Source organism: Mycobacterium sp. B14F4 (assembly GCF_039871645.1).
In the GTDB taxonomy this organism is placed as follows: domain Bacteria; phylum Actinomycetota; class Actinomycetes; order Mycobacteriales; family Mycobacteriaceae; genus Mycobacterium.
The window spans coordinates 115,344-226,270 of record NZ_JBDPMF010000004.1; the positions used below are offsets into that span (position 1 = coordinate 115,344).

General features: G+C 69.0%; 116 protein-coding genes and 4 pseudogenes (2 of these 120 cut by a window edge). 71 read left to right on the forward strand and 49 right to left on the reverse strand.

Going from position 1 to position 110,927, the window contains the following annotated elements; translation table 11 throughout:
* The 3 genes from hisG to ABGB19_RS12870 all read left to right on the forward strand — a co-directional run.
* Positions 1-314: the end of an ATP phosphoribosyltransferase gene (hisG, locus tag ABGB19_RS12860; RefSeq protein ID WP_347686722.1), read on the forward strand. 538 nt of this gene lie to the left of the window's left edge; only the last 314 of its 852 coding nucleotides appear in the window; its start codon lies beyond the left edge, outside the window; its stop codon occupies positions 312-314.
* Positions 315-382: 68 nt separating this feature from the next.
* Positions 383-865, forward strand: a complete 483-nt coding sequence (locus tag ABGB19_RS12865; RefSeq protein WP_347686349.1) for a DUF4126 family protein — start codon at positions 383-385, stop codon at positions 863-865.
* Between the two features lie 25 nt (positions 866-890).
* Complete coding sequence (locus ABGB19_RS12870; protein ID WP_347686350.1) at positions 891-2,261, forward strand: FAD-containing oxidoreductase; 1,371 nt, start codon at positions 891-893, stop codon at positions 2,259-2,261.
* Here the strand turns inward: ABGB19_RS12870 and ABGB19_RS12875 are convergent.
* The 7 genes from ABGB19_RS12875 to ABGB19_RS12905 form a co-directional block, all read right to left on the reverse strand.
* The gene (locus tag ABGB19_RS12875) at positions 2,212-2,859 is read right to left on the reverse strand and encodes a flavodoxin family protein (RefSeq protein ID WP_347686351.1); all 648 of its coding nucleotides are present in this window, start codon (positions 2,857-2,859) and stop codon (positions 2,212-2,214) included. The two genes, ABGB19_RS12870 and ABGB19_RS12875, sit on opposite strands and share 50 nt — an antisense overlap.
* A gap of 1 nt (position 2,860) precedes the next feature.
* The gene (locus ABGB19_RS12880; protein ID WP_347686352.1) at positions 2,861-3,355 is read right to left on the reverse strand and encodes an SRPBCC family protein; all 495 of its coding nucleotides are present in this window, start codon (positions 3,353-3,355) and stop codon (positions 2,861-2,863) included.
* A complete protein-coding gene (locus tag ABGB19_RS12885) occupies positions 3,352-3,669 on the reverse strand; it encodes a metalloregulator ArsR/SmtB family transcription factor (protein WP_347686353.1) in 318 nt (105 codons plus the stop codon). Before ABGB19_RS12885 ends, ABGB19_RS12880 begins: the two co-directional genes overlap by 4 nt.
* A gap of 140 nt (positions 3,670-3,809) precedes the next feature.
* Positions 3,810-4,097 carry a YiaA/YiaB family inner membrane protein gene (locus tag ABGB19_RS12890; protein ID WP_347686354.1) on the reverse strand — a complete coding sequence of 96 codons (288 nt, stop codon included), beginning with the start codon at positions 4,095-4,097 and terminating at the stop codon, positions 3,810-3,812.
* Positions 4,098-4,149: 52 nt separating this feature from the next.
* Positions 4,150-4,653, reverse strand: coding sequence for a DinB family protein (locus ABGB19_RS12895; protein WP_347686355.1), 504 nt, complete (start codon positions 4,651-4,653; stop codon positions 4,150-4,152).
* A complete protein-coding gene (locus ABGB19_RS12900; protein ID WP_347686356.1) occupies positions 4,650-5,447 on the reverse strand; it encodes a thioesterase family protein in 798 nt (265 codons plus the stop codon). Before ABGB19_RS12900 ends, ABGB19_RS12895 begins: the two co-directional genes overlap by 4 nt.
* A complete protein-coding gene (locus ABGB19_RS12905) occupies positions 5,444-6,367 on the reverse strand; it encodes a RecB family exonuclease (RefSeq protein ID WP_347686357.1) in 924 nt (307 codons plus the stop codon). The genes ABGB19_RS12900 and ABGB19_RS12905 overlap by 4 nt, the downstream gene beginning before the upstream one ends.
* Before the next feature lie 75 nt (positions 6,368-6,442).
* Here ABGB19_RS12905 and ABGB19_RS12910 point away from each other — a divergent pair, with 75 nt between their 5' ends.
* A complete protein-coding gene (locus ABGB19_RS12910; protein WP_347686358.1) occupies positions 6,443-7,276 on the forward strand; it encodes a tRNA (adenine-N1)-methyltransferase in 834 nt (277 codons plus the stop codon).
* An 81-nt stretch (positions 7,277-7,357) separates the two neighbouring features.
* Here ABGB19_RS12910 and ABGB19_RS12915 read toward each other — a convergent pair whose 3' ends face one another.
* From ABGB19_RS12915 to ABGB19_RS12925, 3 genes are read right to left on the reverse strand one after another with little or no spacing between them, the layout of a single operon-like run.
* The gene (locus ABGB19_RS12915; protein ID WP_347686359.1) at positions 7,358-7,654 is read right to left on the reverse strand and encodes a DUF503 family protein; all 297 of its coding nucleotides are present in this window, start codon (positions 7,652-7,654) and stop codon (positions 7,358-7,360) included.
* A gap of 5 nt (positions 7,655-7,659) precedes the next feature.
* Positions 7,660-8,172: a hypothetical protein gene (locus ABGB19_RS12920; protein ID WP_347686360.1), complete on the reverse strand. Its 513-nt coding sequence runs from the start codon at positions 8,170-8,172 to the stop codon at positions 7,660-7,662.
* 47 nt (positions 8,173-8,219) lie between these two features.
* A complete protein-coding gene (locus ABGB19_RS12925; RefSeq protein ID WP_347686361.1) occupies positions 8,220-8,729 on the reverse strand; it encodes a hypothetical protein in 510 nt (169 codons plus the stop codon).
* Between the two features lie 145 nt (positions 8,730-8,874).
* On the opposite strand from ABGB19_RS12925, the gene arc reads away from it, so the two are divergent.
* From arc to ABGB19_RS12940, 3 genes are all read left to right on the forward strand, one after another.
* Positions 8,875-10,713: a proteasome ATPase gene (arc, locus tag ABGB19_RS12930; RefSeq protein WP_347686362.1), complete on the forward strand. Its 1,839-nt coding sequence runs from the start codon at positions 8,875-8,877 to the stop codon at positions 10,711-10,713.
* Between the two features lie 101 nt (positions 10,714-10,814).
* On the forward strand, positions 10,815-11,312 hold the full coding sequence (locus tag ABGB19_RS12935) for an adenosine-specific kinase (RefSeq protein ID WP_347686363.1): 498 nt from the start codon (positions 10,815-10,817) through the stop codon (positions 11,310-11,312).
* Positions 11,313-11,414: 102 nt separating this feature from the next.
* Positions 11,415-12,041 (forward strand): hypothetical protein, encoded by a 627-nt coding sequence (locus ABGB19_RS12940; protein ID WP_347686364.1) that lies wholly within the window; start codon positions 11,415-11,417, stop codon positions 12,039-12,041.
* A gap of 99 nt (positions 12,042-12,140) precedes the next feature.
* On the opposite strand, the gene ABGB19_RS12945 is transcribed toward ABGB19_RS12940, so the two are convergent.
* Together ABGB19_RS12945 and ABGB19_RS12950 are read right to left on the reverse strand one after the other, a co-directional pair.
* Entirely contained in the window at positions 12,141-13,301 is a 1,161-nt protein-coding gene (locus tag ABGB19_RS12945) for a hypothetical protein (RefSeq protein ID WP_347686365.1), read from the reverse strand.
* A gap of 36 nt (positions 13,302-13,337) precedes the next feature.
* On the reverse strand, positions 13,338-14,519 hold the full coding sequence (locus tag ABGB19_RS12950; RefSeq protein ID WP_347686366.1) for a hypothetical protein: 1,182 nt from the start codon (positions 14,517-14,519) through the stop codon (positions 13,338-13,340).
* Positions 14,520-14,559: 40 nt separating this feature from the next.
* Here ABGB19_RS12950 and dop point away from each other — a divergent pair, with 40 nt between their 5' ends.
* From dop to ABGB19_RS12975, 5 genes are all read left to right on the forward strand, one after another.
* Positions 14,560-16,068 carry a pup deamidase/depupylase gene (gene dop / locus ABGB19_RS12955; RefSeq protein WP_347686367.1) on the forward strand — a complete coding sequence of 503 codons (1,509 nt, stop codon included), beginning with the start codon at positions 14,560-14,562 and terminating at the stop codon, positions 16,066-16,068.
* 125 nt (positions 16,069-16,193) lie between these two features.
* Positions 16,194-16,388: a ubiquitin-like protein Pup gene (locus ABGB19_RS12960; RefSeq protein ID WP_003887572.1), complete on the forward strand. Its 195-nt coding sequence runs from the start codon at positions 16,194-16,196 to the stop codon at positions 16,386-16,388.
* Positions 16,385-17,281 (forward strand): proteasome subunit beta, encoded by an 897-nt coding sequence (gene prcB / locus ABGB19_RS12965; protein WP_347686368.1) that lies wholly within the window; start codon positions 16,385-16,387, stop codon positions 17,279-17,281. Before ABGB19_RS12960 ends, prcB begins: the two co-directional genes overlap by 4 nt.
* Positions 17,278-18,018 carry a proteasome subunit alpha gene (prcA, locus tag ABGB19_RS12970; protein WP_347686369.1) on the forward strand — a complete coding sequence of 247 codons (741 nt, stop codon included), beginning with the start codon at positions 17,278-17,280 and terminating at the stop codon, positions 18,016-18,018. Before prcB ends, prcA begins: the two co-directional genes overlap by 4 nt.
* Before the next feature lie 9 nt (positions 18,019-18,027).
* On the forward strand, positions 18,028-18,750 hold the full coding sequence (locus tag ABGB19_RS12975; protein ID WP_347686370.1) for a DUF2071 domain-containing protein: 723 nt from the start codon (positions 18,028-18,030) through the stop codon (positions 18,748-18,750).
* Here ABGB19_RS12975 and ABGB19_RS12980 read toward each other — a convergent pair.
* From ABGB19_RS12980 to ABGB19_RS12990, 3 genes are read right to left on the reverse strand one after another with little or no spacing between them, the layout of a single operon-like run.
* On the reverse strand, positions 18,735-19,622 hold the full coding sequence (locus tag ABGB19_RS12980) for an alpha/beta hydrolase (RefSeq protein WP_347686371.1): 888 nt from the start codon (positions 19,620-19,622) through the stop codon (positions 18,735-18,737). The two genes, ABGB19_RS12975 and ABGB19_RS12980, sit on opposite strands and share 16 nt — an antisense overlap.
* 20 nt (positions 19,623-19,642) lie before the next feature.
* A complete protein-coding gene (locus ABGB19_RS12985) occupies positions 19,643-21,238 on the reverse strand; it encodes an alpha/beta hydrolase (protein WP_347686372.1) in 1,596 nt (531 codons plus the stop codon).
* On the reverse strand, positions 21,235-21,513 hold the full coding sequence (locus tag ABGB19_RS12990; RefSeq protein WP_347686373.1) for a hypothetical protein: 279 nt from the start codon (positions 21,511-21,513) through the stop codon (positions 21,235-21,237). The genes ABGB19_RS12985 and ABGB19_RS12990 overlap by 4 nt, the downstream gene beginning before the upstream one ends.
* A gap of 154 nt (positions 21,514-21,667) precedes the next feature.
* On the opposite strand from ABGB19_RS12990, the gene pafA reads away from it, so the two are divergent.
* From pafA to ABGB19_RS13030, 8 genes are all read left to right on the forward strand, one after another.
* Positions 21,668-23,026 (forward strand): Pup--protein ligase, encoded by a 1,359-nt coding sequence (pafA, locus tag ABGB19_RS12995; protein WP_347686374.1) that lies wholly within the window; start codon positions 21,668-21,670, stop codon positions 23,024-23,026.
* A gap of 119 nt (positions 23,027-23,145) precedes the next feature.
* Entirely contained in the window at positions 23,146-24,033 is an 888-nt protein-coding gene (locus ABGB19_RS13000) for a DUF559 domain-containing protein (protein ID WP_347686723.1), read from the forward strand.
* Between the two features lie 86 nt (positions 24,034-24,119).
* Positions 24,120-25,124 carry a YafY family protein gene (locus ABGB19_RS13005; protein WP_347686375.1) on the forward strand — a complete coding sequence of 335 codons (1,005 nt, stop codon included), beginning with the start codon at positions 24,120-24,122 and terminating at the stop codon, positions 25,122-25,124.
* A 25-nt stretch (positions 25,125-25,149) separates the two neighbouring features.
* Positions 25,150-26,112 carry a YafY family protein gene (locus ABGB19_RS13010; protein WP_347686376.1) on the forward strand — a complete coding sequence of 321 codons (963 nt, stop codon included), beginning with the start codon at positions 25,150-25,152 and terminating at the stop codon, positions 26,110-26,112.
* 29 nt (positions 26,113-26,141) lie between these two features.
* Positions 26,142-26,399 (forward strand): Sec-independent protein translocase subunit TatA, encoded by a 258-nt coding sequence (gene tatA, locus ABGB19_RS13015; RefSeq protein WP_347686377.1) that lies wholly within the window; start codon positions 26,142-26,144, stop codon positions 26,397-26,399.
* Between the two features lie 50 nt (positions 26,400-26,449).
* Positions 26,450-27,409 carry a twin-arginine translocase subunit TatC gene (gene tatC / locus ABGB19_RS13020; protein ID WP_347686378.1) on the forward strand — a complete coding sequence of 320 codons (960 nt, stop codon included), beginning with the start codon at positions 26,450-26,452 and terminating at the stop codon, positions 27,407-27,409.
* Positions 27,399-30,218, forward strand: coding sequence for an RNA helicase (locus tag ABGB19_RS13025; protein WP_347686379.1), 2,820 nt, complete (start codon positions 27,399-27,401; stop codon positions 30,216-30,218). Before tatC ends, ABGB19_RS13025 begins: the two co-directional genes overlap by 11 nt.
* 59 nt (positions 30,219-30,277) lie before the next feature.
* Complete coding sequence (locus tag ABGB19_RS13030; RefSeq protein WP_347686380.1) at positions 30,278-31,078, forward strand: DUF4333 domain-containing protein; 801 nt, start codon at positions 30,278-30,280, stop codon at positions 31,076-31,078.
* A 4-nt stretch (positions 31,079-31,082) separates the two neighbouring features.
* Here ABGB19_RS13030 and ABGB19_RS13035 read toward each other — a convergent pair whose 3' ends face one another.
* A complete protein-coding gene (locus ABGB19_RS13035; protein WP_347686381.1) occupies positions 31,083-32,042 on the reverse strand; it encodes a 5'-3' exonuclease in 960 nt (319 codons plus the stop codon).
* 45 nt (positions 32,043-32,087) lie between these two features.
* On the opposite strand from ABGB19_RS13035, the gene ABGB19_RS13040 reads away from it, so the two are divergent.
* Positions 32,088-33,254, forward strand: coding sequence for a Xaa-Pro peptidase family protein (locus ABGB19_RS13040; RefSeq protein WP_347686382.1), 1,167 nt, complete (start codon positions 32,088-32,090; stop codon positions 33,252-33,254).
* Here the strand turns inward: ABGB19_RS13040 and ABGB19_RS13045 are convergent.
* Positions 33,251-33,676: a F420-dependent biliverdin reductase gene (locus ABGB19_RS13045; protein WP_347686383.1), complete on the reverse strand. Its 426-nt coding sequence runs from the start codon at positions 33,674-33,676 to the stop codon at positions 33,251-33,253. The genes ABGB19_RS13040 and ABGB19_RS13045 overlap by 4 nt on opposite strands.
* A gap of 35 nt (positions 33,677-33,711) precedes the next feature.
* Between ABGB19_RS13045 and ABGB19_RS13050 the strand changes: the two genes are divergently transcribed.
* From ABGB19_RS13050 to ABGB19_RS13075, 6 genes are all read left to right on the forward strand, one after another.
* Positions 33,712-34,461, forward strand: coding sequence for an SDR family NAD(P)-dependent oxidoreductase (locus tag ABGB19_RS13050; protein ID WP_347686384.1), 750 nt, complete (start codon positions 33,712-33,714; stop codon positions 34,459-34,461).
* A 28-nt stretch (positions 34,462-34,489) separates the two neighbouring features.
* Positions 34,490-35,668: a precorrin-6y C5,15-methyltransferase (decarboxylating) subunit CbiE gene (gene cbiE / locus ABGB19_RS13055; RefSeq protein ID WP_347686385.1), complete on the forward strand. Its 1,179-nt coding sequence runs from the start codon at positions 34,490-34,492 to the stop codon at positions 35,666-35,668.
* Positions 35,665-36,420 (forward strand): precorrin-4 C(11)-methyltransferase, encoded by a 756-nt coding sequence (gene cobM / locus ABGB19_RS13060; RefSeq protein WP_347686386.1) that lies wholly within the window; start codon positions 35,665-35,667, stop codon positions 36,418-36,420. The genes cbiE and cobM overlap by 4 nt, the downstream gene beginning before the upstream one ends.
* On the forward strand, positions 36,420-37,151 hold the full coding sequence (locus ABGB19_RS13065) for a cobalt-precorrin-6A reductase (protein WP_347686387.1): 732 nt from the start codon (positions 36,420-36,422) through the stop codon (positions 37,149-37,151). Before cobM ends, ABGB19_RS13065 begins: the two co-directional genes overlap by 1 nt.
* Before the next feature lie 83 nt (positions 37,152-37,234).
* Positions 37,235-38,395, forward strand: coding sequence for an FAD-dependent oxidoreductase (locus tag ABGB19_RS13070; protein WP_347686388.1), 1,161 nt, complete (start codon positions 37,235-37,237; stop codon positions 38,393-38,395).
* Complete coding sequence (locus tag ABGB19_RS13075) at positions 38,392-39,285, forward strand: RNA polymerase sigma-70 factor (RefSeq protein WP_347686389.1); 894 nt, start codon at positions 38,392-38,394, stop codon at positions 39,283-39,285. Before ABGB19_RS13070 ends, ABGB19_RS13075 begins: the two co-directional genes overlap by 4 nt.
* A 38-nt stretch (positions 39,286-39,323) precedes the next feature.
* Here the strand turns inward: ABGB19_RS13075 and ABGB19_RS13080 are convergent, their stop codons facing one another.
* The 4 genes from ABGB19_RS13080 to cobG form a co-directional block, all read right to left on the reverse strand.
* Entirely contained in the window at positions 39,324-40,382 is a 1,059-nt protein-coding gene (locus ABGB19_RS13080) for a phosphotransferase (RefSeq protein WP_347686724.1), read from the reverse strand.
* A gap of 116 nt (positions 40,383-40,498) precedes the next feature.
* Positions 40,499-41,968: a precorrin-2 C(20)-methyltransferase gene (locus tag ABGB19_RS13085; RefSeq protein WP_347686390.1), complete on the reverse strand. Its 1,470-nt coding sequence runs from the start codon at positions 41,966-41,968 to the stop codon at positions 40,499-40,501.
* A complete protein-coding gene (locus ABGB19_RS13090) occupies positions 41,965-42,591 on the reverse strand; it encodes a precorrin-8X methylmutase (RefSeq protein ID WP_347686391.1) in 627 nt (208 codons plus the stop codon). The genes ABGB19_RS13085 and ABGB19_RS13090 overlap by 4 nt, the downstream gene beginning before the upstream one ends.
* A 9-nt stretch (positions 42,592-42,600) precedes the next feature.
* Positions 42,601-43,722 carry a precorrin-3B synthase gene (gene cobG, locus ABGB19_RS13095; protein ID WP_347686392.1) on the reverse strand — a complete coding sequence of 374 codons (1,122 nt, stop codon included), beginning with the start codon at positions 43,720-43,722 and terminating at the stop codon, positions 42,601-42,603.
* A gap of 215 nt (positions 43,723-43,937) precedes the next feature.
* Here cobG and ABGB19_RS13100 point away from each other — a divergent pair, with 215 nt between their 5' ends.
* Positions 43,938-44,213 carry a hypothetical protein gene (locus tag ABGB19_RS13100; RefSeq protein ID WP_347686758.1) on the forward strand — a complete coding sequence of 92 codons (276 nt, stop codon included), beginning with the start codon at positions 43,938-43,940 and terminating at the stop codon, positions 44,211-44,213.
* Positions 44,214-44,311: 98 nt separating this feature from the next.
* Here ABGB19_RS13100 and ABGB19_RS13105 read toward each other — a convergent pair.
* Positions 44,312-44,601 (reverse strand): annotated as a pseudogene (locus tag ABGB19_RS13105) (TauD/TfdA family dioxygenase); the annotation flags it as partial.
* A 7-nt stretch (positions 44,602-44,608) separates the two neighbouring features.
* Here ABGB19_RS13105 and ABGB19_RS13110 point away from each other — a divergent pair.
* The 5 genes and pseudogenes from ABGB19_RS13110 to ABGB19_RS13130 form a co-directional block, all read left to right on the forward strand.
* Positions 44,609-44,776, forward strand: a pseudogene (locus ABGB19_RS13110) (glycine betaine ABC transporter substrate-binding protein); the annotation flags it as partial.
* 89 nt (positions 44,777-44,865) lie between these two features.
* Entirely contained in the window at positions 44,866-46,311 is a 1,446-nt protein-coding gene (locus ABGB19_RS13115; RefSeq protein ID WP_347686393.1) for an NAD(P)/FAD-dependent oxidoreductase, read from the forward strand.
* 329 nt (positions 46,312-46,640) lie between these two features.
* Positions 46,641-50,219: a cobaltochelatase subunit CobN gene (cobN, locus tag ABGB19_RS13120; RefSeq protein ID WP_347686394.1), complete on the forward strand. Its 3,579-nt coding sequence runs from the start codon at positions 46,641-46,643 to the stop codon at positions 50,217-50,219.
* A 54-nt stretch (positions 50,220-50,273) separates the two neighbouring features.
* A complete protein-coding gene (locus ABGB19_RS13125; protein ID WP_347686395.1) occupies positions 50,274-50,654 on the forward strand; it encodes a PPOX class F420-dependent oxidoreductase in 381 nt (126 codons plus the stop codon).
* 2 nt (positions 50,655-50,656) lie between these two features.
* Entirely contained in the window at positions 50,657-51,046 is a 390-nt protein-coding gene (locus ABGB19_RS13130; protein ID WP_347686725.1) for a PPOX class F420-dependent oxidoreductase, read from the forward strand.
* On the opposite strand, the gene ABGB19_RS13135 is transcribed toward ABGB19_RS13130, so the two are convergent.
* Positions 51,043-51,744, reverse strand: coding sequence for a dienelactone hydrolase family protein (locus tag ABGB19_RS13135; RefSeq protein ID WP_347686396.1), 702 nt, complete (start codon positions 51,742-51,744; stop codon positions 51,043-51,045). The two genes, ABGB19_RS13130 and ABGB19_RS13135, sit on opposite strands and share 4 nt — an antisense overlap.
* A 48-nt stretch (positions 51,745-51,792) precedes the next feature.
* Here ABGB19_RS13135 and ABGB19_RS13140 point away from each other — a divergent pair, with 48 nt between their 5' ends.
* The 4 genes and pseudogenes from ABGB19_RS13140 to ABGB19_RS13155 form a co-directional block, all read left to right on the forward strand.
* On the forward strand, positions 51,793-52,290 hold the full coding sequence (locus tag ABGB19_RS13140; protein ID WP_347686397.1) for an FxsA family protein: 498 nt from the start codon (positions 51,793-51,795) through the stop codon (positions 52,288-52,290).
* A pseudogene (locus ABGB19_RS13145) lies at positions 52,291-53,878 on the forward strand (amidohydrolase).
* The gene (lnt, locus tag ABGB19_RS13150) at positions 53,871-55,532 is read left to right on the forward strand and encodes an apolipoprotein N-acyltransferase (protein WP_347686398.1); all 1,662 of its coding nucleotides are present in this window, start codon (positions 53,871-53,873) and stop codon (positions 55,530-55,532) included. The pseudogene ABGB19_RS13145 and the gene lnt overlap by 8 nt, the downstream one beginning before the upstream one ends.
* Positions 55,520-56,281 (forward strand): annotated as a pseudogene (locus ABGB19_RS13155) (polyprenol monophosphomannose synthase); the annotation flags it as partial. The gene lnt and the pseudogene ABGB19_RS13155, both read left to right, overlap by 13 nt.
* Positions 56,282-56,314: 33 nt before the next feature.
* Here ABGB19_RS13155 and ABGB19_RS13160 read toward each other — a convergent pair.
* The gene (locus tag ABGB19_RS13160; RefSeq protein ID WP_347686399.1) at positions 56,315-56,650 is read right to left on the reverse strand and encodes an RNA polymerase-binding protein RbpA; all 336 of its coding nucleotides are present in this window, start codon (positions 56,648-56,650) and stop codon (positions 56,315-56,317) included.
* 120 nt (positions 56,651-56,770) lie between these two features.
* Here ABGB19_RS13160 and ABGB19_RS13165 point away from each other — a divergent pair, with 120 nt between their 5' ends.
* Entirely contained in the window at positions 56,771-57,100 is a 330-nt protein-coding gene (locus tag ABGB19_RS13165; RefSeq protein WP_347686400.1) for a hypothetical protein, read from the forward strand.
* A 57-nt stretch (positions 57,101-57,157) separates the two neighbouring features.
* The gene (locus ABGB19_RS13170) at positions 57,158-58,414 is read left to right on the forward strand and encodes an alpha/beta fold hydrolase (protein WP_347686401.1); all 1,257 of its coding nucleotides are present in this window, start codon (positions 57,158-57,160) and stop codon (positions 58,412-58,414) included.
* Between the two features lie 3 nt (positions 58,415-58,417).
* Here ABGB19_RS13170 and ABGB19_RS13175 read toward each other — a convergent pair whose 3' ends face one another.
* Entirely contained in the window at positions 58,418-59,461 is a 1,044-nt protein-coding gene (locus ABGB19_RS13175; RefSeq protein WP_347686726.1) for a methyltransferase, read from the reverse strand.
* A gap of 151 nt (positions 59,462-59,612) precedes the next feature.
* On the opposite strand from ABGB19_RS13175, the gene ABGB19_RS13180 reads away from it, so the two are divergent.
* From ABGB19_RS13180 to ABGB19_RS13195, 4 genes are all read left to right on the forward strand, one after another.
* The gene (locus ABGB19_RS13180; protein WP_347686402.1) at positions 59,613-60,320 is read left to right on the forward strand and encodes a hypothetical protein; all 708 of its coding nucleotides are present in this window, start codon (positions 59,613-59,615) and stop codon (positions 60,318-60,320) included.
* A 189-nt stretch (positions 60,321-60,509) separates the two neighbouring features.
* Positions 60,510-61,091 carry a hypothetical protein gene (locus ABGB19_RS13185; protein WP_347686403.1) on the forward strand — a complete coding sequence of 194 codons (582 nt, stop codon included), beginning with the start codon at positions 60,510-60,512 and terminating at the stop codon, positions 61,089-61,091.
* Between the two features lie 25 nt (positions 61,092-61,116).
* Positions 61,117-61,503: a metalloregulator ArsR/SmtB family transcription factor gene (locus tag ABGB19_RS13190; RefSeq protein ID WP_347686404.1), complete on the forward strand. Its 387-nt coding sequence runs from the start codon at positions 61,117-61,119 to the stop codon at positions 61,501-61,503.
* Positions 61,503-62,429: a cation diffusion facilitator family transporter gene (locus ABGB19_RS13195; RefSeq protein ID WP_347686405.1), complete on the forward strand. Its 927-nt coding sequence runs from the start codon at positions 61,503-61,505 to the stop codon at positions 62,427-62,429. The genes ABGB19_RS13190 and ABGB19_RS13195 overlap by 1 nt, the downstream gene beginning before the upstream one ends.
* Here ABGB19_RS13195 and ABGB19_RS13200 read toward each other — a convergent pair.
* A complete protein-coding gene (locus ABGB19_RS13200) occupies positions 62,419-63,105 on the reverse strand; it encodes a hypothetical protein (protein ID WP_347686406.1) in 687 nt (228 codons plus the stop codon). The genes ABGB19_RS13195 and ABGB19_RS13200 overlap by 11 nt on opposite strands.
* Before the next feature lie 73 nt (positions 63,106-63,178).
* On the opposite strand from ABGB19_RS13200, the gene ABGB19_RS13205 reads away from it, so the two are divergent.
* Together ABGB19_RS13205 and ABGB19_RS13210 are read left to right on the forward strand one after the other, a co-directional pair.
* Complete coding sequence (locus ABGB19_RS13205) at positions 63,179-64,687, forward strand: carboxylesterase/lipase family protein (RefSeq protein ID WP_347686407.1); 1,509 nt, start codon at positions 63,179-63,181, stop codon at positions 64,685-64,687.
* A 70-nt stretch (positions 64,688-64,757) separates the two neighbouring features.
* Positions 64,758-66,719 carry a phosphotransferase gene (locus ABGB19_RS13210; protein ID WP_347686408.1) on the forward strand — a complete coding sequence of 654 codons (1,962 nt, stop codon included), beginning with the start codon at positions 64,758-64,760 and terminating at the stop codon, positions 66,717-66,719.
* A 54-nt stretch (positions 66,720-66,773) separates the two neighbouring features.
* On the opposite strand, the gene ABGB19_RS13215 is transcribed toward ABGB19_RS13210, so the two are convergent.
* Complete coding sequence (locus ABGB19_RS13215; protein ID WP_347686409.1) at positions 66,774-67,658, reverse strand: hypothetical protein; 885 nt, start codon at positions 67,656-67,658, stop codon at positions 66,774-66,776.
* Positions 67,659-67,706: 48 nt separating this feature from the next.
* On the opposite strand from ABGB19_RS13215, the gene ABGB19_RS13220 reads away from it, so the two are divergent.
* Positions 67,707-68,228 carry a DUF4333 domain-containing protein gene (locus ABGB19_RS13220; RefSeq protein WP_347686410.1) on the forward strand — a complete coding sequence of 174 codons (522 nt, stop codon included), beginning with the start codon at positions 67,707-67,709 and terminating at the stop codon, positions 68,226-68,228.
* On the opposite strand, the gene ABGB19_RS13225 is transcribed toward ABGB19_RS13220, so the two are convergent.
* Entirely contained in the window at positions 68,214-68,930 is a 717-nt protein-coding gene (locus ABGB19_RS13225) for an FCD domain-containing protein (protein WP_347686411.1), read from the reverse strand. The two genes, ABGB19_RS13220 and ABGB19_RS13225, sit on opposite strands and share 15 nt — an antisense overlap.
* A 123-nt stretch (positions 68,931-69,053) precedes the next feature.
* Between ABGB19_RS13225 and ABGB19_RS13230 the strand changes: the two genes are divergently transcribed.
* A complete protein-coding gene (locus ABGB19_RS13230; protein ID WP_347686412.1) occupies positions 69,054-69,572 on the forward strand; it encodes a gluconokinase in 519 nt (172 codons plus the stop codon).
* Positions 69,573-69,689: 117 nt separating this feature from the next.
* On the forward strand, positions 69,690-71,147 hold the full coding sequence (locus ABGB19_RS13235; RefSeq protein ID WP_347686413.1) for a GntP family permease: 1,458 nt from the start codon (positions 69,690-69,692) through the stop codon (positions 71,145-71,147).
* A 27-nt stretch (positions 71,148-71,174) separates the two neighbouring features.
* Here the strand turns inward: ABGB19_RS13235 and ABGB19_RS13240 are convergent, their stop codons facing one another.
* Genes ABGB19_RS13240 through ABGB19_RS13250 form a run of 3 tightly spaced genes read right to left on the reverse strand, consistent with a single transcriptional unit; the run spans position 71,175 to position 73,202 of the window.
* Positions 71,175-71,651, reverse strand: a complete 477-nt coding sequence (locus ABGB19_RS13240) for an RDD family protein (RefSeq protein ID WP_347686414.1) — start codon at positions 71,649-71,651, stop codon at positions 71,175-71,177.
* 45 nt (positions 71,652-71,696) lie between these two features.
* Complete coding sequence (locus ABGB19_RS13245) at positions 71,697-72,659, reverse strand: DoxX family protein (RefSeq protein WP_347686415.1); 963 nt, start codon at positions 72,657-72,659, stop codon at positions 71,697-71,699.
* A gap of 36 nt (positions 72,660-72,695) precedes the next feature.
* Complete coding sequence (locus ABGB19_RS13250) at positions 72,696-73,202, reverse strand: DUF6328 family protein (protein ID WP_347686416.1); 507 nt, start codon at positions 73,200-73,202, stop codon at positions 72,696-72,698.
* 101 nt (positions 73,203-73,303) lie between these two features.
* Here ABGB19_RS13250 and ABGB19_RS13255 point away from each other — a divergent pair, with 101 nt between their 5' ends.
* From ABGB19_RS13255 to ABGB19_RS13265, 3 genes are all read left to right on the forward strand, one after another.
* Positions 73,304-74,701 carry an FGGY family carbohydrate kinase gene (locus tag ABGB19_RS13255; protein ID WP_347686417.1) on the forward strand — a complete coding sequence of 466 codons (1,398 nt, stop codon included), beginning with the start codon at positions 73,304-73,306 and terminating at the stop codon, positions 74,699-74,701.
* Positions 74,698-75,414, forward strand: coding sequence for an MBL fold metallo-hydrolase (locus ABGB19_RS13260; RefSeq protein ID WP_347686418.1), 717 nt, complete (start codon positions 74,698-74,700; stop codon positions 75,412-75,414). The genes ABGB19_RS13255 and ABGB19_RS13260 overlap by 4 nt, the downstream gene beginning before the upstream one ends.
* 76 nt (positions 75,415-75,490) lie before the next feature.
* Positions 75,491-75,721 (forward strand): DUF6400 family protein, encoded by a 231-nt coding sequence (locus tag ABGB19_RS13265; protein WP_347686419.1) that lies wholly within the window; start codon positions 75,491-75,493, stop codon positions 75,719-75,721.
* 186 nt (positions 75,722-75,907) lie between these two features.
* Here the strand turns inward: ABGB19_RS13265 and ABGB19_RS13270 are convergent, their stop codons facing one another.
* Positions 75,908-76,858, reverse strand: coding sequence for a LysR family transcriptional regulator (locus ABGB19_RS13270; protein ID WP_347686420.1), 951 nt, complete (start codon positions 76,856-76,858; stop codon positions 75,908-75,910).
* A gap of 86 nt (positions 76,859-76,944) precedes the next feature.
* Between ABGB19_RS13270 and ABGB19_RS13275 the strand changes: the two genes are divergently transcribed.
* A complete protein-coding gene (locus tag ABGB19_RS13275; protein WP_347686421.1) occupies positions 76,945-77,811 on the forward strand; it encodes an EamA family transporter in 867 nt (288 codons plus the stop codon).
* 48 nt (positions 77,812-77,859) lie between these two features.
* On the opposite strand, the gene ABGB19_RS13280 is transcribed toward ABGB19_RS13275, so the two are convergent.
* The 4 genes from ABGB19_RS13280 to ABGB19_RS13295 are packed head-to-tail and all read right to left on the reverse strand — an operon-like array spanning position 77,860 to position 82,048.
* Entirely contained in the window at positions 77,860-78,705 is an 846-nt protein-coding gene (locus ABGB19_RS13280; RefSeq protein WP_347686422.1) for an ABC transporter permease, read from the reverse strand.
* Entirely contained in the window at positions 78,702-79,577 is an 876-nt protein-coding gene (locus ABGB19_RS13285) for an ABC transporter permease (RefSeq protein ID WP_347686423.1), read from the reverse strand. Before ABGB19_RS13285 ends, ABGB19_RS13280 begins: the two co-directional genes overlap by 4 nt.
* A 29-nt stretch (positions 79,578-79,606) precedes the next feature.
* A complete protein-coding gene (locus ABGB19_RS13290; protein ID WP_347686424.1) occupies positions 79,607-80,788 on the reverse strand; it encodes a spermidine/putrescine ABC transporter substrate-binding protein in 1,182 nt (393 codons plus the stop codon).
* 57 nt (positions 80,789-80,845) lie between these two features.
* On the reverse strand, positions 80,846-82,048 hold the full coding sequence (locus tag ABGB19_RS13295) for an ABC transporter ATP-binding protein (RefSeq protein WP_347686727.1): 1,203 nt from the start codon (positions 82,046-82,048) through the stop codon (positions 80,846-80,848).
* A gap of 289 nt (positions 82,049-82,337) precedes the next feature.
* Here ABGB19_RS13295 and ABGB19_RS13300 point away from each other — a divergent pair, with 289 nt between their 5' ends.
* Positions 82,338-82,766: an SRPBCC family protein gene (locus ABGB19_RS13300; protein WP_347686425.1), complete on the forward strand. Its 429-nt coding sequence runs from the start codon at positions 82,338-82,340 to the stop codon at positions 82,764-82,766.
* Here ABGB19_RS13300 and ABGB19_RS13305 read toward each other — a convergent pair whose 3' ends face one another.
* From ABGB19_RS13305 to ABGB19_RS13315, 3 genes are all read right to left on the reverse strand, one after another.
* Entirely contained in the window at positions 82,767-84,227 is a 1,461-nt protein-coding gene (locus tag ABGB19_RS13305) for an MFS transporter (RefSeq protein WP_347686728.1), read from the reverse strand.
* 33 nt (positions 84,228-84,260) lie between these two features.
* Positions 84,261-85,169: an alpha/beta fold hydrolase gene (locus ABGB19_RS13310; protein WP_347686426.1), complete on the reverse strand. Its 909-nt coding sequence runs from the start codon at positions 85,167-85,169 to the stop codon at positions 84,261-84,263.
* Between the two features lie 70 nt (positions 85,170-85,239).
* Positions 85,240-85,665, reverse strand: coding sequence for a MerR family transcriptional regulator (locus ABGB19_RS13315; RefSeq protein ID WP_347686427.1), 426 nt, complete (start codon positions 85,663-85,665; stop codon positions 85,240-85,242).
* Between the two features lie 46 nt (positions 85,666-85,711).
* On the opposite strand from ABGB19_RS13315, the gene ABGB19_RS13320 reads away from it, so the two are divergent.
* From ABGB19_RS13320 to ABGB19_RS13335, 4 genes are all read left to right on the forward strand, one after another.
* Entirely contained in the window at positions 85,712-86,326 is a 615-nt protein-coding gene (locus ABGB19_RS13320; RefSeq protein WP_347686428.1) for a class I SAM-dependent methyltransferase, read from the forward strand.
* 62 nt (positions 86,327-86,388) lie between these two features.
* Positions 86,389-86,967, forward strand: a complete 579-nt coding sequence (locus ABGB19_RS13325; protein ID WP_347686429.1) for a helix-turn-helix domain-containing protein — start codon at positions 86,389-86,391, stop codon at positions 86,965-86,967.
* Positions 86,964-87,665 carry an SDR family NAD(P)-dependent oxidoreductase gene (locus ABGB19_RS13330; protein WP_347686430.1) on the forward strand — a complete coding sequence of 234 codons (702 nt, stop codon included), beginning with the start codon at positions 86,964-86,966 and terminating at the stop codon, positions 87,663-87,665. Before ABGB19_RS13325 ends, ABGB19_RS13330 begins: the two co-directional genes overlap by 4 nt.
* A gap of 37 nt (positions 87,666-87,702) precedes the next feature.
* A complete protein-coding gene (locus ABGB19_RS13335; protein WP_347686431.1) occupies positions 87,703-88,524 on the forward strand; it encodes an acyl-CoA thioesterase domain-containing protein in 822 nt (273 codons plus the stop codon).
* Between the two features lie 12 nt (positions 88,525-88,536).
* On the opposite strand, the gene ABGB19_RS13340 is transcribed toward ABGB19_RS13335, so the two are convergent.
* Positions 88,537-89,331, reverse strand: coding sequence for a hypothetical protein (locus ABGB19_RS13340; RefSeq protein WP_347686432.1), 795 nt, complete (start codon positions 89,329-89,331; stop codon positions 88,537-88,539).
* A 45-nt stretch (positions 89,332-89,376) separates the two neighbouring features.
* Between ABGB19_RS13340 and ABGB19_RS13345 the strand changes: the two genes are divergently transcribed.
* The 6 genes from ABGB19_RS13345 to ABGB19_RS13370 all read left to right on the forward strand — a co-directional run bounded on the left by ABGB19_RS13345 (position 89,377) and on the right by ABGB19_RS13370 (position 94,301).
* Positions 89,377-89,823: a helix-turn-helix transcriptional regulator gene (locus tag ABGB19_RS13345; RefSeq protein WP_347686433.1), complete on the forward strand. Its 447-nt coding sequence runs from the start codon at positions 89,377-89,379 to the stop codon at positions 89,821-89,823.
* A 5-nt stretch (positions 89,824-89,828) separates the two neighbouring features.
* On the forward strand, positions 89,829-90,239 hold the full coding sequence (locus tag ABGB19_RS13350) for a VOC family protein (RefSeq protein WP_347686434.1): 411 nt from the start codon (positions 89,829-89,831) through the stop codon (positions 90,237-90,239).
* A 4-nt stretch (positions 90,240-90,243) separates the two neighbouring features.
* Positions 90,244-92,604 (forward strand): excinuclease ABC subunit UvrA, encoded by a 2,361-nt coding sequence (locus ABGB19_RS13355; protein ID WP_347686435.1) that lies wholly within the window; start codon positions 90,244-90,246, stop codon positions 92,602-92,604.
* Positions 92,605-92,752: 148 nt separating this feature from the next.
* Positions 92,753-93,115 carry a carboxymuconolactone decarboxylase family protein gene (locus tag ABGB19_RS13360; RefSeq protein WP_347686436.1) on the forward strand — a complete coding sequence of 121 codons (363 nt, stop codon included), beginning with the start codon at positions 92,753-92,755 and terminating at the stop codon, positions 93,113-93,115.
* Positions 93,116-93,259: 144 nt separating this feature from the next.
* Complete coding sequence (locus ABGB19_RS13365) at positions 93,260-93,622, forward strand: nuclear transport factor 2 family protein (RefSeq protein WP_347686437.1); 363 nt, start codon at positions 93,260-93,262, stop codon at positions 93,620-93,622.
* Positions 93,623-93,632: 10 nt separating this feature from the next.
* Complete coding sequence (locus ABGB19_RS13370) at positions 93,633-94,301, forward strand: helix-turn-helix domain-containing protein (RefSeq protein WP_347686438.1); 669 nt, start codon at positions 93,633-93,635, stop codon at positions 94,299-94,301.
* 201 nt (positions 94,302-94,502) lie between these two features.
* Here ABGB19_RS13370 and ABGB19_RS13375 read toward each other — a convergent pair whose 3' ends face one another.
* On the reverse strand, positions 94,503-94,910 hold the full coding sequence (locus ABGB19_RS13375) for a hypothetical protein (protein ID WP_347686439.1): 408 nt from the start codon (positions 94,908-94,910) through the stop codon (positions 94,503-94,505).
* A 114-nt stretch (positions 94,911-95,024) separates the two neighbouring features.
* Here ABGB19_RS13375 and ABGB19_RS13380 point away from each other — a divergent pair, with 114 nt between their 5' ends.
* Positions 95,025-95,510, forward strand: coding sequence for a DUF309 domain-containing protein (locus ABGB19_RS13380; protein WP_347686440.1), 486 nt, complete (start codon positions 95,025-95,027; stop codon positions 95,508-95,510).
* Between the two features lie 609 nt (positions 95,511-96,119).
* Here the strand turns inward: ABGB19_RS13380 and ABGB19_RS13385 are convergent.
* Positions 96,120-99,062 (reverse strand): BTAD domain-containing putative transcriptional regulator, encoded by a 2,943-nt coding sequence (locus tag ABGB19_RS13385; RefSeq protein ID WP_347686441.1) that lies wholly within the window; start codon positions 99,060-99,062, stop codon positions 96,120-96,122.
* A 115-nt stretch (positions 99,063-99,177) separates the two neighbouring features.
* Here ABGB19_RS13385 and ABGB19_RS13390 point away from each other — a divergent pair, with 115 nt between their 5' ends.
* From ABGB19_RS13390 to ABGB19_RS13405, 4 genes are all read left to right on the forward strand, one after another.
* The gene (locus ABGB19_RS13390; protein WP_347686442.1) at positions 99,178-100,560 is read left to right on the forward strand and encodes an FAD-binding oxidoreductase; all 1,383 of its coding nucleotides are present in this window, start codon (positions 99,178-99,180) and stop codon (positions 100,558-100,560) included.
* Positions 100,561-100,713: 153 nt separating this feature from the next.
* The gene (mddA, locus tag ABGB19_RS13395; protein WP_347686443.1) at positions 100,714-101,517 is read left to right on the forward strand and encodes a methanethiol S-methyltransferase; all 804 of its coding nucleotides are present in this window, start codon (positions 100,714-100,716) and stop codon (positions 101,515-101,517) included.
* Between the two features lie 83 nt (positions 101,518-101,600).
* Positions 101,601-102,218, forward strand: a complete 618-nt coding sequence (locus ABGB19_RS13400; RefSeq protein ID WP_347686729.1) for an FKBP-type peptidyl-prolyl cis-trans isomerase — start codon at positions 101,601-101,603, stop codon at positions 102,216-102,218.
* A gap of 138 nt (positions 102,219-102,356) precedes the next feature.
* A complete protein-coding gene (locus ABGB19_RS13405) occupies positions 102,357-103,271 on the forward strand; it encodes an acyl-ACP desaturase (protein ID WP_347686444.1) in 915 nt (304 codons plus the stop codon).
* 114 nt (positions 103,272-103,385) lie between these two features.
* Here the strand turns inward: ABGB19_RS13405 and ABGB19_RS13410 are convergent, their stop codons facing one another.
* The 3 genes from ABGB19_RS13410 to ABGB19_RS13420 form a co-directional block, all read right to left on the reverse strand.
* Positions 103,386-103,865, reverse strand: coding sequence for a hypothetical protein (locus tag ABGB19_RS13410; protein ID WP_347686445.1), 480 nt, complete (start codon positions 103,863-103,865; stop codon positions 103,386-103,388).
* The gene (locus tag ABGB19_RS13415) at positions 103,865-104,818 is read right to left on the reverse strand and encodes a lytic transglycosylase domain-containing protein (RefSeq protein ID WP_347686446.1); all 954 of its coding nucleotides are present in this window, start codon (positions 104,816-104,818) and stop codon (positions 103,865-103,867) included. The genes ABGB19_RS13410 and ABGB19_RS13415 overlap by 1 nt, the downstream gene beginning before the upstream one ends.
* A gap of 112 nt (positions 104,819-104,930) precedes the next feature.
* Positions 104,931-105,071 (reverse strand): hypothetical protein, encoded by a 141-nt coding sequence (locus tag ABGB19_RS13420; RefSeq protein WP_347686447.1) that lies wholly within the window; start codon positions 105,069-105,071, stop codon positions 104,931-104,933.
* Between the two features lie 243 nt (positions 105,072-105,314).
* On the opposite strand from ABGB19_RS13420, the gene ABGB19_RS13425 reads away from it, so the two are divergent.
* Complete coding sequence (locus ABGB19_RS13425) at positions 105,315-105,446, forward strand: hypothetical protein (RefSeq protein ID WP_347686448.1); 132 nt, start codon at positions 105,315-105,317, stop codon at positions 105,444-105,446.
* Positions 105,447-105,470: 24 nt separating this feature from the next.
* On the opposite strand, the gene ABGB19_RS13430 is transcribed toward ABGB19_RS13425, so the two are convergent.
* The 4 genes from ABGB19_RS13430 to ABGB19_RS13445 all read right to left on the reverse strand — a co-directional run bounded on the left by ABGB19_RS13430 (position 105,471) and on the right by ABGB19_RS13445 (position 109,161).
* Entirely contained in the window at positions 105,471-105,767 is a 297-nt protein-coding gene (locus tag ABGB19_RS13430; RefSeq protein WP_347686449.1) for a hypothetical protein, read from the reverse strand.
* A gap of 84 nt (positions 105,768-105,851) precedes the next feature.
* The gene (locus ABGB19_RS13435; protein ID WP_347686450.1) at positions 105,852-106,271 is read right to left on the reverse strand and encodes a hypothetical protein; all 420 of its coding nucleotides are present in this window, start codon (positions 106,269-106,271) and stop codon (positions 105,852-105,854) included.
* A gap of 167 nt (positions 106,272-106,438) precedes the next feature.
* Positions 106,439-107,353 (reverse strand): ribonuclease Z, encoded by a 915-nt coding sequence (locus tag ABGB19_RS13440; protein ID WP_347686451.1) that lies wholly within the window; start codon positions 107,351-107,353, stop codon positions 106,439-106,441.
* A gap of 38 nt (positions 107,354-107,391) precedes the next feature.
* Positions 107,392-109,161: a putative PEP-binding protein gene (locus ABGB19_RS13445; RefSeq protein ID WP_347686452.1), complete on the reverse strand. Its 1,770-nt coding sequence runs from the start codon at positions 109,159-109,161 to the stop codon at positions 107,392-107,394.
* Between the two features lie 43 nt (positions 109,162-109,204).
* On the opposite strand from ABGB19_RS13445, the gene ABGB19_RS13450 reads away from it, so the two are divergent.
* Both ABGB19_RS13450 and ABGB19_RS13455 read left to right on the forward strand, forming a co-directional pair.
* Complete coding sequence (locus tag ABGB19_RS13450; RefSeq protein ID WP_347686730.1) at positions 109,205-109,972, forward strand: DeoR/GlpR family DNA-binding transcription regulator; 768 nt, start codon at positions 109,205-109,207, stop codon at positions 109,970-109,972.
* Positions 109,969-110,927, forward strand: partial view of a 1-phosphofructokinase family hexose kinase gene (locus ABGB19_RS13455; RefSeq protein ID WP_347686453.1) — the 5' portion only. It continues 19 nt past the right edge of the window; only the first 959 of its 978 coding nucleotides appear in the window; its start codon is at positions 109,969-109,971; the stop codon falls past the right edge of the window. Before ABGB19_RS13450 ends, ABGB19_RS13455 begins: the two co-directional genes overlap by 4 nt.

Sequence of the window (110,927 nt, forward strand, 5' to 3'; positions counted from 1 at the left end):
TGCTCATCGAGCGCGACGGCGCGGCCGACGACAACGCCGCCGCCCGCGACCAGCTGACCGCGCGCGTGCAGGGCGTGGTGTTCGGCCAGCAGTACCTGATGCTCGACTACGACTGCCCGCGAAGCGTGCTCGATGCGGCCACCGCGGTCACGCCGGGGCTGGAGTCGCCCACGATCGCCCCGTTGGCGGACCCGGCGTGGGTGGCCGTGCGCGCGTTGGTGCCACGCCGAGACGTCAACGCGACCATGGACGAACTGGCCGCCATCGGCGCGAAGGCGATCCTGGCCTCCGACATCCGGTTCTGCCGGTTCTGATTCATCGCGACCCATCGTGTACTGCGTGTTAGCGTCCGGAGGTTGATCACTCCGGTCGGAAGGTTGCCATGACGCAAGTGCTGGTTCTGCTTCTCGCCCTGGCGATCGGCGTGATCGCCGGTCTTCGCGCGCTCACGGCCCCCGCCGTGGTCTCGTGGGGGGCGTTCCTCGGGTGGATCGACGTCGACGGGAAATGGTCGGAGTGGATGGCTCATCCGATCACCCTCACCGTGCTGACGATCTTCCTGCTCGTTGAGTTGGTCACCGATCAACTGCCCAACACGCCGAGCCGCAAGACGGCGCCGCAGTTCCTGACCCGGCTCATCATGGGAGGGTTCGCGGGTGCGGTGATCGGCAGCGCGTTCTTCCACACGTTCAGCGCGACCGGTGCGGGTGTCATCGGTGCGGTGCTCGGCACCATGGCCGGCGCGGCGGCCCGTCAGCGCTTCGCCGACGCCCGCAGCGGTCAGGACCGCCCGGGTGCCATCCTCGAGGACGTCGTCGCGGTCGGCGGCGGCTTCCTGGTCGCCTTCCTGGTCAGCCTCGTCTGACCGGTTGCCGTTCGAAATGGACGAAGTGGCTGAGGAATTCGACGCGATCATCGTCGGCGCCGGCCAGGCCGGGCCGCCGCTGGCCGGGCGACTGACCGAGGCCGGTCAACGCGTCGCGGTGATCGAACGCCAACTCGTCGGCGGTACCTGCGTCAACTACGGTTGCATCCCGACCAAGACGCTGGTCGCGAGTGCGCACGCGGCGCATCTGGCCCGCCGCGGCGCCGAATACGGGATCAGCACAGGTGATGTCGCTGTCGACATGGCGAAGGTCAAGGCGCGCAAGGACAAGGTCATGCTCGACGACCGCGCGGGCGTCGAGTCGTGGCTGGAGGGGATGGCCGGCTGCACGCTGATCCGCGGCCACGCGCGCTTCGAGGATCCGCACGCGATCCGTGTCGGTGACCGGCTGCTGCGGGCGGACAGGATCTTCCTCAACGTCGGTGGCCGGGCGGTGGTGCCGGACATGCCGGGGCTGTCGGGCATCGAGTACATGACCAACGTCGGCATCCTCGAACTCGACACCGTCCCCGACCATCTCGTGGTCATCGGTGGCAGCTACATCGCGCTGGAATTCGCGCAGATGTACCGCCGGTTCGGCGCCCGCGTGACCGTGATCGAGAAGGGTCCGCGGCTGACGTCACGGGAGGACGAGGACGTCTCCGCCGCCATCAAAGACATCCTCGAGGCGGAGGGCATCGACGTGGTGGTCGGTGCCGACGCCATCCGATTCGCCAAGCGTGACAACGGCTTCGAGGTGATACCCAGCGACGGCGCGGCTCCGATCGCGGGCACCCACCTGCTGGTGGCGATCGGGCGCAGCCCCAACACCGACGACCTCGGCCTCGACAAGGCGGGCGTTCAAACCGACGCCCGCGGCTTCATCGTCGTCGACGATCAGTTGCGCACCAACGTCGAGCACATCTGGGCGATGGGCGACTGCAACGGCAAGGGCGCCTTCACGCACACGTCGTACAACGACTTCGAGATCGTGGCGGCCAACCTGCTCGACGACGACCCGCGCCGCGTCAGCGACCGCGTCACGACCTACGCCCTCTACATAGATCCGCCGCTGGGCCGGGCCGGGCTCACCGCCGAGCAGGTCCGCAAGTCGGGCCGAAATGCGTTGGTGGGCAAGCGGCCGATGACGCGGGTGGGCCGGGCGGTGGAGAAGGGCGAGACGCAGGGCTTCATGAAGGTGGTCGTCGACGCCGAGACCGACGAGATTCTCGGCGCGGCGATCCTCGGCGTCGGCGGCGACGAGGTCGTGCACGCCATCCTCGACATCATGACCGCCAAGAAGCCGTACACCGCGATCTCGCGGACGATGCACATCCACCCGACGGTCAGCGAGTTGGTGCCGACGCTCCTTCAGGACCTGAAACCGCTGTCGTGAGCGAACGGCCGAGCGCGAACTGCCGGGTCACCACCGCCACGCGCGCGCCGAGGTGACGGCACGTCGCGATGTCGGAGGGGTGGACGTCGTCGGAATCGGCGTCCACATCGGTCTGCGCGCCCGCGCCCAGCCAGAAGCCGAGGCGGTTGAGGTCCATCTCATTCCCGGCCTTGCTGTTCCATCCGGGGCCCAAACCCAGGCTCACCCAGTGCATGTGATGCTGGGCGGCGAACACCGCCAGGGAGACCAGGGTGTTGGCCTTGTCGCCGCTCTTGGCGCCCGAGTTGGTGAACCCGGCGGCGACCTTGTCGCGCCAGGTGCCGTTCTGGCACCGCCGCCCGGTCTTCTCCGCGAACGCCTGGAAGCCCGCCGACACGTTGCCCATGTAGGTCGCGGTGCCGAACACCATGCCGTCGGCCGCGTCGAGCATGTCCCAGTCCGCTTCGGTGATGCGGTCGACGGCCACGACCGCGACGTCGCCACCGGCCCGCCTCGCACCGTCGGCCACGGCGTCGGCGAGGGCCGCGGTATGACCGAAGCCCGAATGGTAGGCGATCACCAGGGTCGGCTCTGTTACGTCAGAACCATTGTGGTGCATGTCAGTTCGCCTCTGCGTACGCTCGGTTGACTTCCTCGCGCCTGCGCATCCACTCCGGCAGCGGATCACCGGCCAGATACGCCTGCAGCCGGTCGAGGTAGGCATGGGTACCGCCCAAGAAGCCGCCGGCGTTGCGCACCCCGAGGCCGCGGTGGGTGAACTTGAGCAGCGTGCCCGCGCCGTCGACGGTCAACTCGTACCGCACCACGCCGTCCTCGACGATCGGCTGGCACCACTCGTGCTCGAAGACGTGCGGCGGGTCCCAGACCAGGATCCGTCCGGTCATCCGCTTGCGGTCCGGTGGAAGGGGAGGCCCGGTGGCCACCATCTCGATCGAGCCGCCCTCGCGGGCGTCGAGCGTCGTCTCGCCGAACCATTCCCGGCGTTCGCCTGGATCGGTGATGGCCGACCAGACCGCCTCGATCGGAAACGGCAGGCGGCGTTCGAAGGTCAGCACGGCGCGGTCGCCGTCGATCGTCAGTACGCCGTCAATCATCGGGTCTCCTTATGCTTTTTCCTCAGATGGCGTTCAAGGGCATCGAGATGCCCGGTCCAGTACCGGCGATACCGGGTGATCCAGTCGTCGATGGCGACGAGCCCGTCGGCGCGCAGGGCGTAGATGCGGCGCTGCGCTTCGGGCCGCACCTCGACAAGGCCGACCTCGCGCAGCACCCGCAGGTGTCGCGACACCGTCGGCTGGGTCAGGCCGGGCAGCGTCGCGACGAGTTCACCCGCCGTGCGCTCACCGTCGATCAGTGCGTCGAGGAGCGCGCGGCGGCTTGGCTCGGCGACCGCTTCGAAGACGTCCACGGCGCAAGTATTGCACCGCGTCTATATAGATGCAAGCGCATATTCGAACCGGCCGGACGTAAGCCCCTGCGCTTCGCGAGATCAACACCAGGGCTGTGAATCCGCCCCTTGTCACGACCCTGGTGTTGATCTCGCGAGCGTCAGGTGCTGGTGGTGAACGGATTGTGTTCGGCGATGAGTCTCTCGATGCGGGCCTCGTCGAGCCGCACCCTGATGGTGGCCGCCTCCTGCTGGTCGCGGATCACCTTGGCGAGGGTGAACGAACTGGTCACCAGGAACAACGCGGTCATGCCGAGAAACAGTCGCTGCCAGGGGTCGAGGGGCAGGAAGAGGATCCCGCCGAGCATGCCGAGCAGGCTCACTCCGAAGGCGATGGCGGCCTGCAGGAAGTACGCCGCGGTGTTGCGGGGGTTGTTCAGTGCATCCATGTCCACAGCGTGCAACGGGTGGCGACGACGCGGGTAGGTAGAACTAGCCGAATCAGCGACGCGCGGCCCGCATCAGCCGCAACTGGCCGATCTCGGAAATGTTCTTGGTCAGTTCGACATTCACCCACAGCGCGCTGTGCGCCACAGTCAGGCCGCTGTCGGCGCCCCATGGAAACTCCGACGGTGCGGCGGGGTCGACGCGCGCCAGCACGTCGCGCCACCGATACGCGAGCGCGCGGATGCCCTCGACGGCCGCGGCGCCGTCACCCTGCCATGTCACGTCGGTGCGTTGGCGCGGCAGCGCCCCGGTCAGGTGGTCGATGGTCGTCGACCACCACCACTGGATGTGCCATGTGAGCCAGCCGATCGTCGGCACCGGGATGGGGTCCGGTTCGGCATCGGCCCAGTCGGGTCGCCATCGGCCGTTGCCGTCGGGTCGCACCGTCCACACCAAAGGCGCCGGCTCCCAGAGGAAGTCGTCATCGGTGAGGGCCGCCAGGTGAAGGTCCGCCAGTGACCACGCGAGGTCGAACTGCCATGACAGGTCTACCGTCATGGGCGGCGTTGCACCAGAAGAGTCTGCGCCACGGTGCCGATGAACCCCTGCCGGTCGAACAGGTCCGCGGTCGTCACGCCGATGCCGTCGGGCCCGATCGAGCCACGCGCCCGTAACGCGAAATCGCTGCCCGACGGCAACCGGTGCAGATGGACGGAGGTGTCGGTGTTCATGAACACGAACCGCTCGGGATCCAGGGCGGCGCCGGCGCCGTTCGCGCAGTCGACCACCATCGCGAGTCGCTGCAGATCGGTCGTGGGTTCCGAGTCGACAAGCGGCACAAGCGGACTGAGCCACACCACGCTGGCGCTGTCCTCGGTCGGGGGCTGGCGCCGCCAACTGACCGTCTCGAGGTAGCCCGTCGCGCCCAGCCAACTGTGCGGTACCGGCACCGCCTCACCTTCGACGAGTGGGGGATAGCGGTCGGTCACGGCGTCACCGGTCTCGCTGGTCGCCAGCAGCCACGCCGTGACCCGCGCAACCACCCGATCGGTTCCGCCGGGGCGGGCGGCCGACATCTCGGCCACCAGCAACGAGATTCGCGCGCCGGGGCGCTCCACCCAGGCCCGCACCCGCACACGCGCGACGGGGATCGCGCCGAGAATGTCCAGCGTCAGGCGGCCGACGCGCATTCCCGTGTCGGCGGCCAACTCCTCCATGAGCCTGGTCATCAGCGCCAACGGCGGTGAGCCGTGCTGGATTTCCCGATCCCAGTTGCTGCGGGTGCCGTCGGTGGAGTCGAAGACCTGACCCACCCCGTCGGCGCCGACGCGCCGGTAGAGGCAGTCGATCACGCAGCGGGCTCCGCGGTACGCAGCACTGCTTCGTCGGCATCGGGTGAGCCCTCGTCGGGGACCTCGGGCCAGCCCGGGTACGGCGGCGGTGTGCCACCGAACTCGGGGCAGTGGCCGCGGTGCGCGCACCAGTCGCACAACGCGGACTGACGTGGACGGAAATCGCCCGTCGTCCCGGCGGATTGAATGGCCCGCCAAATCGCCATCAGCGTCTTCTCGAAGCGCAGCAGCTCTTCGTGGTCGGGGGTGTAGTCGAGGATCTGGCCGTCGGCCAGGTACAGCAGCCGCAGGCGCGTCGGCAACACCCCGCGCGAGCGCAGCAGCGCCACCGCGTAAAACTTCATCTGGAACATGGCCTTGAACTCGGCCAGCGCCCGCGCCTCTGGCGGCGCCTTGCCGGTCTTGTAGTCGACCACGCGCAGTTCACCGGTCGGCGCGACGTCGATGCGGTCGACGAAGCCGCGCAGCAGCGTGCCGTCCTCGAGTTCCACCTCGACCCGCTGCTCGCAGCAGTCGGGTTCGAACCGCGTCGGGTCCTCCAACCGGTAGTAGCCGGTCAGCAGTGCGCGCGCTTCGGCGAGCAGCTCGGCCCGCTGCTCCGCAGGGATGTCCGCGGCCACGTCGGGCTTCTCGGCCAGCACCTGCTCCCAGGCCGGGTCGACGAGCGTCAGCGCAGTGTCGGGGCCGCGCTGCGGGGCCGGCAGCGCGTAGAGCTGCTCCAGCGCGGCGTGCACCACCGAGCCGCGCAGCTGGGCGACCGAGGGGGGCTCCGGCAGCCGGTCGATCGCGCGGAACCGGTAGAGCAGGGGGCACTGCTTGAAGTCGGCGGCCCGCGAGGGGGACAGCGCCGGGCGGCGCACGGGCCGGTCCTGCTCGCGGCCCGTGCGCGATCCCCCTCCGGCCTCTCGCTCTTGACCCATGCCTGGCAGCCTAGGACCGACGCCTGACAACCCCGCGCACCCGTAACGGCGCGTCTACTGGCAGGCTGGTCAGCTGTGCCAAGAACCGGTCCGTTCGCCGTGGGCGATCGGGTGCAGCTCACCGACGCCAAGGGCCGTCACTACACGATGGTGCTGACGCCCGGCGGGGAGTTTCACACCCATCGCGGCGTCATTTCCCTCGACACCGTGATCGGGTTGCCGGAGGGCAGCGTCGTCAAGTCGACAAGTGGCGACCAGTTCCTGGTGTTGCGGCCGCTGCTCGTCGACTACGTGATGTCGATGCCGCGCGGCGCGCAGGTCGTCTACCCCAAGGACGCCGCCCAGATCGTGCACGAAGGCGACATCTTCCCCGGCGCGCGGGTGCTGGAGGCCGGGGCCGGCTCGGGCGCGCTGACGTGCTCGCTGCTGCGGGCCGTCGGGCCCGACGGGCGGGTGATCTCGTACGAGGTCCGCGAGGACCACGCGGTGCACGCCGAACGCAACGTCACGACCTTCTTCGGTGCGCGCCCGCAGAATTGGGACCTGGTCATCGCCGACCTCAACCGGTACGACGGGCCGGAAGTGGACCGCGTCGTGCTCGACATGCTGGCGCCCTGGGAGGTGCTCGACACTGTCGCCAACGCGTTGGTGGCCGGTGGTGTGCTGATGATCTACGTCGCGACGGTCACTCAACTGTCGCGTGCGGTGGAGGCGCTGCGCGAGCAGCAGTGCTGGACCGAGCCGCGGGCGTGGGAGAGCATGCAGCGCGGTTGGCACGTCGTCGGTCTGGCCGTTCGTCCGCAACACACGATGCGGGGACACACGGCCTTTCTGATCAGCGCGCGAAAATTGGCGCCCGGCGCGGTGGCGCCCATGCCTGTGCGACGCAAGCGCCAGATCGGCATCTAGGCCTAAACGGGTTGATTTCACGCACCCGGTAAAGGCAATCAGCCCCTTAGTGCCCCGCGGGCCGCCGCCATGCGATAGCGGTCAGTCGTCGGTGCTGCGCCGCAGCCCGCGCCGCGTCGACAGCAGCTCGATCTCAGGACGACCGGCCACCAGTCGTTCGGCGGCGTCGAGCACATCGACCACATGGGCGCGGTCGGCGGCCACCAGGGCGACTCCGAGGTTGGCGCGCCGGTGCAGCTCCTGCGACCCGGTCTCGGCGGCCGAGACGGCGAACCGACGGTGCAGTTCGGCGATCACCGGGCGGATCGCGGAGCGCTTTTGCTTGAGCGAGCGCACGTCACCGAGCAGCAGATCGAACTCCAGCCAGCCGATCCACATCGGCGCTACGGAGTGGGCGTCGGCGCGGGCACGTCACCGAGCTGCAGCAGTGCGTCGGCCGTCTTGCGCGTCAACTGCCAGTGGTTGTCGGCGAAGTGAAACTCCATCGGGAACGTGAAGTCGCCGGCGTCGGGGTTGGCGGTCTTGATGGTCACCAGCGCCAGCACGTTGCCCTGCCGGCCCTCGGCCCAGGTGAGGTCCGTGGCCTCGAATGTCGTGGGGGTCAAGCCGCCGTCGCGCAGTGCCTGACCGAACTTGTCCATCGCGGCGGCGTCGGCGGGGGTGGCCATCTCGATGGTGTCGAGCTTCTCCGCCCCGGGGATATCGGGATCGGCCAGCCGGGCCATGACGTCGGTCAGCGCGTTCGGCGGTGGCAGGGGTGCCGTCGATTCGGACTCCTGCGATCGGGTCACCGTGGGCGGCTTGGTGATGGGTGCCAGTGTGTCCACCGGGGGTGGCAACCCCGCCGACTCGTCGTCATCACCACAGCCACTCAGCCCGAGCGCCGCCGCAATCACGACGGCGCCCAGAACTGTGGCTCGAGTGGTGCGGTGCACCGAATAGATCAGCCGACCGACGACAGCAGCGACAGGGCGGATCCCTTGGAGATCTGCCAACCGGTGGGGCTCAACGGACTCTGCACGAAGGTCACGACCTGTGACGCAGTAGTGCCGTTGGCGGCCGTCGCGGTGACGTTCGTGGTCGCGGTGGGACCGTTCTGCTGGACGGGGCCGAGGCCGAAGCTCAGCGGGAACACGCCCTTCGCGGCCGCGTTGCTGTAGGCGCGGTCGGCGGTGATGCCTTCGATGCGGCCGATCCCGCCCTCGATGTACGCCTCCTTGGCGCCACGGAAGGAACCGCCCCCGGCGAGGCCGTTCAGAGTGGCGAGCAGCGGGCCCTGCAGATCCTGCGCGGGCTGCTGCGGCATCGGGATGTCCCAGACGACCGGCGCAACGGCCGGCGAGGCGGACACGATCGGCGATGCAATTGACGTCACACCTGCCGCGGCACCGCCGACGACAGCCGCTGCTGCCGCCCCGGTCATCAAGCCGGTAACGAGGGTTTTCAGGGTCACGATGGTCCTTTCGATCGGGCCAACTCACCAGAGAGGTTAACAGTGGTGCTGGTGTGTCGAATTCCTACACCGCACACAAAGGCTGAATCGCCGGTAGCGTTGAAGTTGTTACTGCACCAACTCTCGGTGCGGGAAGGGGCGCAACATGAGTGAATCAGAGCGTTCTGAAGCCTACCCAGAAGGTTTCGACACCCACGAATCAGGCATGTCCAGCGAAGACGCCGCCGAGCTCGAAGAGCTGCGTCGTGAGGCGGCAATCCTGCGCGAGCAGCTGGAGAACGCGGTCGGTCCGCAGAGCGGTCTGCGAAGCGCACGCGATGTGCACCAGCTCGAGGCGCGGATCGACTCCCTTGCCGCACGCAACGCCAAGCTGATGGAGACCCTCAAAGAGGCTCGCCAGCAGTTGCTCGCGTTACGCGAAGAGGTCGACCGGCTGGGTCAGCCGCCGAGTGGCTACGGCGTGCTGCTGGGCGTGCAGGACGACGACACCGTCGACGTCTTCACCTCCGGTCGCAAGATGCGGCTGACGTGCTCGCCCAACATCGACACCAAGTCCCTCAAGCAGGGTCAGACCGTTCGCCTCAACGAGGCGCTCACGGTGGTCGAGGCCGGCACCTTCGAGGCGGTGGGCGAGATCAGCACGCTGCGCGAGATCCTTTCCGACGGACACCGCGCGCTGGTCGTGGGTCACGCCGACGAGGAGCGCATCGTCTGGCTGGCCGAGCCCCTGGTCACCGCCGAGCATCTGCCCGACGACTACGAGGACGACCTGGGCGACGATCGTCCCCGCAGGCTGCGCCCCGGCGATTCGCTCCTGGTGGACACCAAGGCCGGTTACGCGTTCGAGCGGATCCCCAAGGCCGAGGTCGAGGACCTGGTGCTCGAAGAGGTGCCCGACGTCAGCTACAAAGACATCGGCGGTCTGGGTCGGCAGATCGAGCAGATCCGCGACGCCGTCGAGCTGCCGTTCCTGCACAAGGAGCTCTACCGCGAGTACTCGCTGCGGCCGCCGAAGGGTGTGCTGCTCTACGGGCCTCCCGGCTGCGGTAAGACGTTGATCGCCAAGGCGGTCGCGAACTCGTTGGCCAAGAAGATGGCCGAAGTCCGTGGCGACGACGCCCGCGAGGCGAAGAGCTACTTCCTCAACATCAAGGGCCCCGAGCTGCTGAACAAGTTCGTCGGCGAGACCGAGCGCCACATTCGGCTGATCTTTCAGCGTGCCCGCGAGAAGGCGTCGGAGGGCACTCCGGTGATCGTGTTCTTCGACGAGATGGACTCGATCTTCCGCACCCGCGGCACCGGTGTTTCGTCGGACGTGGAGACGACGGTCGTGCCGCAGCTGCTCTCGGAGATCGACGGCGTCGAGGGCCTGGAGAACGTCATCGTGATCGGCGCCTCCAACCGCGAGGACATGATCGACCCGGCGATCCTGCGCCCCGGCCGCCTGGACGTCAAGATCAAGATCGAGCGGCCGGATGCCGAAGCGGCACAGGACATCTTCTCGAAGTACCTGACCGAGGAACTGCCGGTGCATGCCGACGATCTCGCCGAGTTCGGCGGTGACCGCACGGCCTGCATCGAGGCGATGATCGTCAAGGTCGTGGACCGGATGTACGCCGAGATCGACGACAACCGGTTCCTGGAGGTCACCTATGCCAACGGTGACAAGGAAGTCATGTACTTCAAGGACTTCAACTCCGGCGCCATGATCCAGAACGTCGTCGACCGCGCGAAGAAGAACGCGATCAAGTCGGTGTTGGAGACCGGTCAGCCCGGTCTGCGGATCCAGCATCTGCTCGACTCGATCGTCGATGAGTTCGCCGAGAACGAGGACCTGCCCAACACCACGAATCCGGATGACTGGGCGCGGATCTCGGGCAAGAAGGGCGAGCGGATCGTCTACATTCGCACGCTGGTCACCGGCAAGAGTTCGTCGGCCAGCCGTGCGATCGACACCGAGTCGAACCTGGGCCAGTACCTCTAGTCCTGCCAGTTTGTCCCGAACGGACGTAAAGTCCCCCGAAATGCGAGACTTTCGGGGGACTTCGCGTCTGTTCGGGACCATGACGGTGGCAGCATTGGCCTATGACAACGCCGTCAATTTCCTGGGATGTCGTGCCCGTCGACAAACCGGACGACATGAACGTCGTGATCGGGCAGTCGCATTTCATCAAGACCGTCGAGGACCTGCACGAGGCGATGGTCGGCGTGAGCGGATCACTGCGGTTCGGGTTGGCCTTCTGCGAGGCGTCCGGCCCGCGGCTGGTACGACGCAGCGGCAATGATCCTTCCCTGGTCGACCTCGCCGCCCGCAATGCCTTGGCGATCGGCGCCGGGCACTGCTTCGTGATCCTCATGCGTGAGGGGTTCCCGGTCAACGTGCTCAACCCGGTCAAGTCGGTGCCCGAGGTCTGCACGATCTACTGCGCCACCGCCAACCCGGTCGACGTCGTGGTCGCGGCGACGCCCCGCGGCCGTGGCATCGTCGGCGTCATCGACGGCGAACCGCCGCTCGGCGTGGAGACCGGAGAGGACATGGTCGATCGGCGGAACCTGCTGCGCGACATCGGCTACAAGCTCTAGCAACGCGCGCAGTTTGGCGCGGGCGTGCGTGTCGGCACACGACACGCCGCGCTGACGGCAGTTTGCGCACGCTCGCGACCGGCCGAGCGCTACCGTCTCGGCATGTCAGATGACGAGCTGTCGACCATCGACGGCGTGTTCGGCAAGCGGTACGGCGAGGTCCTGCTGGTGTCGGCCACCCCGTCGGGCCCGGAAGCCGAGGTGTTCAACACCTTTCCGCTCAACGACTGCCCGGCCGACCTGTGGCAGAAGCTGGATGCGCAGGCCATCGCTGCGGAGAACGGTGCCGTCGCCACCCTGCTCAACGGGCCGCGGCACTGGCTGATGAGCAGCATCGGTAAGCGCGGCCGAGAAGAACTGCCGCGCAAGATGTTCGGCGGGATCGAAATGCTGCGCCAGGCGAGCGTCAAACTCGCGTCGATGAACCCGGCGCCGTACCAGCTCAACCGGGTGAATCGTCAAGCCGTGTTCACCTTCGACGCCGGCTGCGAGATCTACGAGCTCTTCGATCCCGACGGCAGGCGGTGGGTGATGCAGACCTACAGCCAGACCGTCGATCCGTCCCTGTCGCTCGACGATCTGCCCGGCCTGGCCGCCCGGCTGTCGCTGCCCGCGGGGTGGGCGTATCAGGTGCGGACCCTTGGTGCGCCGCTGCGCATCGACACCACCGCAAGGGACGCGTGCGTGACGCAGGACGACCTGGCCAATAGCTACTCATTGCAGGCCTAGACGCACGCTCGCGGCTGAGGCCACGCGACAGATCTCAGCAGAGGTGGATGACGGCCGCTTCGTAGATGTACTGCGCGTCCTCCGTATCGCGCGGGAGCGTCAATTTGTTGCTCGGCCGCCCTCCATGGCGAGGTAGGCGTCGCGACCGGCCAGGCTCACCGCCACGTCGGCGATCAGCGGGTCGAAGAACCGCTCGCGGTACTGCGGGTCGACGCTGGTGCTCACGGTGAAGTACAGGCCGGACAGCACCGCGACGAACAACGACACATGTACGACGGTCTGTGGGACAGGCACATGAATGCCGAACCACGTTCCCGGACAGGGCGGTTGGCCGGTGGCGCACAGGTCTTCGGCCGACCACAGCACGGCGACGTCATCGGGAATGGCCACGATGCCCAGTACCAGGAAGAAGGCGAACAGCCCGGTGGTGAAGAACACCACCTGGATGACCTGCGAAACGACCATCACCGCAACGACGTTGATCTGCTCGGCCACGGACAGCGGTGTGCGTTCGACCGGGGTGTCGTCTCGACCGGCCAGCGGGGTGCCCTCCAGTAACTTTACCGGATCATTGCTTTCCGCGCGGTCGTCCCGTAACGCCCGGACCTCGTCACGGATCGTGGTGACCACGAACAGGATCGCGACGACGCCTAGGAATCCGATTGTCTGCCAGATCCTTTCGCGTGGCCATCGCGCGGCGAGTTGCCACAGCTCGCCGGTGAAGTACACGACGACGGTGAGCATCAGAAGTGGCAGCGCGCGACTCATCAGCGTGCCGAGCGCTCCGAGCTGCAGCCACGCGAACCGGAACGCCCACAACGCGATCGCGCCGAATCCGAGGTAGGTCAGCCAGACCGCCAGCAGGGCGACCAGCGCGAAGCCCAGTGCTTCGGCCGCCGCGATGCCCGAGAACCCGCTGTCGGCGAAGGGGAGGCCGAGCACGAACACCGCCATCACCAGCAGCGCCGCCGACCGCCGCCCCGCCTCGCTGGGCCGGGTACCGACGCGGTGCAGCAGGTCCAGGCCGAACGGGGCGGCGACGAGCAACACGGTCAGCGCACCGAGACGGACCACATAGCCCATATCCGGGTCACCGCCGGTGAGTTCGGCCAGCATCATGGTCAGCGCGATCAGGGCTCCGACACCGCTGACCATTGGAGCGGACCGCTCGATGAGCGCACGCGAGCGGACCCGCCTCGTCAGAACCAGGGGCAGGCCGCGGTGCAGGAACCACTCGTGCACCTGCCGCGTGTCCGACACGCGAACATTGTGCGCGAATTGCGCTGCGCCGCCCGATCACCGCGCCGGTACGGCCGCCCGGTATCTGTTGCGGGCGGTCAGCGTGACCCGCAGATCCTCGATCAGAGGGTCCAGGAAGCGGGTGCGGTAGGTGGTGTCGCCGACCGCCCGGGCGCTGACGTACATGAACGTCAGCGCGCCGAGGAACAGCGTCACCTGGATGAGCGCCTGGGGCACCGGAATGGTCATGCCGAGGAACCTGCCGTCGCTCGACCCGTTGCGGGTCCACACCGCAAGCAGTTCGGGGGACAGCAGGATCAGGCCCAACACGAAGAACAGGAGAGCGGTGACGATCGCGACGACCATGATGTGGGCCAATTGGGACACCGCGAGCACGAAGTAGACGTTGAGTCGCTCGGTACGGTTGAGCGGCTTGACATCCGGTGGTTCCGGCATCGTCGCGAACGGCGTGCCGACCAGCTTGACGGCGCGGTCGGCGTCGGGTTCGGCCGTGTCCACCATCGTCCGGACCCTGTCGACGGTCATCGAGACGACGAAGGCCCCGGCGATCGCAGCGAGGAACAGCAGCGCCAGCCACAACCGTGCCCGCGACACCGTGGCGGCCATCAGCCACACCGGGGAGTTGAAGAACACCAGAAAGGTCAGCAGCAGCACCGGCAGCGCGCGCAGCAGCAGCGAGCCCGCCTCCGCCAGATGCGACATCGTCGTCTCCGCCACCCACCCGAGGATCGACCCGATGCCGGATGCGGTGAGCGCCAGCGTGATCACCACACCCACGCCGACCAGCAGCAGGTTGGTGCCCAGATAGGAGCTCGGGCCGCCGAAGACCGCGCCCAGCACCGCGACGACGATCGAGCCCGCCGCCGCGAGGACACGCGCGCGGGGATCGGCGATCCGCGAGACCAACCACCCCACCGTCGACGCGATCGGCAGCACCAGTACCAGCATCGCCAGCACGAACCACTCGCCGCGCGTCGGCCTGCCGTCGATGTCCACCGCATGCTGACCCGTCACCGCCACCACCACGATCGTGTTGGCCATCAGCACCGCGAACCCGGCCAGCGCGGGCGCCGAGCGCGACCACAGCCGCCGCACCAGTCGTCCGGGCCGCAGCACCGCCGGCAGGCCGTGCGCGAGGAACCAGGCGTCGGCCGCCCGCCGCGCAGACGCGTCAACCCGCGTCGCGGCCTCGTCACGATCCCCGCGATCGGATGGCACGGTCGCAGGCTACTGTGCGCCGTCACCTACGCTGGGCGACATGCAACGGATTATCGGAACCGAGGTCGAGTACGGCATCTCGTCGCCGTCCGATCCGACCGCCAATCCGATCCTGACGTCCACCCAGGCGGTGCTGGCGTACGCGGCGGCGGCAGGGATCCAGCGTGCCAAGCGCACCCGGTGGGATTACGAGGTGGAATCGCCGCTGCGCGATGCCCGCGGGTTCGACCTGAGCCGCTCGGCGGGCCCGCCGCCGGTGGTGGACGCCGACGAGGTCGGCGCGGCCAACATGATCCTGACCAACGGCGCCCGGCTCTACGTCGACCACGCCCACCCGGAGTACTCGGCGCCCGAGTGCACCGACCCGCTGGACGCGGTCATCTGGGACAAGGCCGGCGAGCGGGTGATGGAGGCCGCGGCCCGGCATGTCGCGAGCGTCCCGGGCGCGGCCAAGCTGCAGCTCTACAAGAACAATGTGGACGGCAAGGGCGCCTCCTACGGTTCGCACGAGAACTACCTGATGAGCCGCCAGACGCCGTTCTCCGCCGTCATCGCCGGCCTGACGCCGTTCCTGGTGTCGCGGCAGGTGGTGACGGGCTCCGGGCGCGTCGGCATCGGCCCGTCGGGTGACGAGCCGGGTTTCCAGCTCTCGCAGCGCTCGGACTACATCGAGGTCGAGGTCGGCCTGGAGACGACGCTCAAGCGCGGCATCATCAACACCCGCGACGAGCCGCACGCCGACGCCGACAAATACCGCCGGCTGCACGTCATCATCGGCGACGCGAACCTCTCGGAAACCTCGACCTATCTGAAGCTGGGCACCACCTCGCTGGTGCTGGACCTGATCGAAGAGGGCCCGCAGTCCGGGGTCGACCTGACCGATCTGGCGCTGGCCCGGCCGGTGCACGCCGTGCACGTGGTCAGCCGTGACCCGTCGTTGCGCGCCACGGTCGCGCTGGCCGACGGCCGCGAGCTCACCGCCCTAGCGCTGCAACGGATTTACCTCGACCGGGTGGCCAAGCTGGTGGACAGCCGCGACCGCGATCCGCGGGCGAACGACATCGTCGAGACATGGGCTCATGTGCTCGACCTGCTGGAGCGCGACCCGATGGAGTGCGCCGAGATCCTCGACTGGCCCGCCAAGCTGCGGCTGCTGGAGGGTTTCCGCAACCGGGAGAACCTGGGCTGGTCGGCGCCGCGGCTGCACCTGGTGGACCTGCAGTACTCCGACGTGCGGCTGGACAAGGGCCTCTACAACCGTCTGGTGGCGCGCGGCTCGATGAAGCGACTGGTGACCGAGCAGCAGGTGATCGACGCCGTCGACAACCCGCCGACCGACACCCGGGCCTACTTCCGCGGCGAGTGCCTGCGGCGGTTCGGCGCCGACATAGCGGCCGCGAGCTGGGACTCGGTGATCTTCGATCTCGGCGGCGATTCGCTCGTGAGGATTCCGACCCTCGAGCCGCTGCGTGGCAGCAAAGCACACGTCGGAGCGCTGCTCGACTCGGTGGACAGCGCCGTCGAACTGGTGGAACAGCTCACCACGTGATTGTTCCCGCCCACGTCTCGATGGCGCGCTATCCCGGGCAATCAGCGCGTCGAACGGTAGTGTGGAGTGACGGCGGGCTGTAAGCAGCCCGCCTAGCAGGCTCAAGACATACGCAGGAGGCAGCGATGGCTCAGGAGCAGACCAAGCGTGGCGGTGGTGGCGGCGAGGACGACGACCTCACCGGCAGCACGGCCGCCGGGCAGGAGCGTCGCGAGAAGCTGGCCGAAGAGACCGACGACCTCCTGGACGAGATCGACGACGTGCTCGAGGAGAACGCCGAGGACTTCGTGCGCGCGTACGTCCAGAAGGGTGGCCAGTGACCTGGCCGCACCACGAATCGCTGGCCTTTCCCTCACCGCTACCTGGAGCACCGTCCGTACCCGTGGACATCTCGTCCTTCTCTGAACTGCTGCGCCGGCAGGCGCCCGAACTGTTACCCGTGAACAAGCAGGCCGTCGGGCCCGGCGATGCGGTGCCGCACGGCACCACGATCGTTGCGCTGAAGTTCCCCGGCGGCGTCGTGATGGCCGGTGACCGGCGGTCCACCCAGGGCAACATGATCGCCGGCCGCGATGTGCAGAAGGTGTACATCACCGACGACTACACGGCGACCGGCATCGCGGGCACCGCGGCGATCGCGGTGGAGTTCGCCCGCCTCTACGCCGTCGAACTCGAGCACTACGAGAAGCTCGAGGGCGTCGCACTGACCTTCGCGGGTAAGGTGAACCGCCTCGCGACGATGGTGCGGGGCAACCTTGGTGCCGCCTTGCAGGGCTTCGTCGCCCTGCCGTTGCTCGCGGGGTATGACCTCGACGACCCCGACCCGCAAGCCGCCGGGCGCATCGTGTCGTTCGACGCCGCGGGCGGCTGGAACTTCGAGGAGGAGGGCTACCAGTCGGTGGGATCGGGATCGATCTTCGCCAAATCCTCGATGAAGAAGCTGTATTCGCAGGTGTCGGATGCGGATTCGGCATTGCGGGTGGCCGTCGAGGCGCTCTACGACGCCGCCGACGACGATTCGGCCACCGGTGGGCCCGATCTGGTGCGCGGCATCTATCCGACCGCGGTGACCATCGGCGCCGACGGCGCTGAGGAGGTCACCGAGGCCCGCATCGCCGAGCTCGCGCGGCAGGTCATCGAAAACCGTTCCCGGGCAGACACCTTCGGCCCAGATGCCATCCACCGTCCGACCGACGCGCGGGGAGACTCGTGAGCTTTCCGTACTTCATCTCGCCAGAGCAGGCGATGCGCGAGCGTTCCGAGCTCGCGCGCAAAGGCATCGCCCGGGGGCGTAGCGTCGTGGCGCTCGCGTACGCCGACGGCGTGCTGTTCGTTGCGGAGAACCCGTCGCGGTCGCTGCAGAAGGTCAGCGAGCTCTACGACCGGGTTGGCTTCGCCGCCGTCGGCCGGTTCAACGAGTTCGACAACCTGCGCCGCGGCGGCATCCAGTACGCCGACACCAGGGGCTACGCCTACGCCCGCCGCGACGTCACCGGACGTCAGCTGGCCAACGTTTACGCCCAGACGCTCGGCACCATCTTCACCGAGCAGGCCAAGCCCTACGAGGTCGAACTGTGCGTGGCCGAGGTGGCGCACCACGGGGAGTCCAAACCGCCTGAGCTGTATCGCATCACCTACGACGGGTCGATCGCCGACGAGCCGCACTTCGTGGTGATGGGCGGTACGACGGACCCGATCCTGACAGCGCTCAAGGAGTCCTATTCGGAGAATCTGGGCCTGTCCGACGCCGTCAAGGTCGCCGTGAACGCGCTCAGAGCCGGCGCCAACGGTGGCTCCGAGCCGCGCACACTGGGTCCCGCGACGCTGGAGGTCGCCATTCTCGACGTGAATCGCCCGCGCCGGGCGTTCCGGCGGATCACCGGCTTGGCTTTGGAAGCCGTTCTGCCGGTTGACGATTCAGTCTCGGCGGACAAACCGGACGGCGAATAGGCCCGCGCGATGGCGGAGTTGGTGACGCCCGAAGCGCCGACTCTGCCCTGGCCGCGGATACTGCGGCAGAGCTGGCTGAACCTGACCTTCCTGCACTGGGCGGTGGAGCCGGCGAGCATCGCGCACCTGTACCCGCCGGGTACCGAGCCCGATGTGTTCGACGGGCGCAGCTACGTGGGGCTGGTGCCCTTCCAGATGTCGTTGTACGGCAGGTTCCTGGAGACGAACGTGCGGCTGTATTCGGTGGACGCGACGGGCCGCCGCGGCGTTGTCTTCCTCAGCCTCGACACCGACCGGCCTGCCATGGTGGCCGCCGGCCGGTGGCTGGTCGGCGTGCCGTACCGGTGGGCGGCGATGACGTATCGACAGGACGGCGACCGTCACCGCTACGCCTCGGTGCTGCGCCGGCCGAAGGTGGCGGCGTCGATCGCCGTCGAGGTCGAGGTGGGCGGCCCGTTGGCATGCGGACCGCTCGAGCACTACATGACCGCGCGCTGGGGGGCGCACGTCGTACGTGGTGGCCGGACGTGGTACATGCCCAACGAGCATCCCGCGTGCGTGCTGCGCCGGGCCGAACTGGTCTCACTCGTGGAGAGTGGTCTGTTCGCCTCGGTCGGGCTCGGCGATCTGGGCGCGCGACCGCCGGACCATGTGGCGTTCAGCAGCGGCGTGACGGCGCGGTTCGGGCGCCCGGTGCCGGCGACGACGCCGCGGGCTCAGCGGGCGTCCTGAGCGGGAGCAGCGCGGATCAAGACGAGCTCCGCAAACTGATCGGGGCATTCCAGCGGCGTGAAATGCCCTGCGCCATCGGCGAATTGCAGTACGACGTCGGTGAAGTAGTGGTCCAGCCGGTCCGCCCAGGTGGTGGGGAACAGCGGGTCGTGCGGCGGCCACAGTACGGCGGTGGGAGTGCGGATCTTGATCGCACGCTCCGGCGGCAGTTCGGTGAGCGATTGGGCGACGGTGCCCGCGCCCGCCCGGTACCACGCGATCGATGCGGTGAACGCGCCCGGCAGTGCGTAGTCGGCCACCAGGCGGTCCAGATCATCCTCGGAGACAACGAAGTCCGGTCCCGACCAATGAGTCCAGAAGTGCCGCAGATACTCCCGGACGGCGTCGGGGTTGCCGTCGATCAGCTGGGCGGCCAGCGGCAGCTGGTGGAAAGCCTGGTACCAGAACTCGCCCTGAGCCTGCGCGGTCAGCACCCGGTCACCCGCGCCCGGCAGCGGGGGAGACAGCACCAGAGCCTGCACCAGGTCCGGATGCATTCGCGCGACGCTCTGCGCGACACGGCTGCCGACGTCGTAGCCTGCGAGCACCACGTCGGACAGCCCGAGTTCCCGGATCAGCCCGACGATGCTGGCAGCCTGCGCGGTGGCACTGTAGAAGTGCTGCACCGCCACCGCGTGCTTGTCCGAGCCGCCGAACCCGCGCAGGTCCGGGACGATCACGTCGGCGACGTCGCCGAGCATCGGGACGACGAGGCGGTAGTCGTGCCGGTTGCCGGGCCATCCGTGCAACAGCACGACGGCGGGCGCGCCCTGGGTTCCGAAGCGGTCGTAGGCCAGCCGGAACCCGTCGACTGGCGAGCTGCGCGACCACATCGGCTCATTCTGGCCGCATCTCAGCCGGCTCGGTGCAGAGTTTCCGAATCGCCGGTGATTACCGCGAGTACGTTGCGCCACGCGTCCGACGGCCTGTTCAGCACGTCGCTATGTGCGCGTGGCCCGGCCACCAGTCCGCCGTCGTCGTAATGCCCTGTGAGCAAGCGGATCACGCCCGGCATCTCGTCGGGGTCAGCACCGTGCGGCCCGCCGGGGACGCCTTGGACGGCCTCGATGAAGTCACCGGGCGCGGTCATCGAGAACCGCAGCACGTCGGGGTTGCGGTTGTGCCAGTCGCCGGGATCGTCGACGCCCACCCCCGCGCCCGCCGCGGCGACGTACAGCATGCGGTCGGCCGTCAAACCCAGCGCCTCGGCGGTGCCGACGATGGACCCGCCGTAGGAGTGTCCGATGACGGTGACGGGAACGCGCCGTCCGGTTGCGTCGACGGTGCGGTCGACGTCCGCGCCGAACGCGACGAGCCGCGGCGCCATGTCGAGCGCGTACCGGGGGTCGGCGGCGTCGAGGACCCCGCCGATCAGCTCGCCGCGGGGGAACGGACCGCCCAGGTAGGTGATCGCCGCGACCTCGCCTCGGGTGGCGGCGACGAACCGGCGGGCGGTCGCGGTGTTGGCCGCCGAACCCTCGATCGTCGTGTTCAGGCCGGGGACCAGCACCGCCACGCTGGTGGCCGTGGAGAGGTTGCCGTTGAGCTCGACCAGGGCGGACCGCGTGGGGTCGAAGGCGAGGATCTGCCGGTCGATGCGTTGCCCACCACCGGCGGGGTCGTCGATCTCACCGAGCAGGGCGCGGTAGAAGGCGGCGCGCTGCCGGGCCGCCGGGTCGTCGAGGCCGTCGACGATCGCCTGCGCGATGTTGACGCGGTTCGCCGCCGCCCGCATGTCCCATGGCACGCCGTCGGTGTTGCCGACGGCGTGCGGGAACTCGTCGACCAACCGCTGTCGCTGCGCCGGGGTCATGGCGTCGATCCGGGCGCCGATCTGGTCGGGGCGCATGGCCGGCCAGTCCGCGACGGTGACGCCTTCGGGGACGGCGGCGGTGGGAACCGTCGCGGCGGCCGCGGACGGTGGGTTGGACGCGAACGCCTCGTCGATATCGGCGGCCGCGTCCGCGTCGGCCGCGCCGAGCCGCTCCAGCGCGTCGACGATCTGCGCGCTCAGGCGAGTAGCCCGCGCGGTCAGCATCTCGCGCGCCACGGCGGCGTCGCCGCCGGACAGCGCGACGAGCAGCGGGGCGGCCTGGGCCGTGGCCGTCACGGCCCCGTCGTCGGTGACGTCGAACCCGCCGTCACGGGCCTCGGTCACCAGCGTCAGCACCCCGGCGCGGGCCGCCGCGATCTGGTCCGCCCCGTCGCGGGCCGCGACCCCCGCGAGCACCAGCGTGCGCGCGGCGGCGTCGGCGGCGGCCGACATCCGCTGGCCCTGCTCGGCCGCGGCGTCGGCCGTGGCGCCGGTCCAGGAGGCCCCGGCGATCGCTGCTGCGGCGGAATCGGTTCGCACCGACATCCCGCGGGCCGCCTCATCCCACTCATCGGCGAGGCGCCGCAGCGAGCCCGGTCGCCACGCCTCGGCGCCCGAGACCGTCGGCCGGGTCACCGGCGATCGAAGCGCTCGGCGTTGCCGCGTTCGGCGCGCTCGAAAGCGTCGATCGACATGTGTGCGGCGACGGCCCAGCCGCGCATGGCGGCCACCACCTCGGTGACCCGCGCCGCGACGAGAGCGGGCGCCGCGACGTGGCCGACGGCTGCACCCGGCAGATCGTCGGGATCCAGTGTCGGCCATCGCATTTGCGCGATCTGTTCGGCCGCGGCCATCACCCGGTTGGCCACTGCCCGCAGGCGGGCCGGATCGACCTCGACGATTTCCCCCATGCCAGCATGCTGGCAGATCTGCGGCCGCGCCCGCCGGCGTTATCCACAGGGCGCCGCATTGCCGACGGCGAAAGCCGTGTCAACCGCATCTCCACTGCGCCCTTCGGCGCGGCTTGCCCACCGTCTCCGGGCAGCAACAAGTAGTCTCGATGAGGTGCAGCGACGAATCATGGGCATCGAAACCGAATTCGGTGTCACCTGCACGTTCCATGGCCATCGCCGGCTGAGTCCCGATGAGGTGGCGCGCTACCTGTTCCGGCGAGTGGTGTCGTGGGGCCGCAGTTCGAACGTGTTCCTCCGAAACGGTGCCCGGTTGTACCTCGACGTGGGCAGTCACCCCGAATACGCCACCGCGGAGTGCGACAGCCTGACCCAGTTGGTCACCCATGACCGCGCGGGCGAGCGGGTCCTCGAGGACCTGCTCATCGACGCCGAGCAGCGGCTGGCCGACGAGGGCATCGGCGGCGACATCTACCTGTTCAAGAACAACACCGACTCGGCGGGCAACTCCTACGGCTGCCACGAGAATTACCTGATCGTGCGCGCAGGCGAGTTCTCCCGGATCTCCGATGTGCTGTTGCCGTTCCTGGTCACCCGCCAGTTGATCTGCGGCGCGGGCAAGGTGCTGCAGACGCCCAAGGCGGCGACGTTCTGCCTGTCCCAGCGCGCCGAGCACATCTGGGAGGGCGTGTCGAGCGCGACCACCCGCAGCAGGCCGATCATCAACACCCGCGACGAACCGCACGCCGACGCCGAGAAGTACCGCAGGCTGCACGTCATCGTCGGCGACTCCAACATGTGCGAAGCCACCACCATGCTCAAGGTCGGCACGGCCTCGCTGGTGCTGGAGATGATCGAGGCGGGCGTGGCGTTCCGCGACTTCTCCCTGGACAACCCGATCCGGGCGATCCGTGAGGTCAGCCATGATCTGACCGGCCGCAGGCCCGTGCGGCTCGCGGGCGGCCGGCAGGCCAGCGCGCTGGACATCCAGCGCGAGTACTACGCCCGCGCCGTCGAGTACCTGCAGTCACGGGACCCGAACACCCAGATCCAGCAGGTCGTCGACCTGTGGGGCCGTCAGCTCGACGCGGTCGAGAGTCAGGACTTCGCCAAGGTCGACACCGAGATCGACTGGGTGATCAAGCGCAAGCTGTTCCAGCGCTACCAGGACCGCTACAGCATGGAGCTGTCCGACCCCAAGATCAGCCAGCTCGATCTGGCCTACCACGACATCAAGCGCGGCCGCGGTGTGTTCGACCTGCTGCAGCGCAAGGGGCTGGCCACCCGGATCACCACCGACGAGGACATCGAGGCGGCGGTCAACACGCCGCCGCAGACCACCAGGGCCAAGCTGCGCGGCGAGTTCATCAGCGCGGCCCAGGAGGCCGGCCGCGACTTCACCGTCGACTGGGTGCACCTCAAGCTCAACGACCAGGCGCAGCGCACCGTGCTGTGCAAGGACCCCTTCCGCTCGGTCGACGAACGGGTCAAGCGGCTCATCGCCTCGATGTAAGTTCCGCGAGCGCTCACCCTTGTACGGTTTCGGAGCTGAAATCCGTACAACGATGAGCGCTCGTGGGTTATCCACAGGGCCTACTGGCGGCTGTCGGCACGCGCGGCCAAGATTTCGGGATGCCGCCCGACCTCATCGCCGTCTTCGAAGCCCAAGGAGGGGTCGCCACCTCGGCGCAGATCCTGCTTCAGCTGAGCCGCCGAGGGATGCAAGCTCGGCTGCGCTGCGCCGAGCTCGTGAAGATCCTGCCGGGGATCTACAGCCTCGGCGTGCCCGACGGGCCTACGCGTCTGCGCGGTCTCGACCTTCGCTGCGGTGAAGACGTGGCCGTCTGCTTGGGCACGGCCGCCGCCATGTTCGGCTTCGACACCGAGGGTGTCACCGAGTTGCACGTTCTCAACCCGGAGGGCCATCTTCTGCGCGACCAGCTCGGCCTGAGGGTGCATCGGCGGGAAGGCGCACCACTGACCAGCCACCGTGACCGCCTGCTCACGGCCCCTGCGTGGACTGCGGTCGAGGTTGCACGGGGCCTTCGTCGACCTCGAGCGCTGGCGACCCTCGACGCTGCCCTGCGCAGTGAGACCTGTGACCGCCGCGAACTGGCGGGAGCAGCTGAGATGCAGGCCGGCCGGCGCGGGATTGTGACGGTGCGAGCACTCATCCCGATGGCCCGGCCGGGGGCGGAGTCCCCGATGGAGAGCGAGGCCCGGCTCGTCATGCTCGATGGAGGGTTACCAGAACCTTGTCTGCAGTACGAGATCATCGACCGGGACGGGCGACTGTGGCGGGTCGACTTCGCGTGGCCGGATCACCATGTGGCCGTCGAATACGACGGCTTCGATTGGCACAGTTCGCCGGAGTCGCTGCGGCGGGACCGCCAGAAGAGAGCCGCACTTGAGGAGATCGGCTGGCGGATCATATCCATCGTCAGTGACGATGTGCGACGGCGCGGCGACGGTATGGTGCGCCGCATCGACACCCATCTCGTGCGGACAGCTGCCGCATGAGCGCTCACCCTCGTACGGTTTCGAGGCAAAAACTCGTACACCAGTGAGCGCTCGGCCAGTGGGCGGCACACCCTAAGCTGTTCCGAGTGGCGATCTCCAAAGTCGAGCGGCTGATGAACCTCGTCATCGCGCTGCTGTCCACACGCAACTTCATCACCGCCGAGCGGATCCGGGAAACGGTCTCCGGCTACTCCGACAGCCCCAGCGACGAGGCGTTCTCGCGCATGTTCGAGCGCGACAAGAACGAGCTGCGCGATCTGGGCATCCCGCTGGAGACCGGTCGCGTGTCGCAGTTCGACCCGACCGAGGGCTACCGCATCAACCGCGAGGCGTACGCGTTACCCGCCGTCGAGCTGACCCCCGACGAGGCAGCCGCCGTCGCGGTGGCGACGAAGCTGTGGGAGTCGCCGGAGCTGATCACCGCCACGCAGGGCGCGTTGCTGAAGCTGCGCGCCGCCGGTGTCGATGTCGATGCTCCGCACGCCGATATCGCGATCACCTCGACGGCGGCGCTGCCCGGGCTGCGTGGTTCGGAGGAGGTGCTGGGAATCCTGCTGGCGGCCATCAACTCCGGGCAGGCCGTGCGATTCCTGCACCGGTCGTCGCGCAGCGAGCCGTACACGACGCGCACCGTGGAGCCGTGGGGTGTGGTGACCGACAAGGGCCGGTGGTATCTGGTGGGCCATGACAGGGACCGCGACGCGATGCGCACGTTCCGGCTGTCCCGCATCGGTGCCGAGGTGACGGTGATCGGGCCGCCAGGCGCCGTTCGTCGACCGGACGGTGTGAGCCTTCGCGAGATCGTCGACCGTGCGGTCGGGGACTGGCCGTCGGGCGGGCAGGCGCGGGTGTGGCTGGCCGAGGGGCGCGGCACCGCGCTGCGGCGGCGCGCGACGGTCGTCGGTCCTCGCACGCTGGGCGGGCGCGCCGGTGAGGACATCACCTTGGACATCGGCATGTTCGACCGGCTGGCACGCGAGGTCGCCAGCTACGGCCCCGACGCGGTGGTGCTGGAGCCGGAGTCGCTGCGCGACGACGTGGTAGCCCGGCTGCGGGCGCAGGCGGGCGCGACGGACGAGGTCCGGGCATGACGGTCCAGCGAGCGGGCGTCGAGGCATGAGTACCGTGTCGACCCGGCTGGTGCGGCTGCTCAACATGGTGCCGTACTTCCAGGCCAACCCGCGGATCACCTACGCCGAGGCGGCGTCGGACCTCGGTGTCAGCGTCAAGCAGCTGCGCGACGATCTCAACCAGCTGTGGATGTGCGGACTGCCCGGTTACGGTCCCGGCGATCTCATCGACTTCGAATTCTCCGGGGACACAATCGAAGTCACCTTCACCGCGGGAATCGACCACCCGCTGCGGCTCACGTCGCCGGAGGCGACGGGCGTGCTGGTCGCGCTGCGCGCGCTGGCCGACGTGCCTGGAATGGTCGACCCGGAGGCCGCGCGCAGTGCGATCGCGAAGATCGAGACGGCGGCGGGCACTGTGGGCGACGCGGCGCCCGCGGCGGCCGTCGACGAGCCGGCGCCCGTCGAGAGCGACGCTGCTGCCGCCGTCCGCGAGGCGGTCCGCGACGACCGCGCGCTGACCATCGAGTACTACTCGGCGTCACACGACATGCTGACCAGTCGCGTGGTGGACCCCATCCGCGTCGTGCTGGTCGGCGACCACAGCTACCTGGAGGCGTGGTGCCGCACGGCCGAGGGGGTGCGGCTGTTCCGGTTCGACCGCATCGTCGACGCGCACGTCCTCGACGAGCCGTCGGCGCCGCCGCCCCCCGCGGTGCAGGCCGAACCCGACACCTCGCTTTTCGACGCGGACCCGTCGCTGCCGTCGGCGACGCTGCTGATCGATCGGTCGGCGTCCTGGATGTTCGACTACTACCCGCTGCGGGTGATCCGCGAGCTCCCCGACGGCGCGTGCGAGGCCTCGATGACCTACGCCTCGGACGACTGGATGACCCGGTTCGTGCTCGGCTTCGGATCGGCGGTGCGGGTGCTCGAGCCGGCCGAGCTCGCCACCAGGGTGCGAGACTCGGCCACCGCGGCGCTGAGCGCATACGGGGTCAACGAGTAGACTGGCCGCGACGTCTGGAGGTAATCAAATTGGGCGGTCTACAACCCTGGCACTGGGTCATAGTCATTGCCGTCTTCGTGCTGCTCTTCGGCGCCAAGAAGCTGCCCGACGCGGCACGCTCACTCGGCAAGTCGATGCGGATCTTCAAGTCGGAGATCAAGGAAATGCAGGCCGATTCGAAGGCGGACACGCCGCCGTCGGCGACCCCCATCGCCTCGGAGCGCGCCGACACCCCCACGCACACGGCGCCCGAGACGGACCATCCGTCGGACAAACGTCCGGCCTGATCGTCATCGACCGATCGACCGCGGCCTGATGCCGCGTCAGTAGGCATGCCGTGCAGACCCCTGGAATCCTCAGAAAACTCGATCCACGCCGGCGCCGCTCGCAGGTCAACCCCGACGGCACCATGTCGCTGGTCGAGCACCTGCACGAGCTGCGCAACCGGCTGCTGATCGCGGTCGCCGCGATCGTGCTCACCACGATCGTCGGTTTCCTCTGGTACACGCACGGGGTGTTCGGGCTGCCCAGCCTCGGCGATTGGCTGCGCGGCCCGTACTGCGAGCTGCCCGCGTCGTCGCGCGCCGATATCACCGCCGACGGCGCCTGCCGGCTGCTGGCGACGTCGCCGTTCGACCAGTTCATGCTGCGGTTGAAGGTCGCTCTGACCGCGGGCATCGTGATGGCGTGCCCAATCTGGCTCTACCAGCTGTGGGCGTTCATCACGCCCGGCCTTTACCGCAAGGAACGCCGGTTCGCGGTCGCATTCGTCGCCGTGGGCGCGGTGCTGTTCCTCGCGGGCGCGGTGCTGGCCTACGTGGTGCTGTCGAAGGCGTTGGGCTTCCTGCTGACCGTGGGCAGCGACGTGCAGGTGACAGCGCTCTCGGGCGACCAGTACTTCGGGTTCCTGATCAACCTTCTCCTGGTGTTCGGCTTCAGCTTCGAGTTCCCGCTGCTGATCGTGATGCTCAACCTGGTCGGCGTGCTGACCTACGAGCGGCTCAAGGCGTGGCGGCGGGGCCTGATCTTCGCCCTGTTCGTGTTCGCCGCCTTCTTCACGCCCGGTTCGGATCCGTTCTCGATGCTGGCGCTGGCGCTGGCGTTGACGGTGCTGCTGGAGGTCGCGATTCAGATCGCGCGCCTGCACGACCGGCGCACCCGCCGCGCCGCGCTCGAGGAGGTCCCCGACGAACAGGCGGCGCCCATCGGCAGCCCTGAACCGATAGCCGAACCCGTCGATGCGCCGAGCGCCGTGCCGACGCCCGCTCGGGTCGTGGTCGACGACGATGCCACCTGATCAGCTGACCGGGTTCGCCGAGCAGCTGTCGTTCAAGCTCGACGATTTCCAGCGCCGCGCCTGCAAGGCCCTGGAGAACGGCCACGGCGTGCTGGTGTGCGCGCCGACCGGTGCGGGCAAGACCGTGGTCGGGGAGTTCGCGGTACACCTGGCGCTGGCCGCCGGTGGCAAGTGCTTCTACACCACGCCGATCAAGGCGCTGAGCAACCAGAAGCACAACGACCTGGTGCAGCGGTACGGTCCGGAGAAGATCGGCCTGCTCACCGGCGACCAGTCGATCAACGGCGACGCCGACGTGGTGGTGATGACCACCGAGGTGCTGCGCAACATGCTCTACGCCAATTCGTCGTCTCTGCACGGACTTTCGTATGTGGTCATGGACGAGGTGCACTTCCTGGCCGACCGTATGCGCGGTGCGGTGTGGGAAGAGGTCATCCTGCACCTGCCCGACGAGGTGCGGTTGGTGAGCCTGTCGGCGACCGTGAGCAACGCCGAGGAGTTCGGCGGCTGGATCCAGACCGTGCGCGGCGACACCACGGTGGTGGTCGATGAGCACCGGCCGGTACCGCTGTGGCAGCACGTGCTGGTCGGCAGGCGGCTGTTCGACCTGTTCGACTACCGGGCCGGCCGAGCGGCGCTGGGCCGCGAGTTGATCGTCGATCCGGAGTTGTTGCGCCACATCGCCCATCGACGCGAGGCCGATCGGCTGGCCGACTGGCAGCCGCGCGGCCGAGGCCGGGCGGGCAATCACCGCGGACGACCGGCGATGTACCGGCCGCCGTCACGGCCCGACGTCATCGGTGCGTTGGAGCGCGAGGGCCTGTTGCCTGCGATCACGTTCATCTTCTCGCGGGCGGGCTGCGACGCCGCGGTCAGGCAGTGCCTACGTTCGTCGCTGCGGCTCACCACCGACGAGGAGCGCAAGCGGATCGCCGAGGTGGTCGACCGGCGGTGCGGCGATCTGCCCGAGTCCGACCTGATCGTGCTGGACTACCACGAATGGCGCGAAGGTCTGCTGCGCGGTTTGGCGGCTCACCACGCAGGCATGCTGCCGGTGTTCCGCCACACCGTCGAAGAACTGTTCTCGGCCGGCCTGGTCAAGGCCGTATTCGCCACGGAGACACTGGCTCTCGGAATCAACATGCCCGCCCGCACGGTGGTGCTGGAGCGCCTGGTGAAGTTCAACGGCGAGCAGCATGTGCCGTTGACACCCGGCGAGTACACCCAGTTGACCGGGCGTGCGGGCCGCCGCGGTATCGACGTGGAGGGCCACGCAGTGGTGCTGTGGACCCCGGACGTCGAACCCGCCGAGGTGGCCGGCCTGGCGTCGACCCGAACCTTCCCGCTGCGCAGTTCCTTTGCGCCGTCGTACAACATGACCATCAACCTGGTGCACCAGATGGGACCGGCACAGGCGCACAAACTGCTGGAGAGTTCGTTCGCCCAGTACCAGGCGGACCGCTCGGTGGTGGGCTTGCGGCGGGGCATCGAGCGCGGCGAGAGGATGCTGGAGGAGATCGCCGACGAGTTCGGCGGCCGGCGCGATGAGCGCTCGCGCGAAGAGCCGACACCCGAACCGCCGATCCTCGAGTACGTGCGGCTGCGGATGCAGATCTCGGAACGCGAACGCGCGCAGTCTCGCGCGTCGCGGCTGCAGCGGCGCAGGGCCGCCAACGACGCCCTGGCATCGCTGCGCCGCGGCGACATCATCACGATCACCCACGGGCGTCGGGGCGGTCTCGCGGTGGTGCTGGAGCCCAGTCGCGACGACGAGGACCCCCGCCCGCTGGTGCTGACCGAACACCGTTGGGCAGGGCGGATCTCGTCGGCCGACTACTCCGGGACATCCGAGCCGCTGGGCAAGATGACGCTGCCCAAGCGGGTGGAGCACCGCAACCCGCGCACCCGCCGCGACCTCGCGTCGGCGCTGAACTCCGCGGCCGAGGGCCTGAACGTCCCGTCCGCAAGGGGCAAACGCAGCGGTCCGCCGAAAGAACGCGACATCGATCCCGAGTTGGCAAGGCTGCGTGAGCGATTGCGCGACCATCCCGCCCACCACCTGGCCGACCGCGAGGAGAAGGTGCGCCTCGCCGAGCGGTATCTGCGCATCGAAGGCGACAACGAGCAGATCCGCCAGAAGGTCGCCGCCGCCACCAACTCGCTGGCCCGCACTTTCGACCGGATCGTGGTGCTGCTCACCGAGCGCGGTTTCATCGTCCCAGGGGGTAGGAGCGAAGCGACTGGGGGGATGCACACCGGGCCGGCCGAGGACCCGAAGGTCACCGCCGACGGCCGGCTGCTGGCCCGGATCTACAGCGAGAGCGACCTGCTGGTGGCCGAGGCGCTGCGCGCCGGCATCTGGGAGGGCCTCGACGCCGCCGAGCTGGCCGGTGTGCTCTCGGCGGTGCTCTACGAGTCGCGCGGCGACACGCCGGGCGGGCGTGAGGGCTTCGACATCCCGACGGGCAAGCTGCGCCGCGCGCTGAACCAGACGCGCAGGCTGTGGTCCGAACTGCGCGCCGACGAGCAGCGCCACCGCATCACCGGCAGCCGCGAGCCCGACGACGGCTTCGTCGCCGCGATCTTCCGGTGGGCCACCACCGGCGATTTGACCAGTGCGCTGGCCGCCTCGGACGCGACCGGCGGCGGGAGCCCGCTGTCGGCAGGCGATTTCGTGCGCTGGTGCCGCCAGGTGCTCGACCTGCTCGACCAGGTCCGCAACGCCGCGCCCAGTCCATCGCTGCGGGCCACCGCGAAACGCGCGATAAACGACGTTCGACGAGGCGTCGTCGCTGTTGATGCGGGGTAAGGTGTGGCCAGCACGGCGGAATCAAGCCGCGGCACCGCCGCGGGCGAGCAAGGAGTGAGATGAGCGGACCGCAGGGATCTGATCCGACGCAGTCGTGGCCCGGCCAGCAGCCGGACCCGTCGACGGGCCAGCCGTCCAGCGACCCCTCGGCCAACCAGCCCTGGCAGCCGCAGACGTCGGGCGGCGATGCCACGCAGGCGGCACCGCAGTGGCAGCCGCCCGCCTACGATCCGCAACAGCAGCAGGCGCCCCAGCAGTATCCGGGTTACCAGCAGCCGACCTACCAGCCGCCGCAGCAGTACCCGGGTCCCGAGCAGCAGTACGGCCAGCAGCCCGGCGAGTACAACCCGCAGGGATACCAGCAGCCGGGACAGTACGGTCAGCCGCAATATGGCCAGCAGTACGGGCAGCAGCCCGGCCAACCGCAGTACGGCCAGCCGCCGACCGCGCAGTACGGACAGCAACCGGGCCAGTTCGGCCAGTACCCGCAGTACCAGCAGCCCGGCGCCGAGGAGGGCTCGAAGCGCTCGCTGGCGGTGATCGGCGGCGTCATCGGCCTGCTGGCCGCGATCATCGTCGCGGTCGTGCTGGTGATGGGCTTCTGGAAGCCGGGCTTCTTCGTCACCACCAAGCTCGACGTCGACGCGGCGCAGACCGGCGTGCAGCAGATCCTGACCGACGAGGCCAACGGCTACGGGGCCAAGAACGTCAAGGACGTCAAGTGCAATGACGGCCAGAACCCGACCGTCGAGAAGGGCGCGACGTTCGACTGCGAGGTCAGCATCGACGGCACCAAGCGCCAGGTGACCGTGACGTTCCAGGACGACAACGGCACCTACGAGGTCGGCCGGCCGAAGTAGCCGCTCAGCTGCCGGGCAGCCCGTCGAGGGCCTTCTGAAGCCGGCCGATCGAGGACGTGACGCCGTAGGTCTCGGCCAGTTTCGCGACCTTGCGCGGGTGTTCCGCGGCCAGCGGCAGCGCGTCCGACTTCGTCGACCAGTCGAGGTCGGCGTCGGTCGCCACCCGCACCACCGGGCCCGCCGCCTCGATGTAGGAGGCGGCCTTGAGCAGCTTCGTCCGGTACGCCTTGGACATCTTCGACTTCGGGTCGTCGGCGGCGGCCAGGATGTTCTCCAGCGAGCCGTGCTGCGCGAGTAGCGTCGCCGCGGTCTTCTCGCCGACGCCCGGCACACCGGGCAGCCCGTCGCTCGGATCGCCACGCAGCAGCGCCAGTTCGGCGTACGCGGGACCCGCACGGTCGATCGGCACGCCGTACTTCTCGGCGACCTCCTTCGGGCCCCACTTGACGGCCTTGGCCAGCCCGCTGCCGAGGTAGAGCACTCGAACGGGCACCGGCTCGTCGCGCACCACTTGCAGCAGGTCGCGGTCGCCGCTGACCACCACGACCGGATCGCGCTGCTCGCCGGCGGCCAGCGTGCCGAGTACGTCGTCGGCCTCGTGGTCGCGAGCCCCCGCCGTGGGAATCCCGAATGCGTCGAGAAGCTCGAAGATCATGTCGACCTGGGGAGTGAGCTCGTCGGGCACCTCCTCGACGTCCGGCTCGCCCGCGGGGTTCTCCTCGAGCACCCGGTGCGCCTTGTAGGACGGCACGAGGTCGACGCGCCACTGGGGGCGCCAGTCGTCGTCGCGGCACACCACCAAGCGGGTCGGACGCTCGCGGGTGATCACCGTCGCAACGGCGTCCAGAAACCCGCGCAGCGCGTTGACCGGCCTCCCGTCGGGCGCCTTGATCGAGTTCGGCACCCCGAAATACGAGCGGAACCACATGCTGGCGCCGTCGAGCAGCACTAGGGAGGAGGACACGGGAGCCATCCTGCCAGGGCTCGGTGCGCCGATTAGCCTCGTGGCATGAGCGGCAGTCGATTCAGCACCGATGTGTACGCGCAGCGCCTGGATGCGGCGGCCTCGGCCGCGGCCGACGCCGGGCTCGCGGGCCTGGTCATCACGCCCGGCTACGACCTGCGCTACCTGATCGGGTCGCGGGCGCAGACCTTCGAGCGGCTGACCGCGCTGGTGCTGCCTGCCACCGGTGCGGCCACGGTCGTCGTGCCCCGACTCGAACTGGCCGCGCTCAAGGAGTCCGCCGTGCCCGAACTCGGCCTGACGGTGCGGGACTGGGTCGACGGCGACGACCCGTGTGCGCTTGTGGCGCAAGCGCTGGGCGGCGGGCAGCTGAGGACCGGGACGTCTGGACGGCTCGCCGTCGCGGTGACCGACTCGATGCCCGCGCTGCACCTGCTGCCGCTGGCCGACGCGCTCGGCGCGGTGCCCGTGCTGGCGACCGACGTGCTGCGCAGGCTGCGGATGATCAAGGACGCCGCCGAGATCGACGCGCTGCGCAAGGCCGGCGCGGCCATCGACCGCGTGCACGCACGGGTGCCGGAGTTCCTGGTGCCCGGCCGGACCGAGGCCGACGTCGCCGGCGACATCGCCGAAGCCATTGTCGCCGAGGGACATTCGGAGGTGGCGTTCATCATCGTCGGCTCCGGCCCGCACGGCGCCGACCCGCACCACGAGTGCTCGGACCGCGAACTGCGTGCCGGTGACATCGTCGTCGTCGACATCGGCGGGTCCTACGAGCCCGGCTACCACTCCGACTCCACCCGCACGTACAGCATCGGCGAGCCCGACGCCGAGGTGGCGCGGCGGTACGCGATCCTGCAACACGCCCAGCGAGCGGCCGTCGACGCGGTCCGGCCCGGCGTCACCGCGGAGCAGGTGGACGCCGTCGCGCGCGACGCCCTGGCGGCCGAGGGGTTGGCCGATGCCTTCGTGCACCGCACCGGTCACGGCATCGGGCTCTCGGTGCACGAGGAGCCCTACATCGTGGCGGGCAACGCGCTGCCGCTGGAGGAGGGTATGGCGTTCTCCATCGAGCCGGGCATCTACTTTCCCGGCGAGTGGGGCGCGCGGATCGAGGACATCGTCATCGTCACCGCCGACGGGGCGATGCCGGTGAACAAGCGGCCGCACGAGCTGGTCGTGGTGCCCGCAGGCCCCGACGCGACGGGCTAGTCTTCGGCGCGGTCCAGCAGGTCCGACGAGCCGAGCACGCGCTCGACGCGGACCTCGATCACGACCCGCTTCGGGTTCACCCGCGGCGTCCGGTACCGCTGGGCGTACCGCAGTTCGGCGTCGCGCACCGCGTCGGCGTCGGTGTTGACCTTGGCTTTGCCCTCCAGCGACAGCCACCGCGCGCCGTCGACCTGGCTGAGCACCGCGACGCCCCGGCGCTCGGCGTTGACGGCCTTCTGCGACCCGCCGCTGGTGATCACGCGGGCGATGTGGGTCTTCGGGTCGAACGTGAAGCCGACGGCCACGACGTGCGGCGAGTTGTCCGACCGCAGCGTGGTCAACATGGCCAGATGGCGCTCGGACAGGAACGCCAGCGCGTCGTTGGTGAGCTTGGTGGTTGCCCTGCGACCAGACGTAGCCATCGGGGCCCACGGTAGCGCAGGTGATAATCGCTCCCGTGCGTGACACGGATCCGGCGCCGGTTGTCATTTTCGGTGGTCGTAGCGAAATCGGGCTGCAGGTGGCCATCCGCCTGGCCGCAGGCGCGACGGTGGTGCTGGCGGCGCGACGCGTGGACGACCTCGACCAGCAGGTGCAAGCGGTGCGGGCGGCCGGTGCGGCGGCCGTGCACGTGCTGGAGTTCGACGCCGACGACCTCGCGTCGCACGAACCGCTGGTCGACGCGATCGTCGCCGAACACGGCCCGATCGGCACCGCGGTGCTCGCGTTCGGCATCCTCGGCGACCAGGCGCGCGCCGAGAAGGACGCCGCGCATGCCGCCGCGATCGTCCACACCGACTTCACCGCGCAGGTGAGCCTGCTCACCGTGCTGGCCGCGGCCATGCGTTCCGCGGGCCGCGGCGCCATCGTCGCGTTCTCCTCGATCGCGGGTATCCGGGTGCGGCGCGCCAACTACGTCTACGGCTCGGCCAAGGCCGGGCTCGACGGCTTCGTCGCCGGGCTGACCGACGCCGTGCACGGTTCGGGGGTTCGGGTGCTGCTGGTGCGCCCCGGCTTCGTCGTCGGCCGGATGACCGAGGGCATGGCGCCCGCCCCGATGTCGAGCACCCCCGCGCAGGTGGCCGACGCCACGGTGCGTGCGCTGCGCAGGGGGCGGCGCGCGGTGTGGGTGCCTGCGCCGCTGGCGGTGTTGGCGTTCGCCTTCCGCATCACGCCCCGGTTCGTGTGGCGAAGGTTGCGGCGATGAGCGCTCGCGCGAAGAGCGGAGCACACCGATGATCGTCGTGGTCGGCATCGGCGCCGACGGGATGGCGGGTTTGTCACCGGCGTCGCGGGACGAATTGACAAGAGCGACCGTGGTTTTCGGATCACGCCGCCAGCTGTCGCTGCTCGACGACACGGTAACCGCGGTGCGCCGCGAGTGGCCGTCGCCGATGCTGCCCGCGTTGCGCACGCTGCTCGACGGAGCCGGCGCGGACGTGCACGTCGTGGCCAGCGGGGACCCGCTGCTGCACGGCGTCGGCAACTCGCTGATCCGGTTGTACGGGCCGGAGCGGGTCGCGGTGCTGCCGCATGTGTCGTCGGTGACGTTGGCGTGTTCGCGGGTGGGCTGGGCCGTGCAGGACACCGAGATCATCAGCCTGGTGTCCGGTGTCGTACACACCGCGGTGCGTCGGGGCGGGCAGGCCGTCGTGTTGTCGCGCGACGGCGCGACCCCTGCGGACCTGGCCCGCCTGCTCACCGACACCGGACGCGGCGACTCGGAGCTCACCGTGCTCGAACAACTCGGCGGCCCCGCCGAACGGCGGCGGACGGCCACGGCACGCGAGTGGGCCGCGCGACCGCCCGCCGACGTGGACGACCTCAACGTGACGGCGGTGCGCTATCTACCCGACGTGCGGCGCTACGCGGTGCTGCCCGACACCGAGTTCGCCAACGACGGGCAGATCACCAAGCAGCCGATCCGCGCGGTCACCCTGGCCGCGCTGGGCCCGCGCCCGGGTGAGCTGCTGTGGGATGTCGGTGCGGGATCGGGCAGCGTCGCGATCGAATGGTGCCGAAGTGGAACAGGCTGTCACGCAGTGGCGTTCGAGCGCGACGAGCAGCGGCGCAACCGGATCACCGCGAATGCGCACGCGTTCGGGGCCAAGGTGGAGGTCCAGTTCGATGCGCCGGAGGCGTTCGAGTTCGGGCCCGCCCCCGACGCGATCTTCGTCGGCGGGGGAGTTTCGCAGCCCGGACTGCTCGAGGCCTGCTTCGAGCGGCTGACCGTCGGCGGCCGACTGGTGGCCAACGCGGTGACGGTGGAGTCCGAAGCCGCGCTGGCGCGGATGTTCTCGGCGCACGGCGGTGAACTGCGCCGCTTCTCCTACCAGCGCGGCGAGCCGCTCGGCGGGTTCACCGGGTGGCGGCCCGCGATGCCGGTGACGCAGTGGTCGGTGGCCAAGCCGTGACCGTTTACTTCATCGGCGCCGGGCCCGGCGCGGCCGACCTGATCACGGTGCGGGGGCAGCGGTTGTTGAGCCGCTGCCCGGTTTGCCTGTACGCGGGCTCCATCATGCCCGAGGACCTGCTGGCGTGGTGTCCGCCCGACGCCCGCGTCGTCGACACCGGGCCGCTGACGCTCGACCAGATCATCGGCGAGCTCGCCGAGGCGGACGCAGCGAATCTCGATGTGGCGCGGCTGCATTCGGGTGACCCCTCGATCTACAGCGCGCTGGCCGAACAGTGCCGCCGGCTCGACGACCTCGGCATCGGCTACGAGATCGTGCCGGGGGTCCCGGCGTTCGCCGCGGCCGCCGCCGTGCTGGGCCGCGAGCTCACCGTTCCCGGTGTCGCGCAGACGGTCACGCTGTCGCGGGTGGCCACGCTGTCGACGGCGATGCCGCCCGGTGAGGACCTGCAGAGGCTGTCGCAGCCCGGCGCCACGCTGGTGCTGCACCTGGCGGCGGCACAGATCGAGTCGATCGTGCCGCAGCTGCTCTCCGGCGGCTACCGGCCCGAGACACCCTGTGCCGTGGTGGCTTTCGCGACCTGGCCACAGCAGCAGGTGGTCCGCTGCACGCTGGCCGACCTGGCGGGCCAGACGAAGGCGGCGGGCATCACCCGCACGGCGGTGATCGTCGTCGGCGACGTCCTCGCCGCCGAAGGCTTCGCCGACAGCTACCTGTACTCGTCGGGCAGGGTCAGGCGAGGGCGACACTGATGCGGATCCTGCTGCTGGGCGGCACGTCGGAAGCCCGCGCGCTGGCGGCGCGGCTGCATCCGGACGTCGAGGTGATCAGCTCGCTCGCGGGCCGGGTACCCGATCCCGCGCTGCCCGTCGGCGAGGTACGCATCGGCGGTTTCGGCGGTGTCGAGGGATTACGGAACTGGCTGCTCGACAGCGGCGTCGACGCGGTCGTCGACGCCACCCATCCCTATGCCGCCACGATGACCGCGCACGCGGCGACCGCATGCGGCGAGGTGGGCCTGCCGCACCTGGTGCTGGTCCGGCCGGCCTGGCCGCCCGGCGACGCGATGATCGTCGGCAGCGACACCGAGGCAGCGGACGTGGTTGCCGGACAAGGGTTCTCCCGGGTATTCCTGACGACGGGCCGGTCGGGCGCCGCGGCGTTCGCCGGTGCCGACGCGTGGTTCCTGATTCGTGCCGTCACGCCACCCGACGCGCAGGACCTCCCGGTGCGCCATCAGGTGATCCTGTCGCGCGGCCCGTACCGCTACGAGGACGAACTGGCCCTCCTGCGGCAGCACCGCATCGATGCGCTGGTCACCAAGAACAGCGGCGGCTCCATGACGCGGCCGAAGCTGGACGCCGCCGCGGCGCTCGGCATCACCGTGGTGATGGTGGACCGGCCCGCACTGCCCGCTGGCGTGATTACGTGCACCACCGTCGGCGACGCGGTCGCGTGGGTCAGGGCGAGGGACAGGACCTGAGCCCCGCACCGCGGTGATGTCACATTTCGGGCTGCTGCTCGCGTCTGGTGTATATCCGCCGACACCGAACGGAAGGCAGCACGATGAATGACATCCTCATCCTGGGCGCCGGGTACACCGGCATGGCTGCGGCCATGACGCTGGCAGGTCGCATGAAGGGCCGCGACGACGTTCACCTCACGCTGGTCAACCCGCAGGCACGCTTCGTCGAGCGGCTGCGTCTGCATCAGACCGCGTCGGGCGAGACGCTGGCCGATCGTCAGATACCCGATTTCTTGGACGGCACCGCCGTGGACTTCGTCCAAGGCTGGGTGACCGGCATCGATCCCGGCACGCAGACGGTCCGGATCGACGATGCCTTTACGCTGGGCTACGACACCATGATCTATGCGCTCGGCTCGGTTGCCGACACCGCGGCGGTGCCCGGCGTCGACGAATTCGCCTACACGCTGAACAGCGCGCAGGACGCCGGGCTGCTGGCACAACAGTTGACCCGGCTGTCCGAAGGAACCGTTGTCGTGGCGGGAGGTGGACTTACGGGCGTCGAGTCAGCCGCCGAGATCGCCGAGCAGCATCCGGCCCTCGACGTCGTCCTGCTCAGCCGGCAGGTACCCGGATCGATGATGAGCGAGAAGGCTCGTTCCCGGCTGCATGCGGGGCTGGACCGGCTCGGCGTGCGGGTGCGGTCCGGCGTCGACATCGTCAAGGTGATGGCCGACGGCGTCGCGCTCGACGACGGCGAGGTCGTCCGCGCCGAAGCCGTGCTCTGGACGACGGGCGTGCGGGTGTCCCCGCTCGCGGAGGCCGCGGGCCTGCAGGTCGACGACCGGGGCAGGATCGTCACCGACGATGCGCTGCGGTCCGTGTCGCACCCGAACGTGTACGCCGTGGGCGACGCGGCCGCCGTCCGGCAGCGCTACGGCGTCATGCACGGCACCTGCCAGAGCGGTATACCCACAGCTGTGCACGCGGCGTCCTCCATCGCGCGAGTGTTGAAAGGTAAAGAGCCACGGCCCTTCCGCTTCGGCTACGTTCACCAGCCGGTGAGCCTGGGCCGGCACGACGCCGTCATCCAATTCACCCGCGCCGACGACACTCCCGGCCGACTCTACTTGGCCGGGCGGACGGCCGTCGCGTACAAGGAGACGGTGAGCTCGAGCCCATGGTCGACCTTCCGCATCCTCAAGGTCATTCCCGGAGTGGGCGGCTCGACGTGGCGCCGCGGCGGCCGGTTGACGCGATGACCGACGACCAGCAGACGTTCGCCGACCACCGGACCCTGTTGTTCGCGATCGCCTACCGCCTTCTCGGCTCGGCGGCCGACGCCGAGGACGTCGTCCAGGACGCCTGGTTCAAGTGGTCGGCCGACGATCGGTCTCGAGTCGCCGAGCCCAAGGCCTATCTCGCCCGCATCGTCACCAACCTGTCGATGGAGCGACTGCGCTCGACCCGCCGACAGCGCGAAACCTATGTGGGACCGTGGCTTCCCGAGCCGATCCTCACCGACGTCGACGCCGCCGACACCGTCGCCACCAGCGAATCCGTGTCGATGGCGATGCTCGTCGTGCTCGAGACGCTCAGCCCGCTCGAGCGTGCGGTCTTCGTGTTGAAGGACGTGTTCGGTTTCAGTCATGCCGAAATCGCCGGATTCGTCGAGCGTTCGGAGTCGTCCGTACGCCAGGCCGCGCACCGGGCCCGCGAACACGTGCAGGCCCGCCGGCCCCGCTTTCAGGCCGACCGCGAAACGAAACGCGAAGCGACCGAGCGGTTCTTCGCCGCCACCGTGGGCGGTGACATCAACGCGTTGATGGAACTGCTCGCGCCGGATGTCACGTTGTGGACCGACGGCGGCGGCAAGGTGCGTCAGGCGATGCGGCCGATCGTCGGCGCGCAGAACGTGTTCCGCTGGATCTCCGGCAACATCGCGCGACCCTATGAAGGGGTCGAGATCGCCGACATGACGGCAGAACTCGTCGACGTCAACGGCGGTCCCGGCATTGTCATGAGCGGAGCTGGACGCGTCATCGCCACCATCAGTGTCGAGTTGGACGCCGACGGTCGCATCGTGACCGTTCACAACGTGGCGAACCCGGACAAGCTGACCGCCGTCGCCGACGGGGTGAAGAGACTCTGAGCTGACAGTGCGGTTACGGCCGCGGTGCGCTGTGGCGGTTACGAATAGGACCTGATCAGCTCGAGCGTGCCGAGGTCGCGGATGGCGCGGCAACCGCGGCTGAGCATGGCCAGCATCATCTCGTCACCCCGCTCGGTCGACGTCGCGAAGGCGGTGCCCAACGCGACGAGCAGGGGCGCCTGCACGACGCCGAGGCGGTAGTCGGTCCAGCAGGTGTCGAGGTCGTAATCGCTGACCCCGTAACCGATCAGCGCTCGGTGGTAGTGCTCGACGAGGTCCCGCTCGATCTGCGCGCGGACCGTCGGATCGAGGCTGGTGGCGGTGAAGTACGCGAGATCGCGGGCGGGCAGGCCGACGCCGATGGTCTGCCAGTCGACCACGGTGACCCGCGTGCGCTCCGGGTCGAACAGCATGTTGTCGAGGCGGTAGTCGCCGTGCATCAACGCGTAGCGGCCGGGTTCGGCCATCAGCCACGGCGTCACCAGCCCCATCGCGTTGATCAGCGTCTCCTGGTCCTCGGTGCTGATCCATGAGCCGAGTCGGTCGATGACGATGGTGGCGGCCATCTGTGACACGTCGCCGAGGCCCTTGGCCGCGTCGGCGTCGCCGGGCTTGGGCATGACGATCGCGGACAGTTCCGTCCACTCCGGTTTGCACCAGCTGGGACCGTGCAGCCCGGCGAGGGCCTCGACCGCCAGCCGCGCTTCGGTCGGGCTGCACCCGGCGATCTGGTCGCCCTGGACCGCGGGCGCCATATCGGCCAGCAGCAGCACGACGTCGGCGCCGTCGTCGGAGATGTCGTGATGGAAGCTCTTCGGCACCGGAATGCGCATGTGGTCGGCGACCAGCGAGTAGAACTCGACTTCCGACCGGTAGCCCAGCGCGACCCGCTCCCGTACCGCGTCGTCCTGCGCCGACAGCTTGATCGCGAACGAGCCGGGCAGGTCCGTCGCGGCGGCGTACCGTGCCGACACCCGGTACGTCGCCCCGGTCTGACCGGTGCCGATCGGCGTCACGTCGACCGTGTCGACGTCGGCATTCAGCGCCGAGCCCAGCCACGCCGGCGTTACGTCTTCGGGCCCGCGTGGAATGTTCAGGACAGAGGTCACGCGCCGGACGTTAGCACTGTCATCCGCCGCGAGCGCTCACCCTTGTACGGAAATGAGGCTCGAAACCGTACAAGGATGAGCGCTCGCGCCGGGTGGTCCGGGCGTCAGGTGGGGTAGCGCCGCGGCGTGAAGACCCGGTCGCCGTCCTCGGAGTACCACTGCGTCTGCGACGAGCCGATGATCAGCAGGCAGCGCATGTCGACGTCGGCGGGGTCGAGGTCGGCCAGCCGCACGACCGTGACCTGCTCGCGCGGGCCGGACACGTCGCGGCCGATCACCACCGGCGTGCCGGGGTCGCGGTGTTCGAGCAGCAGGTCGCGCATGGCGGCGACCTGCCACGTGCGGCTCTTCGACGCCGGGTTGTAGATGGCCAGCACCAGATCGGCCTCGGCGGCGGCGGTCAGCCGTGCGGCGATCACGTCCCACGGCTTGAGCCGGTCCGACAGGGAGATGACCGCATAGTCGTGACCCAGCGGGGCCCCTACCCGGCTGGCGACGGCCTGCGCGGCGGTCATCGCCGGGATGACGCGCACCGACACGCCGGGCCACTGCTTGGCCTCCTCGAGGACGGCGGTTGCCATGGCGAAGACGCCGGGGTCGCCGGAGGACACCACGGCGACCGCGCGGCCCTGCTGGGCAAGGGTGCACGCCAGCCGGGCGCGGGCCGGTTCGTCGGTGTTGTCGCTGGGATGCCGGCATTGACCGAAGCGGCCGCCGACACGGTCGAGGTAGGGGCCGTAGCCGATCAGGTCGGTGGCGGCGGCCAGCTCGCGGCGGCTCTGCGGGGTCATCCAGTCCGTGTCGCCGGGGCCGAGCCCCACCACCGCGACGCTGCCGGTCGCGGGTTCGTGGCGGGTCCGGCCCGGCAGCATCGCCAGCGAGAAGTACGGCACGGAGCCGTCATCGACCTCGCCCGCGGCCATCACCCGTTGTCGCGACGTGCTGGCCCGCTCGACGTAGAAGGTCTCGTCCAGTCGACCTGCGGCCGAGAGTGCTTCGCGCACAGCGGGATACGAACGGCCGAGCTTGATCATCACGGCGGCGTCGGTGTCGGCGAGCCTGCGCTTGAGCTCGTCGACCGGCAGGGTGCCGGGGAGGATGGTCAGCACCTCGTCGCCCTGGACCAGGGGAGTGGCGACCGCGGCCGACGCGGCGCTGACCGACGTCACCCCGGGCACGATGACGGCGTCGAACCGCTCGGTGAGCCGGGTGTGCATGTGCATGTAGGAGCTGTAGAACAGCGGGTCGCCCTCGGCGAGCAGCGCCACGGTGCGGCCGGCGTCCAGGTGGGCGGCGATGCGGTCGGCGGACTCACGGTAGAAGTCCTCCATCGCCCCGGTGTAGCCGTCGGGGTGGTCGGTGGTCTCGGTGGTGACGGGGTAGACCAGATGCTCCTCGATCTGGCCGGGCCGCAGATACGGTTCGGCGATCCCGCGCGCGATGCTCCTGCCGTGCCGCGCGCTGTGGTAGGCCACCACGTCGGCCTCGGCGATCACCCGCGCCGCCTTGACGGTGACGAGTTCGGGATCACCGGGGCCCAGCCCGACGCCCCAGAGAGTTCCGCGCTCGCTCATTCTTCTTCCGTGGCAATCGCATTCACGGCCGCGGCGGCCATCGCGCTGCCGCCGCGGCGACCGGTCACGACGAGATAGGACATCCCGCGGGGCCGGTCGATGAGCTCCTGCTTCGACTGCGCCGAGCCGACGAAGCCGACCGGGCCGCCGAGCACCGCCGCCGGGGTGGGTGCGCCGTCGTCGATCAGCTCGAGCAGCCGGAACAGCGCGGTCGGTGCGTTGCCGATCGCCAGCACGGCCCCGCCGAGCCGATCCGCCCACAGGTCGACCGCGGCCGCCGAGCGGGTGGTGCCGAGTCGGGCGGCCAGTTCGGGGGCGCGGGCGTCGGCGACCAGGGAGACGACGTCGTTGGCGGCGGGCAGCCGCGAGCGGGTGATGCCGGCGGCGACCATCGAGGAATCGCAGAGCACCGGCGCTCCTGCGGCCAGTGCGGCATGGGTCTTGGCCACCACGTCGTCGCTGTAGGCCACCTGCCCGGCGACGTCGACCTGCCCGCACGTGTGGATCAGCCGGACCACTACGCGGGCCACATCGGCGGGGAAGCGCGCCAGATCGGCCTCGGCGCGAATCGTCGCGAACGACTGGCGGTAGATCTCGGCGCCGTCGCGGATGTAGTCGAGCACCCGCTCACCCTACGGGGGAGTCACACGCGGCCGATATCCGTCTCCGGTAGCCACCAGCACGTCACCGGCGGGCGGGCTGCCGCAGGCGCGATCGCAGCCGACGAAGTGGCGGTGACCGGTGGACGGTTCGTCGAGCATCGCCGCCGCGTCGGCGCGCACATCGGCCGCCGAGCGTTCGCAGCCCGGGCTGCCGGTACACGCGCTGACCGACAGCCACGGCGAGTTCTCGTCGAACACCAACCCCAGCGGTGCGAGCACCCGCAGGCTGACGTCCGCTACGCCCTCGTCGAGATCGAAGACCAAGACCGACCGCCACGGCGTGATCACCATCGGCGCCCCGATCGCGGCGAGGAACTCCGCCGTGCGGGCCGGCAGCACCCCGAGCGGAACCGCGGCGCCCAGCGCAATGTGGCCGTCGTTCTGCTGAATCCAGCCGACGGGCGGGCGCACCACCGGTTCCCATGTCGTGCCACTGCGCTCGGTGGCCGTCAGGCCGGTGAGCAACGGCGCATGGTCGTCGAGTTCGCTTACCCGCCAAGCATTCCCCCGTGTTTCGGCGAAGCGCTGCGCCACCTCGGTCAGCGTCGGCGCGGCCGCCGACAGCGGCAGCCGGACGCCGGTGTCGCGGCCGCCAAGCAGCAGCGCGGCCGTATCGCCGGCGACGTGCACTCCGACGTCGGCGCCGAGTCCGGAGATGTCGCCCCGGCCATCGTCGATGCCGAACAGGAACCGGCCGGGCAACCCGGCCAGGCCGGGCTCGGCGCGGATGGCGCCGTCGAGGTCGGTCACCAGGGCGCGGACGTCGGGCGCCGTGCCGACCCGGCCGGACAGCGGCGACGCGACGATGTTGCGGACCCGTTCGTGGGTCGGCGACGGCAGCAGGCCGGCCGCGGCGACCGCTTCGGCGACCGCGGCGGCGTAGCCGTCGTGGATGCCGCGGATCTGGACGTTGCCGCGCGAGGTGAGTTCGAGTGTGCCGGTGCCCCACTCTGTCGCCGCCCCCGCCAGCGCCTGCAGCTGAGCGGCGGTGATCACGCCGCCCGGCAGCCGGATCCGTGCCAGTGCGCCGTCGGCCGCCCGGTGCACCTGCAGAGCACCGGGGCAGGCGTCTCGAGCGCGTGTCCTGGCCACCGACCCACGGTACGCCCGGGTTGCTGAGGCATACGGGGGCGGACCGTGTCGCCCGCGGCGGCGGTTGGGGCCTGCGCAAGTGATCCACCTGCGTAGATGGCCCGTGTTAACCACGAACACAGGTAGTCCGGTACGCGTGTGTCATGTTTCACCGCGGCCGTAGCTTCGCCTCATCAGCATCCGGCGCGACCGGACACAGATGGTGGGAGATCGACATGAACGACGTCACGACGACGGTCCGGCCGTCACCGGCAACCGCACTTCCGCAGGCCGCCGGCGAGCCGACCCTGATCACCGAACAGCAGCTGCTGTTCGCCACGGCGGCGGCCGTCGCTTCGCCGCCGGTGCGGCCCCGCCGGTGGGCGGCCGCGTTCTGCGGCACGGTTCGTGGCCTGGTCGAGAGCCCGGCCACGCCCGCGCGCAGGCACAACCCGCGGCGGTACGCGTACCTCGAGGTGGCCTTGATGTCGCGGGAGATGCACCGGCTGTAGTCAGCCGGCCAGCGGGACGGGAGCGACCACCTGCGAGTACCGCGACGCGTCTCCGGCGACGGCGTCGCGGTGGTCTCATCGGGCAGCGTCGCGTCGGCGAAAGCGGATTCGGTCGACGCCCACGTCGTCGTCCCGCCGGGAAGCGTAATCGCCCGCAGGATCGAGTCTTTCGGGATTCGATCGACGAACGTGACGTCGGTGTGCCAGCTGTTGGCCGTGTCGTAGCGGGAGTCGATGGGCAGCAGTCGTTCACCGCGCGACGTCACCGTCGGATGCGCGGTGGTGGGCGGCCGAGGCCGTCGTCGTCGACGTCGTGTTGAGCGCGGAAGAAGACCACCTTGTGTTCGAGCAGGGCGGCGAGATCGATGCCCTCGATTCGGGCGCCGATGTGGGCCTTCTTCGAAGCGCATCCGCAGATAGCCGAGGTGACCGCGCCGGTGACGGCGGCGCTGACCAACGACGCGATCATCGAGCTGAACAAGCAGGTGGACGTCGAGGGCCGTGATCCCAGCGTGGTTGCCCGCGACTGGATGGTGAAGATGGGGTTCGTCACCGGGGGCTAGCCCCGAATCGGCGAACACGTCAATCAAGCCCGCTGCGCGGCGTACGGTTTCGCCAAGGCGAGGGGGTTGCCGTGGCTCAGGAGCGCACCGTGACAGTAGCCATCATCGGCGCCGGTATGTCGGGCCTGTGCATGGCGGCCAAGCTGCAGGACGCCGGCATCGACACGTTCACCGTCTTCGAGGCGGCCGACGACGTCGGCGGGACCTGGCGCGACAACACCTATCCGGGTCTGAGCTGCGACGTACCGTCCCGGTTCTACTCGTACTCGTTTCGTCCGAACCCCGACTGGTCGCACGTGTACTCGCCCGGCCCGGAGATCCACGATTACTTCCGGCAAGTGGCCGACGAGCGGGGACTCCGGGCGCATATCAAGTTCGGTACCGAAGTCACCGCGGCGCGGTACGAGCACGGCCGCTGGTGGGTGACGACGAGTCTGGGCACCGAGCCCTTCGACGTCGTCGTCACCGCGACGGGCGTGCTGCGGATACCCCGGTACCCGGACATCCCCGGAGCCGAGACGTTCGCGGGACCGAGCTTTCACTCGGCCCGCTGGGATCATTCGGTTCGTCTGCAGGACAAGCGGATCGGGCTGATCGGGACCGGCTCGACGGGTGTGCAGATCACCGCAGAGCTCGGCGGGAAGGTGCGTGGGCTCACGGTTTTCCAGCGCACGGCGCAGTGGGTGCTGCCGATGCCGAACCCGCGGTATGCCCGGCGCACCGGCGCTGTGATGCGGCGCTTCCCCCGTCTCAACCGGATGGCTTATCGATTCTGGCAGGCCTTCTTCGAGCGAGGACTGGCCCGCGCGGTGATCGAACCCTGCTGGCAACGCCGCTTGGTGTCGGCGATCTGCCGCTGGAATCTGCGGCTCTCGGTGCGCGATCCCGAACTGCGCGGCCGGCTGACCCCCGACTACCACCCGATGTGCAAGCGGCTGGCCATGTCCGCGCGCTTCTACCGGGGCATCCAACAGCCCGGCGTCGAGTTGGTCACCGACGCGATCGACCACATCGAGCCCAGCGGTGTCGTCACGGCGGACGGGACATTGCACGAGCTGGATCTCCTCGTGTTCGCAACGGGTTTCGACACCCACGCCTATGTTCGCCCAGTCGAACTCGTCGGCGCGAACGGGCTCACGCTGGAGCAGGCCTGGTTCGACGGGCCGCAGGCCTACCGCTCGGTGGCGGTTCCGGGCTTCCCGAACCTGTTCATGCTGATCGGTCCGCACTCGCCGGTCGGCAACCAGTCGCTGGTGATGATCGCCGAGACCCAGGCGGATTTCGTGATGTGGTGGATCGGCCAGATGCGCGACGGCAGGGTGCTCGCCACCATGCCGACCGAAGAAGCGACGAAGGCCTACAACGAACGCATGAAAGCGGCCATGCCGCAAACCGTTTGGATGACCGGGTGCAGGAGCTGGTATCTGGGACAGGACGGGTTCCCGGAATTGTTCCCCTGGAAGCCCGTTCGCCACCGGGAACTGCTTGCCACGCCGGAGCCGGCCGATTTCGAGGTTCAGACCGCTCGGGTGTGACCATCGCCACATCGACGTGGGTAGTGATCCGTGCCACACAAGATCCCCTATTCGGGGCGTTTCGGTCGTACGTTCCTCCTAACTGCACGCGTGTGCAGTAAGCGAGTTACGGAAGGAACAACGATGTTCGAACTCGTCATTTTCGGTGTCCTGCTCGTCGTGCTGATTGCCGCGCTCGGCCTGCCCTACCCGCAGAGCACGTACGGCCGCTGGAACCGGCGCTGACCTCGCGCGCCGCGACCGTGCGCCAAGTGCTGAGATCTCGCGGCGTGTCGTGTGCAGACGCACGGTCGCGGAACGGGGTGCGGGGCGTGGGGTAGGAATGGTGGGTGGCTCAGCCCAGCACCCCCACCGTCTTGTTGCTGTCGACGTCCGACACCGACCTGATCACCGCCCGCTCCAGCGGAGCGGCCTACCGGTGGGCGAACCCGTCGCGGCTGGTCGACGGTGAACTCACCGAGTTGCTGGCCGGGGCCGACATCGCCGTGGTGCGCATTCTCGGCGGCTATCGCGCCTGGGACGAGGGCATCGACGCGGTCGTCGCCAGCGGTGTGCCGACGGTGGTGGTCAGCGGTGAGCAGGCGCCGGACGCCGATCTGATGGGGCATTCGACCACCCCGGCCGGCGTCGCGCTGCAGGCGCACGTCTACCTGGCGCAGGGCGGCGTGGCCAACCTGCGCCAACTGCACGCGTTCCTGTCCGACACGCTGCTGATGACGGGGTTCGGCTTCGGCCCGCCGGAGTCGACGCCGAACTGGGGCGTCGGGCAGCGCAGCGGCCACGGGGACGGCCCGACCGTGGCGGTGCTGTACTACCGCGCCCAGCACCTGGCGGGCAACACCGCCTACGTGGACGCGCTGTGCGACGCCATCGAGAACGCGGGCGGCCGCGCCCTGCCGGTCTACTGTGCGTCTCTGCGGACCGCCGACGTCGAACTGCTCGACCTGCTCGGCACCGCCGACGCGCTGGTGACCACCGTGCTGGCCGCAGGCGGTGCCACCCCGGCCACCGTCTCGGCGGGCGGCAACGACGACGGCTGGAACGTGGCCCACCTGGCCGCGCTGGACGTCCCGATCCTGCAGGGCCTGTGCCTGACGAGTTCGCGCGCGCAGTGGGCGGCCAACGACGACGGGCTGTCCCCGCTCGACGTCGCCACCCAGGTCGCCGTTCCCGAGTTCGACGGCCGAATCATCACCGTGCCCTTCTCGTTCAAGGAGATCGACGACGAGGGGCTGATCTCTTACGTCCCGGACCCGGAGCGGTGCGCGCGTGTCGCGGGGCTGGCGGTGCGGCATGCCCGCCTGCGCGGCATCGCCGCCGAGCGCAAGCGGGTCGCCGTGGTGTTCTCGGCCTACCCGACCAAGCACGCCCGCATCGGCAACGCCGTCGGGCTGGACACCCCGGCGAGCGCGGTCAGGCTGCTGCACGCCATGCGCGAGCACGGGTACCGCGTCGACGACGTCCCGGGCCTGGAAGCCGGCGATGGTGACGCGCTGATCCACGCGCTGATCGAGCAAGGCGGTCAGGACGCCGACTGGCTCACCTCCGGACAGCTCGAAGGCAATCCGATTCGCTTGTCCGCCAAAGACTATCGCGCATGGTTCGCCACCCTGCCCGCCGAGTTGACCGACGCGATCGTCGAACACTGGGGCCCACCGCCCGGCGACCTGTTCGTCGATCGCAGCGCCGACCCCGACGGCGAGATCGTGATCGCCGCGCTGCAGGCGGGCAACGTCGTATTGATGGTGCAGCCGCCGCGCGGATTCGGCGAGAACCCCGTTGCGATCTACCACGATCCGGACCTGCCGCCCAGCCACCATTATCTGGCCGCGTACCACTGGGTCGACGAGAAGTTCGGCGCGGACGCCGTCGTGCACCTCGGCAAGCACGGCAACCTGGAGTGGCTGCCGGGCAAGACGCTGGGCATGTCGGCGGCGTGCGGATCGGACGCCGCGCTGGGCGACCTGCCGCTGATCTACCCGTTCCTGGTCAACGACCCGGGGGAGGGCACGCAGGCCAAGCGCCGTGCGCACGCCACCCTCGTCGACCACCTGATCCCGCCGATGGCCCGTGCCGAGAGCTACGGCGACATCGCGCGGTTGGAGCAACTGCTCGACGAGCACGCGACCGTCTCGGCGCTGGACCCGGGCAAGCTGCCCGCGATCCGCCAGCAGATCTGGACCCTGATGCGGGCCGCGAAGATGGACCACGATCTCGGGCTCGACGAACGCCCCGAGGAGGACTCGTTCGACGACATGCTGCTGCACGTCGACGGCTGGCTGTGCGAGATCAAGGACGTCCAGATCCGCGACGGGCTGCACATCCTCGGCGAGAAGCCCACGGACGAGGACGAACTCGACCTCGTGCTGGCGGTGCTGCGGGCCCGCCAACTGTTCGGCGGCGAGCAGTCGGTGCCGGGCCTGCGCCAGGCGCTCGGGCTGGCGGAGGACGGTAGCGACGACCGCGCCGCCGTCGACGCCGCGGAGGGGCAGGCGCGCGCACTCGTCGGGGCGCTGCAGGATTCGGGGTGGGACCCAGCCGCCGTCGATGCGCTGACCGGCAACGCCGACGTCGCCGCCGTGCTGCGGTTCGCCGCCACCGAGGTGGTGCCCAGGCTGGCGGGCACCGCCGACGAGATCCCGCAGATTCTGCGCGCGCTCGACGGCCGGTTCATCACCGCAGGCCCGTCGGGGTCACCGCTGCGCGGTCTGGTCAACGTGCTGCCCACCGGTCGCAACTTCTACTCCGTCGACCCCAAGGCCGTGCCGTCGCGACTGGCGTGGGAAACCGGTGTGGCGATGGCCGATTCGCTGCTGGCCCGCTACCGCGACGACTACGGCGACTGGCCGCGGTCGGTCGGTCTCTCGGTGTGGGGCACGTCGGCCATGCGCACCTCCGGCGACGACATCGCCGAGGTGCTCGCGCTGCTGGGCGTGCGGCCGGTGTGGGACGAGGCGTCGCGGCGCGTCGTCGACCTCGAGCCCATCGCCCTGACCGACCTCGGCAGGCCGCGCATCGACGTCACGGTGCGCATCTCGGGCTTCTTCCGCGACGCGTTCCCGCACGTCGTCACCATGCTCGACGACGCCGTCACACTCGTCGCGGGCCTCGACGAAGCCGACGAGGACAACTACGTGCGCGCTCACGCCCAGGCCGACCTCGCCGACCACGGCGACCAACGGCGCGCCACCACAAGGATTTTCGGCTCCAAACCGGGCACCTACGGCGCGGGCCTGCTGCAGTTGATCGACAGCCGTAACTGGCGCGACGACGCCGACCTCGCCGAGGTGTACACGGCCTGGGGCGGGTTCGCCTACGGGCGCGGCCTCGACGGGGCCGCCGCCAGCGCCGACATGAGCCGGCAGTACCGCCGGATCGCCGTCGCGGCCAAGAACACCGACACCCGCGAACACGACATCGCCGACTCCGACGACTACTTCCAGTACCACGGCGGCATGGTCGCGACGGTGCGCGCGCTGACCGGGCAGTCGCCCGCGGCCTACATCGGCGACAACACCCGCCCCGACGCCGTGCGCACGCGCACGCTGTCCGAGGAGACCACCCGCGTGTTCCGCGCCCGGGTGGTCAACCCGCGGTGGATCACCGCGATGCGCAGGCACGGCTACAAGGGTGCGTTCGAGATGGCCGCGACGGTGGACTACCTGTTCGGTTACGACGCGACCGCGGGGGTGATGGCCGACTGGATGTACGAGCGGTTGTCGGCCGAGTACGTGCTCGACGAGGAGAACCGCAAGTTCATGGCCGAGTCCAACCCGTGGGCGTTGCACGGCATGGCCGAGCGGTTGCTGGAGGCCGCCGACCGCGGCATGTGGGCCGCACCGGAGAAAGCCACGCTCGACGGCCTGCGGCAGGTGCTGCTGGAGACCGAGGGCGACCTAGAGGGCTGACCCGGTGTCGATGCAAGGTCGATGCAGCCGGGTGTCAGCCGCTAAGTTGGTGGCGTGCCTGTCACCTTCGCCGACGTCGCGAAATCCGAGTACGTCCTGTTGACCACGTTCACCAAGGACGGCAGGCCCAAGCCGACACCGATCTGGGCGGTGCCCAGGGGCGACGGCCTGGTGGCCATCACGCAGGAGAAGTCGTGGAAGGTCAAGCGGATCCGCAACACGCCGCGGGTGACCATCGCGGTCTGCGACCGGCGCGGCAACGCCAAGGGTGAGCCGGTGGAGGCCGTCGCCGCGGTGCTCGACAAGTCGGCCAACGGCGCCACCTACGACGCGATCGGTAAGCGCTACGGCCTGCTGGGCAAGACGTTCAACTTCTTCTCGAAGCTGCGCGGCGGCATGGACAACAACGTGACCCTCGAGATCAAGGCGGTATGACGGTGTCACCGACGTTCAAAGACGTCTACGGCGAGAAGTACCTGCTGCTCACCACGTTCACCAAGGACGGACGGCCCAAGCCGACCCCCGTCTGGGGTGTGCCCGACGGCGACAAGCTGGTCATCATCACCGACGACGGGTCGTGGAAGACCAAGCGCATCAACAACACCCCGCGGGTCACGATCCAGAAGTGCGGGGTGCTCGGCAAGCCGAAGGGCGAACCGGTCGAGGCCGTCGCGCGCAATCTGCCCAAGTCCGAGACCCGCCGGGTCTTCGAGATGGTGACCAGGCGCTACTGGTGGCACGCGTGGTGGTGGATCCCGCAGGCGCTGGTACGCGGCGGCATCGACAAGGTGCATTCGGCCATCGAGGTGACGGCGGCGTCCGCCTAATCCGCAGCGGCCAGGTGCTCGCCGAAGAACGAGAACACGCGCTTCCACGCGTCGTCGGCGGCGGCCTCGTTGTAGCCGAAGCCGGTGATCCGGAGCAGCGGTTGGCCCGGCAGCTTGTTGGCGAAGCTGTGCCCGGCGTCCGGATAGGTCTTGATGTCCGCCGCGATGCCCTTGGCCTCGACCACATTGCGCAGTTTGTCGGCGGCGCCGATCCCGATCGGGTCGCGGCGGCCGAAGCTGGCGACGATCGGGCACGCGCCGTCGAGCGTCTCGGACAGTGACCGGGGCAGCGGCGTGCCGTAGAACGGCGCCGATGCGCCGAAACCCTTGGGCGACATGACCAATGCGAACTGCCCGCCCATGCAGAAGCCCGCGATACCGACCGCGCCGGTGCACTCCGGCATGGCCAACACGTGATCGCGGGCGGCCATGATGTCGTCGAGGGCGCGGCCGCGTTTGGTGAGCAGTTCCCGGAACACGCGTCTGATGCAGCGGGCCCGCCCGCCGCGTGAGTACAGGTTCGGCGAGATCGCGATGAAGCCGGCCGCGGCGACGCGCGCCGATATCGCCTCGTTGTCCGGCGCGTACCCGATCGCGTCGTGCACCACCACCACCGCAGGAAAGGGGCCGGCTCCGTCCGGGATGCCGAGCAACGCGTCGATGGGGCCGTCGGGGGTGTCGATCTGGATTCTCGCCACGTGGTCAATCTACGGAACCCAGCGGGGCGGCCCGAACGTTTAGCCCGTATGGCGATGCGGCTGTTCCTGCTCTACGTGGTCACCGAGCTCGCGGTCGTCGTGGCGCTGGCCTCGACGATCGGACTGGGCTGGACGCTGCTCGCGGTGCTGGGGACCTTCGTGGTCGGGCTGGCGCTGGCCGGATCGCAGATCAAGCGGCACATCCGCCGATTGCGGTCGGGTCTGACCGCCTCGAGCGTGCACGGTGCGGCCACCGACAGCGTGCTGGTGGCACTCGGCACGGTGCTCGTCGTGATCCCGGGGCTGGCCAGCTCCGTGGCGGGCGCGTTGTTGCTGTTGCCGCCGACCCGGGCGGCGGCCCGGCCGCTGGTCACGGCGCTGGCCGCGCGGCGGATGCCGCTGATCACGGCCGGTGTCGCGGGCTTCGGCGCGGCCAGGACCCGCCGCGACTACATCGACGGCGAGGTCGTCGACGTGGTCGACGTCGACCAGCCGGCCTTGGAGCGCACGGCCCGCGCCGATGAGGGGCATGAGAACCTCCCGTAGGTGACGACGCTTCTGCTCAACGGGCGCATCCACAGCCCGGCCATGCCCGACGCCACCGCACTCGCGGTGCGGGACGGCATCGTCGCGTGGTTGGGCAACGACGACGTCGGCCGCGCGCAGTACCCGGACGCGCAGATCACCGACCTCGGCGGCGCGTTCGTCGCCCCCGCCTTCGTCGACAGCCACCTCCACCTGACCGGCACCGGGCTCACCATCGCCGGGCTGGACCTGCGGCCGGCCACCTCGCTGCGGCACTGTCTTGACCTGCTCGCCGAGCACGTCCGCGCGCATCCCGAGGAGCCGGTGTGGGGCCATGGCTGGGACGAGTCCGACTGGCCCGAACGCACCCCGCCCAGCACCGACGACCTCGACGCCGTGGTGGGCGACCGGCCCGCTTACCTGGCGCGCGTCGACGTGCACTCGGCGGCCGCGTCGAGCGTGCTGCGCCGGCTGGCGCCCGAGTTGCCCGGGGCCGCGGGCTACCAGCCGCAGCTACCGCTGACCGCCGCCGCGCACCACCTGGTGCGGGCCGCCGCCCGCGACCGGCTGACCGCCGACCAACGCCACCGCGCCCGGACGGCCGCCCTGGACGCCGCGGCGGGCATGGGCATCGTCGCGGTCTGCGAATGCGCCGGACCCGACATCGGCGGGCTCGGCGACTGGGACGAGATCCGCGCCATCGACCACGGCGTCGAGGTCGTCGGTTACTGGGGAGAGCCCGTCGCCGACGCCGACCAGGCGCGGGCGCTGATCGAGCGGACCGGCGCCCGCGGCCTGGCCGGTGACCTCTTCGTCGACGGGGCGCTGGGCTCGCGCACGGCCTGGCTGTATCGGCCGTACGCCGACGCGCCGGAGTGTGTCGGCAACAGCTACCTCGACGGCGAGGCGATCGGCGGCCCACCTGCGGGCCTGCACCCAGGCCGGCGTCGCGGCCGGCTTCCACGTCATCGGCGATGCGGCGGTCAGCGCGGTCGTCGACGCGCTCGCCGGCGTCGTCGAGACGTTCGGCGCGCCCGCGGTCGCCCGCTGCGGCCACCGGCTCGAGCACCTCGAGATGATCACCGAGGACCAGGCGCGCCTGCTGGGCGCCTGGGGCGTGTTCGCCAGCATGCAACCGAACTTCGACGCGCGGTGGGGCGGCGAGACCGGCATGTACGCCCAGCGCCTCGGCGCCGAACGCGCCAAATCGTTGAACCCCTTCGCGCTGTTAGCATCCCATGGCGTGCCACTCGCCTTCGGCTCCGACAGCCCGGTCACCGGGATGAACCCGTGGGCGACCGTGCGCGCGGCGGCCCGGCACCGGACGCCCGGCAGCGCCATCTCGCCGCGTGCGGCGTTCGCGGCGCTCACCCGCGGCGCCTGGCGGGCGGCGGGCGTGCGCGACGGCGTGGCGGGCACCCTGGTACCCGGCGCGCCCGCGTCGTACGCCGTCTGGGAGGTCGACGAGCTGGAGGTCAGCGCCCCAGCCGATGCGGTGCAACGATGGTCGACCGACCAGCGTTCGCGCGTGCCCGCGCTGCCGCGCCTCGACGGTGCGCCGCCTCGGTGCAGGCAGACGGTCCATCGGGGTGTCGCCATCCATGGGTGAGTCTCCCGTCGACGACGACACCGCGGCGCCCGGCCGGTCGGCGCGGTCGCGACAGGCCGTGGTGGCCCGGTTACCGCAACTCGGGGTTGCCATCCTCGCCGGGGTGGTGCTGTGCCTGAGCTTCCCGCCGTTCGGCTGGTCGTATCTGGCGTTCGTCGCGTTCGCGTTGCTGGTGTGGGTGCTGACACGCGAAACCACAACCGTTGCAGGGGGATTCGGATACGGCTTTCTCTTCGGTGCGGCGTTCTACCTGCCGCTGCTGCCGTGGGTGGGGTCGTTCGTCGGGCCCGTGCCGTGGATCGGCTTGGCGTTGGTCGAGGCGCTGTTCCCGGCGTTGTTCGCCGCCGCGGCGGTAATCGTCCGGCGGCTGCCGGGGTGGCCACTGTGGTTCGCGGGCCTGTGGTCGGTGCAGGAGTGGCTGAAGGCGACCGTGCCGTTCGGCGGCTTCCCCTGGGGCAACGTCGCGTTCAGCCAGACCGAGGGAGCGTTGCGGTCCATCACGCAAATCGGTGGCGCGCCGCTGCTGTCCTTCGCGGTGGCGTTGGTCGGGTTCAGTGCGGCGGCAATCGTTTTCGAGGTCGTGCAATGGTGGCGGGGCGACGCCGAGGAGAACTCCGCACCGCCCGCGGTGGTGCTGCCGGGCGTGTGCATCGCTGCGGTGCTGCTCGTCACCGCGCTGACGTGGCCGCATGTCCGCCAGTCCGGAGTCGGCGCCGGCGACGACCAGTCGATCACCGTGGCCGTCGTGCAGGGCAACGTGCCGCGACTGGGCCTGGACTTCAACGCCCAACGACGGGCCGTGCTCGACAACCACGTGAACGAGACGATGCGGCTGGCCCAGGACGTCCGCGCGGGCCGGGCGTCGCAACCGAGGTTCGTCATCTGGCCGGAGAACTCGTCGGACATCGATCCGCTGGACAACCCGGATGCCCGCGAACTGATCTCGTCGGCGGCGACGGCCATCAACGCGCCGATCCTGGTCGGCGGCGTAGTGGCCGCACCGGGCAACAGCCCGCAGAACCCCGTGTCGACGAACTCGGTGATCGTGTGGAACCCGGGCAGCGGCCCGGCCGATCGCCACGACAAGCAGATCGTGCAGCCGTTCGGCGAATATCTGCCGTGGCGCAGCTTCTTCAGCCATCTGTCGCCGTATGCGGAGCGGGCGGGCTACTTCATGCCGGGCGACGGCACCGGGGTGGTGCAGGCGGCGGGTGTGCCGGTCGGCGTCACCACATGCTGGGAGGTGATCTTCGACCGGGCGCCCCGCGAATCGGTCCGCAACGGGGCGCAACTGCTCACCGTGCCCGCGAACAACGCCACGTTCACCGAGGCGATGAGCGAACAGCAGCTCGCGTTCGCCCGACTGCGCGCCGTCGAGCACGACCGGTACGTGGTCGTGGCGGGGACGACGGGGATCAGCGCCGTCATCGCCCCCGACGGCCGTGAACTGGCCCGCACCGCGTTCTTCGAGCCCGCCTACCTCGACGGCGCGGTGCGGCTGAAGACCCAGCTCACCGTCGCGACGCGGTTCGGTCCGCTCGTCGAGGGACTGCTGATCATTCTCGGCATCGGGAGTGTGACCGCCGCAATACTGCACAATGGGACCTTTGTGCGTCGTCGAACCGGCGGCGACAAAGACAGAGGAGCTACATGACCACGGGCCACGGGCCGGGAGAACGCCCAAGCCAGCGCACGCTGGTCATCATCCCCACCTACAACGAGCGGGAGAACCTGCCGTTGATCGTCGGACGCGTCCAGCAGGCGCGTCCGGACGTGCACATCCTGGTCGTCGACGACGGCAGCCCCGACGGAACGGGCCAGTTGGCCGACGAACTGGCCCTCGCCGACCCGGACCGCGTGCACGTGATGCACCGCACCGCCAAGGGCGGCCTGGGCGCCGCGTACCTGGCGGGTTTCGCGTGGGGGCTGGGCCGCGAGTACTCCGTGCTGGTCGAGATGGACGCCGACGGCAGCCACCCGCCCGAACAGCTCTACCGCCTGCTCGACGCGGTCGACGGCGGCGCCGACCTGGTGATCGGCTCGCGGTATGTGGACGGGGGAGAGGTTCGCAACTGGCCGCGCCGGCGCATGGTGCTGTCCCGCACGGCCAACGGCTACTCGCGGATCCTGCTCGGCGTGAACATCCACGACATCACCGCCGGTTACCGCGCCTACCGGCGCGAGGTGCTCGAGAAGATCGACCTGACCGCGGTCGACTCGAAGGGCTACTGCTTCCAGATCGATCTGACCTGGCGCACCATCAACGACGGGTTCGTCGTCGTCGAGGTGCCGATCACCTTCACCGAGCGTGAGTTCGGCCAGTCCAAGATGAGCGGCTCCAACATCCGCGAGGCCCTGTTCAAGGTGGCGGAGTGGGGGATCCGCGGGCGGCTGGATCGCGCCCGCGGAGCCGGCGTCACGCGCTGAGCCGCAAGATCAGCCGCGACGGCGGGCCTTGATGATGTCGAGGCGCTCCTTGAGCAGTTCGTCGAGCTCCTCGACCGAGCGGCGCTCCAGCAGCATGTCCCAGTGGGTGCGTGGCGGCTTGGTCTTCTTCGGCTCGGGCGCGTCGCCCTCGATCAGGGTGCCTTCCATGCCGTTGCGGCACAGCCAGGCGTGGGGGATCTCGGCGTCGTCGGCGAACGGGACGTCGAACTCCTCACCGTTGTCGGTGCGGTAGCGGGCGACCTGACGCGGCGCCAAGTCGTGGTTGCGGTCCGTCTCGTAGCTCACGGCTCCGAGGCGACTACCCCTCAAGACACGATCAGCCATCGTCAACACTCCTCGATTGATTTGGTCTGCGATAAACAACGCAGCAACACGCCGCACAGTTCCCGACTCGACCGTTGATGATACCGGGAATCGCGGGTCCCTCGGTTTACAGTCACGTCCGTGGCGCGCCGACTTCGTCCCCAGTCCTGCCGGTGGTGCGGCCGCGAAGTCGCCGATGTGGGGCTGGGCAGGCGCCGCCAGTACTGCAGGCAATCCTGCCGCCAGCGCGCCTACGAACAACGCTCCCAGATCCGGGGCACCACCGTCGCCCCTGATGCGGTGGTGCTCAGCGCCGAGGAGGCCGCCGAGCTCTCCGACCGCGTCTACCAGGTCAGATGCGCCGCCGAGGACGTCGCGACCGCGGTGGACGAGGGCGCCGCACCCGACGAGTTGCGGGTTCTGTGCGATGCGCTGATGAGGGCGGCCAAGGCCGCCGACGGATGGAGATGATTTCGAACCCTCGCGGGCGCTGACTCGTCGTTACGATGACCAGCAACAACCTGCGCGATGGGACCGTCCGTGACCCTCTCCACCCCAGAGTCTTCTGCCTTCAGGCCCGCGACCGGCGTCTGGCGCTTCGACTCGTTCGTGCTGGACACCCAGCGTTACGAACTGCGGTCCGGACGCGACGTGATCCGCGTCGAGCCACAGGTGTTCGACGTGCTGACCCAGTTGGTCAGCAACCACCAGCGGTTCGTCTCCAAGGAGGAGTTGTTCGACTCCGTGTGGGGTGGCCGCTTCGTCGGTGAGGCCGCCTTGACGAGCCGCATCAAGGCGGCGCGTCGGGCGCTCGGCGACGACGGGGAGTCCCAGCGCTACATCCGCACCGTGCGCGGCCGCGGCTACCAGTTCGTCGGCACCGTGCTCGACGGCACGCAGCCCGAGGCGCCCGCCGAACCGGCGGAGCCCGCCGAACCGCCGCCGCCCCGCCAGCACATCGCCTTCTGCCGTGCCGCCGACAATGTGCGGCTCGCCTACGCGGTCGCCGGCGACGGCCCGCCGCTGGTGCGTGCGGCGAACTGGATGACCCATCTCGGCTACGACATCGAAAGCCCGGTGTGGCGGCACTGGGTCCGCGACCTGTCCGCCAAGTACCGTTTCATCCGCTACGACGAACGCGGCTGCGGCCTGTCCGATTGGGACGCTACGGACTTCACGTTCGAGGACTGGGTCACCGATCTGGAGTCGGTGGTGGAGGCGCTCGGGCTGGAGCGCTTCCCTCTGCTCGGTGTCTCACAGGGCGGTGCGGTCGCCATGGCCTACGCCGCTCGGCACCCGGAGCGGGTCAGCCACCTGGTGCTCTGCGGGGCGTACGCCCGCGGGCGCGCGGTGCGAGCGGTCGGCGACGACGAAAAGCGCGCCGCTGCACTGGATCTGGAGCTGGCCCGGGTGGGTTGGGGCCGCGACGACCCGGCCTTCCGGCAGGTGTTCGCCGCGCAGTTCCTGCCCGACGGCACTCGGGCCGACTGGGCCGCGTTCGACCAATTGCAGCGCCGCACCACCTCGCCGGAGAACGCCGTGCGGTTCCTCGAGGAGTTCGGCCGGATCGACGTTCGCGACCTGGCCCGCGAAGTGTCCTGCCCGACGCTGATCATGCATTCCCGCGACGACCATCGCGTCCCGATGCGGTTCGGCGAGGAACTGGCGTCGTTGATCGGTGATTCGCGGTTGGTGGCGCTGGCGAGCAAGAACCACCTGCTGACCGCGACCGAGCCGGCGTGGCAGGTGTTCTGCGCCGAACTCGACGCCTTTCTCGCGGTGTGACGACTATTTGATCCCCACCACCATCGCGTCGTGGCCGACGAGGTGTTCGACGTAGCTGTGTTTGAAACCCGCGTCGGCCATCCACTGACGACAGTCCGCGCCGGTGAAGTCGGAGCCGAGTCCTTCGATGAGCATGTTGAGGCTCATCAGCAGTCCGAATGCGTTCTCGCGCCGGTCATCGTCGATGAGCGCCTCATGCACGATGAGAGCACCCCCGCTCGGTAGCGCGTCGTACGCCTTGTCCAGCAGCATGCGCTTATCGTGCAAGTCCCAGTCGTGGAGGATGTGACCCATGATGAGAACGTCGGCGCTGGGTATCGGGTCGGCGAAGAAGTCACCGGCAGTGAAGCGCAGCCGTTCTGCGAGTCCGTTGCGGGCGACGTAATCGTCGAAGATGGGCTGCATGGCAGGCAGATCGAAGCCACCGCCGGTGAGGTGGGTGTGGGCAGTCGCAATCGCCACCGGAACGGCTCCCTGGGCGCACCCGATGTCGATCACACTGCTGTAGTCGTGCCATGCAAACTTGGCGGCGATCGCCTCACCCGAGGCTCGGCTGAGCCCGCTCATCGCGCCGGCAAACTGCTTCAGTCTCTCGGGGTCGGCGTAGAGCGTCTGGAAGAAGTTGCCTCCGGTCTTGACCTCGCTCTGCGGCTCACCGGTCCGCAGCGCCTCGGTCAGCGATCCCCAGAATCCGTATAGGCGTGCGTTGCACATCTCGAGCGTCCCGCCCATGTAGGTGGGTTTAGCCGGGTCGAGAAAGAGGTCGGTCTCGGCGGTGTTCGAGTACCGGCCGTCGTCACGGTGGAGCATGCCAAGGGCGACAAGGGCATCGAAGAAATCAAGTGCGCTGCGCGGGTGCAGGCCGAGTCGCTCGCGCAGGCCTTCCCCATCCAACGGTCCGACCTGGCTGAGGACCCCGAAGACTCCTAATTCGATGGCACTCAAAAAGGTTTTGGACCCCCAGAACGCCAATCCCAGTTGCATGATCGCGTCCGGCGTCAGTGTCTGCTGCTGCTCCGCTGCCGAAGGCGTGCTTGTTTTTCCCATCGTTTCCCCCTTTAGAACGTCATCCAGCAACACGCTAGCCCCGCACCGCGCAGGCCGATCCGGATCCGCCCATCTCGGCGCACTCCAGATCTCCACGCAATCTCCACACAATCTCCAAGTACTGCGGCGTCGCGCGATCCATGCTGATCACATGAAGAAACTCTCCCGCACCCTGCTCGTGGGCATCAGCGCGATATTCGCGCTCGGCACCCTGTCCGCCTGCTCCGGCGGCTCGTCCACCGAAGCCACGTCCCCCTCCGTCGCGCCGACCACCACGACGGCAAAAGCCACCACATTCCCGCAGTCGGCGCGCTACGTCGCCGACATGAAAGCGGCCGACGGCAAGACGATGACGATCGGCATCTCCGTCGAGGGCGCCGACGTGGCCGCCTACGCCTGCAACGGCACCACCGACGAGGCCTGGTTCTTCGGCAACCAGACCGACGGCAAGATCGATCTCAAGTCGCGGTTCCGCGACACTCTCGCCGCCGAATTCGACGGCACCGACGTCGAAGGCAACCTCATGATGGACGGCGTCGCCTACCAGTTCACCGCGGCCCCGGTGTCCGGCTCGGCGGGTATGTACACCGCCGAACTCGACGGCGAGCGTGCGTCCTGGGTGGTCCGCGAGGACGGCACCGCAATCGGTGTGCAGTTCCGCACCAGCAGCGTCGGCGACATCACGCAGTCGGAGATCCAGCAGTTGGCCGACGCCCAGTTCCGCGCCGAGGTCCGCAACAAGCGGCAGATCCAGCAGGCCCAGCAGATCACCCGGCTCTCCGACGGGCAGATGAGCTCGACGATCAACGGCAGGCAGGTGACGCCGACCCTGGTCACCGGAAGCTTCCGGCTCGGCTGAGAAACCGAATACCCCTGTCGCCCAACGGCCCTGCCGGCGCGTCTCGTCGCCCGGCAGGGCCGCCGTTTTCTCCGGTCGTCGCGCACTGGGCAGGCGCCGGAGCTCGGCGAGCAGACGCAGAGTCGTGCGACACGCCGTTGACATCCGCGACTTTGCGTCTGCCGGCGCGGGAACCGTCAAGCTTGCGCTGTGGGCGAATGGTTCGAGCGCAGCCCGGTCGTCGGCTTCGTGCCGTGGATCCTGTACTGGGTCGTCGCCGACGGGCCGAGCACATGGATGTTCGGCGCGGTGTGCGCGGTGCTCGCCGCGCTGATCCTCGGGATCTCGGCGGGATTCTCCGGTCCGCGCCTGCTCGATGTGGTGACGATCGTCTTCTTCACGGCGATCACGATCGCAGGCATGGTCGTCGGCGCCGAGGACCGCGACTGGATGGACACCCACGCCACCACGCTGTCGGCCGGCGTGCTGGCCGTGATGGCACTGGCGTCGCTGGCGTTCGTCCCGTTCACCCAGCAGTACGCGCCGGAGTCGGCGCCGCGCCAGGAGTGGGAGACGGCCGCGTTTCGGCGCACCAACCAGGTGCTGACGCTGATGTGGGCGTTGGTGTTCGCACTCATCGCGGTGCTGGGCTACGTCGCGGTCGCCGCGCCGTCCACTGTGCACTGGACCAAGGCGGTGATCCCGGTGGTGGTGATCGTCGGCGCGGCGGGGATGACGCACATCTACCCGGATCGCGCGCGCGCAGGCGTCCGCCCGCCCGAGGCGGCGTAGGGGGCAATCGCGCTACTATCTACGTATGAATGCAGATAAGCAGGTCTGCGCGCGCCGGCTGGCCGATGAACAGGCCGACCTGGTTGTCGAGGTGTTCCGGATGCTCGCCGACGCGACGCGCGTGCAGCTGCTCTGGGCGCTGGTGGATCGTGAGATGGCGGTCAACGACCTCGCCGAGCGCGTCGGCAAGCCCGCGCCGTCGGTCTCCCAGCACCTGGCGAAGCTGCGGATGGCGCGGCTGGTGCGCACCCGCCGGGAGGGCACACAGGTCTTCTACCGGCTGGAGAACGACCACGTCCGCCAGCTCGTCACCGACGCCGTGCACAACGCCGAGCACGTCACCGGTGGAGTGCCTGCTCATCACCTCGACGACGGCCAGCTGCGCGTCCTGCACGACGAGGCGGCCGGCTGATGGGCGCGGGACACAGTCACGACCACACGCACCGGGTCGACGAGGCGTTGCGCGACAGTGCGGCGGGGATCCGCGCCGTCAAGGTGAGCCTGGCGGTGCTGGGCCTGACCGCGGGCGTGCAATTGGTGATCGTCGCCGTGTCCGGGTCGGTGGCGCTGCTGGCCGACACGGTGCACAACATCTCCGATGCCATGACCGCGGTGCCGTTGTGGATCGCGTTCGCGATGAGCCGGCGCGCGGCGACCAGGCGGTACACCTACGGGTTCGGTCGAGTCGAGGATCTGGCCGGGTTGTTCATCCTCGCGGTCATCGCGCTGTCGGCGGTGGTGGCTGCCGTCGAGGGGGTGCGCCGGCTGATCGAGCCCGTGCCGCTGTCGCATCTGAGCTGGGTCGCAGCGGCGGGCGTCATTGGCTTCGTCGGGAACGAGGCCGTCGCCGTCTATCGGATCAGGGTGGGGCGGCGCATCGGGTCGGCGGCGTTGCGGGCCGACGGAATGCACGCGCGCGCCGACGGTTTGACGTCACTGGCGGTGGTGGCCGGCGCGATCGGAGTCGGACTCGGTTTCCCCGCCGCGGACCCGATCATCGGCCTGGTGATCGCCGGGGCGATCGCTGTGGTGTTGGTCTTCGCCGCCCGCGACGTGTTCGGCAGGCTGCTGGATCGCGTCGACGCCGACATCGTCGACACCGCCCACAGCGTGCTGGCCCGCCAGCGCGGGGTTCGCGGTGTCCGGCGGGTCCGGATGCGGTGGGTCGGCCACCAGTTGCAGGCCGACACCGAACTCGACGTCGACCCGTCGCTGAGCCTGGTCGAGGCCCACGCCGTCGCGCATGACGCCGAACACACACTCGTGCACGCGATTCCGAAGCTCGGCTCGGTCGTCGTGCACGCCTACCCGGGGCACGATCCCGCGGTCAGCAGCTGAACATCTCGCCGATCTGTGGGGGCGCGGTGACCGGCTGCAGGCAGCCGAAGGGTTCGATACCCGCATCGCTGAACCGCACCGCGGACTCGGTCGCCCGGTTGGAGCAGAACAGCCCGGCCGCGTCGGCGCGGCAGGCGTAGTCGCCGAACGACAGCACCTCGCCGTAGGGCAGTTCGGGACCTTCACCGGCCGTGAAGCGTCCCGGGTCGCCGTGCACCGACCCGACGGCGACGCTCGCACCGTCGTAGTCCACCCAGCCGCCCTTCCACTCGCCGTAGGCGTCCTCCGGCCGCGGCGGGGGATCGGCCAGGTCGACCAGGCAGGCCAGCGCACCCGCGCTGTGCTGCGAGTCGGTCATGCAGGTGGTCTTGCCCGACGGCGTGCTGAACGCGACGTCCTCGCCCAGGTCGGTCGTCTGGCCGTCGCGGAAGGCCACGTGGAACTGCGCGGCGTCGGCCGGTCCACCCGCCTCGATCCAGGCGATGACGTCGGCGACGGGTGCGCCGGGGGCCGGTGGCGCGGCCGGTTTCGCCGTCGTGGTGGTGGGCGTGGTGCGCGACGGCGTACTCGCCGACGGATTCGGCGGAATGGGTTCGATCCGTTCTGCCTGTCCGCCCGTCGACGTGGAACACCCCGCCACCAGCACGCCAGCCGCGATCAGCCAAGCCATTCGCATACCGGCCAGGCTAGCGGGCCGACACGGAATCCCTGGCCAGGCACGGCGGTGCGGCATTCGCTACCGTCGGGTGATGCACGAACACACCGTCCGCGTGACCACCGCGTCGGGCACGGTCGAAGGGTTCGCCCGCGACGGCGTGCACCGGTGGCGGTCGATCCCGTATGCCCGGCCGCCGGTGGGTCAGCTGCGGTTGCGCGCGCCCCAGCCGGTGCAGCCGTGGCGCGGCGTGCGCTACTGCCACGGCTACGGCAACTGCGCGCCCCAGCAGCGCATGTACACCATCCTGGCGCCGGGCAAGTACCAGCCGATGAGCGAGGACTGCCTGACGCTCAACGTGGTGGCGCCCAAGAAGCGGTTCGACGAGTCGCTCCCGGTGATGGTCTTCATCCACGGTGGGGGCTACTTCATGGGCAGTTCGGCCACCCCGATCTACGACGGTGCGGCGCTGGCGCGCAAGGGCTGCGTGTACGTCTCGGTGAACTACCGCCTCGGCCCGCTGGGGTGTCTTGACCTGTCGTCGTTGTCCAACGCAGAGTTCACCTTCGACGACAACCTGTACCTGCGCGATCTGGTGATGTCCCTGCGCTGGGTGCGTGACAACATCGCCGCCTTCGGTGGTGACCCCGGCAAGGTCACCATCTTCGGCGAGAGCGCAGGCGCGCACGCGGTGGCCACCCTGCTGGCCGTACCGGCTGCCAAAGACCTCTTCTCGCGAGCCATCTCGGAAAGCCCAGCCGCGGGCATGGTGCGCACACCCGAGGTGGCCGCTCAGTACGCGACGCGGTTCGCCGCGCTGCTCGGCGCCCACGACGGTGACGGCGCCGCCGCCGTGATGGCCGCCCGCCCCGCGGATCTGGTGACCGCGTTCGAGCGGTTGGTCCGGCAAGGTCAGCGCGACATGCTCGGCGCCTTCGCCGCAGGCCCGACCAGCGGAACGGACTATCTGCCGCGGGATCCGGTGCAGGCGATGCGCACCGGCAAGGCGCACCGCGTGCCGCTCATCGTGGGAACCAACGCCGAGGAGGCGCGGTTGTTCGGCCGGTTCCTCAAATTGCTGCCCATGACCGAGTCGATGATCGAGCGGCTGCTGGCTCATGCGGAACCCGAAGAGCGCGAACGGATCACGGCCGCCTACCCCGACTATCCGGACCCGGCGGCGTGTATCCAGTTCGGCGGCGACTTCGCCTTCGGTTCGGCCGCCTGGCAGATCGCCGAGGCGCACAGCGCTCATGCGCCGACGTATCTCTATCGCTACGACTACGCGCCCCGGCCGCTGCGATGGTCGGGCCTCGGAGCGACGCACGCCACCGAACTGCTGGCGGTGTTCGACACTTACCGCACGAACTTCGGGCGACTGCTCACGGCGGCCGGCGACCGGCGCGCGGCGCTGCGGGTCAGCGACGACGTGCAGGGCCGCTGGCGCGAATTCGCCCGCACGGGTGTGCCCGGTGCCGGTTGGCCCACCTACACCAGCGCCGACCGCGCGGTGCGGGTGTTCGATCGACGGCCCCGGGTGGAATACGACCCGCACGCCGCCCGCAGGCAGGCATGGGAAGGGTTCTCGCTGGCCGCGCCGTGACGGGCGCGTGCCGTGCGGCATCAGTTGACACCCGTCAAAGTGTGATGTGGCCCACTGCTATCTTGGCCGGGTGCACCCGACTGACACCCCTGTGATCGAGCGCCCGGCGGACCTGACCGCCGACTGGCTCACTTCCGCGATCGGCGCGCCGGTCGCCGAGTTCTCCTTCGAGCGCATCGGCACCGGCCAGATGAGCGAGTGCTATCGCGTCTCGCTGACCTACGCCGGCGGGGGAACCGGTCCGGCCAACGTCGTGCTGAAGGTCGCCGCCACCGATCCGGTGAGCAGGCAGACCGGTTTGGCGCTCGGCCTCTACGAGCGGGAGGTGCGCTTCTACACCGAGATCGCGCCGCGCATCGGCGGTCCCGTCGCGCCGTGCTTCTCGTCAGGGTTCGATCCCGGCACCGGGGCCTTTCACCTGCTGTTGGGTGATGCCGGGCCTGCGGTCGTGGGAGACGAAATCCGCGGCGCCACCGTCGAACAGGCCACCCTGGCGCTCGCCCAGTTGGGCCGGCTGCACGGTCCGCTGCTGGGTGACCCCGCGATGGCCAGCGCCGAGTGGCTGAACCGGGAGACGCCGGTGAACCAGGGACTGATCGGGCAGTTGTACGCCGGCTTCGCCGAGCGCTACGCCGTGATGATCGCGCCCGAGTATCGGACGGTGTGTGAGCGACTGGTCGCCGGCTTCGACGCATACCTGGAGGCCGAGTCCGCACCTGACCGGGTGATGGGCCTGGTGCACGGGGATTACCGCCTCGACAACATGCTCTTCGGGCAGCCGGGTGCGGACCGGCCGCTGACGGTCGTCGACTGGCAGACCGTGGCGTGGGGGCCCGCCATGACGGACGTCGCCTACTTCCTCGGATGTGCGCTGCCGGTGCAGGTGCGCCGCGATCATTACGACGCCCTGCTGACGGCGTACCAGCAGGCGCTCGGCCCCGGCGCCCGGATTGGTCTCGACGAGGTGCGCGAGGGCGTGCGCAGGCAGAGCTTCTTCGGGGTGATGATGGCGATCGTGTCGTCGATGCTCGTCGAGCGCACGGACCGTGGCGACGAGATGTTCATGACGATGCTGCAGCGTCACTGTCAGCACGTGCTGGACGTCGACGCGTTGAGCATTCTGCCCGAAGCCGTTGCCGCCGAGCCGCTTACGCCGTCGGCCGACGACGAGGGCGCGCATCCCGCCGACGATGAACCGCTCTGGAACGAGAGCTGGTACTTCGACTTCGTCGACCAACAGCAGCAGATCGGCGGCTGGCTCCGGCTGGGCCGCTACCCGAACCTGGGCACGTCGTGGCTCAACGGATTGGTCTGCGGCCCCGGCATTCCGACGTACGCGCTGGTCGACTTCACCGAATCCGGCGCCATCGAGATGACGCTGGACGCGACCGAGCCGCTGATGAAGTATCGCGTGACCATGCGGGGTCAGGGCCAGGCCTATGACGACCCGGCCGCCCTGCTGCGCAACGAATCCGGCCGGCCCGTCGAGGTGTCGATGGACCTCGAGTGGACGACCGCGGGCACGCCGTACCAGTACCGGATCACCTCGCGCTATGAGATCCCGTGCACGGTGACCGGCACCGTGACGGCGGACGGTCGGGAGTTCACGGTCACCGCGGTGCCCGGACAGCGCGACCACTCGTGGGGTGTGCGGGACTGGTGGTCGATGGACTGGGTGTGGAGCGCGCTGCACCTCGACGACGGCACGCACCTGCACGCCGTCGACATCCGGATACCCGGCGCCCCGCCGATCGGCATCGGCTACGCGCAGCGCGCGGGCATCCCGCTGGTCGAGCTGCAGGCAGTGACGGCGCGGGAGACGTTCGCGGACAACGGCTTACCGCTGCAGACGACGCTGACACTGGCTCCCGGTGACGTCGTTGCGACCGTGGAAGCCCGCGGGCACGCCCCGGTGTTGCTGACGTCCTCCGACGGCAGGGTCAGCCACTTCCCGCGGGCCTGGGTGACCGTGACAACGGCCGACGGTCGCAGGGGAGTGGGCTGGGTCGAATGGAACCGCAACCAGCGCTGACAGTTCCATTTCATTCCCTCTTGCGCTCGCCGGGACGTGGAGTGCTCGTGCGGCTCACGTCAGGTGGGCGCTGTCGTCGTCGAGGTCGTCGCGGCTCAGGCCCATCGGGGTGGCGGCGGGCACGTCGCCGGCGGCGACGACCTTGCGGGTGATCGGCGTCAACGCCAGGAACAGCGCCTCGACCTCGTCGTCGTCCAGCGCGTCGAGCACTGACAGCGCCAACCGATCGGTGCCGTCCTCGATTCGCTGTTTGAATGCACGGCCGGCGTCGGTGAGCTCGTCGCCGTCGAGCAGCCCACGCTGGGCCAGCCGGTCCTGGTAAGCGCACCACTGCTCGTCGTCATAGTCACGGCTGCGCATGATCATCTCCTTTGGCACGCGACCGGCCGCCGCGTGCAGCACGTTGCACTCGCGGCCGGAGATGCCCAGCGCCGTGAGTACGGCGACATGGCCGTCGCCGCGTTGTTCGCGCAGCAGCGTGGTGGCATGCCAGAGCTTGGCCAGCGGTTCGTCGGGCCACTCCAACGCCGCGTTCGCGGCGAACAACGCCCGGCCGTCCATCGGCGCGTTGCGTGCCGCCTTCGCCGCCAGCTCGGCGGCCGTCCGCACGTCGTCGCCGTCGCCGACGCCGTAGCGGCGCAGCGCCGCCGCCGCGGAATCCAGTCGCGCACGCAAAGCCTCGGCCGGCGTGGCGACATCCCAGGCGGCGGGCAGCGTCTTGGCGACGCGTTGCGGTGCGAAGTTGTAGAAAGCGGCCGTTATCACCTCCGCCGGCACGACGCCGAACGGCGCCGAACGGGCCGCGAAGTAACCCATCCAGAAGCCTTTGTAGCCAAGCCCGTCGAGTGCGGCGCGAGCCTCGGGCGAGAAATACGTGACGGCGTGCACGGGTTCGAGGCGGTCGAAGAACCGGCGGGCCAACGTTGATTGCCTATCCACACCCGCAGTCAACCACTAGGCTCACGGCCGAGTTCGGTGGAGGCGACCATGAACACGGTCAGGCTGGGCTTCACGGCCCTCGGCGCGCTGACCGCGCTGCTGTCGGGATGCGGGCGCGACCCCGAGGTCACCACCACCCCGACAGTCTCCAAGGACGTCCTGACCCGTGAGATCACCGAGCGCCTGACCACCACGGGCGAGGTGCCTCAGTCGGTGACGTGCCGGGAGGACCTCCTCGGCGAGGTCGGCCGGACGGCGCGGTGTGAGGTGGTGCTGTCGCCGACCAACAGCTTCGAGCCGGTGATCTCGGTGACCGGGGTGGACGGATCGTCGATCGACTACGTGGTGAGACCCGCGGTGTCCAAGGAGCAGCTCGAGCAGGCGGTGTCGCGACTGGCCGCCGTGCCGGGCGTCACCATCGGGCCGGTCGTGTGCGACTCGGGCCTGGACGGCACGGTCGGCGCGGTCACCCAGTGCGACGTGGATTCCGGCGGGGTCAAGGTCCGGCGCACCGTTGCCGTCAACAACGTCGAAGGCCTGATGATGAACTTCGACCTAGTCCCGTCCTGAAATCTCCACGGTCACAGCGGAACTGGCCTCGTCGATGATCGCCCGCATCGCCAGTTCGGCCGCCTCGGCATTCCGCGTCCTGATCGCCCGCGCGACGTCGTCGTGCAGATCGATGGCCGCCGGATTCGGCGTGACGGGCATCATGCCGTGATGCGTCCGCCCGGTGAGTACCTCGGCCACGACGCCGTTCAGCGCGCGAAACATCTCGTTGCCGCTGGCTTCCAGCAAGGTCTGGTGAAACACCTTGTCGGCCTGCAGGTATGCCTCGAGGTCACCGGCACGACCGTGCACCACCATGTCCGACACGGTGGCGGCCATGACCCGGCACTGATCGGGATTGGCCCGTCGGGCCGCCAGCGCTGCCGCGACGGGTTCGAACCCGCGACGCAGTTCCGAGAGCGAGACCAGTTGCGCGGCACGGTCGCCCGCCTCCAAACGCCAGCGGATCAGCAGCGGGTCGAAAACGTTCCATTTCTCCGCGGACTGCACCGTGATGCCGACTCGCCGCCGCGAAGCAGCCATGCCCATCGACTCCAGCACCCGAATGGCCTCGCGCGCGACGCTTCTCGACACGCCGTATCGCGCACTGACCCCGTCGAGGGTGAGCACCTGCCCGCCCGGGTACTCCCCGGATACGATTGCGGTGCCGAGCGCTGTGAGCAGACCGCCGTGCAGGGCGCCGACGATTGGTTGAGACGCCACGCATACATCCTGTCATAAGTTTGCTGGCGCGATTAAAAACATACGATTCCGAAATATACTTGCAATCGTATGCCTTTTGAGGCAGGCTGTGTGACGCCGGACACAACTGGGTAGGTGGAGGTAATGGCGTCACCAATCGTCGTGATGGGCGTCTCCGGGTCGGGAAAGTCGACCGTCGGTGCCGCGCTCGCCCAACGACTCCGCGTCCCGTTCGCCGACGCCGATGATTTCCACCCACCGGCCAACGTCGCCAAGATGACCGCCGGCCAACCCCTCGACGACGACGACCGGTACCCGTGGCTCGAGGCGATCGGGGAGTGGCTGGCCGAGCACTGTGCAAGCGGTGGAGTGATGAGCTGTTCGGCGCTCAAGCGCAAATACCGTGACCAGTTGCGCACGCACTGCCCCGGCGTCGAGCTGCTCCATCTCAGCGGCACCCCGGAGGTCATCAGCAGACGCCAGGCCAGCCGGCCCGGGCATTTCATGCCGGCATCGCTGTTGCAGTCTCAATTCGACACCCTCGAGCCGCTGCAACCCGACGAGCGCGGCATCGCCATCGACGTCGACCAGGCCATCGACTCCGTCATCGAGGCGTACGTCGGCCAATCTGACTACCGCACAACGGAAGCCGGTGACCGGTGAGCTGCGGTCACGACGTCGCCGAAGCGGAGGTCGCGCGCTTGGATTCCGTCGACCGACGCCTTGTCCTGACAACCCGAGACGTCCCGGAACAGCCGGGCAATCGAATTCGGAGGCCTCGTGGAAGCAATTGAACCGGCCTATGGCGCCGGCACACTGCTCGTGATCGCCGCGGTGGCGGTCGCACTCCTGCTGTTCCTCATCATGAAGGTGAAACTGCATGCCTTCGTGGCACTGGTGTTGGTGAGCGTGTTGACGGCGTTGGCCGCCGGAATCCCCGTGGCCGACGTGCCGGACGCGCTGTCGTTCGGGTTCTCCAACACGATCGGCTCGGTGGCCCTGCTCGTCGGCTTCGGCGTGATGATCGGCCGACTCCTCGAAGTCACCGGCGGCGCACAGGTTCTCGCCGACACCCTCATCGGCCGATTCGGGGAGAAGCGGGCGCCCTTGGCCCTCGGCGTGGCCGCGCTGCTCTTCGGCTTCCCGATCTTCTTCGACGCCGGTCTTGTGGTGTTCCTGCCGATCATCATGACGGTCGCGCGACGGTTCGGCGGATCTCTTCTGCTGTACGCCTTGCCTGCGGCTGGGGCCTTCGCCGCCATGCACGCGTTGGTACCTCCGCACCCGGGACCGGTTGCGGCCGCCGAAGCGCTCGAGGCGAGCATCGGCCTCACCCTGCTCGTCGGCGCGCCCGTCGCCGTCGCGTCGTGGTACGTCGGCGCCTACCTGGTTTCTCGGGCCATCGGACGCCGGGTACACGTCGACGTCCCTGTGGCGCTGTTCGGCGAGATGAACGGTGGCCGCGAGGTCACCGACGGTGGCCGCGACGAGGTCACCGACGGCGACGGGACCGGGGCGGCCGCTGCGGGACAGGTCCGCACCGCCGCCCGCACGGCTCCCGCGTTCGCGACCGTGCTGGGCGTGTTGCTGCTGCCGTTCGTGCTGATCTCGTTCAACACGGTGCTCGACACCCTCATGACGGCCGGCGTCATCGAGGAGGGCGTGACGTGGGCGGAGTACCTCAAGCTGCTCGGGAACACCAGCGTCGCACTGCTCATCACGGTGATCGTGGCAACTCTCGCCTTGGGTCTGCGGGGTCGCTCGATGGCCGACGTCAGCACGATTCTCGACCGCGCCCTGGGTCCGATCTGCTCGGTCATCCTCATCACCGGGGCCGGCGGGATGTTCGGCGGCGTGCTGCGGTTGAGTGGCATCGGGACCGCGCTGAGCGATTCGCTCGCGAACCTCGGTATGTCGCTGATCCTGCAGGCCTTCATCATCGCCACGCTGCTGCGTGTCGCGCAGGGATCGGCCACCGTCGCGTTGACCACCACAGCCGGATTGATCAGCGCCGCGGCCGCCGAAGCGGACCTGACCAATCTTCAGCTCACCCTGCTGGTCCTCGCCATCGCTGCCGGCGCCACCGTGCTCTCGCATGTCAACGACTCGGGATTCTGGCTGGTCAGCCGCTTCTTCGGGATGGACGTCAAGACGACACTCAAGACCTGGACGGTCATGGAGACCACGCTGGGCCTGTCCGCGTTCCTGATCAGCCTCGCGCTGTGGGTCGTCGCTTGACGTAGCAACGCAGCCCGGCCGCGGCCGTCAGCCCTTGACGACCTGTGTGCCGCCTGCCAGTTCGTCGTGCTTGCCTTGCTTGGTCGGACTGCCGCTGATGGTGACCGCGATGACGACCATCGCAACGATCCCGAGCAGGCCACCGATGAACGGGATGATGGGCAACACCGTCCACGAGTTGCGAATCGCCGACTGGGCCGCTGTGGGTTTGGCCGCTCCGCCGGGACCGAGAACGCGAAGCCCCAACAGCTTCTTTCCCGGCGTCCAGCCCTGCGTGCTCTCGAACGCGAAGAAATACAAGAACATCAGCGCGCCGGTGAAGAACCCGGTGACCATGATGCTCGACATCGAATCGGTGACGAACGCCAGGAACCAACTCACGATCCCGACGATGATGCCGTCGATGACGCGCGCCAGCCAGCGCAGCAGAAGACCGCCGGGAACACCTGAAGGAGGATGGCCGCCGTACGGTCCGGGTTGATATGCGTAGTCTCCGGTGCTCACCCGAGCCAATGTACGCCCGGGTGGCGCAGCCGGAACGGGTTTCGCCTAGCGCAGGCGGCGGCCCTGCGCCTTGGCCAGCTTGGCCTGTGCCTTGGCCTGTTTGCGCGCGGTCTTCGCCTGGATCCGCGCCGCATCGGCCAGTTCGGCCGCGCGACCGCGGGCGGTGTCGGCCAGATCGGGTGCGCGGTCGCGGGCGACGTCGGCCCACTCCGAACCGCGCTCACGCGCGACGTCGGCGAGCAGCGCGCCCCGCTTGCGCGCGACCTCGGCGAGTTCAGGCCCCCGGTCGCGGGCGACGTCGGCCCACTCCGAGCCCCGCTCGCGGGCGACGTCGGCCAGTTCGGCGCCGCGCTTGCGGGCCAGGTCGGCGATCTCCGGCCCGCGTTCACGGGCGACCTCGGCGAGTTCTGCGCCGCGTTCGCGCGCGACGTGGGCCAGTTCACGACCACGCTCGGCGCCGACGTGCAGGCCGTGGCCGACCTTCTCGGCCAACGCGCCGTCGCTCAGCGCCCCGCCCGTGGCGGCCCCGGCGGGCAGCGCGGCGGTGACCGCTTCGGAGACCTTCCGGGCCGCACGGCGGCCGCGCCACCCCAGCGACGGTTTGCCCTCGGTGTCGACGGCGGCGATGATCAGACCGCCGATCAGGCTGATGTCGGTGATGAAGGCGCGCCGCTCGTCGGCCTTGCGCTGCGGATCTGTCTCACTCCAAAAGGTATGCCCGCCAAGGCTGCCGGGTACCACGCTGAGAGCCAGTGCCGCCGACGCAGCGCGCGGTAGTTTGCCGGTCGCCAGAAGCAGCCCGCCGCCGATCTGCACGGCGGCGTTGATTCGGGCGACCGTTTCCGCGTTGGAGGGAACATTCGTGCCGACGGGGTCGGGAAGCTTACCGAGCCCCTCGAGTGTCGGCCGGGCCGCATCCGCCGCCGGCTTGGGGCTTCGCAGGGCGTCGACACCCCGGGCGATGAAGGCTGCTGACAACATCGGGCGCGCGATACGTCGAATCAACATGGCCGAGGAGTTCCCAGGCCAATGTCGTCACAAACGTCAGTATGAGTTGCCCTTGGTGCGTCGACCGCGCAACGGCATCGCATACCAGAACGCGAGAAGCGCCACCAGGGTGGCGCCACCGGCGATCCAGCCCAGGGGACGGTTCGCGACGGTGGCGAAGATGATCGTCGCCACTCCGGCCATGGCGATCCCCAGCAAGAGCGTGCCGGTGATCGCGAAGTGGTGTGCGGTCGACACGACGGTGTCGAGACGGTGTCTGCGGAACAGGACGCGATGCATGCTCACCGGTGCGATGAGCAGGACGGTGGCACCGATCGAGCACCCGACGGTGATCAGGTACACCGCGCGCATCACCGAATCCAGGCTCGAGAATCGGTCGGAGAACGGAAGGATCAGAAGGAAACCGGTGAGCAGTTGGACTCCGGTCTGCGCGACCCGAAGCTCCTGCAGGAGGCTGGACCAGTTGCGGTCCAGGCGCTGTGCCTCCGTCTCGTCTCGGTCGTCGTCCCAACGCCCGTCGGTGGTCGGGTGCTCTGTGGCCACAGCTGATTGTCCATCACGCCGTGATCCGAAGGCCCGTAAATCCGCTTTCCTCCCCGAAGTGCCGGTCGGCAGCACGGCTCGTCGGAGTAGGTTCTACAACCGTGGCTCTTGTGGCGGGGACCGATTCGTCCACGCAGTCCTGCAAGGTGGTGGTCTGCGACGCCGACACCGGCGCGATCGTCCGGTCGGCGTCCGCGCCGCACCCGGACGGCACGGAGGTGGACCCGGCGCTGTGGTGGTCGGCGCTGGAGGCCTCGATCTCCACCGCGGGTGGTCTGGACGACGTCGCGGCGGTGTCGGTCGGAGCGCAGCAACACGGCATGGTGTGCCTGGAGGCCGACGGCCACGTGGTGCGAGATGCCCTGCTGTGGAACGACACTCGATCCAGCAGTGCGGCCGTCGAGCTGACAAGGGAGTTCGGCGGGGCTCAGGAGTGGGCGAACCGCGTGGGCGTCGTGCCGGTCGCGGCGATCACCGCGACCAAGCTGCGCTGGCTCGCCGACCATGAACCCGCGAACGCCGACGCCACCGCGGCGGTGTGCCTGCCGCACGACTGGCTCACGTGGCGGTTGAGTGGATCGTCCGACATCGGCGATCTGCACACGGACCGCAGCGATGCCAGCGGCACCGGCTACTATTCGGCGGAGTCCGGCGGCTACCTACCCGACGTCCTCGAACTGGCGATGCGCGGCAGACGGCCCGCCGTGCCCACGGTGCTCGGACCGCACGCCGCCGCCGGGCGGACCCCGTCCGGTGCGGTGCTGGGCCCGGGCGCCGGTGACAACGCCGCGGCGGCCCTGGGCCTCGGGGCCGGACCGGGCGATTGCGTGGTCTCCCTGGGCACTTCGGGCGTGGTCAGCGCGGTCGGCGAAGTGGCGCCTCACGATCCGGAAGGAATCGTGGCAGCGTTCGCCGACGCGACGGGCAGGCAACTGCCGCTGGTGTGCACCCTCAACGGCGCGCCGGTGCTGGCCGCCGTCGCGACCATGCTGGGCGTCGACTTCGACGAGCTCGACCGGCTCGCGCTGTCGGCGCCGCCGGGTGCGGAGGGGCTGACACTGGTGCCGTACTTCGAGGGCGAGCGCTCACCGAACCTGCCGAACGCCGCAGGCGCACTGCACGGTGTGACGACGCGGAACATGGTGTCCGCCAATGTTGCCCGGGCGGCTGTCGAGGGGCTGCTGAGCTCGATGGCCTTCTGCGTCGACAAGATCACCGACCATGGCGTCGAGGTGCAGCGCGTGATCCTCACGGGCGGGGGAGCGCGTTCGGAAGCGGTCCGGCGATTGGCGCCCGCAATCCTGGGTGTGACGGTGCACGTCCCGACACCGGCCGAATATGTGGCGTTGGGCGCGGCACGGCAGGCGGCATGGACGCTCTCGCAGAAGGATTCGCCACCGGCCTGGTCGTTCGGTGTCACGGCGACCTATGACGCCGAGCCCACGCCGACGGTGCTCGAGCGGTACCGGGCGGCCCAGCCGCTGACCCTGGGTCAGTGAAACTCCCCTGGGAACGCCTGGCGGACAGGATATCTCGCACGCGTCTGCCGTTCCTGGATGTGACGGTCGGCCTCATCGTGGGTCAAACCGGCATCGCCTTGATCGACACCGGCAGCACGCTGACCGAGGCCGGCGCCATCCGCGACGACGTGCTGACGCTGACCGGTCGTCGGGTGACTCATATCCTGTTGACGCACAATCACTTCGACCACATTCTCGGCTTCCCGGCGTTCGACGGCGCCGCGGTGTACTGCGCGCCCGCCGTAGCCGCGACGGTGGCGCGTGGTGCGGGAGATCTGCGTGCCGATGCGATCCGGCACGGTGCGGACCCCGACGAGATCGACCGCGCCGTCGACGCGCTGCGCCGACCTGACCACCACGTGTCCTCCGCCGTCATCGACCTGGGTGATGGATCGGTCTGGCTGAGCCACCCCGGGCGCGGCCACACCGACCACGACCTGATCGCCGTGTCCGCCGGCGACGACCGGACCGTGGTCTTCTGTGGCGACCTGGTCGAGGAGTCCGCCGATCCGTGTATCGGCGACGACTCCGACGTGGCGGCCTGGCCGTCGACACTGGATCGCGTGTTGGCCGCGGGCGGCGCGAATGCGGCCTACGTCCCGGGACACGGGGCGGTGGTGGACGCGGCCTTCGTGCGTCGGCAGCGCCGATGGCTCGCGGACCGGGTGACGGGCCCCACCCGGTCGATGTGACCTGGCTCATTGTTCGGCGAGTCGCATTCAGGGCATCCTGGGCGCTTCATCAACGAACTAAGGGTGCCCTTACCGCATGGCTCATGAAGTTTTCGCCTACGACCTGACGCTCGACGAGGTGAGGCGGCGCGCGGCCGTCCTCGAGGCGATCGGAGAGGACTGGGATCCCGGGGCGGCACTGGCCGGCGAGCGGCAGGCCTACGACATGCTGTATTCCGGCCTGGACGAGGAGCAGCAGCGCGTCTACGACGACCTGGTCCGCGCCGGTGTGCTACCCGATCGGACGGTGACCCGTGCTGCCGATTGATCCCACCGCCGACCGCGCCCGCCGGGCATGGCTCGAGTGTCCCCGGTGTCGGCACGGCTCCGGATGCGTCGACTGCCAGCGCCGGCTCAACTGTTCTGACCACTGGCAGTACCTGCTGGCCAACGAGGCGAGCGTGGTGCACCTGCAGTGTCCGACCTGCGGCCACCTCTGGTCGACCGATACGCGTCACCGTCGGCGCTCCCGCGCCGCCTGACCTGAACGGCGGCCCTCCGGTCGTGGCCACGGCGGGCGGGGCAACGCACCGCCGGACGCAGGACGCATGCGCTCCAGCACCGCCCGGAGCGGAGGCCACGTCGCGCGGCCGCGCCGGGTCACCGCGTAGGCCGTCAGCACGGCTTCGGGTGCGTTGAGGGCAAGCACCTTGACGCCGGCACTGGTCGGCCTGCCGATCGGCAGCAGCCCCACGCCGTAGCCCGCGACGATGAGGTCCTCGACGAGGTCGAGGCTGTCGATCTGGTGGGCGATGCGGGGGGTGAATCCCGCCAGCGCGGCCAGCGTGCGCACCGCGGTCTCGTCAGCGGTGTTGCGGGAGTTGACAATCCAGGTTTGGTCGGCGTATGCGGCTACGTCGGCCGGCCCGTCGGGGAAATCGTCGGGGACGCCGAGACCCCAGGAGATCGACCACAGCGGCTCGGTCTGCAGAACCGGTCCCGGCGAAGCGGGTGCCAGGTTGTAGTCGTAGGTCAGCGCGAGGTCGAGGTCGTCGTCGGTCAGCAGCCGGAACGCCTCGACGGGTTCGTACTCGCTGATCACCAGGTCGACCTTCGGATAGTCCTCGGCGAGCTGGGCGACGATCGGCAGCAGCGACACGCGGATTCCGGTGGCGAAACCGCCGACCCGGACGATGCCGGAGGGCTCGGCGTCGGGGTCGAGATCCAGACGGGCGCTGTCGATGGCGGCGAGGATCGCCACGGCGTGGTCGGCGAGTCGCCGTCCGGCGGGCGTGAGACGCACCCGGCGGCCCTCGGGCTCGATCAGCTGAGCGCCGGTTTCCCTTGCCAGAGCGGCGATCTGCTGCGAAACGGTCGACGTGGTGAGGCGGTGCGCGTCGGCGACCGCGCGCATCGACCCCAGCCGTGAGAGCGCCAGCAGCAGCTGCAACCGGCGGATGTCCATGACCCGCGATTGTTCAGGATGTTTGAACGGCATGTCCAGTGAAATCACGTGGACGCGAATGGTTGCCGTGCCGTTCAATGCAGGACATGACGAGTCAGGCCCGCACCGGCGCGTTGATGGCCGTGGCCTCGATGCTGTGCGTTCAGACCGGGTTGGCGCTGGCCGTGACGCTGATCGACCGCATCGGCGTGGAGGGTGCGGCGTGGTTGCGCCTGGCGTGGGCCGGCGTGCTGATGCTCGTCATCGTGCGGCCCCGCCGCGCGGCGTTCACGTGGGCCTCGTTTCGCATGTGCGTGGTGCTCGGTGTGGTGACGGCCGCCATCACGCTGCTGTTCATGGCCGCGCTCGACCGCATCCCGCTGGGCACCGCGAGTGCGCTGGAGTTCCTGGGTCCGCTGGGGGTCGCCGTCGCGCACGGCAGGGGCCGGGACCGGGTGCTGTGGCCGGGACTGGCGGCCGTCGGCGTGGTGCTGCTGACCCAGCCGTGGGCGGGAGCGGTGGATCCCGTCGGTGTGCTGTTTGCGCTCGCCGCGGCCGTGTGCTGGGCGAGCTACATCCTGCTCACTCAGCGCGTCGGCGACGAGGTCGCCGGTATCAACGGGCTTGCGGTCTCCATGCCGGTCGCCGGCCTGGTGGCCACGGCCGCCGTCGGGCACTCCGTGCTCCCGCGGATGTCGGCCGAAATCCTCGTCATCGGAATCGGATTGGCCATCCTGCTGCCGATGGTCCCGTTCGCGCTGGAACTGATGGCGTTGCGCAAGTTGACCGCCGCCGCGTTCGGCACGTTGATGGCACTGGAGCCAGCGTTCGCGATGATGGTCGGTTTCGTGGTGCTGCACCAGGTGCCGGGTGCGATGGGTGTGATCGGCATGGGTTTCGTGGTGGCCGCGGGGGTCGGCGCCGCGCGCACCGGTGCGCGTCAACCGCCGGTGCCTGCCGAAGTCGGGTCGTGAGGTTCCGAGGAGCAGCGTGCACGGGGAACACGCCCGCGCCCAATGGTCCTAGGTGTCGATGCGCTTGCGGCGGTACAGCGTTCCGGCCGCCAGCAGGATCAGGCTGATCACCAGGATCGCCGTGGCGAGCACGTTGATCTGCGGCGGCACGGCCGCCTTCACCGCCGCGTTGACGAAGAGCGGATAGGTCACCGCCGACCCGCTGACGAAATACGTGATGATGAAGTCGTCGAGCGACAACGCGAACGACAGCATGGCCGCCGCGATGATGCCGGGCACGATCAGCGGCAGCGTCACCCGGAAGAAGGTCCGCGCCGGGCTGGCGCCGAGGTCCAGCGACGCGTCTTCGAGCGTCCAGTCGAAGCCGCGCACCCGCGCCCGCACGGTCATGGCGATGAAGCTCACCTCGAACGCGATGTGCGCCAGGACGATCGTGACGTATCCGGTGGCCCACCCGAGATCGAGGAAGAGCACCAACAGAGCAGCACCCATCACGACCTCGGGCGCCGTCAGGGGCAGCACCAGGAAGGTGTCGACCGCCCGCTGGCCCCGCCAGCGTTGGCGCACAAGCGCTATGGCCACCAGCGAGCCGAGCACCAGGGCCACCGCCGTCGACACCGCTGCGACGTTGATGCTCAACTGCAGCGCCTCGGTCAGGGCGGGGTACTTGAACGGGTCGGCCCAGTTCTCCAGCGTGAAGCCCTGCCAGGAGTAGTTGAACTTGCCCTTCGGGTCGTTGAACGAGAACAGCACGATCACGAAGATCGGCAGGAACAGATAGAGCAGCACCAGACCCGCGACGATGCGCAGCAGGACATCGCCCCACTTCGGAGATCCCTTCACGGTTTTCGCCGGAGAGGCACTGGTGGCGTCGGCCATCGCCTGGATGGTCATACCAAGTCCTCCGTTCCCAGCGCGCGGGTGTAGAGCAGGACGCCGACCAGGATGATGCCCATCAGCACCATGCTCAGCGCAGCGGCCGCCGGATAGTCCTTGACCACGAGGAACTGCTGCTGGATCACGTTGCCGATCATCGTGGTCTGCGTGCTACCGAGGTACTCGGCGTTGATGAAGTCACCCGCCGCGGGGATGAACACCAGCAGGCTGCCCGCCAGCAGGCCCGGCATCGACAGCGGCAGAATGACTTTGGTGAAGCTACGGGTGTTCGAGGAGTACAGGTCCTTGGAGGCCTCGATCAACCGCGGGTCGATCTTCTCCAGGCTCACGTAGAGCGGCAGGATCATGAAGATGATCCAGTTGTAGGTGAGCCCGCCGATCACCGCCCAACTCGTGGACAGCAAGCGCCCGTCGCTGGGCAGCAGGCCGATGGTGTCCAGCGCGCTGACCACCCAACCGTCGTCGGCCAGAATGGTCTTCCAGGCGATCGTGCGGATCAGGAACGTCACGAAGAACGGCAGGATCACCAAGCCGAGGATCAGGTTCTTGAACCGGCCGGCCTTGAACGCGATCACATACGCCAGCGGGAAGCTCAGCAGGATGCACAACACCGTCGCGGTGATGGCATAGCCGAACGAGCGCAGGATCTGGTCTGAGTACCGGGTGAACGCGTCGAGGTAATTTCCGAAATCCCATGAAAAGGTCAGGGTGGGAAGGAAAACCGAGCCCGACGTCGATGACAGCGACGTGCGTGCCAGCGAGACGAAGGGTATGACGAAGAACACCGCGAGGTAGGCCAGCGCGGGCAGGATCATCAGATACGGCGCGATCCTGCTGCGCTGGCGGCCGCTGGTGGCTACGCCCGCCATTGTGCTCCTCGCGTCCGCAGCGCCATCGGCTATGCGCCGGTGACTGCGGCGTACGCGGTGTTGTACTCCTGGGTCTGCTCGTCGGTGAGCGGAGCCCAGCCCTTCGACCTGTCGAGCACATCCTTCGGCGGGTTGATCAGGGGGTTGTTCGCCACACCCGGGTCGATCTTGTCGAGTTCATCGGTCATATCGGACAGCACCGGCACGAACTGGGTGAACGCGATCAACTTGGCGTAGTTGGCCCGGTCGTAGATGTAGTTGATCCACGCCTCGGCGGCCTTCTGGTTCTGCGTGGTGTACGGAATCACCATGGTGTCGACGAAGGTGGTTCCGCCGGACTCCGGGACGACGAACTGCAGGTCGGGGTTGTCGGCCTGCAATTGCACGACGTCACCCGAATATGCCTGCGCCACAGCGATATTGCCTGCTGCCAGGTCGTCGGCGTAATCATTTCCGGTGAACCGGCGGATCTGACCCTTGTCCTTCTGCTCGCGCACCAGGTCGATCGCCTTCTGCACCGACTCGGTGTTGGGGTCCTCGACCGAACCACCCTGCGACAGCATGATCATGCCCAGCCCGTCCTGCGCGTCGGAGAACAGGCTGACCCGGCCCTTGAACGCGGGATCCCACAGGTCGTCGATGGTCCTGATGTCCCGGCCCGTCGCGGCACGGTTGTAGGCCAGGCCGACGAGCCCCGACATGTACGGTGCGCTGAACTTGCGGTCGGGGTCGACGCTGGCCTCGAGGAGGTCGGTGCGCAGGTTCTTCTTGTTGGACCACCCGGCGTCGCTGATGTCATTGAGCCAGCCGAGGCCGTTAAGGCGGGTCGCCATGAAGGTGGTCGGCACCACGAGGTCGGCGCCGATGTCCTGCTTGCGCGACAGGGGTTCCTTGACCTTGGCGAACCACTCCTCGTTGTCGTTGAAGTCCTCCTTATAGTCGACGGTGATGCCCGACGACTGCTGGAACGCCGCGATGAACCCGTCGGCCATGTACAGCGGCCAGTTGGAGATCCGCACGGTGCCGCTGGCCGGCCCGCTGTCCTGGGTGGTCGTGCCCGACGTGCCGCTCTCGGACCCGCAGGCCGTCAGCATCGACGGGCCGAGCGCCAGGGCGGCGGCGGCCGCGGCGCCCCCGCCGATGAAGCGTCGACGCGACGTGCGGTTGGTGGCGAGACGGGCGATCAGGCGGGGATCCAACTCGTTGGGCATGGCGGCTATTGCCTTTCATCGGAGGGAAGTGAAGGGGTGGGGAGGCGTCGACGGGCGTCAGGAGTCGTCGAGCATCTCCTCGAGGTCCTCGGTGGTGGGGATGTCGGCCGCCGGCAGCACGAGGGAGGCTTCCGGCGCCCAGCAGACGTGCACCTCGTCGCCCGGCCGCAGCAGGGGCAGGTTCTGTTCCGGGCCGATGTGGGCGACGATCGTCGAATCGTCCGGCGCGGCCAGCGACAGCCGTACCACCGGTCCCTGGAACGTCAGATCGGTCACCGTCGCGCGCACCGTCGCGACGTCACCGCTGGGCGGGTCCATCGAGACGCGGACGCGTTCGGGCCGCACCATCAGGGTCGCGTGGCCGCCCGGTTCGATCGCGGTCTCGCCGGGGCGGGCCTTCAGCGTCGCGCCGAGCACCTCCACTTCGGCGAAGTCGCGGTTGGCGCGGCCGGTCTGTCTGCCCGCCCACAAGTTGGCCTGGCCGATGAAGCTGGCCACGAACACCGTCGAGGGCCGGTCGTAGATCTCGGTCGGCGTGCCGATCTGGTCGACGTTGCCGGCGTTCATGACCGCGATGCGGTCGCTCATCGTCAGCGCTTCCTCCTGGTCGTGGGTCACGTAGATGAACGTGATCCCGACCTCGCGCTGGATGCGCTTGAGTTCGAACTGCATCACCTGGCGCAGCTTGAGGTCCAGCGCGCCGAGGGGCTCGTCGAGCAGCAGCGCGCTCGGGTAGTTGACCAGCGCGCGGGCCAGCGCGACGCGCTGCTGCTGCCCGCCGGAGAGCTGGGCCGGTCTGCGGTCGGCGAAGTCGGTGAGCCGCACGATCTCCAACAGCTCGTCGACCCGCTTGCGCACCTGCGCCTTGTCGAACTTCTTGCTGCGGGGGCCGTACGCGACGTTGTCCCACACCGACATGTGCGGGAACAGCGCGTAGTGCTGGAAGACGGTGTTGACGTTGCGCTTGTGCGGCGGTACCCGCGAGACGTCGACCCCTTCGAGCCGGATCGCGCCCTCGGTGGGACTTTCGAAGCCCGCGATCATCCGCAACGTGGTGGTCTTCCCGCAGCCGGACGGTCCCAGCATCGAGAAGAACTCACCCGAGGCGATGGAGAAGTCCGCCTCGGCCACGGCGACGTAGTCACCGAAGCGTTTGGTGACGTGGTCGATCTCGATGACCGGGCCGCCCTTGGCGCGTGGTGCGGTCCTGTCCTGCCCCGACGGGTGATCTACGGCGGCGGTGGTATGTGAGCCGGTCAGTGCGGGTCCTCCTCAAGCAGCCCCCCGAGCTGTGGGTAAAACCTTCGCGGATCCGACGGCCCTTCGCAAGCGATTCCGCAACGAATTTTCATATCGACAATGGATTCCTTCGTGAGTCCCGCTGGAGACCGCAAGAATCCGCTGAACCGACGTGCGCAGAATCGGCCGGCCGGCAGGAGTCGGCGCCGGCGGACGGGCGGCGCATGCCCGACCAGTTTCTCAGCCGAGGCGGGCATTGATCGGTGGAAACGCCGTTTACCCCCGTGGTGTTGCCGGGTAGTGCTGTGACATGGCAGCAGTAGACGTATCGGTGTCATCGGATCTGAGCCCGAAGGCGGCCTGGGCGCTGGCCTCGGACCTGAGCCGGTTCGACGAGTGGCTGACGATCTTCGGCGGGTGGCGCAGCGAGGTCCCGTCGGACATCGAGGTCGGCACCTGCGTGTCGTCGCTGATCAAGGTCAAGGGGTTCCGCAACATCATCCACTGGCACGTCACTCGTTACGACGAGCCCAAGCAGATCGAGATGGTGGGCCGCGGCAGGCCCGGCATCCGCATCTGCCTGACGCTGTGTGTCCGCGACGACGCGCCGGGTTCGACATTTCAGGTGGTCGCCGAGCTGTCCGGCGGACTGCTCAACACCCGCATCGGCACCCTGGTGGCCAGGGTCATCGAGTCCGACGTGCGCAAGTCCGTCGCGAACCTGGCCGCCTTGCGCTGATCACCCCCACTCGTGATTCATCGCGCGCGTTTCGCACCGCGCCTCGACGGAATCGATGGGCTGCGGCCGTGGTCGTGACAGCGCGATCAGCACCATCGCGAGCACGGCGGTCACCGCGCCGCCGAGGAAGATCACGAAGAAGCTGCTCTCCGGCGGCACGCCCGCACCGGCCACGGTCCGGCTGAGCAGCACCGCGACCAGTGCGGCCGCAGTCGAACTGCCGATCGTGCGGGCGATCGCGTTCATGCTCGTCGCCACCCCGGTCTCGCCGGCGTCCACCTCGCTGACCACCAGCGCGGGCAGCGCGCCGTACCCCAGGCTGATGTAGGCATTGGCCAGGATCCCGGCCACGATCACCTGCCACGCCCTGTCGTGGGCGAACGCGATGAACAGGAACCCGGCGATGCCGGCGAGCGCGGCCACCACCAGCACGGGCCGGGCGCCGTAACGGTCGATGAACCGACCGCTGACCAGCGCGATCACGAAGCCGGCGACCGCGCCGGGCAGCAGATAGACGACGCTGGCCTGCAACACCGTCGCACCGAATCCGTAACCGGCTGCCGCCCTTGGTATCTGGACGAACTGCGTCAATCCCAGGAACGCGAAGTACAAGCCCATCCCGACGAAGATGGTGGCCAGGTTGGTGAGCATGATCGGGCGGCGGGTGAGCATCGCCGTCGACACCAGCGGTTGGCGGGCACGCCGCTCCCACAGCCACCATCCGGCCAGTAGTCCGGCGCCGGCCGCCGCACAGCCGAGCGTGGCGGGTGAGATCCAGCCCCAGGACTGCCCCTGGGTGATCGCCAGCAGCACCGTCGACAGGCCCGCGGCCAGGCCGGTGGCTCCCAGCCAGTCGATCGTTCCGTCGGAGCCGCGCGGCCGGCCCGGCACGACCAGCAGCACGATCGCGATGACGACCAGGGTGAAAGCCGTGGTCAACCAGAACACCCGGTGGTAGTCGGCGTCGCCGCTCATCAGCACCCCGACCACGACGAGCCCGGTGCCACCGCCGAAGCCCAACGTGCCGGAGAGCACCGCCATCGCCGACATCAGCCGGTCGGCGGCGAGCTCTTCGCGCAGGATGGCGATGCTGATCGGGTAGAGCGCGTAGGACGCCGCCTGCAGGACGCGGCCGACGATGAGCAGGGCCAGCGACGACGTCGTGGCGGCCAGGACCGAGCCGGCCAGGACGACCACCAGCACGCACAGCAGCACCCGGCGCTTGCTGTGCAGGTCGGCCAGCCGTCCGATCAGGGGGGTGGCGGCTACGGCGGCGAGCAGGTTCGCGGTGACGGCCCAGCTCACGCCGATGGTGGAGGCGTCGAGCTGGTCGGCGATGATGCCCAGCACCGGAACGACCGCGGTCTGCAGGACCGCGACGGTGAGCACCACGATGGACAAGCCGGCAATCAGCAGCCGGGGTGAGCGCACCGGCGCGTGGCCCGTGGCCGGGGACCGCATCGCATCGGTCTCGACCACGGCCCGCTCCGATCCTTAGCTCATCTTCGGTTCCTCGATTATGTCGCGTCGGTCATCCGAACGTGCGGCGGGCGTATCGGAGTGCCCCGTCGTGCTGATGAAGTCGTCGAGCAGGTCGACCACCTCGCTCGGCCGTTCCACGTGAGGGAAGTGGCCGACGCCTTCGAGCACCGCCAGCCGACTGTCGGGCCTGGCCTCTTGGGCCACGTACGCGTGGTCGACCGGAATGATCCGGTCCTGATCGCCCCAGATCGCCATGATCGGCATCTCGGCGGCCACGTGCAGCCGGTTCAGCGCGCTGACCGCCTGGCCGCGGTAGTCGACGACCGAGCGCAGCGTGCGCAGGAAGGCATGACGAGTCTGCGCATCCGCCAGCGACGAGTAGGCGCTCCACATCTCCGCGCCCCGCGGGGACTGGATCCCGGCGCTCGAGAACCAGCCGCGCAACTTGTTGCCGGCCGCCAGGACGGCCTGCGGCGCGATGATCGGCAGGATGAACTCGGCGCCCGGCGCCGACAGCAACCGCAACGTCCAGCCCACGTCGGGACCCAGACCGCCGCTGCTGATGAGGACCAGCCGCTGGCAGTAGTCCGGGTGCTGATAGACGAACTGCATGGCCACGCCGCCGCCGAGGGACTGGCCGACGATCGTGGCGCGCGCGATGCCCAGCTCGTCGAGCAGATCTCGCAGCCACACGGCGAACGCGCCCAGGGAGTAGTCGCCGCGCGGCTTGTCCGACTGCCCGTGGCCCAGCAGATCGGGCGCGACCACCCGGTACTTCCGCGACAGCTGCGGCATCACCGCCCGCCAGGTCTCGGAGCTGCCCGCCATCCCGTGGATCAGCAGCACCGCTTCCTCGCCGCTTCCGGCATCCCGGTAGGCGACGCGATCTCCGTGCAATTCCAGATACTGCAACTCGGTCATGTTGAATGGCCCCTCCGCGGTCGTTGAACCTGCCTACCCCGAAATCCTCGCGGATATAACCCGCCTGCCGTCAGCCGCGGTGCTCGGCGGCCAGCTCATCGACCGACATGCCGTCCAGCAGGCGGTCCAGGGTGCCGGTCATCGTCGGGCATTCGCGCGCGGGGTGATCGGCCGGGCAGTGCAGCGCGTGGGTGAGGAAGTCCTGTGCGCCGCGGGCCTGGGCGATCACCGCCTCCAGGTGGCCGATCTGCTGCTTGACGACCTCGCGCCACTGAGGGCTGGGTGCGTCGAGAACAGCGGCGGCGGTGTCGAGCGGAAGGCCCAGGCGATGGAAGATCTTCAGGAACGCCAGCCGGCGCAGTTCGTCTGGTCCGTACATGCGCCGGCCGGCGCTGCGCGACGACGGGGACACCAGGCCGCGCTCGTCGTAGTAGCGCAGTGCCGACGGCGTCATCTGCAGTCGGGCGGCGGCCTCGCCGATCGGGATGGGGTCCATACCGCCATTTGACTTCAAGCCGACTTGAACCGGCAAGCTCGAGATCATGAGCACTCCCGCGGGACTTCCCGTCAATCATCACGCCGACCACCCGGGATTCTCGGGCGTCACGGGATCGCTTTTCGCGCTCGTCTTCCTGATCGTGGGCCGCGCCAAAGCCCGACTTGCCGTCGACGTGGCGGCGGTGTCGCCGGGCGACACGGTGGTCGACATCGGCTGTGGCCCCGGCGAAGCCGTCCGTCAGGCCGCCCGCCGCGGAGCGAAGGTGACCGGTGTCGACCCGGCATCGGCCATGCTGCGCATCGCCCGCCTGGTCACCCGCGGCGGTGCGGTCGAATTCAAGCAGGGCACCGCCGAGGACCTGCCGGTGCCGGACCGTGGGGCGACGGTGGCGTGGTCGCTGGCCACGGTGCATCACTGGCGGGACGTCGGTGCCGGTCTGGGGGAGGCGTACCGGGTGCTGGCACCCGGCGGCCGACTGGTGGCCGTCGAACGTCAGTCGCCGCAGGCCGCGACCGGTCTCGCCAGCCACGGGTGGACACGCCAGCAGGCCGATTCCTTTGCCGCCCAAGCCCGGTCGGCCGGCTTCGACAGGGTGGAGGTCGGTGCACAGAAGGCCGGACGCCGCGACGTATGGGTGGTGACGGCCCGCCGACCCTGAATTCGACAGCTTTACGATCGGCTAGTACAGTCCTAGTCGATCGTAAAGGAGCGAACCGGCCGATGACCGTCGCGGCGACCACCGACACCAGGCAACGACTGATCGACGCTGCCGTCGCCCTGTTCACCCGGCACAGCTTCGCGGGCACCTCGCTGCAGATGATCGCGGACGAACTCGGCTTCACGAAAGCCGCTATCTACCACCACTTTCGGACCCGCGAGCAACTGCTGGGCGCGGTGCTGGACCCGATGCTGGCCGAACTGCGCACGATCGTCGATGACGCCGAGGGACGGCGGACCGCCCACGCCAGGGCCGAGCGCATGCTCAGCGGTTACGCCGACCTGGCGGTGCGCAACCGGGGGCTGGCGGCCGTTCTCGCCGCCGACCCGAGTGTCGCCACCGCGTTGCAGCAGCGGGCGGACTGGGCCGACCTGATCGCCCGGCAACTGCGGCTGCTCGCCGATGTGGAGGCGGGCCCCGCGGGGGAGATCAACGCGGCGATGGTCTTCGCCGGCATGGCCGGCGCGGTCGGGTCGATGTGGGTCCAACTCACCGACGACGAACTGCGCGAGCACCTCATCACTGCGGCACGACGCACGCTCGGCCTACGGGCGCGCCCCACGAAAGGAAGTTCTCAATGAAGACAGCGGTCGTCACGGGCGGCGGCTCGGGAATCGGACGCGCCATCGTGGATCGGTTGCGCGCCGACGGGTACCACGTCGCGGTCCTCGACCTGGCGCCGAACGACGACGAATTCGCCCACACCGCCGACGTGACCGATCGAGCGCAGATCGACGCCGCCCTGTCGGCGGTCCGCAGCCAACTCGGGCCGATCTCGATCCTGGTCAACGCCGCCGGTCTCGACGGCTTCAAGAAGTTCACCGACATCACCTTCGAGCAGTGGCAACGCGTCATCGACGTCAACCTCAACGGCGTCTTCCACTGCATCCAGGCGGCGCTGCCGGACATGATCGAGGCCGGCTGGGGCCGGATCGTCAACATCTCGTCGTCGAGCACGCATTCCGGCGCGCCCTACATGGCGCACTACGTCGCGGCGAAGTCGGCGGTCAACGGGTTGACCAAGACGCTGGCGCTCGAATACGGCCCCGCCGGCATCACCGTGAACGCGGTGCCGCCCGGTTTCATCGACACACCGATGTTGCGCGCCGCCGAAGCCCGCGGCAACCTCGGCGACATCCAGGCCACGATCGACGCCACGCCCGTGCGGCGGATCGGCAGACCGGAGGACATCGCGGCGGCGTGCGCGTTCCTCATCTCCGAGGAAGCCGGTTACATCACCGGGCAGATCCTCGGCGTCAACGGCGGGCGCAACACCTAGCTGCGGACGCTCCGCACGCCTGTGCGAGGATCCCCGAATGGGTACGGAATCCGCGCATTTCACACCGACGGACGACGGCGGGTTCTCCCCGACGCGGTTCGCCCAGAGCCATTGGGGTGACGACCACCTCAACGGGCCCGCCGTCGTCGGCCTCGCCGCGCGGGCGCTGGAGAACCACTGCGGGTCAGACGAGTTCATGCCGGCCCGGTTCACCGCGGACCTGTTCCGCGCGGCGCGCAACGCGCGCACCACAATCGATGTTCGGGTGGTGCGCGACGGACGACGGGTGCGCAGTGCGGAATGCGATGTACTGCAGGACGGCCGGGCGGTCGCGCGGGCGACGCTGGTCCAGTACCGGCGCTCGTCGGCGCCACCGGGCCGTCAGTGGGTCGCCGCGACACCCGTTGTGACACCGCCCGTTCCCGACGACGACTTGGCCCCTTACGTCGGCAGCGACGACGCCGGCTGGACGCGCTCACCGGGCGCGCACCAGAACGCCTCCCGCAAACGCTTCTTCAACGACGGCATCGATGTCGTTGCCGGGGAGAAGCTTTCCCCGTTCGTGCGGGCGGTGATGCTCGCCGAGGCCACCAGCCTGGTGACCAATCTCGGCACCGAGGGCATCGGCTACATCAACGGCGACCTGACCGTCGCGTTGTCGCGGCTGCCGCTCGACGAGTGGCTGATGGTCCAGGCCGACACCCATTTCGCCTCCGAGGGTGTGTCGGTGGGAACCGCGACGCTGTTCGACCACCGGGGCGCGTTCGGATCCGGAATGGTCACCGCGGTGGCGAACCCGGCGGCCCAGATCGACTTCGGCAGGCAACCGTTTCCGAAGCACGGCCTCAACTACGAGTGACCAGGGCGGCCGTCACCAGCCGCTGTTGTCGCCGTTCCTGTTCTGGGTGGCCGGATTCGGGATCGGTCCGCGAATCTCGGGTGCGACGCTGATCGGCGCTCGGGTGACCGCGACATCGGGCTTGTCGGCCTGCGGCGGCGACGAGTTCCTCGACGGGTAGGAGGGCGTGTAGCCGGGCCCGTTGCCCTGCACCGGCGCCGGCGGGGGCGGGGCAGAAGGGGGCGGCGGCGGTGGCGGTGGCGGTGGCGGGGGAGCAGGGGCGCTGCTCAGCGCCGGCTGCGTGCCGGTCGGTGACGGTGCCGTGCTGCTGGGGGCGGCGCTCGTCGAGGGTGACGGCACGACGCCGGTCGACTCCTCGGACCCGGCGGCGTCGCCGCGCAGCACCATCGGGAGGATCGCGAGCAGCAGCGCGACAGCCGCGACGGCGATCACCGCGATCACGGCCGGCTTCGTGCGGTACCAGGGATTGGGCGCGGGCTTGAACGTCAGCGTGCTGATCGGGGTGCCCGCGGGACGCTCGATGAAGGGGCGGGCGTAGCTGGTCTCGCGCAGGTCGGCCCAGGTGTCGGGCTCGGCAGTGGTGTACGGAACGTCGGCCGGCTCCGGCTGTGCCAAGTCGGCGAGGTCGTCGTCCGGCGCGTCGGCGAACTCGTCGTGCACCAGTGGGATCGGCTCGGTGATCGGGTCGTGCCCATTGTGGCCGACCTCGTCCGTGTCGTGGCCCTCGTCGTATCCGCTCTCGTCGTCGGTCAGCTCGGCCGGGGACTCATCGAGGTCCCAGCCCCAGAGGGCCCCGCGCTCGGCCATGCGTCGATGCTACGCGTCGACCTGCGGTGCGACTAAGTTGATCACGTGACCCGCAGCAGTACCGACCCGCGTCTGCGCGAGCTGACCCTGCTACGCAGGGTGCGCGACCGGATCGACCGGGAGTATGCGCAGCCGCTGAACGTCGAGGCGCTTGCCCGCGGCGTCAACATGTCGGCGGGCCACCTCTCGCGCCAGTTCCGGCAGGCCTACGGCGAATCGCCCTACAGCTACCTGATGACCAGGCGCATCGAACGGGCGATGGCGCTGCTGCGTCGCGGCGACATGACCGTCACCGAGGTGTGCTTCGCGGTCGGCTGCTCGTCGCTGGGTACCTTCAGCACCCGCTTCGCCGAACTCGTCGGCGTGCCGCCGAGCGTCTACCGGCGTGAGGCGACGGGTGCGGTGGCCGGGATGCCGTCGTGCGTGGCCAAGCAGGTGACCAGACCGGTCAGGAATCGAGAAGCGTCGGATCCGGCACCCCAGTTAGCGTGAGCGCCATGGACATCACCATCAACACCAGCTTCCTGCCGCATGCGGATCCCGAAGAGTCCCTGACGTTCTACCGCGACGCACTCGGCTTCGAGGTGCGCAAGGACGTCGGCTACAACGACATGCGGTGGATCACCGTCGGTCCCGTCGGCCGGCCTGAGATGAACCTGGTCCTGACGCCGCCCGCCGCCGATCCCGGCGTCACCGACGACGAGCGTCGCACCATCGCCGAGATGATGGCCAAGGGCACCTACGCCGGCATCATGCTGGCCACCAAGGACGTCGACGCCGTATTCGCCCGAGTGCAGGCCAGCGGTGCGGAGGTGATGCAGGAACCGACCGATCAGCCGTGGGGCGCTCGCGACTGCGCGTTCCGCGACCCCGCCGGCAACACGGTGCGCATCCAGCAGGTGGCGTGACCGTATGGCGCGCAGGCCGATTGCCGACAGTCATGACGTCATCCGCGTGCACGGTGCGCGTGAGAACAACCTCAAGGACGTCGACGTCGAGATCCCCAAGCGCCGGCTCACGGTGTTCACCGGAGTCTCCGGGTCCGGCAAGAGTTCCCTGGTCTTCGACACGATCGCCGCGGAGTCACAGCGGCTGATCAACGAGACCTACAGCGCCTTCGTGCAGGGCTTCATGCCGACGATGGCCCGCCCCGATGTCGACGTGCTGGAGGGCCTCACGACGGCGATCATCGTCGACCAGGAGCGCATGGGCGCGGACCCGCGCTCGACCGTCGGCACCGCCACCGATACCGGAGCGATGCTGCGCATCCTGTTCAGCCGGCTCGGCAAGCCGCATATCGGCTCGCCGCAGGCATTCTCGTTCAACGTCGCCTCGATCAGCGGTGCCGGTGCGGTCACGATGGAACGCGGCGGGCGCACCGTCAAGGAGCGTCGCGAGTTCAACCTCGTCGGCGGCATGTGTTCGCGTTGCGAGGGGCGCGGGTCGGTCAACGACATCGACCTGACCGCGTTGTACGACGACAGCAAGTCGCTCAACGATGGCGCGCTGACCATCCCCGGTTTCTCCATGGAGGGTTGGTACGGGCGAATCTTCAACGGCTGCGGCTTTTTCGACCCGGACAAGCCGATCCGCAAGTTCACCAAGAAAGAACTCGACGCCCTGCTGCACAAGGAGGCGACCAAGATCAAGATCGACGGCGTCAACCTGACCTATATGGGGTTGATCCCGCAGATCAAGAAGTCTTTCCTGGCCAAGGACGTCGAGGCCATGCAGCCGCACATCCGGGCATTCGTCGAGCGGGCGGTCACGTTCACCAGGTGCCCCGACTGCGACGGGACCCGGCTGTCGGACACTGCGCGTTCGTCGAAGATCAAGGGCTGCAGCATCGCCGACCTGTATGCGATGCAGATCAGCGACCTGGCCCAGTGGATCGGCGGCCTGAAGGACAAGTCGGTGGCGCCGTTGCTGGCGTCGTTGCAGCACACGCTGGACTCGTTCGTCGAGATCGGCCTGGGCTATCTGTCACCGGATCGCCCGGCGGGCACGTTGTCGGGCGGAGAAGCGCAGCGGGTCAAGATGATCCGGCATCTCGGCTCACCGCTGACCGACGTCACCTATGTGTTCGACGAACCCACCATCGGTCTGCACCCGCATGACATCGCCCGCATGAACGAGCTTCTGCTGCAACTGCGCGACAAGGGCAACACCGTTCTGGTCGTCGAGCACAAGCCCGAGGTGATCGCGGTCGCCGACCATGTCGTCGACCTCGGGCCCGGCGCCGGAACCGTCGGTGGCGAAGTGGTTTTCACCGGTCCGGTGGACAAGCTGCGGTCCAGCGGCACGCTGACCGGCCGTCACCTCGACGACCGCGCTTCGCTCAAGGACGCGGTACGCACGGCGACGGGTGCGCTGGCGGTGCGGGGCGCCGACACCAACAACCTGCGCGACGTCGACGTCGACATCCCGCTCGGGGTGTTGGTCGTGCTGACCGGTGTCGCCGGCTCGGGCAAGAGCTCGTTGATCGACGGCTCGGTGGCCGGGCGGGACGGCGTGGTGGCCATCGACCAGGCGCCGATCCGCGGCTCGCGGCGCAGCAACCCGGCGACCTACACCGGGATGCTCGAGCCGATCCGCAAGGCGTTCGCCAAGGCCAACGGCGTCAAGCCGGCGTTGTTCAGCTCGAATTCCGAGGGCGCGTGCCCGGCGTGCAACGGGGCGGGCGTCATCTACACCGATCTCGGCGTGATGGCGACGGTGGAGTCGACGTGCGAGGAGTGCGAAGGCAGACGGTTCCAGGCGTCGGTGCTCGACTACACGCTGGGTCGCCGAAACATCGCAGAGGTGCTGGCGATGCCGGTGACCGATGCCGTCGGGTTCTTCGGCGAGGGTGAGGCCGCCACACCCGCCGCCCACAAGATCCTCGAGCGGCTCGCCGACGTCGGACTCGGTTATCTGTCGCTGGGCCAGCCACTGACGACCTTGTCCGGCGGTGAGCGCCAGCGCCTGAAGCTGGCGACGCACCTCGGTGAGAAGGGTGACGTCTACATCCTCGACGAGCCGACGTCGGGCCTGCATCTGGCCGATGTCGAGCAGTTGCTCGCCTTACTCGACCGGTTGGTCGACTCAAAGAAGTCGGTCGTCGTCATCGAGCATCACCAAGCGGTGATGGCGCACGCCGACTGGATCATCGACCTGGGGCCGGGTGCCGGCCACGACGGCGGTCGCGTTGTGTTCGAGGGCACCCCAGGCGATCTCGTCGCCGCGCGGTCCACACTGACCGGCCAGCACCTCGCGGATTACGTGGGTGCTTGACCGCCGTCACGGGCGGGCGACAACCGTCGTGGGGCTTAAGGCCCTAGCGCCCTGAATCATTCGCTCTAATCTCGAGGAGTCTGCAGGGAACCGATTCCTGCGCAGCGTTTCAGGAGGCACCCATGACAACCGGTATCGGCGAACGAGCATGACAGAGCACCACCATCACGACGTCCTCGACGAGTTGAAGCCACAACACCGCGCTCTGCGCCAGATGATTCCGGACGTCTATCGCGGGTTCGGCGAGATGAGCCGCGCCGCACTGGCGCCAGGGGCGCTGGAGTCCAAAGTCAAAGAACTCATGGCGATGGTCATCGGCGTCGTGCACGGTTGTGACGGCTGCATAGCCTCACATGCCCGCGGAGCCGTTCGTGCTGGGGCCTCGAAGGAAGAAGCAGCGGAGGCGATCGGCGTCGGCATCCTCATGCAGGGCGGGCCGGCCACTGTCTACGGTGCCCGCGCATACCAGGCCTTCTGCGAATTTGCCGACGCGACGACCCCGGCTACCTAGGTCCGTCGTCGTCGGGCCCGATCACCGCGACAGCCTGAGCCGACACCCGGTTGCGCCGCCGCCACCGGCCGCCGAGGACACTATTGACGCCGGGCGGATCGACTCTTATTTTGAGAGTAGATTCTCAAACTAAGAGAGGTACTCATGTCGAACGCTGACACTTACCGGACCTACCTGCGTTTGTTCACCTCGGGTGACAAGGCCGGCGCCGCGGAGCTGCTGACCGACGATTTCCGCTTCCACGGGCCGATGTTGCAGTCGGAGGGCAAGGCGGACTTCCTGGCGGGCTCCGAGCCGCTGTGCCCGATCATGCGCGGCGCCCACGTGCATCGACAGTGGGAGCACGGCGATGAGGTGTGCTCGATCTACGACTTCGACATCGAGACGCCAGTCGGGGCGGCCTCGATTCCGATGGCGGAGTGGACCACCTTCCGCGACGGCAAGCTTGCCTCGGCGCGGTTGTATTTCGACACCGCGGCGATGACGGCGATGCAGCCGCCGTCCTGAGTGCACAGTCATGCCGAAGGGACCGTGGAGCGGCTACGGCAGGTTCTGCCCCTTGGCCCGCGCGCTCGATGTGGTCGGCGAGCGCTGGACCCTGGTGATCGTTCAGGAACTCCTCAAACGACCCGGGCGCTACGGCGAACTGCAGAGCCGGCTTCCGGGCATCGGCACCAGCGTGCTTGCCGACCGGCTGCGGCGCCTCGAGCGGGCCGGGCTGGTGGTGCGGGAGCCGGGTCCGGTCGGTGCGGGCGTCGTCTACGCGCTGACCGAGCGGGGCCGCGCGCTCGATGAGGCACTGTGCGCGTTGCGGCGGTGGGGTGTCGGCTACCTGGCCGATCCGACCGCGGACGGCTCGGGGGAGCAGTGTTTCGACGTCACCTACGTCGGCGGCATCGAAACCGTCGCCGACGGCAAGTTCCAGCTTGTCGTCGACGATCGTCCCACCACACTGCGTTTCGCCGCCGGCCGGCTCCGCCAGCAACCCGGCGCCGCGCCCGGCGCCGAGCTGATCGTGCGCACGACGTCGGACTTCCTGGACCGTTGGGCCGCAGGGGAAGTCAGTTGGGACGACGGCCGCGCCAACGGCGAGGTCCATGTGGAAGGACCCGCCGCCGCCTGGCCACGGTGGCTGGCCGCTACCGGCTACCTGCTCCACGTCGAACCGGACGCGGCCGGTGCCTGACCATCGAGCAGTTGCTGACCGTCGAGAGGTCCCGGCAGTCGCCTCCAGATTGTCACCACGATGTGGAACCACTGGCGGCGGTCATGGGGAGTCGGCCGATGCCGACGGCTTTCGGGGAGATTCTTGGGGTACGCGCAGCCGGGACGGATACGTCACTGTGACGTATCACCTTGTGTCCCAAGGCTTACCGCGGGGGAGCGATCAGGGCTTCTCACGTGTGGGCTTGCGGCCCGCGGGCGGCTTCTTCCGCGGTGAGGCCGCCGAACGGCGGCCGGTCAGGCGACCCAGGGTGGCGGTGCCGGGGAGGGTCGACACCGCGTTGTATACGTCGTTGCCGGTTTCGACAAGTGCTTCGAGTTGGGGCAGGATCGCGTCCATGGTTCGGATCATCGGATCGGCCAGCGCGAGGTAGCGTTCGGCGCGGTCGATCGCCTGGTTGAGTCGCTCGGTGGCAGTTGCAAGATTCTCGATGAGATCCGGCAGTTGACCAACCAGCTGAATGGAGGCGGGCGGAATCCGCATCGCGCTGCTCGCAGCCGACTGCGCGGTCTCCGCGGCCGATCGCGCGGCGGCCTTGATGTCTTTCGGGCCCGGAATCTTCTGGCTCATATTGACAACTGTGCCGCATACCGGTGCAAGTGTCCTTCTTTTGCCAGGAGGTGTTGACCGCGCCAGACAGCGGCCCCGGCGGTCCCGCCTTGATATATGGCGCATGATGGACGCATGGCCGAACGTGGTCGCGACGAAGCCGGGCGGCCCCGCAGCGCACGCCCACGCGATGCGTTGGGGCGGCCGCTTCCAGAGGGCGGCGACGGCGTCGCCCGGATTCCCGACGATCTCGATCTGGCTCCACAGGAGACGCTTGCCTATGCGGAGCGACTCTTGGCGCAGGGCCTGGCATTCAACGCGCACGAGGTGCTCGAGTCCGCGTGGAAGAACGGGCCTGACGACGAACGGTCGCTCTGGCAGGGCCTCGCACAGCTGGCGGTGGGTATCACCCACGTTCAACGCGGTAACACCAAGGGGGCGATCGCGCTGCTGCAGCGCGCTTCGGGTCGGCTAGGAGGAACTGAACAAGCGGCGCGGCACGGGATCTCGGTTGATGATCTGGTCGCATATGCGGAGGCGCTATGCACTGATCTCGCGGCGGGGGTCCAGATCAGTCCGGAGAGGCTTCGACCGCGCCTGACCCTTGGCCGAGCCGAATAGCTCAAAGTCGTTGACGCACTACGATGCTCGACAACAAACCGTCACAGTGACAAATTCCCGTTGGTGCTGCCGTGGCTCGCAGCGGAATACTAGCGGGGGACGGTCTTGCTCCGCGGTCGGTGCAGCGCGCCGCTGCGCGTCCAACCTCGGATCGCACTTGCGCTGTCTATAACTGCGTCCGCCCACGGACCGCGTGCCTGGCGTGATGTCCACCCGCTACATCACTCTCGATCCGGTGCCGGTGCGCCGTACCGGAGGAGCCGAAAGAGGTTCAGGGGCAGCGTGGTTCGGAGCAAAACGTCACAGTGACGAATCTGACCCGGGCATGCGGGCGGGGGTGCGCGTGACTCCGTCGGGATTGATCGAAGCGACGGCGCCTGTAACCGTGCGTTCTCAGCAGGTCGATTGCGCCGCCGGCGGTATCAACACCAGTGCGCGGACCCCAGTGTCGTCATGGTGCGGAAACGGAGTGAGCCCACGCGATATGCGCACCCGGACCCATTTCGTTGCTGAGGCCGGATCGATGCTCTCCAGGCCGCTTCGTCGCGCTGAGCCTTCTACCGATAAGCCACATTATGTCAAGTATGCCCCCCGCCGATCTCCCCCGGTTCACCTGTTGCCGTGTGCCGCTCGGTTGAGCGCATCGAGGGCGAAGCCGACCACCTCGTTCTCCTTCAAGACGCTGCCCTTTTCGGCGCACTGTCGGAACGCCGCATCGCCGAGCTTCGAGCACATGCGCACCTTCGCGCCGCGAAGCGTGGCGGCGTCGCTCCCGAAGGGCGGGAAACCGGCCCGCGCCGATTCTGCGGCGCCCGAGAGCACCGCAGCGTCCTCGTACGCGCCAACGTTCACCAGAAGGCCGATCAGCGTTCGGATCGTCACCCACAGCGCGTTCCACGCGCCGGTACGTTGCCACTCCGCGATCGCCGAGCGGTAGTGCTCGAGCGCAGCGGTGACGTCGTGCCGGCGCGCCTGCGACGCCGCGAGCGCGACTTCGGCATAGCCGACAATCAAGCGGCTATGGACTGTGCCTGCGAGCTCGATCGCCCTGCAGAAGTCGCGTTCCGCTTGCTCGGGTCGTTCGACGGCGAAGACGTCGCCCGAGACAAAGTGAGCGAACGCCAGCGCCGACGGACTCCCGCACCGCTCGGCGAGTGAGAATACGTCGGCGATGAGATCGGCGGCTCCCGCGGCATCGCCCGCGTATGCCATGGCGAGTCCGGCACTTCCGAGATCCCACGTCGCCTGGAGGAGGTCGCCGTCAGCACACGCCAGCGTGGACGCTTCCGCGTACCACGTGGCGGCAGATCCGAGATCGCCGATGAGCAACGCCACATCAGCGCGTGCCTCGAGCGCGCAGCGGGTCGCCTGCGGCTCGCTCCGCAATGCGGCTTCGACGGTGGCGGCGGCGACGGCAGTTGCGCCCTCGACGTCGCCGCGCTGCCACGCACCGGTCTCGGCTGCAAACAGGGCGTGCGGCAGCATGGGCGAATCCGTCGCCGCCGCGCTCGCCACTGCTACATCGGCCCATCGGAACACCTCGGACTGGCCGCGCCAGAGCGCATACGGCCGCAGGGACGATACCAGCCGAAGACTCGCGTTCGCGTTGCGCCCGACGAGCCAGGTGTGCGCGGCCCGTAGCTCATCGATTGAGTCGGTGAGCCGGGTCTCCCAATCCGACTCGTCCGAGCTGCTGAGCTTGATCGCCGCGTGCTCGGCGAACACAACCGCCCACTGAGCATGTCGATCTCGGGCAGCCTCCACCTCGTCATCCGCACGTAGACGGTCGAGGGCGTACCGACGCATCGTGTCGAGGAGCGCATAACGGCGCGCGGCGCTCCCGGGCAGTTCGGAGAGCAGCGCACAGTCGACCAGGCGCAGCACCGCGGCGATCACCGCGTCGTACGTGACAGCGTCACCCGCAACGACCGAGCACGCCGCGTCCAAACCGAACGGACCGACGAATACTGCAAGCCGGTTGAAGACCTGCTGCTCGATGGGTTCCAGCTGCGCATAGGACCAATCGAGGACGGCCGTGAGCGATCGATGGCGTCCTTCGGTTCGCGGACCGGCGGTGAGGATCGTGAAGCGCTCGTCGAGACGTTGGGTCAGATCCTGTAGCGACAGACCACGCACACGCGCCGCTGCCAACTCGATCGCTAGGGGAAGACCGTCCAGCTGGCGGCAGACCTCCGCCACTGTCTCGATGTCAGCCGTGTCGGCGCTGAATGCCGCGTCGGTTGCACGCGCGCGGTCGACGAACAAGCACACGGCGGGCGAGTTCGGTCCTTTGACCGGGAGCGGCCTCACCTCCCAGAGATGCTCACCATCGACGGAGAGGCGTTCACGGCTGGTGGCAAGGATATCGACGTCAAGAGTCGATCGAATGATGCGATCGGCGAGTCGAGCCGTGCCCTCGAGGACGTGTTCGCAGTTATCGAGGATCACGAGCGCGCGACGACTGGCAAGGTCGTCGAGCAGCTGGGCCTCCAGTGGCGTGAACGCCTTCTCGCGTACGCCGACAACAGTGGCCACGGCACGCGTGACGTGCGCCGATCGGGTGATGACGGCGAGGTCGCAGAAGTGGATGCCGTCGCGGTACCGAGAACTCACCTCGTTGGCGACCTCGAGCGCCAACCGGGTCTTACCGACACCGCCAGGGCCCCACAAGGTGAGCAACCGGACTTCGCCAAGGAGCCGGCCGACGTCGCAAAGATCGTCGTCGCGGCCCAAGAACGTGCTGACCGCACGGGGCACGTCGACCCGCGACCGCGCCACGGCAGGCGTGCTCCCACCGCCCAGTTCGTGCTGCAGGATCTCGCGTTCGACTCGCTGCAAAGCAGGTGAGGGCTCCAAGCCCAGCGCGTCAACCAAGTGACAACGCCACGATTGGTAGGCGTCGAGCGCCTCGGTGTGCCGACCCTGGTGGTAGAGCGCTTGCATAAGCAGCCCCCTGGCGCGCTCCCGCCCCGGCTGCTCGGCGATCAACGCATTCATGTCGGCCGCCGCCTCCGCGGCGCGGTCCGCCACCAACAGCAGGGCGGCACGATCCTCGCGTGCCGCCCCGTGTAGCTCTTCGAGTCGTCGCACCTCGGGGAGGGCGAACGGTCGGACGACAAACTCCCCAAGCACCCTGCCCCTCCACAGCGCCAACGCCTCGTCCAAGAGCGGCAGCGCCCGCTCGTAATGCTCGCCACGCGCTTGGGTGATCAGCCGATCGAACCGCGTGGCATCGACCTCCTCTGGCGCGACGAGCAGGCGGTATCCGCCCTCCTCTGTCACCAGCGACGCGGGCGGAGGCAGCAGTTTTCGCAACCTCGAGATCTGCGTACGCAACGCTCCGGCGGGGTCGCTCGGGATGTCGTCGGGCCACAATTCCTCGACGAGGCGTTCGGTGGACACGACTCGGTTCGCCTCGACGAGCAGGACAGCAAGCAGGTGACGCTGGGTGCGGCTCGCCATGCGAATCGGACCGTTGTCGGTCGCAACCGACAGCGGGCCGAGGATGCCGTACCGCACCGAGCCCCGCGGAGCTGTCCCCACCCGTGCCATTGTCCCACCAAGGTCGCTGCGAGCCGTGACACTCAGCCGACATGTATGTGACAGGCCCCAGTCGTACCGTCAACCGCACCCAGGTGTTCTGCGCCAATTGGCCAAGGAGAGAGCGATGAAGCGATCAACAGCACAGCATGCGGAAATCACCGGTCTCAACAAGGTCGAAGCCGCCTTCGGCGGCGACCTACTTCGATCCGGCGACCCCGGATACGACGAGGCACGGCGACTCCACAATGGCATGATCGACAAGCACCCGGCGCTCATCGCCCGCTGCCTGACGCCGGCCGACGTGGTCGCCGCCGTCGATCTCGGTCGCACAGCCGGCCTCGAGATCGCTGTGCGAGGCGGCGGTCATGGCGTCGCCGGGCGTGCCACCACCGATGGCGGCCTAATGATCGATCTCTCGCTCATGAAGGGCATCCGCGTCGACGTCCCAGGTCACTCGGTGCGGGCGGAGCCTGGGCTTACGTGGCGAGAGCTCAACGATGCCCTCGCGCTCGAAGGTCTGGCGACGACCGGTGGCGTGGTGTCGACGACTGGTATCGCAGGGCTGACGCTCGGCGGAGGCCTGGGCTGGCTCATGGGCAAGTACGGCCTCACGATCGACAACCTCCTGTCGGTAGACGTCGTCACCGCTGACGGCCAAACGCTTACCGCCGATGAAGACGAGCACCCCGACCTCTTCTGGGGGCTGCGCGGTGGCGGCGGCAACTTCGGCGTGGCGACCTTGTTCGAATACCGAGTGCACCCCGTATCGCAGGTGCTCGCGGGCCCGGTGCTGCATCCGTTTTCCGATGCGGCGGCGGTCCTCGCCTTCCATCGCGAGTTCACGGCGTCGGTTCCCGACGAATTGACCGCCGGTGCTGCACTGCTGCCTACCTCGGACGGATCCGGCCAGAAGGTCGCCGCGCTGGTGCCTTGTCACTGCGGCGATCCCGCAACTGCGGCATCGGATGTCGGTCCGATGCGCACCTTCGGCACGCCGATCGCCGATCTCGTACAGCCGATGCCCTACCCGACCGTCAACACGTTGCTCGATGACTTGTTGGGGAAGAAGGGCACGTTGAACTATTGGAAGTCAGGGTTTCTCCGCGAGTTATCCGATGCAGCCATCGACGTGCTCGTCGATTCGTTCGAACAAGTGCCGTCCAACATGACCGGCATCTTCCTCGATCACCTGCACGGCGCCGCCGCCCGCGTCGACTCTCGGGCTACGGCGTTCCCCCACCGTCAGGACGCTTTCAGCGTGCTCGTGCTCGGGCAATGGCTAGATCCGGCCGAAACCGAGGCGAACATCGCGTGGGTCCGGGAGACCTTCGAATCGCTGCGTCCGCACCTCAGCGAACGGCGCTACACAAACTTCTTATCGGCCGACGACGCCGGTTCGGTGCGCCAGGGATACGGCGAGAACTACGAGCGCCTTGTCGGCGTGAAGCGACGGTACGACCCCGACAATCAATTCCACCTCAACCACAACCTCGATCCCGCCGGCTGATCCGCACGGCCGACGCCACCTGAATACGACGGAATCGAATATGCTGCCCGTCCGCCTGCCCCGTGCTCGTTGCCCTGACCAGGGCTGGTCATGAACGCCAGATCTGAGGCAATTGCCTCATGCGGCACCGCTCCGCGGGTTCGACGATGAGGCATGACCAAAGTTAAGCGATTTCTCGCAGTCGGTTACGGCGCTGTCAGCTACCTGATCTTCCTGGCGGTGTTCCTGTATGCAATCGGATTCGTCGGCGATGTCGTGGTGCCGCGCAGTGTCGATGACGCCATCGACGCGCCGCTCGGCCAGGCGCTGATCGTCAACCTGTCGCTGCTGACCCTGTTCGCCGTTCAGCACAGTGTGATGGCACGCCCGGCGTTCAAACGGTGGTGGACACGCTACGTCCCGCCGCCGGTGGAACGCAGCACCTACGTGTTGCTGGCCAGTCTCGTACTCGCCCTGCTCTTCTGGCAATGGCGCACGATCCCGTTAGTCATCTGGGACGTTGCGTACCTGCCCGCCCGGATGGCGGTGTGGACGCTGTTCTGGCTCGGCTGGGCGATCGTGCTCGCCGCGACGTTCATGATCAACCACTTCGAGCTGTTCGGGCTGCGCCAGGTGCTCGCCGCCTGGCGGGCTCGGCCCGAAGCCGAGACCGGATTCCGGGTCACGTTGTTCTACCGCGTGGTGCGTCACCCGCTCATGCTGGGATTCCTCATCGCCTTCTGGTCCGCCCCCACCATGACGGCCGGGCACTTGCTGTTCGCCTCCGCCACGACGGGCTATATCCTCATCGCGCTGCAGCTCGAGGAGCGCGACCTGCTGGCCACATTGGGAGCCCGCTATGCCGCATACCGGCAGGCGGTGCCCATGCTCGTGCCGCGGCCCCGGAGGCACCGCAGCGCTCCCCTACCCGATGACAGGACGAATGCGGCGGAATCGAGGACGGCGGGCCACCGGTAACGGTGGGCGTCGGGTCTGCCCCGGGGCTACCGACGAGGACCGTGCCCAGCGCCGGTACCGTGGCGACGGTGAATTTCTCCCGTCTGTGTTCTGCCGCGGTCGCCGCCGGTGCCGCGTCGCTAGTCGTGACGCTTGCCGGCTGTGGCTCCGACACGGATTCTCCGTCGGCGAGCACGACCTCCTCTCCGGTCTCCGATGTGTTCACGCCGCCATCACTGACCCAGACCGCACCCGAAGACGCCCCGTGCCCCATGGCGGCACCGGCGGACACCGGTGCGCCGGAGTGGACGCTGAGCGGAACCACCGGCAGCGTCGCGGTCACCGGATCGACGGACAAGGCGGCGCCCCGCGTCGATGTGGAGGCACCGTTCAGCGTCACCGAGACTCAGGTGCACACGCTCAAGCCCGGCGACGGCCCCGTCGTCGCGGACACGGCGACGGTGCTGGTCTGCTACATGGGCGTCAACGGCCGCGACGGGTCCGTGTTCGACAGCAGCTACTCGCAGGGCGCGCCGGTCGACTTCCCACTCGATGGAGTCGTGCCGGGCTTCCAGAAGGCCATCGCCGGACAGAAGGTCGGCTCCACGGTCGCCGTCGCGATGGTCCCCGCGGACGGCTATCCGGAAGGTCAGCCCGCCGCCGGAATCCAGCCGGGCGACACGTTGGTCTTCGCGATCAAGATTCTCGACGCCTCGAGTTGAGCTGAGCCGCTCCACCTCGACCTCTCCCCGATCGAAGTCGGATGCGTTCGCCCAGAACCTTCCTACGTAACCGTAGGTTACGGTAGCGTAGGTTGCGCACCTGGTCTAAGCGTCCTGTCCAACCAAACGGGAGTAGCGATGGTCACCGCGCAGACGGCGTTGTTGATGGAGTTGGAGCCGGTAGTCGAGGCGAACCTCAACCGGCACCACCAAGCGGCCAAGCCATGGAATCCGCATGACTACGTGCCGTGGAGTCGTGGTCGTGATTTCGCGTTCCTCGGAGGCCAGGACTGGCGTCCACAGGACTCGAAGCTCGATGAGGTGGCGAAGGCCGCGATGGTGGTGAACCTGCTGACCGAAGACAACCTTCCGTCGTATCACCGCGAGATTGCGTTGCGCTTCGGTCTCGACGGACCGTGGGGTCAGTGGGTCGGTCAGTGGACCGCCGAGGAAGGCCGCCACAGCATCGCGATCCGCGACTATCTCATCGTCACGCGCGGCGTCGATCCGGAGGCGCTCGAACGCCTGAGAATGCAGCACACCGCGGCCGGCTACAACTCCGGCGACAAGTCGGTTGTCGAGGCCCTCGCCTACGTGTCTTTCCAGGAGTTGGCCACTCGGATCAGCCACCGCAACACCGGAAAGGCGGCGGGATGTCCGCTCGCCGACCAGATGCTGGCGCGCATCGCCACCGATGAAAACCTGCACATGGTCTTCTACCGCAACCTCGTAGCAGCGGCGCTGGACATCGCGCCGGACGAGACCATGAAGGCCATCGCCCACGAGGTGATCAACTTCCAGATGCCTGGTGCCGGCATGCCGGGCTTCGCGGAGAACGCACTGGTGATCGCGAAGGCCGGAATCTACGACCTCCGTTCGCATCTCGACGATGTGCTGCGGCCGGTGCTGCGGTTCTGGAACGTCTTCGACCGTGACTTCACGGGCGAGGCCGCCCGCTGTCAGCACGAGCTTTCAGCCTTCCTCGAGATCGTCGACTCCAAAGCGCGGCATTTCGAGCAGAGGCGCCTGGAGCGCATGAGCACAACGGCCTGAACGCCCGGGCCCAGCGCTGCCGTACGAAGGCCTCCGACTGCCCGGTGGTGGTCGTCGCGAAGAACGGCTGCGCCGTGCTGGCAGTGAAAGGCGGGTGACCCCATGGATCCCGCCCTACCGGCCTGGCAGCATGGCCCGGGCAGCCGTCAAGGCCGCTGCGGCAGAGAGGATGTGCCAAGCGCCGTGGAACTGCCACAGGCTGTCGGGTCGACAGAGCGGCGACCCGGAGCGCCCTGCGGCGTAGGCGGCCAGGCCCAGCACGAAGATCACCGCCGCCGGCGCCCACCTCGACCAGTCGCGTCGGATCCCGCTGCGGACGAGGCCGATGACACACACCACACCCAGAGCGACGATGGGCCAGTCGTGCGCGGGACCCGCCCACGAGGGCTGTGGCCCGTGGTAGACGAAACTTCCGGCCCCGACTGCGACGAGCGCGACTCCGGCTGCCGCGGACAGCGCAGCCCTGGCTCGCCCGAACCAGATCAGCGCCGTCACCCCCGCGGCGACGTAGGCGAGGCTCGTGAGGGCCAAGACGGGCTGCGCCAGCGCAGCGTCGGCGATTCGCTCGCAGTCCGACTGACCGATACCGGCCATCACTGCGGGTGGGTCGCCAGGTAGTCCTGCACGGGTATCCGAGTCTCCGCGGTGTAACCGACGGGCAGCACGATGTCACCGGCCGTCGTGACGTAGTAGACGTCCCAGCGGTGGTACGCGGCGAAGGTCGCCGGCTCCGCCGCAAGCACCGCTGCGTAGTCGGTGACCGCATCCACATACCGTTCGGAGTTGTTGTACCGGTAGAGCGCTCGACCGGGATCGTCGCCGAAGCCGTTCGCCGCCAAGTATTTTCCGGCTGCCATGATGCTGTCGTGCGGTGAGTGGATGTCGCCGCCCTGGCCGTATGCGGCGAACGTGGACGGCATGAATTGCATCGGGCCTTGCGCACCGGCGGTGCTCGCACCGACGATGCGGCCGAAGCCCGTCTCGATGAGATTGATCGCCGCCAGGAAGTTCCAGCCCACGCCGGTCGCGTCCTGCGCCTTGCGGTAGTGGGCGAGCAATTCGGCGGCGGGCGGTGGCGCCACGATGCGCCACGCCGGCATCGTGTCCGGCGGCGCTCCCCCGTTGACCCGTGCCAGTTGGCGACGAGCGTTGATGTTGCGGTCGAAGGCTCCCAGGAGCGCGGGCGGGATTCGAGGGCCGACAATCGCGTCCCACTCGGGGTGCCGGGCGAGGACCCGGTAGGCCCGCTGTTGGCGACGCGCCGCCGCCGTGAGCACCGCCTCGGACGTCGACGGTGCGCGGATGGTGTGCTCGTCGACGACCAGGTCCTCGGCGATTCGGATCGGGTCGGCCGCCAATCGGGGCTGGGCGGATGTCGGGGGTGTGGCGGTGGTCGACACCGTCGGGGCGGGCGGCTCAGCGGTTGCTGTCGTGGGGGTGGGCGGCGTGGTCGACTCCGAGCACGCGGCCAGCACACATGCCAGCGCGAAGGCGAGCAGCGCCGTCGCGCGCCGATGGCCGGTGCCGTGGGCGCTCATACCGGCCATGGCGTGACGCTACACCCTGACCCTGTCGCCGAACGTGAACTTGTGCATGAGATTTCGCGCCGATATCGCACGCGAGCTCACGCGCGGCCGGGTGCCGATTGACGAGAGGCGGTCAGCCCGTGGTCTCGTTGTCGGCCCCAGCGTCCCGGCGGCGGTGGCTGCCGTAGGTGTTCTCATCCAGCGCGAAGCTGATGACGACCACGAAGACGATCACGCCGATCATCACCAGGCGCAGGGCGTCCTCGACACTCATGACGTCCCGCCACCGGGTTCGAGAAGCCCACCGTCGAAAATCATCGCGCTCCCTACGTCGTCGCTGCCGACAAGACCGGATTCAAGATCGACGGTGGGCAGCGGATTCGACGTGCACGGAAAGCCGATGGTCCTCGGGCTCAGGGCCGAAGGCCCCCCGGCTTCGGCTCGCTATCCCGGTGTTACCGCCGCATCCTGCCGGGTACCCGGTGCCCGCCCGGCAACAGATTCGCGAGGAGATGTGATGAGCGCACCGCAACAACCAGGAGACGCCGAGGACGCGACGCAGGCGCCGCCGGCGAGCCCCGCGTACTCGACACCGCCGCAGGAAGGTCTGCCCTCCGCCGACGACGACACGCCGGAGACCTCCGAATAGTTCTCAACCGCAACGAGTTTCGCCCTATTGGCCGGGCTCGGGCACGGCGGCCTCCCATCGCGTCCGACGCTGCACATCGGTCTGATCCCACCAGGGCGGCTCGCCCCGCTCGCCCAGGGCGACCTTGGCGGCGTGGACACCCGCCCGGGCGGCGCCTTCCTGCGGCGTGCCCATCGTGCGGCGCACCTCTCTGCGCCACGCCATCAGGATGCGGGTCAGGTCCGCTCGTCGCTCGGCGGGGATGCAGGGATCGGTGGCGCGCCAGCGCCGACCGTTGAAGATGACGTGATGTCCGTCCTCGGTCATGGCCGGTTCGTGCACCCGCCGATCGTAGGCCGCGGGGCGGTCCCGGTGATCTCCGCCGAGGGCAAGTGGCGTCGCGGGCTTCAACTCATCGGTGTGACATCACCGGGGCGGGCACGGCGACGGAAGGAACAGACCCCAGCACCAACCCGGCGGAATGGGCGGGGTGAAGCCGGGCGGGGGTGGGGGCGGCGGAGGTGGCGCCTCGCCCTCGAAGATGTTCTGCGCCACGTTGCCCTGCCCGTGGTAGACGTACCAGTAGGTGTGGCAGACGTTGTTGTCCCACCGCACCGGGTTGACCCGCAGGTTGCCGGTCTGCACCGGCGGATCACCCGGGCACCAGCGGCACGGGCCTTCCGGGCTCTCGGGCGGACACCCGGGCCAGGCGCTGCCCTGAAGGGGCGCGGGGGCGCTGGGCAAGGCCGAAGCGGTACCGGCTGTCCACCCGATCCCGGCCACGGCGATGCCGACCGACATCAGCGCTACCCCGGCCATCCGCTTCGGTATGTCTGTGGTCTTCATGGTCCTGGTGCTTTCTGCTCGTGCGACGCCGCCTGTCCGGCGCTGATGGTGGAAGTCCACGGCATCGGACGGGCTACCGATCCCAACAAGCGGTGTCCGACTCATGGTCACATGACCGCTTCCGGCGGGCAGCGGAATCGTCGGCAGCCCCGCGACACCACTCATCCTCACCGGCGCTGCGGCACCGCGATCCTGTCGAGGTCCTCGGCGACCACGAGCTCACCGTCGAAAACCTCGGCCGCCTCGTCGCGGTGGCGGGCCGGATCGGTGTACCGCTGCGAGAAGTGGGTCAGCACCAGGCGCCGTACCCCGCATTCGGCGGCGACCCGGCCCGCCTGAGCAGCCGTCAGATGCCCGTATTCCGTGGCCAGCCCGGCGTCCTGGGCGAGGAATGTCGCTTCGATCACCAGCAGGTCGGCCCGGTCGGCGAGGGCGTAGACGGCGTCACACAGGCGCGTGTCCATGATGAACGCGAACCGCTGGCCGGGGCGGGCCTCGGTCACCTGCGAGAGCTCAATCGTCGTGTCGGCGAGGCGGATCGACCCCGTCCGGTGTAGCTCACCGACGGCGGTCCCTTCGATACCGAAGCGCGCCAACAACTCCGGCACGAAGCGCAGGCGGTCCGGCTCGACCAAGCGGTATCCCACGGCGTCGACCGGGTGGTCGAGCCGCATGGTCTCGAGGACGCCGAACGGCCCGCTGGCGACGGGACCGTCGGCAGACACCGGTTCCTCGCAGACGTCGGCACGCTCGTAGAACGCGCTCGCATGACGCAGCCGGGCGAAGTACTCGGCGCCGGAGGCGGGATAGTGGGCGTGGACCCGGTGCGGGACATCGTCGAGCGACAGTCGCTGAATGACGCCGGGTACGCCGAGGCAGTGGTCCCCGTGGAAGTGGGTCAGACACAGCCGTGTCACCCGGCTGACCGGAACGCCTGCCAGCAGGAGTTGCCGTTGGGTGCCCTCCCCCGGGTCGAACAGCAGTCCCTCGCCGTCCCACAACAACAGGTAGCCGTTCTGGTTGCGATACCGCGTCGGCACCTGGCTGGCGGTGCCAAGCACCACGAGCTCACGCGTCGACACACCCCGACACTAGTCAGTGGCGCCTCGCGGGCACCGGGTCAGGACAGGATGGCGAGCGCGGCAGCACGCGCCTCGGCTGCCGTGACGGCGGCCAGCGCGGCGTCGGCGGCATCGCGACACTGTTGCAGCGTCACCGACGCCAGCTTGGCGCCGACTCCCCCGATCGCGGTGGCCGCCGCAGACAGCGACGTCACCCCGACACCGGCCAGCACACCGGCCAGCAAGGGGTCGGCTGCGGCCTCCCCGCACACCCCCACCGGCTTGCCCGTGGCGGCGCCGGCACGCGCCGCCATGGCGACCAAGGCCAGCACGGCCGGCTGCCACGGATCGGTCAGCGCGGCCAGTTCGGCGGACATGCGGTCGGCGGCCATCGTGTACTGAGCGAGATCGTTGGTGCCGATCGACAGGAAGTCGACGTGCGCGAGGATGCGGTCGGCCAGGAGTGCGGCGGCGGGCACCTCGATCATCACACCGGCAGTCAGGCCATGCGAACGCGCATGGGCGGCAAAGCGTTCGGCTTCCTCCACCGTGGCGATCATCGGTGCCATCACCCATGGCGGATTTCCGGTCCGCGCGCCCGCGGCCGCGATGGCCTGCAGCTGCCGGTCCAGCAGACCCGCGTCGAGCTGGGCGATCCGGATGCCGCGCACCCCGAGCGCCGGGTTGGCCTCGTCCGGATGGCCGGCGAACCTGAGTGGTTTGTCCGACCCCGCGTCGAGCGTGCGGATCACCACCTTGCGGCCCGAGAACGCGTCGAGAACATCGGCGTAGATGGCCGTCTGCTCGTCGACGCCGGGCTCGCTGTCGCGATTGAGGAAGCACAGCTCGGTGCGGAACAGGCCGACGCCCTCGGCGGGTGTCTCGGCGGCCGCGCGCGCGGCCGCGCCGTCCTGCACGTTGGCGTAGATCGCGACGGTGTGCCCGTCGGCGGTGCGGCCGGGACCGCGCCACTGCGCGGCCCGCTGGGAATCCCGCCGTGCGGCGTCGATGGCCGAGACCGCGGCGGCCTCGGCCGGCGCGACGGTGACCGTGCCGACGGTGCCGTCGACCAGCACGCGCGTGCCGGCGGCCACCGCGTCCAGTCCGTCGACCGCGACGACGCAGGGGATGCCGAGTTGGCGAGCGATGATCGCGGTGTGACTCGTCGGCCCGCCGAGTGAGGTCGCCAGCGCGACGACCAGTGTCGGGTCGAGGCCGGCGGTGTCCGCGGGGGCGAGATCCTCGGCGCACAGGATCGACGCCGTCATCGGAAGCGGGACACCGGGCTCGGGCAGCCCGGTCAGTTCGGCGACCACGCGGTCGCGGATGTCGCGCAGATCGGTGACGCGTTCGGCCATCAACCCGCCGATCTGGGTGAACATCTCGATGAACTGGGCAACGGCCTCGTTGACCGCGCGAACCGCGGGAGCGCCTGCCGCGATGCGTTTTTCGGCAGCGCCGATCCAGGCCCGGTCCTGTGCCAGGGTGGCCGTCGCCGCGAGCACCTCCGACGCGGCGCCGGTGGCATGCGCGGCACGGTCCCGCAGCCGGTCCGCGACGGCCTTCGCGGCGGCGATGAAGCGCGCGGTCTCGGCCGGCCGGTCGGCGTCGGCGACCTCCGCCAGGGCCGAATCGTCGATGACCGGAGGGCGGCCCGGTCGGATGACGGGGCCGTACTGGGCGCCCGCGACCACGGGCACACCGCGCAACACCGTGCCCGGCGGCAGCTCATCGGTGGGACGTGACGTGAGCGGCGAGGAAGCGGTCATGTGAACCAGGTTACAAGAAATCATTGACAAGTCAACACGAACAGGAGTAAAACCAAACATAACCAAATATTGTCGGGGCTTGATCCCACACAAACGGAGGCTCATGTACGCCGAGGAACGACAGCAGGCAATCGCCTCGCTCGTGCTGTCGAAAGGACGCGCGTCGGTGGCCGAGCTCGCCGAGGCATACGAGGTGACCACCGAGACCGTCCGCCGCGACCTCGCCGTGCTCGACAAGGCGGGTTTGGTGCGCAGGGTGCACGGCGGCGCGGTGCCGGCGCGAGCGCTGCACCTCGTCGAGTCGGGCGTGGGCGAACGCGAGAGCACGCGTGCGGATCACAAGGAAGCCATCGCCGCGGCCGCCGTGGAGTTCCTCCCCATCAGCGGCGGCAGCGTGCTCCTCGATGCCGGCACCACCACCGCCCGCATCGCCGCACACCTACCCCCGGACCGCGAGCTGGTGGTGGTCACCAACTCCGTGCCGATCGCCGCGCGACTGGCAGGGATGCCCTCGGTGAGCCTGCAGCTGTTGGGCGGCCGCGTCCGGGGCCTCACCCAGGCGTCCGTCGGAGAGCAGGCGCTGCGGGTCCTGGACACGCTGCGGGTCGACATGGCCTTCATCGGCACCAACGCGATCAGTGTGCGCCACGGCCTGTCGACACCGGACAGCGACGAGGCCGCTGTCAAGCGGGCAATGGTTCAGTGCGCCAACTATGTTGTGGTGGCCGCGGATTCGTCCAAGGTGGGACGCGAGGAGTTCGTCAGCTTCGCCCCACTGAGCAGCGTCGACACCCTCATCACCGACAGCGAGATCAGCGACGAGGACCGCGAGGAGTTGACCGGCAACGGCGTCGAGGTGGTGACCGCATGATTCTCACCGTCACCCCGAACCCGAGCATCGACCGCACCGTGGCACTGGCCTCGGCGCTGACCCGCGGCGCGGTCCACAGAGTGCGCTCGGTGACCAACGAACCGGGTGGCAAGGGCGTCAACGTCGCGAGGGCCTTGCAGCTCGCCGGACTCGACGCGGTGGCTCTGCTGCCCGCCGCCGCGCACGATCCGCTGATTGTCGCTATGACCGGTGCAGGCATCCCGTTCCGGTGCGTGCCGGTCGACGAACCCGTGAGGACCAACATCGCGGTCACCGAACCGGACGGCACCACAACGAAACTCAACGAGCCGGGCGCCACCCTCGACGCCACCACCCTGGCGCGGTTGACCGACGCAGTGGTCGGTGCGGCCGAGGACGCGACCTGGGTGGTGCTGTCCGGTTCGCTGCCACCCGGCGTCCCCGAGGGGTGGTACGCCGAGGTGGTGGGCCTGCTCACCGACCGTGACTGCCGCATCGCGGTCGACACGTCGGAGGGTCCGCTGTCGGCGCTGGCCGACGAGTTCGGGCGGGCGGCGCCCGACCTCATCAAGCCCAACGCCGAGGAGCTGGCCGGACTGGTCGGCGAATCGGCCGAACTGCTGGAAAGGGCTGCGGCCGAGGGTGATCCGGGCCCGGCGGCAAAGGCCGCACAGCGACTGGTCGACCGTGGCGTCGGTGCCGTGCTCGCCACCCTCGGCGCGGCGGGGGCGGTGCTGGTCGACGGCACCGGCAGCTGGCTGGCCGTCCCGCCGCCGGTGACCCCGCGTAGCACCGTGGGGGCCGGCGACGCCTCCCTGGCCGGCTACCTGCGCGCGCACGTCGCGGGCGCCGAGCCGCCCCGGCGGCTGCGCATGGCCGTCGCGTACGGCAGCGCCGCCGCCGCGCTGCCGGGTTCGGCGATGCCGGCTCCGGCCCGGCTCGACCTCGACGCCGTGCGCGTCACCACCATCGCCCC

Coding starts and splice junctions, on each gene's coding strand:
- ABGB19_RS12895 (WP_347686355.1), bottom strand. CDS start 4,653: ATGACGGTAGACCTGTCATGGCAGTTCGACCTCGCGTGGTCACTGGCG.
- ABGB19_RS13220 (WP_347686410.1), top strand. CDS start 67,707: ATGAACACGGTCAGGCTGGGCTTCACGGCCCTCGGCGCGCTGACCGCG.
- ABGB19_RS13445 (WP_347686452.1), bottom strand. CDS start 109,161: ATGTTTGGTTTTACTCCTGTTCGTGTTGACTTGTCAATGATTTCTTGT.
- ABGB19_RS13025 (WP_347686379.1), top strand. CDS start 27,399: ATGCCACCTGATCAGCTGACCGGGTTCGCCGAGCAGCTGTCGTTCAAG.
- ABGB19_RS13435 (WP_347686450.1), bottom strand. CDS start 106,271: ATGAAGACCACAGACATACCGAAGCGGATGGCCGGGGTAGCGCTGATG.
- ABGB19_RS13030 (WP_347686380.1), top strand. CDS start 30,278: ATGAGCGGACCGCAGGGATCTGATCCGACGCAGTCGTGGCCCGGCCAG.
- ABGB19_RS13270 (WP_347686420.1), bottom strand. CDS start 76,858: ATGGACATCCGCCGGTTGCAGCTGCTGCTGGCGCTCTCACGGCTGGGG.
- ABGB19_RS13000 (WP_347686723.1), top strand. CDS start 23,146: ATGCCGCCCGACCTCATCGCCGTCTTCGAAGCCCAAGGAGGGGTCGCC.
- ABGB19_RS13195 (WP_347686405.1), top strand. CDS start 61,503: ATGGGCGCGGGACACAGTCACGACCACACGCACCGGGTCGACGAGGCG.
- ABGB19_RS13075 (WP_347686389.1), top strand. CDS start 38,392: ATGACCGACGACCAGCAGACGTTCGCCGACCACCGGACCCTGTTGTTC.
- ABGB19_RS13335 (WP_347686431.1), top strand. CDS start 87,703: ATGGGTACGGAATCCGCGCATTTCACACCGACGGACGACGGCGGGTTC.
- ABGB19_RS13265 (WP_347686419.1), top strand. CDS start 75,491: ATGGCTCATGAAGTTTTCGCCTACGACCTGACGCTCGACGAGGTGAGG.
- ABGB19_RS13040 (WP_347686382.1), top strand. CDS start 32,088: ATGAGCGGCAGTCGATTCAGCACCGATGTGTACGCGCAGCGCCTGGAT.
- ABGB19_RS13190 (WP_347686404.1), top strand. CDS start 61,117: ATGAATGCAGATAAGCAGGTCTGCGCGCGCCGGCTGGCCGATGAACAG.
- ABGB19_RS13325 (WP_347686429.1), top strand. CDS start 86,389: ATGACCGTCGCGGCGACCACCGACACCAGGCAACGACTGATCGACGCT.
- ABGB19_RS12935 (WP_347686363.1), top strand. CDS start 10,815: ATGACAACGCCGTCAATTTCCTGGGATGTCGTGCCCGTCGACAAACCG.
- ABGB19_RS13315 (WP_347686427.1), bottom strand. CDS start 85,665: ATGGACCCCATCCCGATCGGCGAGGCCGCCGCCCGACTGCAGATGACG.
- ABGB19_RS13365 (WP_347686437.1), top strand. CDS start 93,260: ATGTCGAACGCTGACACTTACCGGACCTACCTGCGTTTGTTCACCTCG.
- ABGB19_RS13350 (WP_347686434.1), top strand. CDS start 89,829: ATGGACATCACCATCAACACCAGCTTCCTGCCGCATGCGGATCCCGAA.
- ABGB19_RS13175 (WP_347686726.1), bottom strand. CDS start 59,461: ATGGGAAAAACAAGCACGCCTTCGGCAGCGGAGCAGCAGCAGACACTG.
- ABGB19_RS13405 (WP_347686444.1), top strand. CDS start 102,357: ATGGTCACCGCGCAGACGGCGTTGTTGATGGAGTTGGAGCCGGTAGTC.
- ABGB19_RS13340 (WP_347686432.1), bottom strand. CDS start 89,331: ATGGCCGAGCGCGGGGCCCTCTGGGGCTGGGACCTCGATGAGTCCCCG.
- ABGB19_RS13300 (WP_347686425.1), top strand. CDS start 82,338: ATGGCAGCAGTAGACGTATCGGTGTCATCGGATCTGAGCCCGAAGGCG.
- ABGB19_RS13410 (WP_347686445.1), bottom strand. CDS start 103,865: ATGGCCGGTATCGGTCAGTCGGACTGCGAGCGAATCGCCGACGCTGCG.
- ABGB19_RS13200 (WP_347686406.1), bottom strand. CDS start 63,105: ATGCGAATGGCTTGGCTGATCGCGGCTGGCGTGCTGGTGGCGGGGTGT.
- ABGB19_RS13205 (WP_347686407.1), top strand. CDS start 63,179: ATGCACGAACACACCGTCCGCGTGACCACCGCGTCGGGCACGGTCGAA.
- ABGB19_RS12890 (WP_347686354.1), bottom strand. CDS start 4,097: ATGGATGCACTGAACAACCCCCGCAACACCGCGGCGTACTTCCTGCAG.
- ABGB19_RS13285 (WP_347686423.1), bottom strand. CDS start 79,577: ATGGCGGGCGTAGCCACCAGCGGCCGCCAGCGCAGCAGGATCGCGCCG.
- ABGB19_RS13010 (WP_347686376.1), top strand. CDS start 25,150: ATGAGTACCGTGTCGACCCGGCTGGTGCGGCTGCTCAACATGGTGCCG.
- mddA (WP_347686443.1), top strand. CDS start 100,714: ATGACCAAAGTTAAGCGATTTCTCGCAGTCGGTTACGGCGCTGTCAGC.
- lnt (WP_347686398.1), top strand. CDS start 53,871: ATGGGTGAGTCTCCCGTCGACGACGACACCGCGGCGCCCGGCCGGTCG.
- ABGB19_RS13360 (WP_347686436.1), top strand. CDS start 92,753: ATGACAGAGCACCACCATCACGACGTCCTCGACGAGTTGAAGCCACAA.
- ABGB19_RS12960 (WP_003887572.1), top strand. CDS start 16,194: ATGGCTCAGGAGCAGACCAAGCGTGGCGGTGGTGGCGGCGAGGACGAC.
- ABGB19_RS12905 (WP_347686357.1), bottom strand. CDS start 6,367: ATGGGTCAAGAGCGAGAGGCCGGAGGGGGATCGCGCACGGGCCGCGAG.
- ABGB19_RS12915 (WP_347686359.1), bottom strand. CDS start 7,654: ATGTGGATCGGCTGGCTGGAGTTCGATCTGCTGCTCGGTGACGTGCGC.
- ABGB19_RS13390 (WP_347686442.1), top strand. CDS start 99,178: ATGAAGCGATCAACAGCACAGCATGCGGAAATCACCGGTCTCAACAAG.
- ABGB19_RS13415 (WP_347686446.1), bottom strand. CDS start 104,818: ATGGCCGGTATGAGCGCCCACGGCACCGGCCATCGGCGCGCGACGGCG.
- ABGB19_RS13280 (WP_347686422.1), bottom strand. CDS start 78,705: ATGACCATCCAGGCGATGGCCGACGCCACCAGTGCCTCTCCGGCGAAA.
- ABGB19_RS13450 (WP_347686730.1), top strand. CDS start 109,205: ATGTACGCCGAGGAACGACAGCAGGCAATCGCCTCGCTCGTGCTGTCG.
- ABGB19_RS13420 (WP_347686447.1), bottom strand. CDS start 105,071: ATGAGTGTCGAGGACGCCCTGCGCCTGGTGATGATCGGCGTGATCGTC.
- arc (WP_347686362.1), top strand. CDS start 8,875: ATGAGTGAATCAGAGCGTTCTGAAGCCTACCCAGAAGGTTTCGACACC.
- ABGB19_RS12980 (WP_347686371.1), bottom strand. CDS start 19,622: ATGTGGTCGCGCAGCTCGCCAGTCGACGGGTTCCGGCTGGCCTACGAC.
- ABGB19_RS12990 (WP_347686373.1), bottom strand. CDS start 21,513: ATGGGGGAAATCGTCGAGGTCGATCCGGCCCGCCTGCGGGCAGTGGCC.
- cbiE (WP_347686385.1), top strand. CDS start 34,490: ATGATCGTCGTGGTCGGCATCGGCGCCGACGGGATGGCGGGTTTGTCA.
- ABGB19_RS13290 (WP_347686424.1), bottom strand. CDS start 80,788: ATGCCCAACGAGTTGGATCCCCGCCTGATCGCCCGTCTCGCCACCAAC.
- ABGB19_RS13065 (WP_347686387.1), top strand. CDS start 36,420: ATGCGGATCCTGCTGCTGGGCGGCACGTCGGAAGCCCGCGCGCTGGCG.
- ABGB19_RS13245 (WP_347686415.1), bottom strand. CDS start 72,659: ATGTTGATTCGACGTATCGCGCGCCCGATGTTGTCAGCAGCCTTCATC.
- ABGB19_RS13320 (WP_347686428.1), top strand. CDS start 85,712: ATGAGCACTCCCGCGGGACTTCCCGTCAATCATCACGCCGACCACCCG.
- ABGB19_RS13085 (WP_347686390.1), bottom strand. CDS start 41,968: ATGAGCGAGCGCGGAACTCTCTGGGGCGTCGGGCTGGGCCCCGGTGAT.
- ABGB19_RS12940 (WP_347686364.1), top strand. CDS start 11,415: ATGTCAGATGACGAGCTGTCGACCATCGACGGCGTGTTCGGCAAGCGG.
- ABGB19_RS13160 (WP_347686399.1), bottom strand. CDS start 56,650: ATGGCTGATCGTGTCTTGAGGGGTAGTCGCCTCGGAGCCGTGAGCTAC.
- ABGB19_RS13070 (WP_347686388.1), top strand. CDS start 37,235: ATGAATGACATCCTCATCCTGGGCGCCGGGTACACCGGCATGGCTGCG.
- ABGB19_RS13045 (WP_347686383.1), bottom strand. CDS start 33,676: ATGGCTACGTCTGGTCGCAGGGCAACCACCAAGCTCACCAACGACGCG.
- ABGB19_RS13305 (WP_347686728.1), bottom strand. CDS start 84,227: ATGCGGTCCCCGGCCACGGGCCACGCGCCGGTGCGCTCACCCCGGCTG.
- ABGB19_RS13100 (WP_347686758.1), top strand. CDS start 43,938: ATGAACGACGTCACGACGACGGTCCGGCCGTCACCGGCAACCGCACTT.
- ABGB19_RS13355 (WP_347686435.1), top strand. CDS start 90,244: ATGGCGCGCAGGCCGATTGCCGACAGTCATGACGTCATCCGCGTGCAC.
- ABGB19_RS13385 (WP_347686441.1), bottom strand. CDS start 99,062: ATGGCACGGGTGGGGACAGCTCCGCGGGGCTCGGTGCGGTACGGCATC.
- ABGB19_RS12865 (WP_347686349.1), top strand. CDS start 383: ATGACGCAAGTGCTGGTTCTGCTTCTCGCCCTGGCGATCGGCGTGATC.
- ABGB19_RS12875 (WP_347686351.1), bottom strand. CDS start 2,859: ATGCACCACAATGGTTCTGACGTAACAGAGCCGACCCTGGTGATCGCC.
- ABGB19_RS13310 (WP_347686426.1), bottom strand. CDS start 85,169: ATGACCGAGTTGCAGTATCTGGAATTGCACGGAGATCGCGTCGCCTAC.
- ABGB19_RS13140 (WP_347686397.1), top strand. CDS start 51,793: ATGGCGATGCGGCTGTTCCTGCTCTACGTGGTCACCGAGCTCGCGGTC.
- ABGB19_RS13375 (WP_347686439.1), bottom strand. CDS start 94,910: ATGAGCCAGAAGATTCCGGGCCCGAAAGACATCAAGGCCGCCGCGCGA.
- ABGB19_RS13170 (WP_347686401.1), top strand. CDS start 57,158: ATGGGACCGTCCGTGACCCTCTCCACCCCAGAGTCTTCTGCCTTCAGG.
- ABGB19_RS13380 (WP_347686440.1), top strand. CDS start 95,025: ATGGCCGAACGTGGTCGCGACGAAGCCGGGCGGCCCCGCAGCGCACGC.
- dop (WP_347686367.1), top strand. CDS start 14,560: ATGCAACGGATTATCGGAACCGAGGTCGAGTACGGCATCTCGTCGCCG.
- ABGB19_RS13370 (WP_347686438.1), top strand. CDS start 93,633: ATGCCGAAGGGACCGTGGAGCGGCTACGGCAGGTTCTGCCCCTTGGCC.
- ABGB19_RS13230 (WP_347686412.1), top strand. CDS start 69,054: ATGGCGTCACCAATCGTCGTGATGGGCGTCTCCGGGTCGGGAAAGTCG.
- ABGB19_RS13180 (WP_347686402.1), top strand. CDS start 59,613: ATGAAGAAACTCTCCCGCACCCTGCTCGTGGGCATCAGCGCGATATTC.
- ABGB19_RS12975 (WP_347686370.1), top strand. CDS start 18,028: ATGGCGGAGTTGGTGACGCCCGAAGCGCCGACTCTGCCCTGGCCGCGG.
- ABGB19_RS13330 (WP_347686430.1), top strand. CDS start 86,964: ATGAAGACAGCGGTCGTCACGGGCGGCGGCTCGGGAATCGGACGCGCC.
- ABGB19_RS13425 (WP_347686448.1), top strand. CDS start 105,315: ATGAGCGCACCGCAACAACCAGGAGACGCCGAGGACGCGACGCAGGCG.
- ABGB19_RS13275 (WP_347686421.1), top strand. CDS start 76,945: ATGACGAGTCAGGCCCGCACCGGCGCGTTGATGGCCGTGGCCTCGATG.
- ABGB19_RS12880 (WP_347686352.1), bottom strand. CDS start 3,355: ATGATTGACGGCGTACTGACGATCGACGGCGACCGCGCCGTGCTGACC.